This is a genomic window from Streptomyces sp. NPDC107522, from assembly GCF_055657525.1.
The window spans coordinates 228,014-340,694 of sequence record NZ_JBVKAU010000008.1 but is presented as its reverse complement, the minus strand read 5'-3'; the positions used below and the strand labels follow the sequence as shown (position 1 = coordinate 340,694).

Below are 112,681 nucleotides of genomic sequence, written 5' to 3'. Positions count from 1 at the left end.
GCTGCGGTGGGTGAGCACACAGCCCTTGGGGCGCCCGGTGGTGCCGGACGTGTAGACGATGGTCGCCGGGTCGTCGGCCTTCGCCAGCGAGCTGCGCTCCTCGACCGTCGCGTCGCTGATGTCCTGCCCGAGCCGGCCCAGCTCCTCCACGCCCCCGGCCTCGATCTGCCAGACGTGCTTGAGGGCGGGCAGCCGGTCGCGCACCGACTCGACGGCGGCCGTGTGGTTGTCCAGCTCGGTGATGATCGCGGTCGCGCCGGAGTCACTGAGGATCCACTGCACCTGCTCCGCGGAGCTGGTCTCGTACACCGGCACGGTCACCGCGCCCGCCGACCAGATCGCGAAGTCGAGCAGGGTCCACTCGTAGCGGGTGCGGGACATCAGGCCGACCCGGTCGCCCGGCCGGACCCCGGCGGCGATGAGCCCCTTCGCGGCCGCGTGCACCTCGGCGAGGAAGGCGGTGGCCGTCACGTCCTGCCAGACACCGCCCACCTTGCGGGCGATGACGGCGACATCAGGGTGCTGCGCGGCGTTTCTGCGGACGATGTCGGTCAGATTGCCGTCCGCAGGGACCTCGTACAAAGCCGGAAGGCTGAACTCGCGCAAGACTGCTGCTCCTCATAGGGCGCCGGCGCCACGACGTTGTGTGATGCGACGGTGCGGTCCAAGGCTCGGGCTAGTGCTCGGGAATTCACATGTTGAAATCCAGAGCACGACTGGACCGACCGGACGTTACCCGCCGGTATGGCTTCTTCGACAGGGGGTCCCGGCGAGATGTTCGCTGCGTCACACGGATTGGTGTTTCTGCGCGCACAGTAGTCGAGCTGTCTGACGACTGGCCAGTAACCATCGGTCCGGCCGCCACTGTTCACGTATGCCGCACACGCCTACCCTTGATCGCCATGGCACCGACACCGACGGGAAACCGCAGGACACGCGTTCACGTGGTCAGCGATGTGCACGGCAACGCCCGCGACCTGGCCAGGGCCGGCGACGGCGCCGACGCCCTGATCTGCCTGGGCGACCTGGTGCTGTTCCTGGACTACGCCGACCACTCGCGCGGCATCTTCCCCGACCTGTTCGGCGTGGAGAACGCCGACCGCATCGTGGAGCTGCGCACCGCCCGGCGCTTCGAGGAGGCGCGGGAGTTCGGGGCGCGGCTGTGGGCCGGGATCGGCTCGGACCGGCGCGCGGTGATCGAGAAGGCGGTGCGCAAGCAGTACGCCGAGATGTTCGCGGCGTTCCCGACACCGACGTACGCCACCTACGGCAATGTCGACATGCCGCCCCTGTGGCCGGAGTACGCCGGGCCGGGCACGACCGTGCTGGACGGGGAGCGGGTGGAGATCGGGGGGTGGGTCTTCGGCTTCGTCGGCGGTGGCCTGCGCACGCCGATGCGGACCCCCTACGAGATCAGCGACGAGGAGTACGCGGCGAAGATCGAGGCGGTGGGCGAGGTGGACGTGCTGTGCACCCACATTCCGCCGGAGGTCCCGGAGTTGGTGTACGACACCGTCGCGCGGCGCTTCGAGCGGGGGAGCCGGGCGCTGCTCGAGGCGATTCGCCGCACGCGTCCCCGTTACTCCCTTTTCGGTCATGTCCATCAGCCGCTGGTCCGGCGGATGCGGATCGGGGCGACGGAGTGCGTGAACGTGGGGCACTTCGCGGGGTCGGGGAAGCCGTGGGCGCTGGAATGGTGAGTGAATTCGGGTCCGGTGGGCGTTTTCGCGACGATGACGCAGGTGGGGGTGGAGTCGGCCGGTCGGGCGCGCGGTAGCCTTCACGCTGCGCACGCGTGCGCACCACGACTTCTTACCGGCCCGCATCTGGAGGAGCCACGGCGATGGCGGAACACACCAGCTCGAGCATCACGATCGAGGCGGCACCGGCCGACGTCATGGGGGTGATCTCCGACTTCGCCCGCTACCCGGACTGGACCGGTGAGGTGAAGGAGGCGGAGGTCCTCAAGACCGACGGCGAGGGCCGCGCCGAGCAGGTCCGCCTCGTGATGGACGCCGGTGCGATCAAGGACGACCAGGTGCTGGCGTACACCTGGACCGGTGAGAACGAGGTGTCCTGGACGCTGGTGAAGTCCCAGATGCTGCGGTCGCTGGACGGCTCGTACATCCTCAAGCCGGCGGGTGCCGGTTCGACCGAGGTCACGTACCAGCTGACCGTCGACGTCAAGATCCCGATGCTGGGGATGATCAAGCGCAAGGCCGAGAAGGTCATCATCGACCGGGCGTTGGCGGGCCTGAAGAAGCGGGTGGAAGCGGGCAAGTAGGGGGCGCGCCGTAGGGGTGCCTGTGCTTTGCCGGGTGCGGCGCCGTCGTGGCTGATCGCGCAGTTCCCCGCGCCCCTGGGTCGGCTGTAGAAGGCGGCACCCCGTTGGCGCCGGGCCGCGCGACCCACCCCCAGCCAGCCCCCACGCCGGGCACCGCGCAACGGACCTGAACCGCAGCGTCCGTTACCGTTCACCCCCATGCGCACGATCCTGATCACGGGCCCCGGCGGCAGCGGCCGTACCACCATCGCTGCCGCCACCGCGCTCGCCGCCGCCCGTGAGGGCACCCGCACCCTGGTCCTCAGCGCCGACCGCACCGACACCCTCGGCGCGGCCCTCGGCGCGAGCACGGGAGCCGCCCCCACCCAGGTCACCGAGAACCTCACCGCCTGGCGCCCGGACGCCGCCGTCGGCTTCCGGGACGACCTCGCCGCCTTCCAGGAACGCGCCGCCTCCGCCCTCGACCTCCTCGGCGCCTCCCGCCTCGACCCGGAAGAGGTCACCCCCCTCCCCGGAGCCGAGGAACTGGCTCTCCTGCGCGCCCTACGGGACGCCGCGCTGGCCGAGGCCCATGACCTTCTCGTCGTCGACCTCCCGGCCACCCCGCACGCCCTCGCCCTGCTCTCCCTCCCCGAAGAGCTGCGCCGCTACCTGCGCAGGCTGCTCCCGCCGGAGCGCCAGGCTGCCCGCGCCCTGCGGCCCGTCCTGGGACGGCTGGCCGGCGTTCCGATGCCCGCGGAGTGGCTGTACGAGACCGCGGCCCGCTGGGACGTCGAGCTCGCCGCCGTCGAGGCCGTCGTCGCCGACCGCGGCACGGTGGTACGGCTGGTCGCCGAGCCGGGGCCGGGTGGTGCCGACGCCGTACGGAGCGCCGGCCTCGCCCTCGCCCTGCGCGGCCTGCGCCCCGACCTGCTGGTCGCCAACCGCGTCCTGCCGGAGACGGAGGCCGCGGCGGGCAGCTGGCTCGCCGGGCCCGTCGCCCAGCAGCGCAAGGTCCTGGAGGAGTGGGGGGAGGAGGACCACGACGTCCACCGCATCGCGCATCTCGGACGGGACCCCCGAGGCGCCGACGACCTCGCGGCCCTCGCCGTGCCCGCCGTCAACGACTCCTCGTCCACGGTCGAGTGGCCCGTCACCGACCGGCTCGCCGACGACGGCGTCCTTGTCTGGGCCATCCCTCTGCCCGGCGCCGTACGCGACGAGCTCGACCTCATCCGACGCGGCGACGAACTCGTCGTCACCGCGGGCCAGTTCCGGCGTATCGTGCCCCTGCCGTCCGCCCTGCGCCGCTGCGCGGTGGACGGGGCCGCACTGCGGGACGGCGAGCTGCGGATCCGGTTCGCGCCGGATCCGGATCTCTGGCCGCGGGCACGGTGAACCAGGTGCGCCCGTTCGGGTAACGTCGTAGAGACGAACCGTAGTCAGGAGTCCGTCATGAGCGAAGAGCTCCCCCCGTCCGACGCCGGTCAGCCGGAGGCGATCGACGAGGTGCGGGCGACCGACGCCGACGCCTGGGCCACGGCGTGCGCCGAGGACCTCGCGGCGGAGAAGGCCCGGCGCCGCGCCGAGTACGGCCCGCCCCCGGGCTCGGCCGCCGAGGAACTGCGCAAGCTCGTCGACGCCGTCGCGGACAAGCTGTCGACCATCCAGTCCCCGCTGCTCGGCGCGGTCGCCGGGCCCGCCGCCCAGCAGGTGGTCAAGCAGGTCGTGGAGCAGGCCAAGGCCGCCGTAGAACCCGTCATCGAACGCAACCCGGACGTCTTCGACCACTTGGCCGCCGCCGGCAACGAACTCCTCGCCGCCTACCGCTCCGCGGTCCAGGCACAGGAACGCCGCTGGACGGGTCGTACGGACGACAGTCACGAGCTGGACGAGCTCGACGACGACCGGGAGGACCGCGGTGACGACGGCGGTCCCGGCCAGCGCATCGACCTGGACTGACCGCCGACCGGGAACCGACGACGCCATACGACTCCCTCCCCGGGCCCCGTCCGCCGAGCGGACGACGGAACCCCGACGGCAGGGCCTCGGGTACGGTTGGCCGTAGCGGGGCTCGACCGAAACTGAGGGATTCATGGGACTCACCATCGGCGTCGACATCGGCGGCACGAAGATCGCGGCCGGCGTGGTCGATGAGGAAGGCAACATCCTCTCGACCCACAAGGTGCCGACCCCGGGCACGCCCGAGGGCATCGTGGACGCGATCGCTGCCGCGGTGGAGGGCGCGCACGCCGGGCACGAGATCGTCGGCGTGGGCATCGGTGCCGCCGGGTACGTCAACCGTCAGCGTTCCGAGGTCTACTTCGCCCCCAACATCCACTGGCGCAACGAGCCGCTGAAGGAGAAGGTCGAGGCCCGCGTGGGCCTCCCGGTCGTCGTCGAGAACGACGCCAACGCGGCGGCCTGGGGCGAGTACAAGTTCGGCGCGGGCAAGGGCCACCGCAACGTCATCTGCATCACCCTCGGCACCGGCCTCGGCGGCGGCATCATCATCGGCAACAAGCTGCGCCGCGGGCACTACGGCGTGGCCGCCGAGTTCGGCCACATCCGCATGGTGCCGGACGGCCTGCTGTGCGGCTGCGGCTCGCAGGGCTGCTGGGAGCAGTACGCCTCCGGCCGCGCCCTCGTCAGATACGCCAAGCAGCGCGCCAACGCGACTCCCGAGAACGCCGAGGTGCTGCTCTCCCTGGGCGACGGCACCCCCGAGGGCATCGAGGGCAAGCACATCTCCATGGCCGCCCGCCAGGGCGACCTGGTCGCCGTCGACTCCTACCGCGAGCTGGCCCGCTGGGCCGGCGCCGGCCTCGCCGACCTGGCCTCCCTCTTCGACCCGTCCGCCTTCATCGTCGGCGGCGGCCTCTCCGACGAGGGCGAACTGGTCCTCGACCCCATCCGCAAGTCCTACAAGCGCTGGCTGGTGGGCGGCAACTGGCGCCCGGTGGCGGACGTGATCGCCGCCCAGCTGGGCAACAAGGCGGGGCTCGTGGGCGCTGCCGACCTGGCCAGGGAGCCCGACCCGATCATGTAAGGCTCACTTTTGGGCAACGGGACTGTGCCGACCCTTAGGGGCGCGGGGCTGTATATACATGCGGCTCCGCCGCGTGGGCGCGACAAGCCACACACAACCGGTAGTCGCGCACTCACCTCGCGCCCCGAGCTATTGGGCGTAAATTGATCCACATGGAGCTGCTGCCCAACTCCCGCACCGAGCCGGACGGTTCCGCCCTCATTCGCGTCCTCAGCTACAACATCCGCTCGATGCGCGACGACACCACCGCTCTCGCCCGCGTCATCACCGCCTGCAATCCCGACCTGGTCCTGGTCCAAGAAGCCCCCCGCTTCTTCCGCTGGCGCAAGAAACTCGCCCGCCTGGCCCGCGCAGCCAACCTCGTCATCCTCACCGGCGGGGCCACAGCCGCAGGCCCGGCGATCCTGTGCAACCTCAGGGCCACCGTGGAGCGAACGGAGGACGTGCTCCTCCCCCTCACCCCCGGCCTGCACAGGCGCGGCTTCGCCACGGCAGTGGTCCGCTTCGGCGGAGCCCGCGTCGGCGTCCTCAGCTGCCACCTCAGCCTCCAGAAGGACGAGCGCTACGAGCAGGGCGGCATGCTGCTCGACCGGCTGGCCGGCCTGGGCGTGGAACACGCGATCGCTGGCGGCGACGTGAACGAACGCCCAGGCGGCCGCACCTTCGGCCGCCTGGCCACCGGCCTCCAGGACTGCTGGGCCACCGCCCCCTGGGGCAGCGAATACACCTCCACTCCGGCCGACCCCCATCAACGTATCGACGCGATCTTCGCGACGAAGGGCGTCGAGGTACTCGGCTGCGGGGTCCCCCTCGGCCACCCCGGCGTGACCAAGACAGACCTGAGGGCGGCCACGGACCACCTTCCGGTCCTGGCCGCCCTCAGGGTGCCCGCCTCCTAGCCAGGTCCGCTACGGCCGCTGCTTCGCCTTGTCGACGACGGCCCAGCTGTCGAGGTACGAGAGCTGGGTGTACGTCTTCATGGCCGGGCCGTCGCCCGACGTGCGGGTGTCCCGGAAGCCGAGGAATTGGTAGGTCCCCGGGTCGAAGATGAAGTAGCCCCCGAAGCCCGAGACCCCCTCCGGCAGCGTCGGGTCGTCGTAGGTGATGGCCACCCCGGTGCGCCCCTTGGCGTCCTTCTGGTCCGGGACGGCCTTCACGCCGGGCACCATGCCGAGCGCCTCGTACGCCGCCGGGCGCAGCCCCTCCGGCATCACCGGGACCAGCTTGAGCAGACCCGCGAGGCTGAAGTGGATGTGCGACCAGGACTCATCGCTGATGTCGTCCAGCGAGTCGGCCTTTGCGCCCATGCCCCAGGCGCCCTGGATCGAGAGGATCAGCTTCTCGGGATCGGTCGGCAGCTTCCGCAGCGTTCCCCAGTCCTGCGGAGGCCAGCTGCTCTGGTTCTTCTCGAGCGGCGGCGACCACCACCCCTTACCGATCTCCATGATCCAGGACCGCTTGGAGCCGTCCACCGATCGCCAGTTCTCGTCGACGTAGCTCTTCGTGTCACCGGTCTTCTGGTTCGTCTCCTTGATGATCTCCCTGGTGTAGATGAACTGGTCGTCGCGCGGGGTGACCGCCCGCTCGTGCCGGCGCTCGTACGCCGCGGCCCCGTTGAGCACCGTCTGCGCGCTCACGTTCCGCATGGCGGGTGCGCTGGTGGCGGGCGGCTGTGCCGTACGGCCCCGGCCCGTACTGTCGTCGTCCCGTACGGCGACCAGGACACCGGCGGCGACCGCGGCGGCCAGCGCGCCGGTCAGGGCGATGCGCAGGACCGGGCGACGGGGCCGTACGACCGCAGTGGGCCCGTCGTTCATCGCCTCGAACAGGCGTACCCGCACCCTGTGCCGGGTCCCCTCGTCGAGCGGGGGAGCCCCCGCGTCGTAGTCCCTCAGTTCGCGCACTTCGTCGATGTCACGCATGGGCGTCTGCCTCCCGGAAAGCTGTCGGATCGGATCCGCCCAGTGCTTCGCGCAATCTGCTGCGAGCCCGGTGCAGCCGGGATCTGACGGTGCCGACCGGCACTCCGAGGGCCTGGGCCGCCTCCTCGTAGTCGAGGCCGGCCCAGGCCACCAGCAGCACGACATCGCGGTGCCGGGCGGACAGCCCGCCCAGCGCGGCTGCCAGTTCCCGGCGCACCCCCGTGGCACCGGCCCTGGAAACCGCCCGGTCCGCGACCGGTTCGTCGTGCTCCACCGGCTCCGGCAGTCGCGCGAGCGCCTTGAACCGGCGCGCCTCTGCCCGGCGGTGCCGGCCCAGAAGGTTCGTCGCGATGCCGAACAACCAGGGGCGGGCGTCGTCCCGCCCGAGGTCGTAGGTGTGGCGCCGCTGGAAGGCGGTGATGAAGGTCTCCGCCATCAGATCTTCCGCCGCCTCGGGACCGAGCCGCCGGGCCGCGTAACGGTGCACGGTCTCGGCGTGTCGGTCGTAGAGCACGGCGAACTGCTCGGGCTCGTCCCGGGACCGCGCGATCACGCGGGCATCACTGTCCTCGCGATCCTCGTCGCGGGTGGCGACGCCCGGTGGTCCGACGGTCATCGGGGCTCCTTTCGTTCGTCTGAACGCCTCGAAGGCTTGGGCTTGTTCAGGCTGTTCATCTCTCCTTCGCCGCTCGCCGGGATCGAGTTCCCTTTTGGCGTGCCGGCTGCGGCGGTCGACGGTGGAGACAAGCGAGGGCCCGCCCGGAAGCACTCCGGGCGGGCCCTCGTCGAAGGCGCGTCAGACGACCGCGCCGCGTCCCGGATCGTCGTCCTCGTCATCGTCCGTGCGCATGCGCATCACCAGCGTGGCGAAGCCGCCCAGGAACCCGCCGATGCCGAGCGTGGCCAGCCACCAGGTCATCTCCCAGCCGAGCACGACCGCGAGCAGCAGCAGGATCGGCCCGCCGACCACGGCCAGCCAGGCGAACTTCGTGGTCACGTCGGCCTCGGGCAGCGGCGGCGGCTCCGGCGGTACGAAGTGCCCCTCGTCGTCGGTGTCGAAGTCGTCGTCGGCCGGCTCGGGCGCGCTGTAGTCGCGGGGGCCGGCGCCGACGCCGGGTGCGAAGGAGACGGAGCTGCCCAGCGGCTTCACGGGCTTGTCCTCGTCCTTGGGCGCCTGCGCCTCCTGGCCCTTGGTGCCCTCGGGCTCGCCGGCGTCGTTCGTGTCGGACTCCAGCAGCGCCAAATCCTCCACCGACTTGAACGGCTTCGCGCCCGGCGGGTCCGGCGGCTCGTCGCCGTACCCGGCGACGATCGCTGCCCAGGCGGCGTCCTCGTCGAACGGGACGTGCTGCTCTTCCGGCTCGCGATCGTCGCTGTCCTCGCGCCTTTCGCGGTCGGAGTCGTGCTCAGCCACGTGCGGTCGTCCCTTCCTTGCCCACGCCGGTTGCGAGCCGGCCGATGAAGCCGAGGCTCTCCTCGAAGATCCGGTCGGCGTCATGGTCCAACGTCGCCACGTGATAGCTCTGTTCCAGCACGATCTCCGTTACGTCCGTCGACGACACCCTGCTCAGGATCCGGTCCGGGTCCGCCGCGGGCACGACGTGGTCCTGCCTGCTGCGCAGGAGCAGCAGCGGCTGCGTGACCTGCGGCAACTCGCCGTCGACCAGGCGGAAGAAGGTCCGCAGGGAGTGGGTCGCGTGCAGCGGCACCCGGTCGTATCCGATCTCGACGCCGCCCTTGGCGATGTCACCGGTGATGCCCCGCGCCGTACGGACGAGGTGACGGGAGACCGGAAGGGTGTACGCGGACAGGCCGTGCACCTTGTTCGCCGGGTTGACGACGACCACGCCGGCGACGTCCTCCCCGTGCTTCGCGGCCAGCCGCAGCGCGAGGGCGCCGCCCATGGACAGGCCGGCCACGAAGACCCGCTCGCAGCGGTCGCGCAGGCTGCGCAGGGCGCGGTCCACCTCGGCGTACCAGTCCTGCCAGCCGGTGACCTGCAGGTCCTCCCAGCGGGTGCCGTGCCCCGGCAGCAGCGGCAGCGAGACGGTGAGCCCGCGCTCGGCCAGATACTCCGCCCAGGGGCGCAGCGACTGGGGGGAACCGGTGAAGCCGTGGCAGAGGAGGATCCCCACCTCCCCGCCCTCATGGCGGTACGGCTCGGCTCCAGGAAGGACCGGCACCTTACGGTCTCCTGTTCGTGAGAGGGACGACACGGACGAGAGCAACGACATGACCCGCGCGGCGCAGCCGCATGTCGGTGGATACAGCCAGGTGTGCTTCACCGTACGCGACCGCACTGACACCGACCAGGGCCGTCGAACTCTTTGACGGCGGTCCGGGTTAAGGTCTGATCGACAGACACAGGAGGCACTCGGTTGTTGTACGGCGCGATGAAGGTGGCCATCGGGGGACCGCTGAAGGTCGCTTTCAGGCCCTGGGTGGAAGGGCTGGAGAACATTCCCGCCGAGGGCCCCGCGATCCTGGCGAGCAACCACCTGTCCTTCTCCGACTCGTTCTTCCTGCCCGCGGTCCTCGACCGCAAGGTGACCTTCATCGCGAAGGCCGAGTACTTCACCACCCCGGGCGTCAAGGGCCGGCTGACGGCCGCGTTCTTCAAGGGCGTCGGCCAGCTGCCCGTGGACCGCTCCGGGGCACGCGGGGCGGGCGAGGCGGCCATCAAGAGCGGCATCGAGGTCCTCGAGCGCGGTGAGCTGTTCGGCATCTACCCGGAGGGCACGCGCTCGCCCGACGGCCGTCTCTACCGGGGCAAGCCCGGCGGCCTCGCGCGCGTGGCGCTCGCCACGGGGGCGCCGGTCATCCCCGTCGCCATGATCGACACGGAGAAGATCCAGCCGCCCGGCAAGGTCGTGCCGAAGCTGATGCGGCCGGGCATCCGGATCGGCAAGCCGCTGGACTTCAGCCGGTACCAGGGCATGGAGCACGACCGGTTCGTGCTGCGCGCGGTGACCGACGAGGTCATGTACGAGATCATGAAGCTCTCCGGCCAGGAGTACGTCGACATGTACGCGACCGCCGCCAAGCGGCAGATCGCGGAGGCGGCGAAGGCGGAGAAGGAACAGGCGCGGAAGAAGAAGGAACAGTCCGAATAGAGTCGGCCGCACACTGGGCCGAGGGGGTGGGGGGCGTGGCCAAGCGCGAGCGGGTCATGAGGATGTCCGTCGAGCAGCCGCTGTGGCGTGCGCTCACCGGCTACCGCGTGCTGACCATGGTGTACGCGATCGGGCTCTTCGCCAGCGCCCACGACGAGGTCGCCCGCCCCTGGCCGGCCATCGCCTACTTCGCCGTCCTGGCCGTCTGGACGCTGGCCACCCTGCCCAGGGTCGCGGGCGCCGCGAGCTGCACCAAGCGCTTCCTCGCCGTGGACCTCACCATCGCCCTCGTCGGCATCCTGCTCACCCGGGTCGCCGAGTCGCCCGAGCGGATCGACGCCGGCGCGCCGACCCTGCCGTCGATATGGACCGCCGGCGCCGTGCTGGCGTTCGCCATCAAGGGCGGCTGGCGCTGGGCCGCCTTCGCCTCCACGCTGGTCGCCGCCGCCAACCTGATCGAACGCTCCGGCGTGCCGACCCGCGACACCATCCACATGGTGCTGCTCGTCTGGATCGCCTCCATCGCCATCGGCTACGTCGTCGAGGTCGCCCGCGCCTCCGAGCGCACCCTCGCCCGGGCCCTGGAGATCGAGGCGGCGACCCGTGAGCGGGAGCGGCTCGCCCGGGACATCCACGACAGCGTGCTCCAGGTGCTGGCCATGGTGCAGCGGCGCGGCGCCGTCATCGGCGGCGAGGCGGCCGAGCTGGGCCGGATGGCAGGCGAGCAGGAGGTGGCGCTGCGCACGCTGGTCTCGGGCGGCCTCGTGCCCGTGTCGCGGGTGTCGGAGGACGCCGCCGAGGGGGCGGTCGTACGGGCCGTCGAGGAGCCGGACGACTCCACCGGTCCCGTCGATCTCCGTGCGCTGCTCGCCCCGTACGCCGGCGCCAAGGTCAGCCTCGCCGAGCCCGGCGCGCCCGTGACCGTGGCCCCGGTCGCCGCGCGGGAGCTCGCCGCGGCCGTGGGGGCCGCCCTGGACAACGTGCGCCGGCATGCGGGGGAGCACGCGCGCGCGTGGATCCTCGTCGAGGACGAGCCCGACGAGGTGATCGTCACCGTACGGGACGACGGACCCGGCATCCCCGAGGGACGGCTCGCGCAGGCCGAGGGCGAAGGGCGGCTCGGCGTCGCCCTGTCGATCCGGGGGCGGCTGCGGGACCTCGGCGGCACCGCCGAGCTCATCTCGGTGCCGGGGCAGGGCACCGAAGTGGAACTGAAAGTACCGAAGGACAGCAGCGCTGCACGGGGGAAGGCGGAACAGCGATGACGGACTCCGCGAACGGACAGGCCGGACGGGACGGACTGGGCGGACAGCAGGGCTCGATCAAGGTCATGGTGGTCGACGACCACCCCATGTGGCGCGACGCGGTCGCCCGCGACCTGGCCGAGTCCGGCTTCGACGTGGTCGCCACCGCGGGCGACGGCGACCAAGCCGTACGCCGCGCCAAGGCCGCCGCCCCCGACGTCCTCGTGCTCGACCTCAACCTGCCCGCCAGGCCCGGCGTCCAGGTGTGCAAGGAACTCGTCGGCCACAACCCCGCGCTGCGCGTCCTGGTCCTCTCCGCGAGCGGCGAGCACGCCGACGTCCTGGAGGCCGTGAAGTCCGGCGCCACCGGCTATCTGCTGAAGTCGGCCTCGACGGAGGAACTGCTGGACGCGGTGCGCCGCACGGCCGTCGGCGACCCGGTGTTCACGCCGGGCCTGGCCGGACTGGTCCTCGGCGAGTACCGCCGCCTCGCCTCCGAGCCCGCACCCGCCGCCCCCGACGCCGACCAGCCCAAAGCCCCGCAGCTCACCGAGCGCGAGACCGAGGTGCTGCGCCTGGTCGCCAAGGGCCTGAGCTACAAGCAGATCGCCGAACGCCTGGTCATCTCCCACCGCACGGTCCAGAACCACGTCCAGAACACCCTCGGCAAGCTCCAGCTGCACAACCGGGTGGAGCTGGTGCGGTACGCGATCGAGCGCGGCCTCGACGACGAGTGACCTGCACGTGTGACGACGACTGACCTGCACGTGTGACGACGAGTGACGCGCCCGTTTGACGGCGCGTAAACCAAACACCCGACAGTTCACCGGAATTGCCGTTCCGACCCATCCCTGTGTGACCTGGCTCACCATTAGCGTGGCCTCACCAGGCAACCGCGGCGAAGGGACATTTCCATGCGGGTCGGAGTACTGACCGGAGGCGGCGACTGCCCCGGTCTCAACGCCGTCATCCGGGCCATCGTCCGCAAGGGCGTGCAGGAATACGGCTATGACTTCGTCGGCTTCCGGGACGGCTGGCGAGGTCCGCTCGAGAACGACACCGTCCGTCTCGACATCCCCGCCGTGCGCGGCATCCTGCCCCGCGGCGGCACCATCCTCGGCTCCTCGCGCACGAACCCCCTCAAGCAGGAGGACGGCATCCGCCGTATCAAGGAGAACCTCGCCAAGCACGAGGTCGAGGCGCTCATCGCCATCGGCGGCGAGGACACCCTCGGCGTCGCCGCCCGGCTCTCCGACGACTACGGCGTGCCCTGCGTCGGCGTACCGAAGACGATCGACAACGACCTGTCCGCCACCGACTACACCTTCGGCTTCGACACCGCCGTCGGCATCGCGACCGAGGCCATCGACCGGCTGCACACCACGGCCGAGTCCCATATGCGGGTCCTCGTCTGCGAGGTGATGGGCCGTCACGCCGGCTGGATCGCCATCCACTCCGGGCTGGCCGGCGGGGCCAACGTCATCCTCATCCCCGAGCAGCGCTTCGACGTCGACCAGGTCTGCGCCTGGATCACCTCCCGCTTCAAGGCGTCGTACGCCCCGATCGTGGTCGTCGCCGAGGGCGCCATGCCCAAGGACGGCGACATGGTGCTGAAGGACGAGTCACTGGACTCCTTCGGGCACGTCCGGCTGTCCGGGGTCGGCGAGTGGCTGGCCAAGGAGATCGAGAAGCGGACGGGCAAGGAGGCCCGCACGACCGTCCTCGGTCACATCCAGCGCGGCGGCACGCCCAGCGCCTTCGACCGCTGGCTCGCCACCCGCTTCGGCCTGCACGCCATCGAGGCCGTCCGCGACGGCGACTTCGGCAAGATGGTCGCCCTGCGCGGCACGGACATCGTCCGCGTCCCGATCGCGGACGCGACGGCCAAGCTGAAGACGGTCGACCCGACGCTGTACAAGGAGGTCGGGGTCTTCTTCGGCTGACGGCAGGCCGAAAGCGGCGGTCCGGGGGCGGCAGCAGCCCCCGGACGACCGATCGGACGACTAGACGGTCGTGTTCCGCAGCTGACCGACCAACTCCCGTACGACGACTGCCCCGTTCAGCGTCAGGATCGACTCCGGGTGGAACTGCACCCCGGCGAAGCCCGTTCCCCGTACGGCATGCACCTCTCCGTTGCCGGCCCGGCTGATCTCGATGCCGTGGGCGGCCAGCTCCTCGGCCACCTCGTCGTCGCAGCGCGCCACGAAGCTGTTGTAGAAGCCGACGGTCTCCGGCCGCCCGAACAGGTCGATCGTCGTCTGCGCGCCCTGGTACGGCACTTCCTTCCGTACGATCGCCAGCCCCAGCTCCGCCGCGATCAGCTCGTGGCCGAGGCAGACGCCGAGCACGCCGTGCCGGTGGTTCCGGATGACCTCGGCGGTGAGCTCACGCAGGAAGCGCATCTTGGGGTCGGTGAGGTCGGAGGGATCACCGGGGCCGGGGCCGAGCACGACCGGACCCTCGTGCGCGAGCACCGCCTCCCGCAGGCCGTCCTCGTCGTACCGCCGGACGGTCACCTCCAGGCCGCTCGACCGCAGCACGTGCGCGAGCATCGCCGTGAAGGTGTCCTCGCCGTCGACGACCAAGGCATGTCCGGTGAGCTCCTCGGACCGCTCCTGCATCCGCAGCCAGAAGGGGGCGAGGGAGGCCCGGCGCCCGTCCAGTGCGGCACGCACGCGTGGGTCGTCGGCGAGCCGTACGCGCGCGTGCTCCTCACGCGGGCGGGAGGGCCGTACGCCGAGAGCCGCCAGCACTCCCGCCGCCTTCGCATGCGTCTCGGCGACCTCGCTCGCCGGGTCCGAGCCGCGCACGAGCGTGGCCCCGACCGGCACCCGCAGCCGCCCGTTCGCGTCGATGTCGGCGGTGCGGATGAGGATGGGGGAGTCCAGGGTCTGCGCCCCGCCGGAGTCCCGGCCGAGCAGGGCCAGCGCACCCGCGTAGTAGCCGCGCCCGCCGACCTCGTGCCGCTCGATGACCCGGCAGGCGTTCTGCACGGGCGAGCCGGTGACCGTGGCCGCGAACATGGTCTCCTTCAGCACCTCCCGCACATCCAGCGAGGACTTGCCGCGCAGCTCGTACTCGGTGTGCGCGAGGTGGGCCATCTCCTTCAGGCGCGGGCCGACGACCACCCCGCCCATGTCGCCGACGGTGCACATCATCTTGAGCTCCTCGTCGACGACCATCGACAGCTCCTCGATCTCCTTGCCGTCGGCGAGGAAGTCGAGCAGGTGCTCGGGGGTCGGCCCCTCGGCCGGATAGCGGTACGTCCCGCTGATCGGGTTCATGACGACGGTCCCGCCGGACATCCGGACGTGCACCTCGGGGCTGGCGCCCACCAGCGTCCGCTCACCGGTGTGGACGACAAAGGTCCAGTACGCGCCCCGCTCGCCCTCCAACAGCCGCCGGAACAGCGCCAGCGCGTCGGCCCGTCCGAATCCCGGGATCCCACCCTCGTACGTCCGCCGGATCACGAAGTTGGCGCCCTCCCCGCGCCCGATCTCGTCCCGCAGCACCCGCCCGACGATCTCGCCGTACTCCTCGTCGCCGACGTCGAAGCCACCGCCCTCGACGCGGACGTCGTGCGCCGGGAGCTGCGCCAGGGCGTCGGCGAGCGGGATGCCGTACGACTCCTCGGGGATCAGGACGGACAGCGGGGTGCCGTCGTCGCGGACGTCGAAGCCGCGCTCGCGGATCTGGCGGAAGGGGACGAGCGCGAGGCCCTCGTCGGGGAGGTCGGCGAGACGGTCGTAGGTACTGACAGGGCCGAGGAACACCTCCACGGTGTTCTCGTCATGGCCGGGGGTGCGGCGGCGCAGCAGGGCGAAAGGTCGGTCGTCGTCCAGCAGCTGTGTCAGGTCCATGGTTCCTCAGCAGTCGATGATGAGGAGCGGCCCGGAAACGCCGAAGGCCGCCCCTCGGGCGGCCTTCGCGAAGTCTTGCGTACGCGCAGTCAGTGGGCCGCCGGATGAGCGGTCCACCACCAGTTCTGGGTCGAGTGCGCGAACATGCGAGGCACCCTACCCCAATCTCCGGTGTCCGGGTCGTGTACCTCGTGTCTCAATTGCTGGGCATGGGGTAGGACGCCCGACACGACCCCGTAATGTTGAGGTCGTGACCGTGAACGCTAAGACCAGCGCGAGCGCTGGCAACACCTGGCGAAACCTGCCCGCGGCGCAGCAGCCCGAGTACCCCGACCCCGAGGCTCTGCGCGCAGTCGTTGCGGAGCTGGAGTCGTATCCGCCGCTCGTCTTCGCGGGCGAGTGCGATCAGCTGCGCGCCCGGATGGCGGCCGTCGCCAAGGGAGAGGCGTTCCTCCTCCAGGGCGGCGACTGCGCCGAGGCCTTCGACGCCGTGTCCGCCGACCACATCCGCAACAAGCTCAAGACTCTGCTCCAGATGGGCGCCGTGCTGACGTACGCCGCCTCGGTGCCGGTCGTGAAGGTCGGCCGTATCGCCGGCCAGTACTCCAAGCCGCGTTCCAAGCCGACCGAGACCCGCGACGGCGTGACCCTGCCGACCTACCGGGGCGACTCCGTCAACGGCTTCGACTTCACCGAGGCCGCCCGCGTCCCGGACCCCGAGCGGCTGAAGCGGATGTACAACGCGTCCGCCTCCACGCTCAACCTGGTGCGCGCCTTCACCACCGGTGGCTACGCCGACCTGCGCCAGGTGCACGCCTGGAACCAGGACTTCGTGAAGTCGTCCCCGTCCGGCCAGCGCTACGAGCAGCTGGCGCGCGAGATCGACAACGCGCTGAACTTCATGCACGCCTGCGGGACCGACCCGGAGGAGTTCAAGACCGTCGAGTTCTACTCCTCGCACGAGGCGCTGCTGCTCGACTACGAGTCCGCGCTCACCCGCGTCGACTCCCGCACCGGGCAGCTGTACGACGTCTCCGCGCACATGGTGTGGATCGGTGAGCGCACCCGGCAGCTGGACCACGCGCACATCGAGTTCGCCTCCAGGATCCGCAACCCGATCGGCATCAAGCTCGGCCCGACGACGACGGCCGAGGAGGCGCTGCAGTACATCGAGCGTCTCGACCCCGAGCGCGAGCCGGGCCGGCTGACCTTCATCGTCCGCATGGGCGCCGACAAGATCCGGGACAAGCTCCCCGAGCTGGTCGAGAAGGTCACCGCCTCCGGTGCCACCGTCGCCTGGGTGACCGACCCGATGCACGGCAACACCTTCGAGGCGGCCTCCGGTCACAAGACCCGCCGCTTCGACGACGTGCTCGACGAGGTCAAGGGCTTCTTCGAGGTCCACAAGTCGCTGGGCACCCACCCGGGCGGCATCCACGTGGAGCTCACCGGTGACGACGTCACCGAGTGCGTGGGCGGCGGCGACGAGATCTTCGTCGACGACCTGCACCAGCGCTACGAGACGGCCTGCGACCCGCGGCTCAACCGCAGCCAGTCGCTCGACCTGGCCTTCCTGGTCGCGGAGATGTACAGGGACCAGTAGCCGGGGCGCCTGTTACAGGCTGTTTCCGGACAAGCAGTGGGGCGCGGATCACATACGATCCGCGCCCCACAGCACTTTTACGGCACCTGTGCGACGGGTAAGGTTAGGTTAGCCTCACCGATCAAGGGGATGGCACAACGATCCCGCCGGGAGGTGAACCGCGTGTACGTCTGCAGTTGCTTCGGGGTCACCGAGCAGCAGGTGAAGCAGCACGCGGAGAACGGTGCCTGCACCCCCCGCCAGATAGCCTCGGCCTGCAAGGCCGGCACGGACTGTGGGTCGTGCGTACGCCGCATCCAGGCGCTGCTGGGCAGGGGCGCGTGTCCGCGCCGTGAGCTGGCCGATCAGGGCAAGCCGGTGCTCGCGGGACTGGAAGAGGCGGCCTAGCTCGGCTGCTCGATCTGCTGCGCGATGTAGAGCGCCTCGCCGATCTTGTCGATGAGCTCCAGCTGAGTGTCCAGGTAGTCGATGTGGTGCTCCTCGTCCTCGAGGATCGACTCGAAGAGATTCGCGGACGTGATGTCGCCCTTGGTGCGCATCACCTCGATCCCCCGCTTGAGGCGGTCGATCGCCTCGACCTCGATCTGCCGGTCGGCCTGGAACATCTCGGTGACCGTCTGGCCGACCCGCACATGGAACAAGCGCTGGTAGTTGGGCAGGCCGTCCAGCATGAGGATGCGCTCGGTGATCTTGTCCGCGTGCTTCATCTCGTCGATGGATTCTTCACGCGTGTACTTGGCGAGCTTGGTCCAGCCTTTGTTGTCCTGGATCCGGTAGTGCAGCCAGTACTGGTTGATCGCCGTCAGCTCGCCGGTCAACTGCTCGTTCAGGAATTCGAGGACCTCGGGGTCGCCCTGCATCGCAGAGGCTCCTTCCGCGCGGGGGAACTGGCAGGTTGCGCCGCATGATTGCACCGGCGACAAAGATCGTCCAGTAAGTCTTCACTTAGTAAGTAAGTGCATGCTTAGTCCAGTTTGAAATGAATTGCGGAGGCTGTGGTCCGGTGCACTGCCGCGGGTCTGTCAGGATGGAGTCATGGGTCAGCCGGTGGAGCGCGAAACTGGAGCAGCAGCACACTCCGAGCTTCCGCCGGGGCAGCGAGTGCAGCGTGGCTGGCCGGTCACCCACTACGGCCCGGTCCCCAAGTTCCGCCCCGAACGCTGGGAATTCAGGGTGTTCGGCGCGACTGCCGACGGCGAGAAGCACTGCTGGACCCACGAGGAGTTCACGGCCCTGCCGTACACCACCGTCGTCGCCGACCTTCACTGCGTGACGAAGTTCAGCATGCTCGGCGCGGAGTGGGGCGGCATCCCGGCCCGTACGATCCTGGAGATCGCCCCGCCCGCACCGACGGTCACCCATGTGATGGTCTGGGCCGAGTACGGCTTCAGCTCCAACCTCCGCCTCGCCGACTTCGCCTCCGAGCGCACGATCTTCGCCACCCACAAGGACGGCGAACTGCTCACCGCGGAGCACGGCTTCCCCCTCCGTCTGGTCGTCCCCCATCTGTACGCCTGGAAGGGGCCCAAGTGGGTCCGCGGCGTCGAGTACATGACCGCCGACCGCCGCGGCTTCTGGGAGGAGCGCGGCTACCACAACATCGGCGACCCGTGGAAGGAGCAGCGCTACTCGTACCAGGAGGAGCCCGGGGACGGCCCCGAGCTCTGAGTCCTGATCCTCCTGTGGCGCGTCAGTGGTGGTACTGGTGCACCACCGCGTGCCCCTTGCCGCGGCCGATCATCCACTTGTTCACGGGCGTGGTGAGGACGAAGGCGACGGCGAGCGCGATCGCCAGCACCCACCAGAACAGCGGGTCGGTGAGTTCGGCGTCCATGGCGCCCGGCCACAGTACGATCACGCCGTTGTCGACCAGCTCCATCACGGCGATCGACAGGGTGTCCGCCGCCAGCGCCACCTTGAGGGCGCCGCGCAGGTCGAGGCCCGCCTTCAGCACACCGCGCAGAGTGAGCGCGTAGCCGAAGAAGAAGGCGAGGACGATCGCCAGGACCAGCGTCGGTGCGGCGCTCCAGCCGAGCGCGGTGCCGATCACCATGCCCAGCACTTCGCCGATGGCACAGCCGGTGAGGCAGTGCAGGGTGGCCCGGACGGCCATCGCCCAGGTGCTGGTGGCGGCGACCTCGTGGTGGTGATCGTGTGTCGCGTGTGCCTCGTGCTGCATGACTGCCCCCAATGCCAGGTTACGGTTCCCGCATCGAGCAAGAACCATATACCCCCCAGGGGTATTCCCTAACGGCTTATGCGTCCCGAAGTTTTTTCAGCCGCTCCACGTCCGCCGCGTGTCCTTCCTTCCCGCCGGGCGTCTCGATGATCAGCGGTACGCCCTCGGTGGCCGGGTGGGTCATCAGCGCCCGGAACGGGTCCTCGCCGATATGACCTGCGCCGATGTTCTCGTGCCGGTCCTTGTGCGCGCCGACGACGTCCTTGGAGTCATTGGCGTGGATCAGCTTCAGCCGGCCCTCGCCGACGGTGTCCACCAGCAGGTCGAGCGTCTGGTGCATGCCGGACGGGCCGGTCAGGTCATGGCCGGCGGCGAAGATGTGGCAGGTGTCCAGGCACACGCCCAGCTTCGGATGGGCGTCCAGCGCCTCGAAGTACGGCCCGAAGTCCCAGGCCCGCGAGCAGAGCGACGCGCCCTGCCCGGCGGTGGACTCCAGCAGCAGAAACGGGTCGTCGTCGTGGGTCAGCTCGTCGAGTAGCGGCAGCATGTGCTCCCGCACCTGCTTCAGGGCCACCGAGCGCTCCCGCCCGCCGGTCGCACTGCCCGTGTGCACGACCACGCCCAGCGCGCCGATCTCCCGCCCCCTCCGCAGGGAGTGCCGCAGCGACTCCACCGACCGCTCGACGGTCGCCTCGGTGTGCGAGCCGAAGTTGATCAGGTACGGCGCATGGACGTACGCCGGGATCGACTCGGCCGCGCACACCGCGCGGAACTCCTCGTCCTGCCGCGGATTCCCGGCGGGCGTGGCCCAGCCGCGCGGGTTGGCGACGAAAACCTGGACGGTCTCGGCCTTGAGGTCGTGGGCGTAGGTGAGGCCGACGGAGCGGAGACCGCCGGCCACGGGGACGTGGCCGCCGATGGGATTGCGGGAGGGATCGGGGGCGGGTTCGCGGGCGGCCGACTGCTGACTCTTCACCCGTTCAGAGTGTCATGGCCGCCGCGGGCCCCGGTCACCGGATGGTGATCGTCCCCGGTCACCGGATGGTGGTGGCTCCGGTCAACGGATGGTGATCGTGATCGTCGACCCCTTGGGTGCCCTCTCCCCGCCCTTGACGGACTGCTTCTTGACCGTGTCTCCGAACAGCCCCAGAAGACCGCGGTCCTCGTCGACCTCGAAGCCGGCGGCCTCCAGCTCGGCCCTGGCGTCGTCGACGCTGTCGCCGACCACGTCCGGGACCTCGATCATCTCCGGGCCCTTGGACAGCGTGAGCGTCACCGTGTCACCCTCGGCGGCCTGGCCGTTCGCCGGCGACTGCCGTGCGACCTGGCCCGCGTCGTACTCGGAGTTGACCCGCGCGGCGGCGACCTTCACCTTCAGGCCGGCCTCCTCCAGATCGGCCCTCGCGTCAGCCAGGGTCTCGCCGGTGACGTCCGGGACGTCGATCGGGCTGCCCTTGCTGACCTTGAGCGCGACCGCGGAGCCGGAGCGGACCTTCGTACCGTCCCCGGGGTCCGAGGAGATCACGAAGCCCGGGGAGAACTCGTCGTTGAACTCCCGGGTCACCATGCCCGGCTGGAGACCGCTGTCCTTCAGCACGGTCCGCGCCTTGTCCAGCTTGTAGCCCTGAAGATCGGGGACCTTCACGGTCTCCGGTCCCGCCGAGATGACCAGGTTCACGGAGTCGTTGTTCCGGATGCGGGCGCCCGACTCGGGGTCCGTGCTGATGACGGAGCCGCGCTTGACGGTGTCGCTGTAGGCACGCTCCACCTTGCCGACCTCGAGCCCGGCCTCCTGCAGCCGGTCCTGGGCCTGTGCCTCGGTCTTGGAGAGCAGCGGCGGGACCTTGGTGAACTGTCCCGAATTGATGTACCAGATGCCGACACCGAGGCCGAGGGCCAGCAGTACGGCGGCGACGATGACGAGCGGGCCGCGCGGCGCACGCGAGGTCCCCGACCGGCGCCGGGGCGGCAGGGGCGGCGGAGCCTCCAGCCGGCTGGTCCGGTTGAAGACGGCCTCGGGCGCGGGCTCGTCCTCGTTCACGGGCAGCGGCCGCTGGATATTGAGCGCCCGCGGGATCACGCTCGTACGGTCGTCGGCGTTGCTGTGCTCCGCCGAGAGCGCCTGCGGCGGCACCGCGTCCAGCTGGTCCGCGCTCAGCGCGGCGCGTGCCCCCCGGGCCTGCGCGAGCAGCGCCACGGCGTCGTACGGGCGGACATCGGGGTTGCGCGCGGTGGCCGACGCGACCAGCTCGTCGAGTTCGTACGCCAGCCCCGGCACGAGCGCGGACGGCGGCGGGACGTCTTCGTGGAGGTGCTTGTAGAGCACCACGGCGGGTGAGTCCCCGTCGTGCGGCTTCTCACCGGTCAGCATCTCGTGGAGGACGACACCGCACGCGTACACGTCGACGCGGGCGTCGGCGGCGCCGGGCTGCTCGATCTGCTCGGGCGCGAGATAGGAGACGGTGCCGAGCACGGCACCGGTGGTGCTGGTCACGGTGTCCACGGACCGCACGAGCCCGAAGTCGGCGACCTTGACCCGGCCGTCGTCCCCTATCAGCACGTTCTCGGGCTTCATGTCCCGGTGCACGAACCCGGCGCGGTGCGCGGCACCGAGCGCGGCGAGCACCGGCTCCAGGATGTCGAGGGCGGCCCGGGGCTGCAGCGCCCCGCGCTCGCGCAGGACGTCGCGCAGCGTGCAGCCCGCGACGTACTCCATGGCTAGATAGACGTACGACCCGTCGGTGCCCTGGTCGAAGACCTGCACGACGTTGGGGTGCGCGAGCCGGGCGACGGACTTCGCCTCCCGGATGAACCGGTCGACGAACACCCCGTCCACGGCCAGCGCAGGATGCATCACCTTGAGCGCGAGCACGCGGTCGAGGCGGGTGTCCAGGGCCCGGTAGACCGTGGCCATCCCGCCGACCGCGATCCGCGCGTCCACGCGATACCGGCCGTCGAGCACCTGCCCGACCAGAGGGTCCTGAAGGGTCGTATCCACGCAGGTGAGTGTACGAGCCGCCACCGACACACCTGCCGGTTCGGCCAGGATCGGGCCGGTACTGCAGCCGACCTGTGACGCAAGTCGCACTCAAACTTGCCCAGCCTGCGGGCAGTCGTGCCGCTGGGGCGGCACGGGTGGGCAGGCGGCCCCCCGGAAGCGCCGGGCCGCGCGACCCACCCCCGAGCCCCAATGCCGGGCACCTAGAAAGCAGGCCGCTCGGGATCCAACACGGCCAAGCCCTCCGCAGGAGACGACGCCTCCGCGAAATGCCGCCGAGGAATCCGCCCCGCCCGGTACGCCAACCGCCCCGCCTCCACGGCATGCCGCATCGCATCGGCCATCAACACCGGCTCCTGCGCCCGCGTCACCGCCGAGGCAAGCATCACACCCGCACACCCCAGCTCCATCGCGAGCGCCGCATCGGACGCCGTACCGGCCCCCGCGTCCAGAATCACCGGCACGCGCGCGTGCTCCACGATCAGCTGGAAGTTGTGCGGATTGCGGATACCGAGCCCCGACCCGATCGGCGACCCCAGCGGCATGATCGCCGCACACCCGACGTCCTCCAGCTTCCGCGCCAGTACAGGGTCGTCATTGGTGTACGGCAGCACCGTGAACCCGTCGTCCACCAGCGTCTCCGCCGCATCCAGCAGCTCGATCGGATCCGGCAGCAGCGTCCGCTCGTCGGCGATGACCTCCAGCTTGACCAGATCCGTACCGAGCGCCTCGCGCGCGAGGCGGGCCGTCAGCACGGCCTCACCCGCCGTGAAGCACCCGGCCGTGTTGGGCAGCACCCGGATGCCGAGCTTCTCCAGCACGGACAGGACGGACCCGTGCACCGACGGGTTGACCCGCCGCATCGCGACCGTCGTCAGCTCCGTCCCGGACGCCACCAGCGCCCGCTCCAGCACCTCCAGGCTGGGCGCCCCGCCCGTACCCATGATCAGGCGGGACGTGAAGGACGTACCGCCGATGACAAAGGGATCGTCGGCCATGGTTCAGCCTCCTTGGACGGCGGTGAGGACCTCGACGCGATCCCCTTCGGAGAGGGACGTCGACGCCCACTGCGCGCGCGGGACGACGGTTTCGTTGAGGGCGGCGGCCACTCCGGAGGGCGCCGCGGTGAGCATCCGTACGACGATGTCGAGCGCCGTACCGGGAGCGACCTCTCGCCGCTCCCCGTTGACCGAGATGTTCATGCCGGCTGCTCCGTGAGTGCGGCGGCGCTGAACCGCTTCGTCGTGAACGGCCGGGCCTCCTCCGGCAGTTCACCGGTGGTCAGGACGTGCGCCATGGCGTCGCCGGTGACCGGCGTGAGCAGCACGCCGTTGCGGTAGTGGCCGGTGGCCAGCAACAGCCCGTCCAGCTCGGTCGGGCCGAGCAGTGGCGCGTTGTCCGGGGAACCCGGCCGCAGTCCCGCGCGGGTCTCGGTGAGCGGGAGTTCCGTGATGCCCGGCACCAACTCGTGGGCGTCGCGCAGCAGCTCGTACACCCCTCCCGCGGTCACCGTCGTGTCCCAGCCCAGCTCCTCGCTCGTCGCCCCGACGACCAGCTCCCCGCTCTCGCGCGGCACCAGATACACCTGGCTGCCGCGCACCACGGCCCGCACGGTCCGGCTCAGGAACGGCGCGTACCGCTTCGGCACGGTCAGCCGCAGCACCTGCCCCTTCACCGGGCGTACGGGCGGCAGGACGTCGTCCGGAAGCCCGGGCAGCCGCCCGCTGAGGCTGCCGGCCGCGAGGACCACCTGGCCCGCGCCCAGCTCGGTGCCGTCCGTCGTGGTGACACCGGCGGCGCGGTCCCGCAGAACGGTGAAGCGCTCGGCCCACGCCCGGTGGAAGACCACGCCGGCCCGCTCGCACGCGGCCACCAGCGCCCCGGCCAGCCGACGCGGATCGATCTGGTGGTCGCCGTCCACCCGCAGCCCGCCGCGCACCCCCGGCGCGAGCATCGGCTCCAGGCGCCGGCACTCCCGCCCCGACAGCCACTCGGAGTCCAGCCCCGACTGTTGCTGCAGGGCGTGCAGTTCGCGCAGATGGGCGCGGTCGTCGGCGTCCAGCGCGACGGCGAGCGTGCCGCACCGGCGGTAGCCGAGGTCATGGCCGGTGACGTCGGTGAGCTCGGCCACGAAGTCCGGGTAGCGGCGGGCCGAAGCGAGATTCAGGCCCAGCAGGGTCTGCTCGCCGTAGTGCAGTTCCGTGACGGCGGCCAGCATCCCGGCCGCCACCTGGGCGGCGCCGCCGCCCGGCTCGGGGTCCACGACGGTCGTCGTGAACCCGCGTTGCGCGGCCCGCCACGCCGTGACCAGGCCGATGATTCCGCCCCCGATGACAAGGACGTCTGACGTTCGCGTACGCGACATGGGCGTCCAGCCCCTCCCTTCGCCGGCATGACCCGGATCAGGTTCGTACGGTCGGAGGCCGCCAGCCTCCCTCTCAGCCCGGTGCGTCCGGGCTCCCGCGAGTGCTTTACGTTGGCCACCCTAGCCCGCTGCCGTATGTCTCAGTAAGGGAGCCTCAGCCTGTGGTCCGCTCGCTCGACGGTCTCGTCCTCGCCCCTGTCGCCGATCAAGCCCCAGGTCAGGTGGGGACACAGACCCGGTTCGCGTACCACGAGACGGACGGCGAGATCTGGGCCGAGTACGCGGGCGGCGATGTCGTACGCGGGCATCTGGTGGGTACCAGGGAAGGTGACCGGCTGGACTTCCGGTACGTGCAGCTCAAGCGGGACGGGACGACGTCGTCGGGGCACTGCGTGTCGACCGTGATCGAGCTTCCCGACGGGCGGGTGCGCCTTGAGGAGACCTGGGAGTGGGAGTCACAGGACGGCTCGGGAACCAGCGTTGTGGAGCAGGTCACTGAGCATGCCCCCTGACTGACAATTTGTCAGTTGTCTATGGTGATCAGGTGAGCGAGCAGACGCAGCAACGGGGCACGTCACAGGCGCGGCGCGTGGTCGTCGCCGGCGCGGGCATGGCCGGTGTGCAGACAGCGGTCGCCCTGCGCGAACAGGGCTTCACCGGCGCCGTCACACTGATCGGCGCCGAGCCCCACCAACCGTACGATCGCCCGCCCCTGTCCAAGGCCGTACTGCTCGGCAAGGCCGAGGGGTCCGCCTTCGACGTCGACTTCGAGGCGCTCGGCATCGAACTGAAGCTGGGCTGCGAGGTGCTCGGCCTGCGCCCGGCCGACCACGAGCTGGACACCGAGACCGGGCCCGTCCCGTACGACGTCCTCGTGCTCGCCACCGGCGCCGAACCGATCCGGCTGCCGGGCACGGAGGGCGTGCCCGGCGTGCATCTGCTGCGCACCCTGGACGACGCCGAGCGGCTGCGCCCGGTGCTCGCCCGGCAGCACGACATCGTGGTCGTCGGCGCGGGCTGGATCGGCGCGGAGTTCGCCACGGCCGCGCGCGAGGCGGGCTGCGCGGTGACGGTCGTGGAGGCCGCCGACCGACCGCTCGCGGGTGCGCTGCCCGCCGAGGTGGCGGCGCCGATGGCCGCCTGGTACGAGGACAGCGGGGCGGTGCTGCGTACGCACGCGCGCGTGGAGCGCGTCGAGCCCGGCGCGGTGATCCTCGACGACGGCTCACGGCTGCCCGCGGGCGCCGTCGTGGTCGGCATCGGGGCACGTCCCGCCACCGCCTGGCTGGCGGGCTCGGGAATCGAGCTGGGCGTGCACGGCGAGGTCGTCGCCGACGACCACCTGCGCACCTCCGTGCCGGACGTCTACGCGGTCGGCGACTGCGCCTCCTTCCCTTCGGGAAGGTATGGCGAGCGCCTGCTGGTCCACCACTGGGACAACGCCCTCCAGGGGCCGCGTACGGTCGCCACCAACATCCTCGGCGAGGCCACCGGTGAGCCTCCCGTGATTTACGACCCCGTGCCGTACTTCTGGTCCGAGCAGTTCGGCCGCTTCGTCCAGTACGCCGGCCACCATGCCGCCGCCGACACGACCCTGTGGCGCGGCGACCCGTCGGGTCCGGCGTGGACCGTCTGCTGGCTGCAGGACGACCGCCTGGTCGCCCTGCTGGCGGTGGGCCGGCCGAGGGATCTTGCCCAAGGGCGGCGGCTGATCGAGGCGGGCACGGAGATGAACCAGGAGCTGCTGGTGGATCCGGCGCGCCCTCTGAAGGCCGCGACTGCAGTGCCCTAGGGGCGCGGGGAACTGCGCGCCCAGCCACGATGGACCCGCGGATGACAGACGACGCATCCCGGCACTTGCCATCGCGGCTCCACCAGCGGAGCGCCTACGCTTGTTGCCGTGACCGAGATTGACGCAAAGATCGATGCTCTCGTCCCCGCCTGGCTCACCCTCCCCGACATCGCAGAGATGCTCGATGTCGAGGTGACGCGCGTCCGGCAGCTGGTCAAGGAGGGCCAGCTCATCGCCGTACGCCGCGGTGAGAACCGCGCGCTGCACGTTCCCGCCGCCTTCATCGACGGGGACAAGGTCGTCAAGGGCCTGTCCGGGACCCTGACGCTCCTGCGGGACGACGGCTTCACCGACGAAGAGATGCTGGAGTGGCTCTTCACCCCCGACGAGAGCCTGCCCGGCACCCCCGCGCAGGCGCTCAGCGAGAATCGCGGCACGGAGGTGAAGCGCCGCGCCCAGGCGCTCGCCGTCTGATCTGAACAGCCGGATGTGAACAGCCACATCTGAACACCGTTCGGCGTACGGGCCGGGCCCTGCGGGCCACGGTCGCGGGTGACTGCGGCCGCGGGAGCCGGGCCCGGCCCGTACGCCATCGACATATCGACGTACGCCATCGATATGTCGATACGGCGGCGGCGTCCGGTGTCAGTCCCTCGGCCGTCCACCCAGCAGCAGTTGTCATGGGCGGCCCGGCGCACGCGGCACGCACGTGCGCCAACGTCAGCACCGGCTGTCCGGCACCGGCTGCCCGGCACCGGCCCGTGCTCCCGCACCCCGCTCCGGCTACCGTGCCTCCGTCCGGCACCGTCCCGGCGCACCCGACGCCACCCGACCGACCCCAGGGGCCACTCCATGTCCGACACCGCCACCGCAGCCACCGCCCGCACCCAGCTGGCCGACGCCCGGCTCTACCTCTGCACCGACGCCCGCAAGCAGCAGGGCGACCTCGCGGAGTTCCTGGACGCCGCCCTGGCCGGCGGTGTGGACATCGTGCAGCTGCGCGACAAGGGCATGGAGGCGGCTGAGGAGCTGGAGTACCTGAAGGTCTTCGCCGAGGCCTGCGCCCGGCACGGCAAGCTCCTCGCGGTCAACGACCGCGCCGACGTGGCGCACGCCGCCGAAGCCGACGTCCTGCACCTGGGCCAGGGCGACCTCCCGGTCCCCGCCGCACGCGCGATTCTCGGCGACGGCGTCCTCATCGGCCGCTCCACGCACTCCGAGCCGGAGGCCACCGCGGCCGCCGTCCAGGAGGGCGTGGACTACTTCTGCACCGGCCCTTGCTGGCCCACCCCCACCAAGCCGGGTCGCCACGCCCCCGGCCTCGACCTGGTCCGCCACACCGCCGCCCTCGGCACCGACCGCCCCTGGTTCGCCATCGGCGGTATCGACCTGGCCAACCTGGACCAGGTGCTGGAAGCGGGCGCCCGCCGTGTCGTGGTCGTACGGGCGATCACGGAGGCGGACGACCCGGGCGCCGCGGCGGCCCAGTTCGCGAAGCGGCTGCGGCAGGCGGGGTAGGGAGACCTCCGGTCACGGGACCGGCCGCGTCTCAGTTTCCGCCCCGCGCGTCTCAGTCAGTGGTCATCCCGGCTGCGATCGCCGTTCTCGAGGCCCTGCCCGACCTGCTGCAGGGCCGATCCATGGCCCTCATTGTCCAAGGAGTGGACAACAACCCGACAAATCGGTCAAATGTCCGGCGCCCGGTTGGGGGACCGGGGACCCCTGGTTAACCTGCGAGTATGGCCCTCGGCACCGCATCCATCAGATCGGACCACGCTCGTACCGTGCGCGAGATGCTCGCGACCGGCAAGACGACGTACTCCTTCGAGTTCTACGCGCCCAAGACCCCGAAGGGCGAGCGGAACCTGTGGAACGCGCTGCGCCGGGTCGAGGCCGTAGGACCCGACTTCGTCTCCGTGACCTACGGCGCGGGCGGTTCCACCCGTGCCGGCACGGTCAAGGCGACCGAGGCGATCGCCTCGGACACCACGCTCACGCCGATCGCCCACCTCACCGCGGTCGACCACTCGGTGGCCGACCTGCGCAACATCATCGGGCAGTACGCCGACGCGGGGATCCGCAACATGCTGGCGCTGCGCGGTGACCCGCCCGGCGACCCGCTGGGCGAGTGGGTGCCGCACCCCCAGGGCCTCACCTACGCCGCCGAACTCGTCGAACTGATCAAGGCGTCCGGCGACTTCTGCGTGGGTGTCGCGGCCTTCCCCGCGATGCACCCGCGCTCCGCCGACTGGGAGACCGACGTCCGTCACTTCGTCGACAAGTGCCGTGCGGGCGCGGACTACGCGATCACGCAGATGTTCTTCGAACCGGAGGACTACCTGCTGCTGCGCGACCGGGTCGCCGCCTCCGGCTGCAGCACCCCGATCATTCCGGAGATCATGCCGATCGTCAGCGTGCGGAACCTGGAGCGGATCCCGTCCCTCACCAACGCTTCGTTCCCCTCCGCCCTGAAAGAGCGGATCCTCACAGCAAAGGACGATCCGGCGGCTGTACGCTCGATCGGGATCGAGTTCGCCACCGAGTTCTGTGCGCGGCTGCTGGCCGAGGGAGTGCCCGGACTGCACTTCATCACGCTCAACAACTCCACGGCGACCCTGGAAATCTACGAGAACCTGGGCCTGCACCACCCACCGCAGGCCTAGACCGGCCGTCCTGATATACGTCACACTGCGTAGGCGGCCACTGGGAGAGGGGCGTACATGGGCTGGACGGTCCTCTACATCGCGTTCGGCGTCGTCGCGCTGTGGCTGCTGGGCGAGGTGCTGCTGCAGTACAAGGCACGGCTGCGCTGGCGGCTGCTCGCCTTCGTCGGCTTCCTCGGCGTCGTGGTCGGGGTGCTGATCCCGTCCGTCGTCGTCATCGGTCTGGGTGCCGCCGCGTTCGCGGTCGGCCAGACCTACGTCACGCTGTCGTTCCGCCGCGGCTTCTCGGCCGGCTGGGCGGTCTCCGCGCCGGCCCTGGGCCCCCTGGCCGCCGCCAAGCGCCGCCGCGGCGAGCCGGAACGCCAGGAGCCGACCCTGGAGGTCTCCGACCTCGAGGCGGCCGAGAGCGGTTTCGGGGGCGGCGACGGCGCGTACGGTCAGGACGACGGCAAGTACGGCCAGGACAGCGTCGGTTACGGCCACGACGACTACGACCGCGACGACGTCTTCACCCCCTCGCGCCCGGCCCAGCCCACGGCCGCCGAGACGACCGCCGTCTACGAGCCGCAGCCCCTGCCGGAGGACACCGGCTCGTACGGCATATACAGCGACCCCGCCTACGCCGCAGCCGACCAGAACTACACGGCCGCGGGCCAGCCCCAGGACCAGTACGCGACGGCCGACCAGAGCTATGCCTACGGTTACTCCGGCTACGACCAGCAGCAGTACGGCTACGACGCGACCGGCCAGCAGCAGTACGCCGCCTACTCCGACCCGTATGTCGGCACCCAGACCTACGACGGCACCTCCTACGACGCCTACGGCCAGCAGCAGTACGGCCAGCAGGGTTACGGCCAGGACCAGTACGCCACCGGCACCTACGGCCAGACCCCGTCCGGCGGCGTCTGGGTCCCGCAGCAGCGCACCGACGAGACGTACGGCGGCGAACTCCCGCCGGAGCAGCAGTACCCGTACCAGGGCAACGGCCAGGAGCAGGGGCAGGGCAACGGGTACGACGAGCAGTACCGCTTCTGACGGCCCAGGCCACGTCGCCCTCTGACGGCCACGCCTCCGCGCCCTACGCGCAGGTCACTGCGAGCCCCGGAACTCCGGCCCCTCCACGATCAGCCCGGCCACCAACGCGCCCGACATACCGGCGTGCGGAAGACCGCCGCCGGGGTGGGACCAGCCGCCGACCGTGAACAGCCCGGATATGGCTGTGGTGTTGGACGGGTGCAGCATGCGCCCGCCGCCCGCGGCCAGCGCCGGCGCGGGAACCGCGCCGCCCTCCGCCCCGGTCGCCTCCCCGATGTCGGCCGGGGTGCGCACTTCGTGCCAGAGAAGTCGGTCGCGCAGGTCCGGCACGGCACGCTCGGCGACAGTGATCAGGTGTGCGGCGTGCTGATCGAAGGCCTCCGACTCCGGCCGGCTTCCCTCGGGCCGAGCCGGCACCGTCGAGGTGAGGGTGATCGCCTCATGGCCGGCGTCCGGAACCAGCGCCGGGTCGTCGGGCCGCAGGACCGTGACCGTAGGGCGGGTGGCCAGAGCCCCGGCGGCGCCGAACAGGGCATCCAGCTCGGTCTCGCGGCTCTCCGCGTGCACCACCGTCCGGTGCGCGGTGCCCTCCGGTCGGCTGCCGCGCAGCGCCAGCAGCACCGTCAGACGGCTCGCCGCCCCCCGCTGGGGCGCGACCCCGGCCTCGCCTCGCACCGCCGTGCCCCGCACGAGGCGGTCCAGCACCCCGGGAGCGACCCCCGAGACCACGAAATCGGCGTCCACCACATCCCCGTCGGCCAGCTCCACGCCCGCCGCCCGGCCGTCCTTCTCCAGGACCCCCGCGACCTCGGCGCCGAAGTGGAACTCGACCTTCCTGGCGACGCACCGCTCGTACACCGCCCGCGCCAACTCCCTTATGCCGCCCCGCACATACCAGGTCCCGAAGGCATGCTCCATGTACGGCAGCACCGCCGCGCTCGCCGGGGCCTCGCGCGGATCCAGGCCGTACGCCAGGGCGTGGCTCTCCAGCAGGGCGATCAGCCGGGGGTCGCGCAGTTCCCAGGCGCCGACCTCGGCGAGCGTGCCGGCCCGGCGGGTGCGCAGGAGGCGCTTGTGGGGAACCGCCGGGTAGGGCTCGCGCTCGGCCAGCACCTGCCAGTTCGGCCACAGGGGCTCCTCCAGCAGCGGTCTGCGTGTGCGGTCCCAGGCCTCGCGGGCGCGGACCAGGAAGTCGCCCCAGCGGTCGCCGGTCCCGGCGCCCAGCGCCTCGTCCAGGGCGGCCACCACACCCGCGCGCGAGGCGTTCGGCAGGGTCACCTCGGTGCCGTCCGCGAAGACGTGCCGCGCGGACGGGTCGACCTGGACCAGCTCGACGCACGCCTCGAGCGGCTCCTTGCCGGTCTTGAGGAACAGGTCGCGGTACACGGCGGGCAGGGGCAGCAGCCCGGGTCCCGTGTCGAAGCCGAAGCCGTCGCGCTCGAAGCGGCGCACCGCTCCGCCGAACGTCTCCGCACGCTCGTACACCGCCACCCAGTGGCCCGCGACGGCCAGCCGGGCAGCGGCCGCCATGGCGCCCATGCCGGCGCCGATCACCGCAATCCTTGCCATGCGTGGGACTTTATCGGCCGCCACTGACAAAGGCGCGCTGACCTCGGGCAACGGCTCCCTGACCGCAGGCGCAGGCTCAGCCGGGCCGCTGTCCCACCGCCTGCGCGAGCCGCTTCTCCTCCCGGCGCTCGGCCCTGCGGCGCAGGAAGCGACGGATCCGCGAGGCCAGGAAGAGGACCATCAGCAGTCCGGCGAGCAGCAGTACGCCGGCGACGACCGCCGCGGCGACGGGGTAGAAGATCGCGAGGGTGATGAGGGCACCGACGCCGAGATCCTCCGCGATGCTCACCACGATGTTGCTGAACGGCTCGGGCGAGGTGTTCACCGCCATCCGCGTCCCGGCCTTCACCAGGTGGCTCACCAACGCCGTGGAACCGCCGACCGCGCCCGCCGCCAGCTCGGGCACCGACCCGCTCTGCCCGGCGAGCAGCGCCGCGACGACCGCGCCAGCGACCGGCCGGATCACGGTGTGCACCGCGTCCCAGGCCGTGTCCACGTACGGGATCTTGTCGGCGACGGCCTCGCACAGGAACAGGACACCGGCGGCTATCAGGACATCGGGCCGTTGCAGCGCCTCGGGCACCTCGTCGCTCAGCCCCGTCGCGCCGAATATGCCGAGCAGCAGCACCACCGCGTACGCGTTGATGCCGCTGGCCCAGCCGCTCGTGAAGACCAAAGGGAGTACAGACACGGGGGCGATCGTAACCAGTCGGCAACGGAAGGGCTTGGGGATGAGTGCGCAGGTCTGAGTACGCGTACCTAGGCGGTGAGATGAGTACGCGCGCGGATGGGGGCCGACCTGCGTGAACGAGAGAGTGGAGGCACGGAGAAGGGGATCGGCTCCGGCACCGGCGACACGGGGCGCCGGAACGGAGCGGCCCCGGATCCGCTCCTTCCGCCGACTTGGCGTCGGCGGGAGCGAGACGGGGGCCCGGGGGAACGACCGAACGGGGGTCCAACGGGGGACATGGGGGGACACGGGGAAAACGGGGGACACGGGGGAGCAAGAGAAGGCGCCGGTTCGAATGGCCCGCGGGGGACGCGGCCACCTCGGACCGGCGCCTTCGTGTGCGCACAATGGCCGCGTCAGTGGCGCCCGTTGTCAGTGGCGCCCGCTCACCCGGCCCTGCAGCAGCCGGGACAGCGCGGAGTGCACGTCGTCCAGGGAGCGCTCCGGCTGGAAGGACTTCCAGTCCAGCGCGGCCACCAGGACCATGCCGACCAGTGCGGAGGCGGTCAGCGGGACGTCGATCTCCTCGCTGAACTCGCCCTTCTCCACGCCCTCGCGCAGCACTCCCTCGACGACCGCCACCGCCTGCTGCCGGACCACCATCAGCGTGGACTGCCAGGCTCGGTTGGTCCGCCACAGTTCGGCGACGTACAGCTGGGTGAAGGACGGGTAGCGGTCGATGAAGACCAGCCCCGCGCGCACCATCGCGTCCAGGGCGTCCACTTTGCTGCCGCCATCCCGGGCGGTCTGCTCGGCCGCCTCCCGGAGGGAAGCGGCGAGGAGTCCGACTCCGTGTCGCAGCAGCTCCTCGAAGAGGACGGACTTGCTTGCGAAGTTGTAGTAGACCGTGCCCTTCGCCACCCCGGCCCGCTCGGCGATCTCGTCCACCGTGGTGGCGGAGAAGCCCTGTTCGGCGATGAGGGTGACGGCCGCCTCGTAGAGCTTCTGCCGGGTGGCCTCACGGCGCGTGCTGCCGCCCGACGCGGCGCTGCTGCTTTCCATGGCAGCGATTGTCCCGCGCGCGTTCACAGGCTCAGCTCCGGGTGCAGCCGGTCGAGCGTCCACACCTGCCGGCGGCGGGCCGACAGAGCGGTCAGCGCGAGGGCGCCCGCGGTGAAGGCGACGAGCACCACGCACGCGTGCCACACCGGTTCCAGACCGCCGCCCGTGATGAGCCTCCTGAGCGCCTCCACGACGTAGCTCATCGGCAGGAAGGGGTGGAGTGCGTTGAAGAAGCCCGGGCTGGTCTGGACGGGGTAGGTGCCGCCCGCGGACGTCAACTGCAGCATCAGCAGAGCCAGGACGAGGATCCGGCCGGCCGCCCCGAAGCGCGCGTTCAGCCACTGCACGAGCGCCGCGAAGCACGCCGTCACCAGGAACAGGAAGCCCACCGTCCCGGCCGCCCGGGCCATCTGCAGCCCGATCGCCCAGTGCAGCACCGACATCAGGGCCACCGTCTGCAGCACCCCGATCGCGACCACCGGCAGCCATCCGGCCAGCGCGATCCGCCATGCCGAGGCACCCGCGGCGAGCGCGCGGCGGTTCATCGGCGCGATCAGCATGTACGCCACCATGGCGCCCACCCACAGGGACAGCGGGATGAAGTACGGGGCGAAGCCGGTGCCGTAGTTGGCCGCCTTGTGCAGGTCCCGCGAGACGAGCTGGACCGGGTCGGCCATCACCTCGGTGCGCTGGTCGCGGGCCTTCTTGTCGTAGTCGGGGATCTGCTGCGCGCCGTCGTGCAGCCCGTCCGAGAGCTTCCCGGAGCCGCCGACGAGCTTGTACATGCCGCCGTTGAGGTCGTAGGCGCCCGTCTTGAGCCTGCCGACGCCCGTGTCCAGCTCGGCGGCGCCCGACTTGGCCGAGCCGATCCCCGAGTGGAGCTTCTTGGCACCCGCGGCGACCTTGGCGGCCCCGTCGTTCAGCTTGTTGATCTTGGTGACGGCGTCGTCGAGATCCTCCGAGAGGTGGGGCGCGCGGTCGGCGAGCGCCTGGGACTGCTTCTGGAGGGTGGCGAGGTTCTTCTTGAGCGCCTTCAGATCGCCGTCCTGGTCGGTGATCAGCGTGTTGAGGTCGTCGGCGATCGTCGCCACGTCCGCGGCCGACTGCTTGGCCTTCTTCAGGTCGGAACAGGCCGGGTCGGGCAGTACGGCGTCCTCGCAGCGCGCCTTGTAGACGGTGTTCAGCACGTCAGAAGCCGTATGCGCGCGCCTGGCGGCGCCCGGAGCCCGCTCCACGAGGTCGTCGAGGTTGTTGCTGATCGCCGCCGAGGTGTCGGCGACCAGCTGGGCGGTGTCCCCGATGGTCTTCTCGTTGTCCGCCAGGAACGGGCCGATCTTCCCGTCGATGCCGTTGACCCTGTCGGCCAGCGTCTGCGTGCCCTGCGCGACCCGCCTGGAGCCGTCCTCCAGATCGCCCGCGCCCTTGTCGAGCTTCTTCAGGCCCGTCGACAGCTTGCCGCTGCCGTCCTTGGCGTCCTTCAGCCCGTCCGCGAGGTCCTTGGAGCCCTTCTCCGCCTTCCCGATGCCGCCTTCCAGCTGGTCGGCGCCGTTCGCGGCCTTCACCGTCGCGCCGTGGATGTCGGAGAACGACACGAAGATCCGGTCCAGGAACGACCGCGACGCCTTCGTGGAGGCGGCCTCGCGCACCTCGCTGAAGACCGTGCGCGAGATCTGCCCGACGATGTAGTTGTTCGCGTCGTTAGTGCGCACCTGGAGGGCGCCCGTCTCCGGCGAGTCGCCCGCGCTGGAACCGATCCGCGCACTGAAGTCGGACGGCATGGTCAGCGACAGGTAGTAGGTGCCGTCCTCGACGCCCTTGCGGGCCTCGGCGGCACTCACCTCGTGCCAGTCGAAGACCTCGCTCTCCCGCAGCCCTTCCGTGATGTCGTCGCCGGCGGTGAGCTTCTTCCCCTCGACGGTCGCCCCCTTGTCGTCGTTCACGAGCGCGACGGGGATGCGGTCGAGACGGCCGTACGGGTCCCAGAACGACCACAGGTACAGGGCGCCGTACAGCAGGGGCAGCACCAGCAGCGCGACCAGGGCGGCACGCGGCAGCTTCCCCCGCCCGAAGCGCCGGAGTTCAAGCGCGGCGAGCCTCGGCGATCGCATCGGCGGCCTCCTTTCCGTCGGTTTCCCGGGGCTTTTCGGTTTCCTGGGAGTCGGACGCCGTGCCGGTCTCGTTGGGGCCGGCCGGCTTGTCGGTCTCCTGGCCGCCGGCCGGCTGGTCGGTCGCCTGCGTGGACACCTCGACCGTGCCGTCCGGGGCCTCGCTGCACACCGCGACGACCGTGGTCCCGGCCTCGGTGATCGACTTCAACAGCGCCCAGACATCGGCCTGTTCGGCGTCGGAGAGCTTGAGGTCGGTGTCGTCGACGCCGAGCAGACGCGGGCGTGCGATCAGGGCCAGCGCGATGGACAGCCGCAGCGCCTCCACCCGCTCCAGATCGCGTACGGCGGTGCGGGGGCCCTTGGGCAGGGCGTCCAGGTCCATGCCCGCTGCCGTCAGCGCGGCGTCGACGAGCCGCTTCTGCTCCGTCCTGCGCTCGGCGCGAGGTCGCAGGAGCCCGCGCAGCGAATCGCCGAACCGTCGCTGCAGCAGCGCCCGTTCGTGGAGGTGCTCGGCGACGGTCAGGGCCGGGTCCAGGTCGGTCACACCGGGTACATGAGCCAGGGCGCTGACGCGCCGCACCGCCGCCATGCGCTTGGGCAGCACGGCATCGCCCACGGTGGCCGCTCCCTCGGTGGGCTTCATCCGTCCCGTGAGCGCAAGCAACAGGCACGTGCGGCCGGTGCCGGACGGACCTTCGATCGTGATCAGTGAGCCGGGCTCCGCGTCGAAGGAGACCCCGCGGAACGCCCATCCGCGGGGCCCTTCGAGGCCGAGACCCTGGGCCGTGACGCCGACTCCGGTCACGGTTCCCCCCATCCCTGCCCCCTCATTTTGAACTGACTGGTCAGTGCAAAAACTACTCCGAACTCTCGATCGAAGCAAAAGGCCAGGTCAGAACGGATTGTCAGTGCCATACCTCACGATGGGCACATACGGCACCTCGTATCCGGGCGTGCCGTCACACAGACGACAGGAGGTTCGTCATGGCCAGCTACCACGCAGCCGCCGCCCGTCGGCGCCGCGCCACCGGCCCTGCCCCCTCACTGACCGGCCCGGCGAGCGACGTGCACCCCGTGCTCCGCCGGACCACGGCGCCGCCCGCCGCCCTCGACCTGCTCGCCCAGGCCCGTGCCGGACTGGACGAGGCCGCTGTTCTGGATACCCCGAACGAGCGCTATGCCACAGCCCACCTCGCCGCCCTGCGCACCGCCGCCGCCGTGCTCGCCGCGCGAGGGCGCCCGGAGCCGACGCCCAGGCGGCGGGCCCGCATCAGGAGCGCCTGGGAAGTGCTCCCCGAGATCGCGCCCGAACTCGCCGAGTGGAGCGCGCTGTTCGCCTCCGGCGCCCGGCGCCGCGCCCGGGCCGAGGCGGGCATCCAGGGCGCGGCCAGCCGCCGGGACGCCGACGACCTGATACGCGACGTGGCGATGTTCCTCCGCCTCGTCGAGCGGATGCTGGTCCTCCAGCCGGTCCTGCCCCAGCCGCGACCGGACGCGGACGCGGAGGAACCCGAGGGCGTACGACACGGGCACGAGGAGATGCCGGACGCGGGCTGACATGTCCGCCGGTGAAGTCTGCCGGGGTCCGCCCGCCCAGCCGTCGGACCTTGCCTTGCGGGGCTGCCGCGTCATGCGCTCCGCCCTGCTGACACTCTCTGCCGTCCGCCGGGCGAGACGGTGGGCCCCGTGCGGCACCGCGATGGCCGGTCGGGACGTCGTAGGCAATAGGGTGGAGGGCGCCTGAAGCCTTCCCACTCCCGTGATCCGGGCGCCGGGGAGGCAGCCCGTTCGCCCCGCTGCGCCAGTGGCGGTGCCGTGCCGAGGAGTCAACTGCCGTGTCGGACCCGATGCGCCCGCCCGTCTCCCATCACCACCCCCACACGACGTCGCTGCGCTCCGACTCCTCCCGACCCCGCGCCTCCCTCCGTACCGCCGTGGTCTGGGAGGTCCTCCAGGACGCCCTGGACCGCCGGGTCAAGGCCACGGGCCGGCAGACGCTGGACGTCCTCGACACCGGAGGCGGCAGCGGCAACTTCGCGGTGCCCCTCGCCCGCCTCGGCCACCGGCTCACCGTCGTCGACCCCAGCCCGAACGCGCTCTTCGCCCTGGAGCGGCGTGCCGCCGAGGCCGACGTCGCCGACCGGGTGCGGGGCGTCCAGGGCGACGCCCACGGCCTCTTCGACGTGGTCGAGCGCGGCGGGTACGACGTCGTGCTCTGCCACGGCGTCCTGGAGTACGTCGACGACCCCGCCGAGGGCGTCCGCAACGCGGTCGCCGCCCTGCGTCCCGAGGGCGTCCTCAGTCTGCTCGCCGCCGGACTGGGCGGTGCGGTGCTGGCGCGGGCCCTCGCCGGTCACTTCAAGGAGGCCAAGCAGGCCCTGGAAGACCCGGACGGCCGCTGGGGCCAGGGCGACCCGGTGCCCCGGCGTTTCACCGCCGAGCAGCTCACCGGGCTGGTCGAGGGGGCCGGCCTGCGGGTCGGTGCGGTGCACGGGGTGCGGGTCTTCGCCGACCTGGTGCCCGGTGTGCTGGTGGACACCGAGCCCGGCGCACTCGAGGCACTGCTGAAGCTGGAGGAGGCCGCGGCCGAGCTGCCCGCCTTCCACTCGGTGGCCACGCAGCTCCACGTGCTCGGCGAGACGCGGGAGACGACCGAGGCCTGAGCTGCCTTCTGTGACCGGACCGCAGGGGCGCGCCGTTGATCAGGGACTTGGCTGCACATGGAGTACGCCACAGGCCCCCCGATCGAGCGCTCAGCGCCGTATGATCGAGGGAGACCGTTCCGGCATGACGGGTCGGCCGCTGGGGAATGAAGATCTCAGCGAGCCGGGACGTGCATGCCGGAGCCCGGTTGGCCAATTGGCGTAGAGGGGCGGGTTTCACGGGGGCGATTCCCTGCCTATCCTGAAGGGACCCCCCGGGTCGCCCCGGCGACTGCACGATGAGGAGGACTCCGTGCCGCTCTCGGAGCACGAGCAGCGAATGCTCGAGCAGATGGAGCGAGCGCTGTACGCCGAAGATCCCAAGTTCGCGTCGGCGCTTGAGGGAAGCGGGCTGCGTACGTACACCCGGCGGCGGGTCTACCAGGCGGTCGCGGGCTTCCTCGTGGGTATCGCGCTCCTCATGGCTGGAATGGTCGCCAAGCAGGTCTGGCTGAGTGTGGTGGGCTTCCTCGTCATGCTGGGCTGCGCGGTTCTGGCGGTGACCGGTTGGCGCAAGGCCCCGAAGCCGGGCGAACAGCCCGCCGCCGGCCCGCACGCCCGCCGTCAGCCACGCCAGAAGCGCTCCATGATGGACCGCATCGAGGAGCGCTGGCAGCGCCGCCGCGACGAACAGGGCGGCCATTAGCTCGACGAACAGCTCCCGAACCTGCATCAGGGGGTGACCACCGGACGGGTGGTCACCCCCTGATGCATGACCTCGGTCCTCCTGCTCCGAGTAGTTCCCCGACCCGGGTGTCTGCGGACCGGAGCCACCCAGCGCGCTGCGGGGCCTGAACAGCGGACGGCGCTGCAACGCCCTCCAGGGGCGCGGGGAACTGCGCGATCAGCCACGCACCACCCGTAGCCGCCGTCGAACCCAGGGTCTCGAGCTCGTGGGCGCCAGAACAAGCCGGCGCAAGCCGTCCGTGTCCTGGCGCCGAGCCCTCACCCCCGCTGACCGGACGCGGACGGCTTGCGCCATGTCGGCCGGGCGGCGGCAGCGCGTTGCTGGAGGGCGCTCCACCAGTCCGACAAGGCCCACGTCACCCGCACGCTGGACCGTGGGGCCAGCAGGGCACGCACCCTCGTCGGCCGGCTGACCTTGGCCTCGAGGTCGGACAGGACGCGGCGGACGTCCTCCGCGAGGCCGGCCACCGGGTGGGGGCTGGGGGCGTAGAGGACCTGTTCCACCGCGTCGGCGATGCGGTGCACGGAGCCCGCGGCCGGTGGGTCGAGCCGGCCGAGCCGGACGATGCGGGCGGCCGTCTTGCGGGGGGTCTGGGAGTCGTCCGGCGGGATGCCGAAGTCCCAGGCGATGTCGGTCAGTTCCTGCCAGACCGCCATCGTGTGCAGAGAAATGTCCGCTTCCGTGCGGCCGTGCCCTCCCAGCCGTACCGCCCGCGTCCGCAGCCGCCACAGCATCGGCGCCAACGGGATCAGCAGCGCCGCAAGCCCGCCGAGCACCCACGCCAGGACGGCGTACCACTTCGGGCCGTCGTCATCCGTGGGCAGCGCGGCCTGAGGGGACTCGCTCGCGCACAGCTCCCGGTTCTGCCCCACGCAGCTCTGGCTCGCCGAGGGCGAGGCGGAGGGCCCGGTGCTCGCCGACTGCGAGGGCCGCACCACGTCGGGAAGGGTCGAGCCGGTCGTGTCCGACCGGGTGTACGACGGGACGGAGCCACGGGTCGGCGTCGGCTCGAAGCGGGTCCAGCCCACGCCCTCGAAGTACAGCTCGGGCCAGGCGTGCGCGTCCCTCAAGCCCACCGAGACCGAGCTGTCGCCCTGCGGGGTGCCGGGCGCGAAGCCCACCGCGACCCGGGCCGGTATGTCCAGCGAGCGGGCCATCGCCGCCATCGCGAAGGAGAAGTGGACGCAGAAGCCCTGCTTGTCCTTCAGGAACCGGGCGATCGCCTGTCGGCCGCTGCCGACCTTGACGTTGGTGTCGTACTGGAACCCGCCTGTCACGGCGAAGTACTCCTGCAGTTTGACCGCCTGCTCGTAGTGGCTGGTCGCGCCCTTGGTGACCTCACGCGCGGTCTCGGCCACCACCGCGGGCATCGAGTCGGGCAGCTCGGTGAACTCGCGCTTCAGGGCGGCGGGCGGTTCCGAGGCGTTCGCCAGCTGCTCGGCCGTCGGCTGCACATCGAGGCTGCGCACGGTGTACGTCACCCCGCGTGTGGTCTGGCGGCGGTCGCCGACGACCGTCATGCCCAGCGGCTCGTAGCGCCAGTTGCCGTCGATGTTCACGCCGCTCGGCGGGTACGGCATCGGCAGCCAGTTCTGGGCGTACCAGTCCGCGGCCGAGATCGTCGTCTCGATCTCCGCACGCCGCACGTCGGGGCCGAGGCCCATGGGCGTCGGGAACTCGCCCGGCACCGACTCGATGCTGCGCTTCGACGGCTGCCAGGTGGTCCCGTCGAAGTCGTCCAGCGAAACGATCCGCAGGTACAGGTTGGAGAGGTCCTTCGTGTTGGTCTTCAGGGACATGACCTCGCGGTCCTCGTCCACGTTCAGACTGTCACGCAGCGACACCAGCGGGTTCACCGCGGAGATCGTGCCCCCGCTGCCGCTTCCCGAGCCCACACCCGTGCCCGCCGCGTCCAGCAGACCGCCGTTCATGGCGGGCAGGGCGAGCGGCACCGCCAGGGCCACGCCCAGGGCGACCACACCGATGCGCCGCCCTGTGCGGACCGGCGCCACCGCGCCGCTCGGCTCCCCGCCCGGCGTGCGTGGCGCCCCGCCGAAGACCCGGCCCCACTGCGAGAGCCGGTCGCGGCCCTCGGCCAGCAGCAGCATCAGATAGCCCGCCGCGGCGACCAGGAACCACAGCCAGTCGGCGCCGCCGTCGGACAGCCCCGCGGCCACGGAGTACAGGGCGAGCAGCGGCAGCCCGGCCGGGGCGGCGCTGCGGAAGGTCACCGCCAGGGTGTCGACCGCGAGGCCGATGATCAGGACGCCGCCGATGAGCATGAGGCGGATGCCGTCCGACAGCGGCGCCGGGATCGAGTACCGGCTGACGTCGTCCGCACCGGCCTGCAGCAGGTCGGCGAAGTGTCGGAAGGCCTCCGGGCCGGGGATCACTCCGAGGATCGCCTGCTGGTTGGCGAAGGTCAGGGTCAGCAGCATCAGGGCGACGAGGGCCTGCGCCGCGACCGTCAGGGGCCGCGCCAGCGGCACCCGGCGGGTCGCCATGCCCACGCCCGTCTGGATCGCCAGCAGGAAGATCGCCTGCACCAGCCAGGTGGCCGGGGAGACCAGGGGCAGCAGGGCGCACGACGCCATCAGGGTGGCCGCCGCGGCGCTCAGCGCCATGCGTGTCCGCCCGCTCATGCCGGTCCCCCCTCACCCCGCGCGCCACTGATCGCGGCGGCGTCCGTACGCGCTCGGTCCGCCTGGCGCCACAGCTCGTTCAGCGAAGCGCCCCGCGGCACGCTCAGGGCCGTCCAGCCCGCCTCCCGCAGCATCCGCAGCCGCTCCTCGCTCCTGTTCAACGGACCGGCCACATCGGTCGGTTCCCGCCCCCACCCGTCGCCGTCCAGCACGAAGGCCACGGCGCCGCCGCTGCGCTGCCGCATCTTGGCGGCCACCGCCGCCTGCTCCTCGTCGAGGCCGCCGAAGAAGGCGACGAGCAGCCCTTCGTTGCCGCCGCGCAGCACGTCGTACGCCCGGGACAGACCCGTACCGTCGGAGTGGTCGATCACCGCGAGGGTGTCCATCATCAGCCCGGCCGCGTCCGCCGACTCCTGGCTCGCGCCCGCGAACCCGTCGGCGCCCTCGCCGGGCACCGAGTTGCCGGTGTCGGTCAGCAGCCGCACGGAGAAGCCCCGTTCGAGCATGTGGACCAGCACGGACGCGGTGCCCGACACGGCCCACTCGAAGGCCGAGTCGGGGCCCGCGCCATGGAAGGCCAGGCCCCGGGTGTCCAGCAGCACCGTGCAGCGGGAGCGCTGCGGCTGCTCCTCGCGGCGCACCATCAGCTCGCCGTAGCGCGCGGTGGAGCGCCAGTGCACGCGGCGCAGGTCGTCGCCGTAGCGGTACCCGCGCGGGATCACGTCGTCCTCGCCGGCCAGCGCGAGGGAGCGCTGCCGCCCGTCTCCGTATCCCTTCGCCTCCCCGCTGAAGCGGACCGGCGGCAGCGGCTCCACGCGCGGGATGACGGTCAGGGTGTCGTACGTCGAGAAGGACCGGGTCAGCTCGCACATGCCGAACGGGTCGGTCAGGCGCAGCTGCAACGGGCCCAGCGGATAGCGGCCGCGCAGGTCGGAGCGCACCCGGTAGGACACCTCACGGCGACCGCCCGGCTCCACCCGGTCCAGCACGAAACGGGGGCGCGGGCCGAGGACGTACGGCACCCGGTCCTGCAGCATCAGCAGGCCCGTGGGCAGCCGCGAGACGTTGTCCATCCGCAGATGCACGCGGGCCTCGCTGCCCGCGGGCACGCGCGCGGGGGAGAGCCGTCGGCTGCCCGCGACCCGGTAGCGGGTGCGGTACAGCACGGTCGCGCAGATCAGGGGCAGCACGGCGAGCAGCAGCCCGACGCGCAGCAGGTCGCTCTGGCCGAGGACATAGGCGCACACGGCGGCCGCGACGCCGGCGGCCAGGAAGGACCGGCCGCGGGTGGTCAGACCGGTCAGTGCCGTGCGCAGCCCGCCCTTCTCGCCCCGGTCCGCCTCGGCCTGGCCCGTACTGCCGGAGGTCATCACAGCCTCCGGGGCGGCTGCTGGCCGTAGGCCGCTGTGCCGCGGCCCAGGCCGCCGAAGCCGCTCTGCTGCTGCGGCGCGGCGGGCACCGGGGTGCGCTGCAGGATCTCCTGGACGACCTGTTCGGACGTACGGCGGTTGAGCTGGGCCTGTGCGGTGGGCAGCAGACGGTGGGCCAGGACGGCCACCGCGAGGGCCTGTACGTCGTCCGGCAGCGCGTACTCCCGGCCGCTCAGGGCCGCCGATGCCTTCGCCGCGCGCAGCAGGTGCAGCGTCGCGCGCGGGGAGGCGCCGAGTCTGAGGTCGGGGTGGGTGCGCGTGGCCGCGACCAGCTCCACCGCGTACCGGCGGACCGGCTCGGCGACGTGGACGCCGCGGACGGCCTCGATCAGCTTCACGATGTCGTGCGCGTGGGCCACCGGCTGGAGGTCCTCCAGCGGCGAGACGCCGCCGTGCACGTCCAGCATCTGCAGCTCGGCCTCCACACTGGGGTAGCCGACGGAGACACGGGCCATGAAGCGGTCGCGCTGGGCCTCGGGCAGCGGGTAGGTGCCCTCCATCTCGACCGGGTTCTGCGTGGCCACCACCATGAAGGGGCTCGGCAGCTCATAGGTCTGGCCGTCGATCGTGACCTGGCGCTCCTCCATGGACTCCAGCAGCGCGGACTGCGTCTTCGGCGAGGCGCGGTTGATCTCGTCACCGATCACGATCTGGGCGAAGATCGCGCCGGGCTTGAACTCGAAGTCCTTGCGCTGCTGGTCCCAGATGGACACACCCGTGATGTCCGACGGCAGCAGGTCGGGCGTGAACTGGATACGCCGCACCGAGCAGTCGATGGACCGCGCCAGCGTCTTGGCGAGCATTGTCTTGCCCACGCCGGGAACATCCTCGATCAGAAGATGTCCCTCGGCGAGCAGTACGGTCAGCGAAAGCCGTACGACCTCGGGCTTGCCCTCGATCACACCCTCCACCGAACTGCGGACTCGCTCCACAGTGGCGGTCAGATCAGTGAGGCTCGCTCGATCGTCATAGGTCGTCACCCGGCCCTCCTCGGCCCGTTCTTTCCGGGCCGACGCTCTGTCACGCGGACCGGCCCACCCCTGGAACACGGACACCACGCGTGAAAAGTTCCGCGTGTTGCCACACCCGCATTCTTGCTGCCGTTACCGATTCGTGTCACTCGCCTGTGGACAACTGCCTGCGATATGTCGGGTCTTACGGCCTTTTGGGCACGCCAGAGCTCAAATTGACAGCGGAACGACAGCTACGGCGGATGGTTACGCGGCTCCGCGCGAGGTCATGCAGGGGTGGGCGGCACCACGCTCAGGCGGGGTCGATCTCGCGCAGCAGACCCGTCTTCACGTCGAACACGAAGCCCCGCACGTCGTCGGTGTGCAGCAGGAACGGCGAGGTCCGCACGCGCTGCATCGACTGCCGTACGTCCTGGTCGACGTCCCGGAAGGCCTCCACCGCCCACGCGGGCCGCTGGCCGACCTCCATCTCCAGGTCGGTGCGGAAGTCCTCGGTGATCGCCTCCAGACCGCAGCCGGTGTGGTGGATCAGAACGATGCTGCGGGTGCCGAGCTTGCGCTGGCTGATGGTGAGCGAGCGGATCACGTCGTCGGTGACGACACCGCCCGCGTTGCGGATGGTGTGACAGTCGCCGAGCTCCAGACCGAGCGCGGCGTGCAGGTCGAGTCGGGCGTCCATGCAGGCGACGATGGCGACGTGGAGCACGGGGCGGGCGTCCATGCCGGGGTCGGTGAAGGCGGCGGCGTACTGCTCGTTCGCCTCGACAAGACGGTCGATGACCGTGCCACGGGGGGCTATCGCGCCTTCAGGACCAGCGGGAACCGATGCAGAAGTCGTCATACCCATGACGGTACTGGTCACGGCCGGGGGCGTCGCGTTGTGAGAGGGGACAAAGAACGCCATCGCGCCTTGTTGTGAGCTAACCCACAGGGGTGGCGTGAGTGCGCCCATACGGGCGATTTTCCGGGCCCAGCGGCTTCGTCCGAACCCGAATCGGCGACGCGCAGGCCGGTTGATTGACCGCGCGACACGGTGGACTAAAGTGACGCGAAGCGGGAGGGGTGGCTCTCCCTGCTGTGATTTTCCCGGAGACCCCGGCGATTTTCCGGATCTCCCCGCGTGCGCGGCGCGTACGTACGGCTCGGCCTCCTCCCGCTCCCGGTCGGCTGACGCTCTCGGCGCCGGCAGGCCTCCCCTTCACGAGCGGGCGGGGACCCGGCAGTGCGTACGGGCCCGTCGGATCTGAGAGGGCCCCTTGAGCCAGAGTCGACATGTCCCGGTGATGCTCCAGCGGTGCCTGGACCTGTTGGCCCCCGCCCTGCAGCGGCCGGGAGCGGTGGTCGTCGACTGCACGCTCGGCCTCGGCGGCCACAGCGAGGCCCTTCTGACGCAGTTCCCCGAGGCCCGGCTCGTCGCCCTGGACCGCGACAAGGAGGCCCTGCGCCTGTCCGGCGAGCGGCTCGCGCCGTACGGCGAGCGCGCGACCCTCGTGCACGCCGTGTACGACGAGCTCCCGGAGGTCCTGGAAAGGCTCGGCATCGCGCGCGTGCAGGGCGTCCTGTTCGACCTCGGCGTCTCCTCCATGCAGCTCGACGAGGCCGACCGCGGCTTCGCCTACGCCCAGGACGCCCCCCTGGACATGCGCATGGACCAGACGACCGGCATCAGCGCCGCCGAGGTCCTCAACACCTACCCGGCCGGTGAGCTGGTGCGGATCCTGCGCGCGTACGGCGAGGAGAAGCAGGCCAAGCGGATCGTGGCCGCGATCGTGCGGGAACGGCAGAAGGAGCCGTTCAGCAACAGCGCCCGGCTCGTGGAGCTGATCCGCGACGCCCTTCCGCAGGCCGCCAAGCGCACCGGCGGCAATCCGGCCAAGCGCACCTTCCAGGCGCTGCGCATCGAGGTCAACGGCGAGCTCTCCGTCCTGGAGCGGGCGATCCCGGCCGCCGTGGAGGCCCTCGCCGTCGGCGGACGGATCGCCGTCCTGTCGTACCACTCGCTGGAGGACCGGCTGGTCAAGCAGGTGTTCGCGGCAGGCGCCGCCAGCACCGCGCCGCCCGGGCTGCCCGTCGTACCCGAGCGTTACCAGCCACGGCTCAAGCTGCTGACGCGAGGTGCCGAACTTCCCACCGAGGAAGAGGTCGCCGAGAACCGGCGCGCGGCACCTGCGCGCCTGCGTGGGGCCGAGCGCATCAGGGAGTCCATCGAATGAGGGCCGTGAGGCAAGGGCGGGCGTCCGGGTCCAGGATTCGAACCCATGAGTTGGAAAACCGGACCCGGGGGAGGGTGAGTGAGTAGGAAACCCGAACTGAGGGGGCGTGCCGCCAGGCTCGCGCGGCTCATCCCCGCAGGGCGGGCACGAGCGGCCCGCACGCCTTTCGTCCTCCTCGTCGTCCTTCTCCTGGGCGGCGGCCTGATCGGGCTCCTCATGTTGAACTCCGCCCTGAGTGAAGGCGCGTTCAAACTCGACGACCTGAAGAAGGACACCAAGTCCCTCACCGACGAGGAGCAGTCCCTCCAGCGGGACATCGACGCCTACTCCGCCCCCGACGCCCTCCAGCGCCGCGCCCGCGAACTCGGCATGGTCCCCGGCGGCGACCCCGCCTTCCTCGACCCCGACGGCACGGTCAAGGGCGTCCCCAGCCCCGCGCCCGAGGACCAGACCTCCGCGTACACCCCTCTCGTCCTCGCCCCCGAGTCCCTCGTCAGCGAGCCCACGGCGCCCCCGCCGACCGGAGTGACCCCCAGCCCGCTGCCCACCGCGCCGGCCGCCGGGGCCCCTCCCGCCGAGCCTCGGTACGCGTCCCCCGAGGTCACGCCCACCACGCCGCAGTACGCGCCCCCCGCTCCACCATCCACCCCGTTCGCCCAGTCCTCCCCGTACGCGAATCCCGGCAGGTGACGGAAGTGGTCGAAAGTTCACCGAGGCAACCGCCGCGCCGCCGCGTGCCCGGTCCCGCGAAGCCCGCCCGCTCCGGCGGCGCCCAGCGGCGCCCGGGCCCCGGCGCCCGCCCGGCCCGCCGCCCGGCACCCCGCCCCGCGGTCCGCACGATCCGGCTGGGCAGCCCCCGCCCCCGGCTGCGCATGGTCAGCCTCGCCCTGACCCTCGTCCTGCTCGCCTTCGTCGTACGGCTGCTCCAGGTGCAGGGCGTCGACGCGAGCACCTACGCGGCCAAGGCCGAGAAGAACCGCTACGTCGGCTACACCCTGGCCGCCGAGCGCGGCGGCATCACCGACCGCAACGGCGTGGAGCTCGCGACCAGCGTGGACGCGTACGACATCACGGCCGACCCCACGCTGTTCAGCCGCGAGCAGCTGAAGATCGACGACGGCCCCGAGCAGGCGGCCGCCCTCCTCGCGCCGATCCTCGGCCAGCAGCAGGACACGATCGTCCGGAAGCTGCGGCCCGAGAACAAGAACTCGCGCTACACGCTGCTGGCACGCCGCCAGACCCCGCAGGTCTGGAAGCAGATCAAGGACCTCAAGACAGCGCTGGCCACCAAGGCCGAGAAGGACAAGAGCACGGTCAACGTCCTCGCGGGCGTCCTCTCGGTCGCCAGCAGCAAGCGCGTGTACCCGAACGGCGACCTCGCCGCCGGGATACTGGGCTGGGTCAACGCCGACGGCAAGGGCGGCGGCGGCGTCGAGCAACAGCTGAACAAGGAGCTGGCGGGCAAGGACGGCGAAATCCGTTACGCCCAGTCCGGCGGCCGTCAGGTGCCCACCGTCGGATCCACCGAGACGCCCGCCGTACCCGGCAGCGACGTCGAGCTCACCATCGACCGCGACATCCAGTGGGCCGCGCAGAACGCGATCAGCGAGCAGGTGGCGAAGTCCAAGGCGGACCGCGGCTATGTGATCGTCCAGGACACCCGCACCGGCCAGATCCTCGCGATGGCCAACTCGCCCGGCTTCGACCCGAACGACCTCTCCGAGGCCAGCGCCGCGAACATGGGCAACGCGGCCGTCCAGGACGCCTACGAGCCCGGCTCCACCGCGAAGGTCATCTCGATGGCCGCCGTACTGGAGGAGGGCGTGGCCACGCCCCTCACGAGCGTCGTCGTGCCCAACCGGCTGCACCGCGGCGACCGGCTCTTCAAGGACGACATCGACCACCCCACCTGGTACCTGACGCTCAATGGCGTCCTCGCGAAGTCCAGCAACATCGGCACCATCCTGGCCACCGGCCAGCTGGGCAAGACACAGAAGCAGTCCAACCGGATCCTCTACACCTACCTGCGCAAGTTCGGCTTCGGCAGCCCCACCGGGCTCGGCTTCCCGGGCGAGACCCCGGGCATCCTCGCCGCCCCGAACACCTGGTCGACCTCGCAGCAGTACACGATTCCTTTCGGCCAGGGCGTGTCCATCAACGCGATGCAGGCGGCCTCCGTCTACTCGACGGTCGCCAACGGCGGCGTACGCGTCGAGCCCACGCTCGTGCGGGGCACCAAGGGGCCCGACGGGCAGTTCACGCCCGCCCCGAAGCCCAAGAAGACCAGGGTCATCAGCGCCAAGACGGCCAGGACCCTGGCCCAGATGCTGGAGTCGGTCGTGGACGACGAGGAGGGCACCGGCACCAAGGCGCGCATCCCCGGCTACCGGGTCGCGGGCAAGACAGGTACGGCGAACCGCGTGGATCCGGCCACCGGCAGGTACCGCGGCTACACGTCGTCGTTCGCCGGCTTCGCACCCGCCGACAAGCCCCGTGTGACGGTCTACTGCGCGATCCAGAACGCCACCGCCGGCAACTACTTCGGCGGCCAGATCTGCGGACCCATCTACAAGAAAGTCATGGAGTTCGCGCTGAAAACCCTCCAGGTCCCGCCGACCGGCGCCAAGTCCGCGAAGCTCCCCGTCAGCTACAAGCCCTGACCCGACCGACCCACTGATCAGCACCGAGCAGCCAGGAACCACCTCGTGACAACGATCACTCCCGACTCCGGAAACCAGGGCATGCCCCGCCCCTCACTTCGCTCCGAAGCCGGTGCGCCCGGTACGCTCACCGCCGTGCCACACGCTGATCAGTCCCAAACCACCCAGAAGGGGCATCCCGTGACGTATCCGGGGCCGCCCAGGCCGGCGCAGCTCTCCGCCACACCCCTCGCGGAACTTGCCGACCAGTTGGGTGCCCCCGCGCTGGAACCCGCGGAGAGCGCCGCCGAGGTCACGGGCATCACCCATGACTCGCGCGCCGTCCGCCCCGGCGACCTGTACGCCGCCCTCCCGGGCGCCCGCCTGCACGGCGCCGACTTCGTCACGCAGGCCGCCGGCCTCGGCGCGGCCGCCGTGCTGACCGACCCGACCGGTGCCGAGCGCGCCGCCGCGACCGGCCTCCCGGTCCTGGTCGTCGAGGACCCGCGGGGCCGGATGGGCGAACTGGCGGCCACGATCTACGGCCACCCCGGCCGCGACCTGCTGCAGATCGGCATCACCGGCACCTCCGGCAAGACCACCACCGCGTACCTGGTCGAGGGCGGCCTCAAGACGGCCCGCGCGACCGGCCTGATCGGCACGGTCGAGATGCGCATCGGCGACGAGCGCATCAAGTCCGAGCGCACCACCCCGGAAGCCACCGACCTCCAGGCCCTGTTCGCCGTCATGCGCGAACGCGGCGTCGAGGCGGTCGCCATGGAGGTCTCCAGCCACGCGCTGGTCCTCGGCCGGGTCGACGGCTGCGTCTTCGACATCGCCGTGTTCACCAACCTCAGCCCGGAACACATGGAGTTCCACTCCGACATGGAGGACTACTTCCGGGCCAAGGCGCAGCTGTTCACGCCGAAACGCAGCAAACTCGGCGTCGTCAACCTCGACGACGAGTACGGCCGCCGGCTCGCCAAGGAAGCCACGGTGCCGGTCGTCACCTTCTCCGCCGAGGGCCACCCCGACGCCGACTGGCGTGCCGAGGACGTGGAGATCGGCCCCATGGACTCGACGTTCACCGTGATCGGCCCCAAGGGCGAGCGGATCGCCGCCAGGTCGCCGATCGCGGGCCCCTTCAACGTGGCGAACACCCTCGCCGCGATCGTCGCCCTGGCCGCCGCCGGCCTCGACCCGCAGGCCGCCGCCGACGGCATCGCCGCCGTGCCGGGCGTTCCGGGCCGGCTGGAGCGGGTGGACGCGGGGCAGCCGTATCTCGCGGTCGTGGACTACGCCCACAAGACCGACGCCGTCGAATCGGTACTCAAGGCGCTCCGCAAGGTCACCGAGGGCAGGCTGCACGTGGTGCTGGGCTGCGGCGGGGACCGGGACCAGACCAAGCGCGCCCCGATGGGCGCCGCCGCTGCCCGGCTCGCCGACACGGCCGTACTGACGTCCGACAACCCCCGCTCCGAGGACCCGCTCGCGATCCTCGCAACCATGCTCCAGGGCGCGGCGTCCGTGCCAGTACACGAGCGTGGCGAGGTCCAGGTCTTCGAGGACCGGGCCGCCGCGATCGCAGCAGCCGTCGCCCGCGCACAGCCCGGCGACACCGTGCTGGTCGCGGGCAAGGGGCATGAGCAGGGCCAGGACATCGCCGGGGTGGTGCGTCCCTTCGACGACCGCCAGGTGCTTCGCGAAGCTATCCAGAAGACCCAGGGATGAACTTGTGATCGCCCTCTCTCTCGCCGAGATCGCAGAAGTCGTCGGCGGGCAGACGTACGACATACCGGATCCGTCCGTCGAGGTCACCGGATCCGTCGTCCGGGACTCCCGCGAGGTGGAGCCCGGCAGTCTCTTCGTCGCCTTCGTCGGTGAGCGCGTGGACGGCCACGACTTCGCGGAAGCGGTCGTGGCGGCGGGCGCCGTCGCCGTCCTCGCCTCGCGTCCCGTGGGCGTGCCCGCGATCGTCGTGGCCGACGTCCAGAAGGCCCTCGGCGCGCTCGCCCGTCATGTCGTACGACGGCTCGGCGCGACCCTCGTGGCCCTCACCGGCTCGGCGGGCAAGACCAGCACCAAGGACCTGATCGCCCAGGTGCTCCAGCACAAGGCGCCCACCGTGTGGACGCCGGGCTCGCTCAACAACGAGATCGGGCTCCCGCTCACGGCCCTCAGCGCCACCGCGGAGACGCGGTTCCTCGTTCTGGAGATGGGCGCCCGCGGCATCGGCCACATCCGCTACCTCACGGATCTGACGCCCCCGAAGATCGGCCTCGTACTCAACGTCGGCACCGCGCACATCGGCGAGTTCGGCGGCCGCGAGCAGATCGCGCAGGCCAAGGGGGAACTCGTCGAGGGACTGCCGTCGGCGGAGGACGGCGGTGCCGCGATCCTCAACGCCGACGATCCCCTCGTACGGGCCATGGCGTCCCGTACGAAGGCGAAGGTGATCCTTTTCGGAGAGTCCGGCGAAGCGGACGTACGCGCCGAGAACGTGAGACTCACGGACAGCGGACAGCCTGCTTTCACTCTTCACACACCCTCCGGTGCAAGCGATGTGACCATGCGCCTGTACGGTGAGCACCACGTGTCGAACGCGCTCGCCGCGGCCGCCGTCGCCCATGAGCTGGGCATGTCCGCGGAAGAGATCGCCACCGCGCTCTCCGAGGCGGGCTCCCTCTCCCGCTGGCGGATGGAGGTCACCGAGCGCCCGGACGGCGTGACGGTCGTCAACGACGCCTACAACGCGAACCCCGAGTCCATGAGGGCCGCTCTGCGTGCCCTTGCGGCCATGGGCAAGGGGCGCCGTACGTGGGCGGTGCTCGGCAAGATGGCCGAGCTCGGGGACGAGGCGCTCGCCGAGCACGACGCGGTCGGACGGCTCGCCGTCCGGCTCAACGTCAGCAAGCTCGTCGCGGTCGGGGGGCTCGAGGCCTCCTGGCTGCAACTGGGCGCATATAACGAGGGTTCGTGGGGTGAGGAGTCGGTGCACGTGTCCGACGCACAGGCGGCGGTCGACCTGTTGCGCAGCGAGCTGCGCCCGGGGGACGTCGTACTCGTGAAGGCGTCCCGTTCGGTCGGCCTCGAGAGCGTCGCCGAGGCGCTGCTCGCGGGCGGTACCGAGGGTGAGGTTGCCGCCCGATGATGAATCAGATCCTGTTCTCGGGTGTCATCGGTCTGTTCCTGACCCTGGTCGGCACCCCGCTGCTGATCAAGCTGCTGGCCCGCAAGGGCTACGGCCAGTACATCCGTGACGACGGCCCGCGCGAGCACCACAGCAAGCGCGGTACGCCGACCATGGGCGGTATCGCCTTCATCCTGGCCACGATCGCCGCCTACTTCCTGTCCAAGCTGATCACGGGCAAGCCGCCGACGTTCTCCGGCGTCCTGGTGCTCGGTCTGATGGCCGGCATGGGTCTGGTCGGCTTCCTGGACGACTACATCAAGATCGTCAAGCGCCGCTCGCTGGGTCTGCGGGCCAAGGCCAAGATGGCCGGCCAGCTGCTCGGCGGTATCGCCTTCGCGGTGCTCTCGCTGCAGTTCGCGGACAACCGCGGCAACACCCCGGCCTCCACGAAGCTCTCCTTCGTGCAGGACTTCGGCTGGTCCATCGGCCCGGTGATCTTCGTCGTCTGGGCGCTGTTCATGATCCTCGCCATGTCGAACGGCGTGAACCTGACCGACGGTCTGGACGGCCTCGCCACCGGCGCCTCGGTGCTCGTCTTCGGCGCGTACACGTTCATCGGCGTCTGGCAGTTCCAGGAGTCCTGCGCCAACGCCCAGACGCTCGCCAACCCGGGCGCCTGTTACGAGGTGCGCGATCCCCTCGACCTCGCGGTCGTCTCCTCGGCGCTGATGGGCGCCTGCCTCGGCTTCCTGTGGTGGAACACCTCGCCAGCCAAGATCTTCATGGGCGACACCGGTTCGCTGGCCCTCGGCGGCGCGCTCGCGGGTCTCGCCATCTGCTCGCGGACCGAGCTGCTGCTCGCCATCCTCGGCGGCCTCTTCGTGCTGATCACCATGTCGGTGGTCATCCAGGTCGGCTCCTTCCGCCTCACCGGCAAGCGCGTCTTCCGCATGGCGCCACTCCAGCACCACTTCGAACTCAAGGGCTGGTCAGAAGTGCTCGTCGTGGTCCGCTTCTGGATCATTCAGGGCATCTGTGTGATCGTCGGACTGGGCCTCTTCTACGCAGGATGGGCAGCGGACAAGTGACCGACTGGCAGGGCAAGAACGTCACCGTCGCCGGGCTCGGCGTCTCCGGCATCCCGGCGGCCAAGGTGCTGCACGGCCTCGGCGCGAAGGTCACCGTCGTCAACGACGGCGACGACGCACGCGCGCGTGCCCAGGCCGAGGAGCTTCAGGCCCTGGGTATCGCCGTCCGCCTCGGTGACGGGGACACCCTGCCCGAAGGTACCGAGCTGATCGTCACCTCGCCCGGCTGGAAGCCGGACAAGCCACTGTTCGCGGCGGCTCAGGAAGCCGGCGTACCGGTCTGGGGCGACGTCGAACTCGCCTGGCAGCTGCGCGGCCCCGACGCCGCGCCCTGGCTCGCCGTCACCGGCACCAACGGCAAGACCACGACCGTCCAGATGCTCGCGTCGATCCTGAAGGCAGCAGGCCTGCGCACGGCCGCCGTCGGCAACATCGGCATCTCGCTCCTCGACGCCGTGCTCGGCGAGGAGCAGTACGACGTCCTGGCCGTGGAGCTGTCCAGCTACCAGCTCCACTGGGCGCCCTCCCTGCGCGCCCACTCCGCCGCCGTGCTCAACCTCGCCCCCGACCACCTCGACTGGCACGGCTCCATGGAGGCGTACGCGCGCGACAAGGGCCGTATCTACGAGGGCAATCGCGTCGCCTGCGTCTACAACGTCGCCGACAAGGCCACCGAGGACCTGGTCCGCGAGGCCGACGTCGAGGAGGGCTGCCGGGCCATCGGCTTCACCCTCGGCACCCCGGCCCCCTCCCAACTCGGCGTCGTCGAGGGCATCCTCGTCGACCGCGCCTTCGTCGAGAACCGGCAGAAGAACGCCCAGGAGCTCGCCGAGGTCGCCGACGTCAACCCGCCGGCCCCGCACAACATCGCCAACGCCCTCGCGGCGGCGGCCCTCGCCCGGGCCTACGGGGTGCCCCCCAAGGCCGTACGCGACGGTCTGCGGGCCTTCACCCCGGACGCCCACCGCATCGCGCACGTGGCGGACGTGGACGGGGTCGCGTACGTCGACGACTCCAAGGCCACCAACACGCACGCGGCGGAAGCGTCGTTGGCGGCGTACGAGTCCATCGTCTGGATCGCGGGCGGGCTCGCGAAGGGCGCCGTCTTCGAGGAGCTGGTCGCCAAGTCGGCACAGCGCCTTCGCGGAGTCGTGCTCATCGGTGCCGATCGTGGCCTGATCCGGGAAGCCCTCGCGCGACACGCGCCGGAAGTACCCGTCGTCGACCTCGACCGGACCGACACTGGGGCGATGCTCGCGGCAGTCCAGGAGGCCAAGCGGCTCGCACGGCCCGGTGACACGGTGCTCCTTGCCCCGGCCTGCGCCTCGATGGACATGTTCGCCAACTACAACCAGCGCGGTGACGCGTTCGCGGAGGCGGTTCGCGAACTCGGCGCGGGCGCCTGACGCCGGGTCTCGGCCACTGCGGGTGCTTCGGGACCCCCGCCTGATGTGGAGGGACGCGTGACTCGGATGTGGCCGGCCAGTACGTACGCCCACGGCGAGGCGGTGAGCGCCGATGCCCGGTAGCCGTACGGGAGGGCCTCCCGTGCAGCGGGCCGTCCGCCGCCCCGCCCCACCCGGGCCGCCGCACGACAACCCGGTACGGCGGCTGTACACGCGCGTGCACCGGGCGTGGGACCGGCCGCTGACCGCGTACTACCTGATCCTCGGCGGCAGCCTGCTGATCACGGTGCTCGGTCTGGTGATGGTCTATTCGGCCTCCCAGATCACCGCGCTGCAGATGTCCCTGCCGGGGTCGTACTTCTTCCGCAAGCAGCTGCTCGCCGCGGCGATCGGTGCCGGGCTGCTGCTGGCCGCCTCCCGGATGCCGGTGAAGCTGCACCGGGCACTCGCCTACCCGATCCTCGCCGGTGCCGTCTTCCTCATGGCGCTGGTGCAGGTGCCCGGGATAGGAGTCGCGGTCAACGGCAACCAGAACTGGATCGCCCTGGGCGGCTCCTTCCAGATCCAGCCCAGCGAGTTCGGCAAGCTGGCCCTGGTGCTGTGGGGGGCCGACCTGATCGCCCGCAAGCAGGACAAGAAGCTGCTGACGCAGTGGAAGCACATGCTGGTCCCGCTGGTTCCGGTCGCCTTCATGCTGCTCGGACTGATCATGCTCGGCGGCGACATGGGTACGGCGATCATCCTGGCGGCGATCCTGTTCGGCCTGCTGTGGCTGGCGGGGGCGCCGACCCGGCTGTTCGTGGGGGTCCTGTCGTTCGCCGCGCTGATCGGGGTGGCCCTCATCAAGAGCAGCGAGAACCGCATGGCGCGCCTGCAGTGTCTCGGCGCCTCCGACCCCGGTCCGGGTGACACCTGCTGGCAGGCCGTGCACGGCATCTATGCGCTCGCCTCGGGCGGAATCTTCGGTTCCGGGCTCGGGGCGAGTGTGGAGAAATGGGGCCAACTCCCCGAAGCCCACACCGACTTCATCTTCGCCGTCACCGGTGAGGAACTGGGCCTGGCGGGGACGCTGTCGGTGCTCGGTCTCTTCGCGGCTCTAGGCTATGCGGGTATCCGCGTGGCCGGACGCACGGAGGACCCCTTCGTGAGGTACGCCGCGGGAGGCGTGACCACCTGGATCACCGCGCAAGCAGTGATCAACATCGGTGCGGTGCTCGGCCTGCTGCCGATCGCCGGTGTCCCCCTCCCGCTGTTCTCCTACGGAGGGTCCGCCCTGCTGCCGACCATGTTCGCCATCGGGCTGCTGATCGCCTTCGCGCGCGACGAGCCCGCTGCGCGGGCGGCGCTTTCTGCGCGGCAACCCCGCTTTGGTAGAAAGCGTGCGGGAGGCGCCGGCTGCGGCCGGGAGCCTCGGAGATGGAACACGATGCGACGGCGTGCCTCGGCGGCGCGTTCGTCCGGAGAGCGGTGAATTTCGGTGCATGTCGTACTCGCCGGTGGGGGGACCGCCGGCCACATCGAGCCCGCGCTCGCCCTCGCGGACGCCCTGCGCAGGCAGGACCCGACCGTGGGGATCACGGCCCTGGGCACGGAGCGCGGCCTGGAGACCCGGCTCGTGCCCGAGCGGGGCTACGAGCTCGCGCTGATCCCCGCCGTACCCCTGCCGCGCAAGCCGACGCCCGAGCTGATCACCGTCCCGGGCCGGCTGCGCGGCACGATCAAGGCGACCGAGCAGATCCTGGAGCGTACGAAGGCGGACTGCGTCGTCGGCTTCGGCGGTTATGTCGCCCTGCCCGGCTACCTCGCCGCCAAGCGCCTCGGCGTGCCGATCGTCATCCACGAGGCCAACGCCCGCCCGGGCCTCGCGAACAAGATCGGTTCGCGGTACGCCGCCCAGGTCGCCGTCGCCACTCCGGACAGCAAGCTGCGCAACTCCCGCTACATCGGCATCCCCCTGCGCCACACCATCGCCACCCTCGACCGGGCCGCCGCCCGCCCCGAGGCCCGCGCGATGTTCGGGCTCGACCCGAACCTGCCGACGCTGCTGGTCTCCGGCGGCTCCCAGGGCGCCCGCCGCCTCAACGAGGTCGTCCAGCAGGTCGCGCCCTGGCTGCAGCAGGCCGGGATCCAGATCCTGCACGCGGTCGGCCCGAAGAACGAACTGCCGCAGGTGCACCAGATGCCGGGAATGCCCCCCTACATCCCGGTAAGTTACCTGGACCGGATGGACCTCGCGTACGCCGCGGCCGACATGATGCTCTGCCGCGCGGGCGCGATGACCGTCGCCGAACTCTCCGCCGTCGGACTCCCGGCCGCCTATGTCCCGCTGCCCATCGGCAACGGCGAACAGCGGCTCAACGCCCAGCCGGTGGTCAAGGCCGGCGGCGGCCTGCTGGTCGACGACGCGGAACTCACCCCCCAGTGGGTGCAGCAGAACGTCCTGCCCGTGCTCGCCGACCCGCACCGGCTGTACGAGATGTCCCGCGCCGCCGCCGAGTTCGGCCGCCGGGACGCCGACGACCTGCTCGTCGGCATGGTGTACGAGGCGATCGCCTCGCACCGTCGATAGGACCGTATGACGGAAGGCAGGGGACGTGGTCGGACCGACTACCGCCGAGCGCGGTGAACGCCAGCAGGAGTCGTCCGACCCGCCCCCGGTCCGGCGGAGGTTGAGGCTGCGCCTTCGTATGATCATCATCCTTGCCGTCACCCTCGTGCTCCTCGGCGGGGGCTCCGTCTGGGCGTTGTACGGCTCCCAATGGCTGCGCGTCGAGCGCGTATCGGTCTCCGGCACCCGGGTTCTGACGCCCGCGCAGGTCCTGGAGGCCGCCGACGTCCCGGTCGGGGCGCCGCTGATTTCCGTCGAGACCGATGCGATTGAGGCACGGCTGCGCCGGAAATTGCCCCGAATTGACGCGGTTGACGTGGTCCGTGCCTGGCCGCATGGAATCGGCCTGAAAGTGGTGGAGCGGACTCCGGTTCTGATTGTCCAAAAGGGAAGAAACTTCATCGAAGTAGACGATGAAGGTGTCCGATTCGCCACGGTTTCCGAGGCTCCGAAAGGCGTCCCCGCTCTGGAATTGGCGCTGTCCCGGTCGAGCTCCGCCGCCGCGAGCCTGCGCCGCTTCGGCGAGCAGCGTCTGGTGCGCGAGGCGGTGCGGGTCGCCCGCGCCATTCCGGCCGCCGTCGCGCGCACCACCCAGGTCGTCAAGGTCCGTTCCTACGACGACATCTCACTGGAGTTGGGCGACGGCCGGACCGTCCGGTGGGGGAGTGGCGAGAAGGGTGCCGCGAAGGCTCGCGCACTCACCGCTCTCATGAAAGCCTCGCCGGACGCGCGGTACTTCGACGTCAGCGTTCCCACCGCCCCTGCGTCAGCGGGGAGTTGACGCACATCCGCGCAGGCCAGCACCCTGGTTGGGCAGTGACATGGCTGATCACATAGGGTGAAAAGAAAAACGGGAGGTTCGGCGTGTTCGTTGAACGTGCGCCACTTGTCGACTTAGTGTCCTGTTCAGAAGACTTCAAGGAACAGACACACTGGTAACCCTAAACTTCAGGGTTAGGGTTCGGGTCGGCGCTACGGACCGTCCCATTCGGCATCAGTCGCCGGTTCACGAAGCACACCGCTTCCCGTGATCCGACGACCCGTAACTCGAGGCGAGAGGCCTTCGACGTGGCAGCACCGCAGAACTACCTCGCAGTCATCAAAGTCATCGGTGTCGGCGGCGGTGGTGTCAATGCCATCAACCGGATGATCGAGGTCGGTCTCAAGGGCGTCGAGTTCATCGCTATCAACACCGACGCGCAAGCTCTGTTGATGAGCGACGCCGACGTCAAGCTCGACGTCGGCCGTGAACTCACCCGCGGACTCGGCGCCGGAGCCAACCCGGCCGTCGGCCGCAAGGCCGCCGAGGACCACCGCGAGGAGATCGAGGAGGTCCTCAAGGGGGCCGACATGGTCTTCGTGACGGCCGGTGAAGGCGGCGGCACCGGCACCGGCGGGGCGCCCGTCGTGGCCAACATCGCACGCTCCCTCGGCGCCCTCACCATCGGTGTGGTCACGCGCCCGTTCACCTTCGAGGGGCGCCGCCGCGCCAACCAGGCCGAGGACGGCATCGCCGAACTCCGCGAAGAGGTCGACACCCTCATCGTCATCCCGAACGACCGGCTGCTGTCCATCTCGGACCGCCAGGTCTCGGTGCTCGACGCCTTCAAGTCGGCCGACCAGGTCCTCCTCTCCGGTGTCCAGGGCATCACCGACCTCATCACCACGCCGGGCCTGATCAACCTCGACTTCGCCGACGTCAAGTCGGTCATGTCCGAAGCCGGTTCGGCCCTCATGGGCATCGGCTCCGCCCGCGGCGACGACCGCGCGGTGGCCGCCGCCGAGATGGCCATCTCCTCGCCGCTCCTGGAGGCGTCCATCGACGGCGCCCGGGGCGTGCTGCTCTCCATCTCCGGCGGCTCCGACCTCGGCCTGTTCGAGATCAACGAGGCCGCCCAGCTGGTCAGCGAGGCCGCCCACCCCGAGGCCAACATCATCTTCGGCGCGGTCATCGACGACGCCCTCGGCGACGAGGTCCGGGTCACCGTGATCGCGGCCGGCTTCGACGGGGGCCAGCCGCCGGCCCGCCGGGACAACGTCCTCGGCTCCACCTCGTCGTCGGCCCGCCGCGAGGAGCCCACTCCGGTACGGCAGCCCGAGAGCCGTCCGTCCTTCGGCTCGCTCGGCAGCGTCAAGCCGAAGGAGGAGCCGGAGCCGGAGCCCGAGCCGGTGGCCGACCTTCCGGTCGCCCCGCCGGTCCCGCCGTCGCGGACCTACGCCGACAGCGCGGCGGAGGAACTGGACGTCCCGGACTTCCTTAAGTGATCCTTCTGACGTGATAGGACAGCGTGACACAGTGAGCGGCGCGCACTTCGCCTTCACCGACCGGTGGGGCGGGGTGAGCGCCGCTCCGTATGAGGAGCTCAATCTCGGCGGGGCGGTCGGCGACGACACCGACGCCGTCCTGACCAATCGCGAGCTCGCCGCCAAGTCGCTCGGGCTCGACCCGGGTGACGTCGTCTGGATGAACCAGGTGCACGGGGCGGACGTCGCGATGGTCGACGGGCCATGGCGTGATCGTCCGGTCCCGGAGGTCGACGCGATCGTGACGGCGCGGCGGGGTCTCGCCCTCGCCGTCCTCACGGCCGACTGCGTGCCGGTCCTGCTGGCCGACCCGGTCGCCGGGATCGTCGCCGCCGCGCACGCGGGACGGCCCGGCATGGTCGCCGGGGTCGTCCCGGCCGCGCTACGCGCGATGACCGAGCTGGGCGCCGACCCCGCCCGGATCGTCGCCCGCACCGGCCCCGCCGTCTGCGGCCGGTGCTACGAGGTGCCGGACGCAATGCGCGCCGAGGTGGCCGCGGTGGAGCCGGCGGCGTACGCCGAGACGAGTTGGGGCACGCCGGCGGTGGATGTGACCGCGGGGGTGCACGCGCAGCTCGCGCGGCTCGGCGTGCGCGACCGGGAGCAGTCGCCGGTGTGCACGCGGGAGTCGGATGACCACTTCTCGTACCGCCGCGACCGCACGACCGGTCGGCTCGCGAGCTATGTCTGGCTGGACTGAATGGACATGACGGACCGTAAGGGCGAACTCGCCGCGAATCTGGCGAAGGTGGAGGACCGTATCGCCGCGGCCTGCGCGGCCGCCGGGCGCCCCCGCGAGGAGGTGACCCTGATCGTGGTCACCAAGACCTATCCCGCGAGCGATGTGCGAATCCTGTCGGAACTCGGTGTGCGCCATGTCGCCGAGAACCGCGATCAGGACGCGGCGCCGAAGGCTGCGGAATGCTCGGATCTGCCCCTTGCTTGGCATTTTGTCGGCCAGCTGCAGACCAACAAGGTTCGATCTGTGGTCGGTTATGCGGATCTCGTGCAGTCCGTCGATCGTTCCAAGCTGGTGACGGCGCTGTCGAAGGAGGCCGTACGGCAGGAGCGCGAGGTGGGCTGCCTCATCCAGGTGGCGCTGGATGCGGGGGAGCGCGAGAGGGGTGAGAGGGGTGGCGTGGCGCCGGGCGGGGTCGAGGAGTTGGCCGACCTCGTAGCGACGGTTCCGGGGCTGCGGCTCGACGGGCTCATGACCGTCGCTCCGCTCACCGGGGAGTACGCGGGGCGCCAACAGGCGGCGTTCGAGCGGTTGATGGATTTGTCGACCGACCTGCGCCGAGCCCATCCGGCTGCGAACATGGTGTCGGCAGGGATGAGTGCGGATCTCGAAGAGGCCGTGGCGGCCGGTGCGACACATGTGCGCGTCGGCACTGCGGTACTCGGAGTCCGCCCCAGGCTCGGGTAACGTCGCCAAGAAGTCGGACCACAGCAGAAAATATGGTCAATGTCGCCGAAAGGCGGGCGTAACGACCACGTGGATCGCGGGCATTTGGCATTCGTCAGTCGATCCACCACAGAGCGGAGGACTCAGAGCATGGCCGGCGCGATGCGCAAGATGGCGGTCTACCTCGGCCTCGTGGAGGACGATGGGTACGACGGCCGGGGGTTCGACCCCGATGACGACTTCGAGCCCGAACTGGACCCGGAGCCCGAGCGGGACCACCGACGGCACGAGCCGTCGCACCAGTCGCACAGCGCACATCAGTCCCAAAGGGACGAAGAGGTGCGAATCGTGCAGCCGCCCGCGCCGCGTGAACCCGTGGCCCGATCGACTTCGCTACCCGCGGAATCCAGCCGCCCGGCGCGCATCGCGCCCGTGGCGTCCATCACACAAGAACGCGCAAGCCTGGAGAAGAACGCACCGGTGATCATGCCCAAGGTTGTGTCGGAACGAGAGCCTTACCGGATCACCACGCTTCACCCGCGGACCTACAACGAGGCCCGTACCATCGGGGAACACTTCCGTGAGGGCACCCCGGTGATCATGAATCTGACTGAGATGGATGACACAGACGCGAAGCGACTTGTCGACTTTGCGGCCGGTTTGGTGTTTGGTCTTCACGGCAGCATCGAGCGGGTGACCCAGAAGGTGTTCCTGTTGTCTCCTGCTAACGTCGATGTCACGGCGGAGGACAAGGCCCGCATCGCAGAGGGCGGGTTCTTCAACCAGAGCTGAGACGCACCACCGGATAGACCGCACGAACAGGGGAGAGGGAAGCACCAGTCATGAGCGTGGTCCTGCAGGTTCTCTACATCGCGCTGATGGTGTTCCTCATCGTGCTCATCTTCCGGTTGGTCATGGACTACGTCTTCCAGTTCGCCCGCTCATGGCAACCCGGCAAGGCGATGGTGGTCGTTCTGGAGGCCACCTACACTGTCACTGATCCACCGTTGAAGCTTCTGCGGCGGGTCATCCCGCCGCTGCGTCTCGGGGGCGTGGCGCTCGACCTGTCCTTCTTCGTACTGATGATCATCGTCTACATCCTGATCACGCTCGTGCGGAGCGCGATGTGAGCGATGTGACAGATACGGTCTTGCCGACTGCCGACGACTACGTTGAGGTGAAGAGATGCCGTTGACCCCCGAGGACGTGCGGAACAAGCAGTTCACGACCGTCCGCCTCCGAGAAGGCTATGACGAGGACGAGGTCGATGCCTTCCTCGACGAGGTCGAAGCCGAACTGACGCGCCTGCTCCGCGAGAACGAGGACCTGCGCGCCAAGCTGGCCGCGGCCACGCGCGCTGCTGCCCAGAACCAGCAGAACATGCGCAAGCCTCCGGAGCAGCAGCAGGACCAGCAGCAGGGCGGCATGCCGCAGCAGGGCATGCGCGGTCCCGGGGCTCCCGTCCCCGCCGGGATATCGGGCCCGCCGCAGCAGCAGATGGGTGGCCCCATGGGTGGCCCGCCCCAGCTGCCGAGCGGTGCCCCGCAGCTGCCCGCCGGTCCCGGCGGTCAGGGTGGCCCTCAGGGTCCCGGTCCGATGGGCCAGGGTCCGGGGCCGATGGGCCAGCCCCCCATGCAGCAGATGGGCGGCCCGATGGGCGGTCCTATGGGTGGCCCGATGGGCGGTCCCGGTCAGGGCGGCCCCGGTGGCGACAGCGCCGCGCGCGTTCTGTCGCTTGCCCAGCAGACCGCCGACCAGGCGATCGCCGAGGCCCGTTCCGAGGCCAACAAGATCGTCGGCGAGGCGCGTTCGCGTGCCGAGGGTCTTGAGCGTGACGCTCGTGCCAAGGCTGACGCCCTGGAGCGGGACGCGCAGGAGAAGCACCGTGTCGCGATGGGCTCCCTGGAGTCCGCCCGCGCCACGCTGGAGCGCAAGGTCGAGGACCTGCGTGGTTTCGAGCGCGAGTACCGCACGCGGCTGAAGTCCTACCTCGAGTCCCAGCTGCGCCAGCTGGAGACCCAGGCGGACGACTCGCTCGCCCCGCCGCGCACCCCGGCCACGGCATCCCTCCCGCCGTCCCCGGCGCCTTCCATGGCACCGGCCGGCGCGAGTGCCCCGTCGTACGGCGGCAACCAGACGATGGGCGGCGCCCCGTCTCCGGCTGCTCCGTCCTACGGCGGTCAGCAGCAGATGTCGCCGGCGATGACCCAGCCGATGGCACCGGTGCGGCCGCAGGGTCCGTCCCCGATGGGCCAGGCTCCCTCGCCGATGCGTGGGTTCCTGATCGACGAGGACGACAACTGACGGGCCCGCACGGCCAGTAGTACGCCGTAGGCGTCGGCAGCGTTCAGGGCGAGGCCCCGGATTTCGGTCCGGGGCCTCGCCCTTTTGCTACGCGTGTTCACGGGCTTTGCGGTGTTTGTTCGGGGGCTGGGTGCAGTGTCCGACGTACGCAACGCCGAAGGCCCGGACCGGCCAAGATTTTGCTTGGCGGGCCCGGGCCTTCGGCTACGTAGGCTGCGGCGCCGACTGGACAGCCGACGGTGCTGCAGCCGACTCAAGGGGCGTGGGGAACTGCGCGACCAGCCACGGACGACCCGCAGTCGCAGGGAGGCATTTCCCGGCAGACGCGACGGCGGAACACCGCGGAGCGCTACGCCTTGCGCAGGCGGAACGTCAGGGTCAGGCCCTCGTCCGTGAACGGGGAGCCGTACGCGTCGTCCGCCTCGCCCTGGGCGAAGTCCGTCGCCAGGACCTCGTCGGCGATCAGCTCGGCGTGCTCGGACAGGGCCGCCACCGTCGCCGGGTCCTTCGCCGTCCACCGCAGAGCGATCCTGTCGGCCACGTCCAGGCCGCTGTTCTTGCGGGCCTCCTGGATCAGGCGGATCGCGTCACGGGCGAGGCCCGCTCGGCGGAGCTCCTCCGTGATCTCCAGGTCCAGGGCGACTGTGGCGCCGGAGTCGGAGGCGACCGACCAGCCCTCGCGCGGGGTCTCCGTGATGATCACCTCGTCCGGAGCGAGCGTGACCGTCTCGCCGTCGACCTCCACCGACGCGGTGCCCTCGCGCAGGGCGAGCGACAGGGCGGCGGCGTCGGCGTTGGCGATGGCCTTCGCCACGTCCTGGACGCGCTTGCCGAACCGCTTGCCGAGGGCGCGGAAGTTGGCCTTGGCGGTGGTGTCCACCAGGCTGCCGCCCACCTCGGACAGCGACGCCAGCGACGAGACGTTCAGCTCCTCGGTGATCTGGGTGTGCAGCTCCGGGTCGAGGGTCTCGAAGCCCGCGGCCGCGACCAGGGCACGGGACAGCGGCTGACGCGTCTTGACGCCGGACTCCGCGCGCGTGGCACGGCCCAGCTCGACCAGCCGGCGGACCAGCACCATCTGCTTGGACAGCTCCGGGTCGATGGCGGCGAGGTCCGCCTCCGGCCACGACGCCAGGTGCACCGACTCCGGGGCGCCCGGCGTGACCGGGACGATCAGGTCCTGCCAGACCCGCTCGGTGATGAACGGGGTCAGCGGGGCCATCAGCTTGGTGACCGTCTCGACGACCTCGTGCAGGGTGCGCAGCGCCGCCTTGTCGCCCTGCCAGAAGCGGCGACGCGAGCGGCGGACGTACCAGTTCGACAGGTCGTCGACGAACGCCGAGAGCAGCTTGCCGGCGCGCTGGGTGTCGTACGCCTCCAGGGACTGGGTCACCTGGTCGACCAGCGCGTGCAGTTCGGACAGCAGCCAGCGGTCCAGGAGCGGGCGGTCGGCCGGGGCCGGATCGGCCTCGGACGGCGCCCAGTTGGACGTGCGGGCGTACAGGGCCTGGAAGGCGACCGTGTTCCAGTACGTGAGGAGCGTCTTGCGGACGACCTCCTGGATCGTGCCGTGGCCCACGCGGCGGGCCGCCCACGGGGAGCCGCCGGCCGCCATGAACCAGCGCACCGCGTCCGCGCCGTGCTGGTCCATCAACGGGATCGGCTGCAGGATGTTGCCCAGGTGCTTGGACATCTTGCGGCCGTCCTCGGCGAGGATGTGGCCGAGGCACACGACGTTCTCGTACGACGACTTGTCGAAGACGAGCGTGCCGACCGCCATCAGCGTGTAGAACCAGCCGCGGGTCTGGTCGATCGCCTCGGAGATGAACTGCGCCGGATAGCGGCTCTCGAACAGCTCCTTGTTCTTGTACGGGTAACCCCACTGCGCGAACGGCATCGAACCCGAGTCGTACCAGGCGTCGATGACCTCCGGCACGCGCGTGGCCGTCTTTCCGCAGCCGTCGTGGCGGCAGGCGAACGTGACGTCGTCGATGTACGGGCGGTGCGGGTCGAGGCCCGACTGGTCGGTGCCGGTCAGCTCGGTGAGCTCCGCGCGCGAGCCGACGCAGGTGAGGTGGTCGTCCTCGCAGCGCCAGATCGGCAGCGGGGTGCCCCAGTAGCGGTTGCGGGACAGCGCCCAGTCGATGTTGTTCTGCAGCCAGTCGCCGAAGCGGCCGTGCTTCACGGTCCCCGGGTACCAGTTCGTCTTCTCGTTCTCTTCGAGGAGACGGTCCTTGATCGCCGTCGTGCGGATGTACCAGGACGGCTGCGCGTAGTAGAGGAGCGCGGTGTGGCAGCGCCAGCAGTGCGGGTAGCTGTGCTCGTACGGGATGTGCTTGAAGAGCAGACCGCGCTGCTGGAGGTCCTCGGTGAGGTTTTCGTCCGCCTTCTTGAAGAAGACGCCGCCGACCAGCGGGACGTCCTCCTCGAAGGTGCCGTCCGGGCGGACCGGGTTCACGACGGGCAGGCCGTACGCGCGGCAGACCTTGAGGTCGTCCTCACCGAAGGCGGGGGACTGGTGGACCAGACCCGTACCGTCCTCGGTGGTGACGTACTCGGCGTTGACGACGAAGTGCGCCGCTTCCGGGAACTCGACGAGCTCGAACGGACGTTGATACGTCCAGCGCTCCATCTCGGCGCCCGTGAAGGACTGGCCGGTGGTCTCCCAGCCCTCGCCGAGGGCCTTGGCGACGAGCGGCTCGGCGACGACGAGCTTCTCCTCGCCGTTGGTCGCGACGACGTAGGTGACCTCGGGGTGGGCGGCCACGGCCGTGTTGGAGACGAGGGTCCAGGGCGTCGTCGTCCACACCAGGAGCGCGGCTTCGCCGGCGAGCGGACCGGAGGTGAGCGGGAAACGGACGTACACGGACGGGTCGACGACCGTCTCGTAGCCCTGCGCCAGCTCGTGATCGGACAGGCCGGTGCCGCAGCGCGGGCACCAGGGGGCGACGCGGTGGTCCTGGACCAGCAGGCCCTTGTTGAAGATCTCCTTGAGCGACCACCAGACGGACTCGATGTACTCGGGCTCCATCGTGACGTAGGCGTCGTCGAGGTCGACCCAGTAGCCCATGCGGGTCGTCAGGTCGGAGAAGGCGTCGGTGTGGCGCAGCACGGACTCACGGCACTTGGCGTTGAACTCCGCGATGCCGTATTCCTCGATGTCCTTCTTGCCGCTGAAGCCGAGCTCCTTCTCGACCGCCAGCTCCACCGGGAGGCCGTGGCAGTCCCAGCCGGCCTTGCGGGCCACGTGGTAGCCGCGCATGGTGCGGAAGCGGGGGAAGACGTCCTTGAAGACGCGGGCCTCGATGTGGTGGGCGCCGGGCATGCCGTTGGCGGTGGGCGGGCCCTCGTAGAACACCCACTCGGGGCGGCCCTCGGACTGCTCCAGGCTCTTGGCGAAGATCTTCTGCTCGCGCCAGAAGTCGAGCACGGCGTGCTCGAGCGCGGGCAGGTCGACCTGGGCGGGTACCTGGCGGTACGTCGGCGTTGTCATCAGCGAGCTTCCTCCGGCGGACTTGCTGCCTTCCGTCCGGAGGGACGAGAGCCGTGTCTTTCCGTACGCCGGTTTCGGCGCGCTCCCGCGGTACCACCCTCCTTGGCCCGCCGACACAGGGTGTGCGTCGGTGAGCCCCCTCATTGGGGTCGCGATGCCGGTTCTACTGGCCGCCGCCTACGGCTGCGGTGTTCTTCCGACGGCTCCGGGGTGATCTTCACGTCGCGCTCGCCCCCGGGCTTCCACCGTCCCCGGGTCGCTCTGGGCTGCGTACGTCGCTACTCGTCCCCATCCACGCTGTTCGCTCCGCCCAGTGTACGGCGCCGCGCCGACAGCGGCCGACCGGATTTCCGGGACGGCGGCGGGGACGGCGGTCGAGCGGATTTCCGACCGGGTTTCAGGCCAGGTGCCCGGGCCATGGGGGCGGGGATCGTGATCGGGCCGCGATGACCCGAATGGTGCGGTACGCGTGTTCGGATTCTGGGACGTCCGGCTCGGCGGCATACCCCGCGGGGAGCTGGGCACAACGCATGCAGGTCGGCCGCGCGACATGCGCGAGGCGGGCGAATCGGGCGGTGTGCCCCGTTGCCGCGGGACTCAAGTCGATTTATCGTCCCAGCACGATTCGCGAGCAAGATCACAATATGTGAAGGGGCCGCGGCATGGTGGCGAAGAAGACCGCCGTACAGCAGTCGGCGTCGGGCCGGTCCACCCATGCGAGTGCCTCCGGCGGTACCAGCGCCTCCGGCGGTGCGGCCAAGGATGTGGGCGGGAAGAAGAGTGCGCAGGGGGGCTCCGCGGGAGCGCGGGACGGTCAGCCGGTGAAGACGGTGCGGGGGGCCGCCGAGTCGGCGGCGAAGAAGGCCGAGAAGAAGACGGAGGCGAAGGCAGGGGGGAAGGCGGGAGCCAGGAAGACGTCGGAAGCGGCCACGAAGACGGCCGCGAAGAAGGCGGTCGTTGCCAAGACCTCGGGGCCCAAGACCTCGGGGCCCAAGACCTCGGCTCTCAAGGCGGCCGGTGGGAAGGCGGCCGTATCGAAGACCGCCGCCAAGGAAGGCGGCAACGACAGGGGCGCCACCGAGAGGAGCGCCACCGAGAGGGGCGCCACCGGGAAGGGCGCCACTGAGAAAGCCACGTCCAAGAAGGCGGCCGCTGCCAAGAAGGCTCCTTCGAAGAAGGCGGTCGAGGGGGCGGCTGCCAGGAAGGCGGCGACCAAGAAGACCGCCAAGACCGCCAAGACCGCCAAGACCACCAAGGCAGCGAAGGCGGCGAAGACCGTGTCCAAGGGCAGGGCGGCCGAGGAAGGAGCGGTCAAGAAGGCCGTGGCCGAGGAAGCGGTGCCCGAGAAGGCGGCCGGGGAGAAGGGCGTCGGTGTGATGGGGGGCGTCGAGGAGGGCGGCGCTGTGGAGAAGAGCACCTCCAAGAGAAGCGCGGCCAAGAAGAGCGTGGCCGCGGAGCGGGCGGCCGAGAAGGCGGTCGCCAAGAGCACGTCCAAGAAGGCGGGCGCGGCGCAGGCCGCGGAGCAGACGGGAGCCACGACAGTGGTTGCGAAGAAGACTCCTGGCACGGCCACGGCGGCGAAGACCGCCGTTCCCAAGGCACGCATCGCCGCGGCGGTGGAGCCCGGCGAGCTCGCCGTACGCCCCGGTGAGGACCCCTGGACGCAGGAGGAGGTCGATGAGGCACGGGCCGAGCTGCTGTCCGAGGTGATGCGGTTGCGCGACGAGATCACCTCGTCCGAGCAGTCGCTCGTCGGCCTGATGCGGGACTCCGGGGACGGCGCCGGCGACGACCAGGCGGACACCGGTGCCAAGAACATCACGCGCGAGCACGAGCTGGCACTCGCCGCCAACGCGCGCGAGATGCTCACCCAGGCCGAGCGGGCCCTGGAGCGGCTCGACGCGGGTACCTACGGCCTGTGCGAGAACTGCGGCAACCCGATCGGCAAGGCACGGATGCAGGCCTTCCCGCGCGCGACCCTGTGCGTCGAGTGCAAGCAGAAGCAAGAACGCCGGTACTGACCGGTACGAGAAGGCCGGTACCGACCGGTAGGCGGGTGCCGCTGGACGTGTCGTACTCTCGTCCTCAGTCAGGTACCTAGGTCGAGGGACTCACGTGGCAGAGGCGGAGCGCATCATCGGTACGCCGAATACCCCAGAGGCGGCGGGAGCCGAGCCGGAGCAGTCCGACGAGAAGGCGAAGGACGCCGGGTCCGAGCGGCCCCGGGGCAGGCGCCGGATCGCCGTGCTGTTCGGGGTCGCGGCCTTCGCGTACGTCCTCGACCTGGTCAGCAAGATGATCGTGGTCGCCAAGCTGGAGCACCACCCGCCGATCGAGATCATCGGGGACTGGCTGAAGTTCGAGGCGATCCGCAACGCGGGCGCGGCCTTCGGGTTCGGCGAGGCCTTCACCGTGATCTTCACGGTGATCGCCGCGGCCGTGATCGTGGTGATCGCCCGGCTCGCCCGCAAGCTCTACAGCCTGCCCTGGGCGATCGCGCTCGGCCTGCTGCTGGGCGGTGCGCTCGGCAACCTCACCGACCGGATCTTCCGCTCGCCGGGCGTCTTCGAGGGCGCGGTCGTGGACTTCATCGCGCCGAAGCACTTCGCCGTGTTCAACCTGGCGGACTCGGCGATCGTCTGCGGCGGCATCCTGATCGTGCTGCTGTCGTTCCGGGGCCTCGACCCCGACGGGACCGTCCACAAGGACTGAGGCCCCCGCAGGGTCCACAAGGGGTTGTCCACAGGCTTCGTACGGGACTGTCTCACCCGTCCGGCATACTCGACGGGTGAGCACGATTCCCGAGATCCGTACCCTGCCCGTGCCCGACGGTCTGGAGGGCGAGCGCGTCGACGCCGCCATCTCCCGCATGTTCGGCTTCTCCCGTACCAAGGCGGCCGAGCTTGCCGCGGCGGGGAAGGTCACGGTCGACGGGTCGGTGGTCGGGAAGTCCGAGCGGGTGCACGGGGGTGCCTGGCTCGAGGTGGAGATGCCGCAGGCGCCCGCGCCGGTGCAGGTCGTCGCCGAGCCGGTCGAGGGCATGGAGATCGTGCACGACGACGATGACGTGGTGGTGATCGTCAAGCCGGTCGGCGTCGCCGCGCACCCGTCGCCGGGCTGGAGCGGACCGACGGTCATCGGCGGGCTGGCCGCGGCCGGGTACCGGATCTCCACGTCCGGTGCCGCCGAGCGCCAGGGCATCGTGCACCGGCTCGACGTGGGCACCTCCGGGCTGATGGTCGTCGCCAAGTCCGAGTACGCGTACACGTCGCTCAAGCGCCAGTTCAAGGAGCGCACGGTCGACAAGCGGTACCACACGCTCGTCCAGGGCCACCCCGACCCGACCAGCGGCACCATCGACGCGCCCATCGGCCGCCACCCCAACCACGACTACAAGTGGGCGGTCACGGCCGAAGGCAAGCCGTCCGTCACGCACTACGACCTCATCGAGGCGTTCCGCGCGGCCTCGCTGCTCGACGTGAAGCTGGAGACCGGCCGCACCCACCAGATCCGCGTCCACATGGCGGCCCACCGCCACCCCTGCGTCGGCGACCTGACCTACGGCGCCGACCCGACGCTCGCCAAGCGCCTGCGGCTGACCCGCCAGTGGCTGCACGCCGTACGGCTCGGCTTCGAGCATCCCGGGGACGGGCAGTGGGTCGAGTTCGAGAGCGACTACCCGGCCGACCTGCAGAAGGCCCTGGACCAGGTCCGCGAGGAGACGTGGGCATGAGCGCTCCGTCGCACGGCCCGGCCGACTCGTCGTACGTCGTGCGCGTCGCCGAGGACCCCGCCGACCGCGAGGCGTGCTTCGCGGTACGCAAGGAGGTCTTCGTCGTCGAGCAGGGCGTCCCGCAGGAGATCGAGTACGACGCCTACGACGCCGGTGCCGTGCATGTGCTGGCGGTCCGGGAGGACGGGCTGCCGCTCGGGACCGGGCGGCTGCTGCACGGGGAGGCGGCGGCGTCCAAGGTCGGCGGTGACCCGTCCGTGGGGTCGCTGGGGCGGCTCGCCGTGACCCGGGCGGCGCGCGGCCTCGGCGTCGGGGCGGCCCTGGTGCGGGCCATCGAGGAGGCGGCACGCGCGTGTGGCCTCACGGCCGTGGATCTGCACGCGCAGACTCATGCGCTGGGGTTCTACGAGCGGCTGGGGTACGTGGCGTACGGGCCGGAGTTCCCGGACGCGGGGATACCGCACCGGGCGATGCGGCGCGCTCTGTAGGCGAGGGCCTGGAAGCGCTGGTGAGAAGCGTGCCGTGGCAGGCTTGAGGTCTGCCCTGTGGACGCCGCCATCACCGGAGCGCTGACCGTGGATCAGTTGGCCCTGTTTTTCGTGCTGTTGCTCGGGGCCCTGGTGAGTGTCCCGGTGGGGGACCGGCTGCGGTTGCCGGCGCCCGTGCTGATGACGTTGCTCGGGGTCGTGCTCGCGTTGCTCGACTTCGTGCCGAACGTCGATGTTCCGCCGGATCTGATCCTGCCGCTGCTGTTGCCGCCGCTGCTCTACGCCGCCGTACGACGGACCTCTTGGCGGCAGTTCGCGGCGAATGTGCGGCCCATCTTCCTGCTGGCCGTGGCGCTGGTGTTCGTCACGACGGTGTGCGTGGCCGCGGTCGCCCACGCGATCGTGCCGGGGCTGCCGCTCGCCGCCGCCGTGGCGCTGGGCGCGCTCGTCGCGCCGCCCGATCCGGTCGCGGCGACCGCCGTCGCCGGGCAACTCGGGCTGCCGCGGCGGCTGGTGTCCATCCTGGAGGGCGAGGGGCTCTTCAACGACGTGACGGCCATCGTGCTGTACCACGTGGCGATCGCGGCCGCCGTGAGCGGCACGTTCTCGGCGTGGCAGGCCGGACTCGACCTGGTGCTGTCCGCCGTGGTGGCCCTGGCCGTCGGGCTCGCCCTGGGCTGGGGTGCCAACAAGCTGATGGACCTGCTGGGGGACGCCACCTTGCAGATCGGGCTGACCCTGCTCGTGCCGTACGCCTCGTACGTGCTGGCCGAGGAACTCCACGGCTCGGGTGTGCTCGCCGTGCTGACGACCGCCCTGTTCCTCGCCGAGTACGCCACCGACGCCGACGACGTGATGACGCGGCTGGCCGGGCACGCCTTCTGGGACATCGTCGACACGCTGGTCACCGGCGTCGCGTTCGGGCTGATCGGGCTCGAACTGCACAACGCCGTGCGGACGGCGTCCGGGCGGTGGGGCGAGATGCTCGGCTGGGCGGCCGCGGTGGTCGGGGTCGTCGTACTGGTGCGGCTGCTGTGGCTGCTGCCGGCCACCTGGCTCACCCAGCGGATGCACGCGAAACGCGACTACGACGAGGAGATCCCGGTCAGCTGGCGCGAGACCGTCGTGATGTGGTGGTCCGGCATGCGCGGCGTCGCCTCGGTGGCCCTGGCGCTGGCCGTTCCGCTGGAGACGGACTCGGGCGCCGCCTTCCCCGACCGGGACGAGATCGTGTTCATCGCGTTCGGGGTGATCATGGCGACGCTGGTGGCACAGGGCCTGACCCTGCCGTGGCTGGTGAAACGGCTCGGCGTGCGCGCCGACAGCGAGCGGGAGAAGGAGCTCGAGAAACAGCTGGCGGTGCGGGCGGCCAAGGCGGCGAAGAAGAGGCTGAAGGAGATCGAGGCCGTCGAGGAACTGCCGGAGGAGCTGTCCGAGCAGATGCTGCGCCGGGCGTTCGAGATCGGGGTGCGGATCAGCCCGGAGATGGGCGAGGAGGAGCGCAGGGAGGCGCATCAGCAGCGCGTGCGGCGGCTGAAGCGGGTCCGGCGGATCCAGGCGGAGCTGCTGAGCGCGGCGCGCCACGAGGTGCTGTCGGCGCGCAGTGAGCCGGGGGCCGATCCTGAGGTGGTGGACCGGGTGCTGCGGCATTTGGACGTGCGCAGTATGCGGTGATCGCGGCGCCGACGACTGTCTCTTCGTACGATCTGATCATGGCTCGCAACGTGGTGATCAGTGGTGGCGGTACGGGAATCGGGCTCGCGACGGCTCAGCTGTTCGCGGCGGACGGGGATCAGGTGCTGCTGCTCGGGCGGCGCGCCGAGGTGCTGGAGGAGGCGACGGTGCCCGGGGCGCTCACCTACGCGGCAGACCTGAGCAAGGTCAGCGGCGTGCGCGGGGTGGAGCGCTTCGTGGCGGCGGAGCTCGGCACCGTGGACGTACTGATCCACAGCGCCGGAGGCTCCGGGTACCTGGAGCCCAAGGTGGACAGCGAAGAGCCCCTCGACGTCGTCCTGCACAACTGGACCCTCAACTTCGGCCTCAACACCCTGACCGCGGCCCTGCTCACCGAGGCCCTGAAGGACCGGCTCGCCGACCCGGGCGGGCGGGTGCTTTTCCTCAGCTCGATCGCCGCCTTCCGGGGCTCGGGCAGCGGGGCGTACGCGGCGTCCAAGGCGGCGCTGCATCCGTACGTCCATGATCTGGCCCGCCAGCTGGGGCCGCGCGGCATCACCGTGAACGCGGTCGCGCCCGGCTATGTCGAGGACACCGAGTTCTTCGGCGACGGGATGGACGAGCAGCGGCGTGCGCGGCTCATCGCGGAGACCTCGACCGGCCGGGCCGGCACGCCCGGGGACGTCGCCTCGACCCTGCACTGGCTGGCGTCCCACGCCGCCGGGCACATCACCTCGCAGATCATCCAGGTCAACGGCGGAGCCGAGCGCGGTCACTGAGACGGTCAGGAGCGGTCAAGGGCGGTCGGTGGCGGTCAGAGGCGGTCCGGGCGTTGTGGCGGCAGGTGGTCGTGCTGATGGGTGCGACGGGCCGGGATGCGGCCAGGTACGGGAAAGCCGGGCGGCAGGGCCGCGTCCGCCGCGTTGACGCGTGGCAGCGCGTACGGGTGCTGCTCGACCAGCCAGCGGATCAGCTGCTCACGCACCGCGACCCGGACCGTCCACAGGTCGTCCGCGTCCTTGGCCGTGACGAGGGCCCGCACCTCCATGGTGCTCGGCGTGGAGTCGGTGACGACCAGGCCGTAGTCGCGGCCGTCCCAGGCCGGGCACGCGCGCAGGATGTCGCGGAGCTGCTCCCGCATCTTCTCCATGGGGGCTGAGTGGTCGACGTGGAGGAAGACGGTGCCGGTCATCTGGGCGCCGCCGCGCGACCAGTTCTCGAAGGCCTTCGCGGTGAAGTACGACACCGGCATGGTGATCCGGCGCTCGTCCCACGTCCGCACCGTGAGGAACGTCAGCGTGATCTCCTCGACCGTGCCCCACTCGCCGTCCACCACGACCGTGTCCCCGATCCGCACCATGTCGCCGAAGGCGATCTGCAGCCCGGCGAACATGTTGCTCAGCGTGGACTGGGCGGCGACACCGGCGACGATGCCGAGGATTCCGGCCGAGGCCAGCAGCGAGGCGCCGGCCGCGCGGAACGCCGGGAACGTCAGCAGCATCGCCGCCACGGCCACCACGCCGACGACCGCCGACACCACGCGCATGATCAACGTCACCTGTGTGCGCACCCGCCGCACCCGGGCCGGATCGCGGTGCATGCGCGCGTAGCGGCTGTACGACGTCTCGACGACCGCGGCCGCGATACGGATCGCCAGCCAGGCCGCCGCACCGATCAGCACCAGCGTCAGCACCCGGCCGATGCCCACCTCGTGCTCCTCCAGCAGTTTCGCCTCGTCGTACGACCCTCTGAGCAGGGCCGCGCACAGGACGAGCTGGTAGGGGATGCGGGCGCGGCGCAGCAGACCCCACAGCGGGGTCTCACTGTGCCGTTCGTCGGCTTTGCGCATCAGTCGGTCGGTGGCCCACCCGATGATCAGGGTGAGCAGCACCGAGCCACCGATCACTATCAGCGGTCGGAGTATCGTCTCCATCCCCCGAACGTAACCAGCCGAGGGGGGTCATGAACATGTGCGTCGGTGAGGCGGTGGTCACGGCGTTGTCGTACCCGGCTGGCACCATGGCCTCATGAACATCATGCTGTTTCACTCGACCTATGGCCTCAGGCCCGCGGTGCGCCAGGCCGCGGACCGGCTGCGCGCCGCCGGACACGAGGTGTGGACGCCGGACCTCTTCGAGGGGCGTACGTTCGAGACGGTCGAGGAGGGCATGGAGTTCAACGAGCAGGTCGGCAAGGACGAGCTGCTGAAGCGGGCCGTGCTCGCCGCCGCGCCCTACTCGGAGCGAGGCCTTGTGTACGCCGGGTTCTCGCTCGGTGCCTCCATCGCCCAGACCCTCGCGCTCGGCGACGAGAAGGCGCGCGGGCTGCTGCTCCTGCACGGCACGTCGGACATCGCGCCGAGCGCCTCGGTGGACGATCTGCCGGTCCAGTTGCATGTCGCCGAGCCGGACCCGTTCGAGACGGACGACTGGCTGAGCGCCTGGTATCTCCAGATGGGCAGAGCGGGCGCCGACGTCGAGGTGTACAGATACGCCGGGGCCGGCCACCTCTACACCGACCCCGACCTGCCGGACTACGACGAGGAGGCCGCCGAGGCCACCTGGCGGGTGGCGCTCGGCTTCCTGGAGACCCTCTAGTCCCGGCCTGCCGCCCGGTCTCAGCCTGCGGCCCGGTACGCCGCCCAGTTCTGCTGCATGCGGGTCACCTGGCCCGCGGTGAACTGGTACATGCAGGCGTCGTACGTGTAGTCCATGAAGTTGTGGATCGGGTCCACGCCCGCTTTGCGGGTGCAGGTGTCGCGGCCTTCGGGGCACTGGTAGGCGGCGCTCTTCTCGGCCGGGGTGTCGTCGACGTAGTCGCCGTTGCCGTTACAGCCGCCCTGGAAGGTGTGGTACAGCCCCATCCAGTGGCCGACCTCGTGGGTCGCGGTGTCGCCCTCGTCGTAGTTGGTGGCGGAGCCGCCCGGCAGCGAGGCGTCGAGGAGCATCACGCCGTCCATGGACGGGCTGGACTTGTAGGAGCTGGGGAAGGTCGCCCAGCCGAGGAGGTCGTCGCCGAGGTTGGCGGTGTAGATGTTGAGCGCGTTGGCGCCGCCCTTGCGCAGGGCGGACTTCATCGCCTTCTCCTCGGCGGAGCCGTAACCGACGTTGTACCAGGCCGCGTTGTCGGTGTAGTCGGTGCCGGCCAGGGTGAACTGGTAGCCGGAGTCGACGTTTCCGCTGCCCTGGCCGGCGTAGGCCGCGTTCAGGACGCTCAACTGGGCGTTGATGTCGGCGGAGCTGAGCTGGCCGGTCGCGCCGTCGTGGATGACGTGGAAGTAGACCGGGATGGTGGTGGAGGCGGCCGCGGCGAGGCTGCGGCTGCCCGAGGCGGGCAGCTTGCCGAGCTTCGCGCGCAGGTCGGCGTCCATGGCCTGGGCCTTGGCAGCGCTGATCTCGTTCGGTTCGGCGACGGCTTCGCCGCTGTGTCCGGGGTGGGCCTCGCGGGCCGCGGAGTGGCCGGCCTCCTCGACGCAGTCGGCGGCCGGAGCCTGGGCCGCCGCGACTGTGGTGGGCGCCGAGAGGGGAGCGAACATCAGGGTTCCGGCCACCGCCGTCGTGGCGAGAACGCGTCTGCGCGTATGGGGTGATATCCGGGCAAGCGCACGCATGCTGACTCCTAGCTGATGCGTTGGGGAGAGGGGCGCAGGGGTCTTCCTGGCCGCCGCCCGGAGATTACGTGGACATGTTCATGTCCGAAGAGAATCGTTCAGGCCCAATCAATCACCCGGCAAACAGGGGCGATTGGGGTAAGTGAATGATCAACCGTCCGGAGTCCGAGATCGCGGGGTAACGGGTTCCGCCGCCCGGGCGGGTGGTGTGTCCGGATTCGGACCGCGACTCGCACCACCCGCCGTAGCGATGTGATCTCCGGTTAACGGCCCTCAAACGGGCCAGGGTTGGCTGAAAATCGACCCTTGGGTGCCGCTCTTACACGGGGTCGTAGGTCCGCTCGACCTTCTGCGTGCCGCTGCGCGTGCGGTACGAACGCGTCCACTTCGCGGTCGCGTCCTGCTTCGTCTTGTCGGACAGGACGTAGTAGTCCATCTGCGCGCGCTCGGCCGTGATGTCGAGGACGCCGTAGCCGTGGCGGTCGGTGTCGACCCAGTGGACATGCCGGTTGGCGGCCTTGATGATCGGCGCGGCGATCGCGGAGACCGTGCCTTCGGGGACCTTGACGATGTCGTCGAGGTTGTCCGACGTGACCGAGGTGACGACGAACTCTGTGGCGGCGGAGGCCGACAGCGGATACGTACCGGCGTCCACCGGCACGTCGTTGGCCCACGCCATGTGGATGTCGCCGGTCAGGAACACGGTGTTGCGGATCGCGTTCGAGCGCAGGTGGGCGAGCAGTTCGCGGCGGTCGTCCGTGTAGCCGTCCCACTGGTCGGGGTTGAGGGCGAGGCCCTCCTGCGGCAGGCCCAGCAGCTTGGCGAGCGGCTTGAGCAGGTCCGCGGTGAGGGAGCCGATCGCGAACGGCGAGATCATCACCGAGTTGCCGACCAGCCGCCAGGTGGTGTCGGAGGACTTCAGCCCCGCCTTCAGCCAGTCCAGTTGGGCCCGGCCGGTGAGCGTGCGGTCCGGGTCGTCGACCTCGCCGTTGCCGACGGAGACCTGCTGTGAGCGGAAGGACCGCAGGTCGAGCAGGGAGAGGTCGGCGAGCTTGCCGAAGCGCAGCCGGCGGTAGGTCGTGCCCGCGATCGCCGGGCGCACCGGCATCCACTCGAAGTAGGCCTGCTTGGCGGCGGCCTGGCGCGCGGCCCAGGTGCCCTCGGCGCCCTCGGTGTGGTTCTCGGCGCCGCCCGACCAGGTGTCGTTGGCGATCTCGTGGTCGTCCCAGATCGCGATGACGGGCGCCTTCGCGTGCAGGGCCTGCAGATCCGGGTCCGTCTTGTACTTGCCGTGCCGGAGGCGGTAGTCGGCGAGCGTGAGGGTCTCGTGGACGGGCGCGGTCTGGCGTACGACGGTGCCGCGCGTGCCGTACTGGCCGGTGCCGTACTCGTAGATGTAGTCGCCGAGGTGGAGCCAGGCGTCCAGGTCGCCGCGGGCCGCGAGATGGCGGTACGAGGCGAAGTAGCCGGCCTCCCAGCTGGCGCAGGAGACCACGCCGAAGCGGAGGTTGGACACCGACGCGCTCACCGCCGGCGCGGTGCGGGTGCGCGCCACCGGGGAGTCCGTGCCGCCCGCCGAGAAGCGGAACCAGTAGTCGGTGGCCGGCTCCAGGCCGCGTATGTCTGCCTTGACGGTGTGGTCGGAGGCGGCGGTCGCGGTGGTCGAGCCCTTGGCGACGATCGTCGTCAGCGCCTTGTCCCGGGCGACCACCCAGCTGACCTCGGTGTCCGGGCCGAGCCCGGAACCGGGGGTCGCCTCGGGCGTGGGCGTCACCCGGGTCCACAGCAGGACGCCGTCGGGCAACGGGTCACCTGACGCGACGCCGTGCAGGAAGGCGGGGGCCGCTTCGGCGGCGCCCGCGGGCAGGCCGGCGGCGAGCGGTCCGGCCAGGACAGCCGTCGCCGCCGCGGCCTTGACGACCGTACGGCGGCGAGGGGTGAGGGAGTTGAGCTGTTCGGATGCTCTGTATCGACTGGTCACAGCCGATCAGGTTACTGATCGGTATGAACAAAGGCGGGCGAACCCGTGAAAGTTCGCCCGCCTTTCATGCGAAGCTCGGCTGCTCAGCCGGCGTCAGCCCTTGAGGGCCGCGTCCACCGCCTTGGTGAACTCCTCGGCCGTCCACGGCTGGTTGGGGCCGGAGGTCTTCAGCTGCTTGCCGTCGATGACGAAACTGGGAGTCCCCGTCACGCCGTCCTTGTTGGTGTCGAAGGCCTTCGACATGGCCAGCGCCCAGGCGTCGTACGTGCCCTTCTTCACCGCGTTCTCGAACTTGGCGTTGTTCTTCAGGGCGGGGACGGTGTCCGCGATCTCGATCAGGTAGTCGTCGTCCTTGAACTTGTCGTCCGACTCCTCGGGGTGGTACTTCGCCGAGTAGAGCGCGGTCTTGTACTCGAGGAACGCCTCCGGGCTGACGTTCAGCGCGGCGCCCAGGGCGCTCATCGCGTTCTTGGAGCCCTCGGCGTTGGCGCCGATCTTGCCGTCCTTCAGCTGGTCGCCGTCGAGGAACGTGCCACCGATGAACTGGACCTTGTACTTGCCGGCCTCGATGTCCTTGTCGACGACCGAACCGGCGGCCTGCTCGAACGAGGCGCAGACGGGGCAGCGCGGGTCCTCGTAGATCTTGAGGGTCTTCTTGGCGCTGTCCTTGCCGATGACGACGGTCGTGCCGTTCGTGCCCGTGGTGTTGGCGGGGGCGACGACCTTCTCGTCCTTCACCGCCTCCCAGTGGCTGGGCTTGTTGGCCTGGACGACGGCGTAGCCGATGCCGCCCGCCGCCGCCAGGACGCCGACGACCGAGCAGGCGACGATGATCTGCCGCCTGACCTTCGCCCGCTTGGCCTCGCGCTCGCGTTCGGCGCGCAGCCGCTCCCGGGCCGCCGACTTCGCCGCCTGGCTGTTCCGCTTGCTCATGCTGGTGATCTCCATGGGGACGCGCACACGTCGTGTGCGGGATACGTAGGGGTGGGCTGTGGTGCTCGGATGCCGTTCACACGCAGGTGAAGGCGGGCGAGCACGGCGGTCCACGCCGTCCCAGGGAGTGCACGAGCAGGCGGCTGCGGATGCCGGCCGTACGGCCGGTGGGGCGGGGCAGGCGACGGACCGGCGCGGTCCGGCGCACCGTCACCGCGGCGACCGCCAGCAGCAGCGGGCGGAACGTGGTCGCCGTCACCGCCCGCAACAGCTGGGCCAGGGCCCGCTCGCCGCGCCGCAGCCAGGCGGCGGCGAGCAGGCCGACGCCGATGTGCGCGCCCAGCAGGAGCCACGGCGTCACCGGGTCGGCCTGGGCGAGCACGGTGGCCAGGCGGTGCGGGTCGGCACCGGTCACCCCGGCCAGGGGAGTGCCCACGGCGGTGTTGTCACCGCAGAGGACATCGAAGCCGACGGAGCGCAACGAGCCCGCGACCGGGCCGCCCGCCGGGCCGTAACAGACGTGCTGGCCGGTGGTGAGGATCGTGTCGGCTGCCAGTTCCAGCGGGATCAGCAGCGCGGCGATCCGCCCGAAGGTCCGCTCGCGGCCGGCCAGGGCGTACGCGAGGGCGAACACGGCGGCCGTGAGCAGGGCCACCGTGTTCAGCGGCAGTGGCGCGCGGGACAGCAGCACGTGCGACGCGGTGCTGAGCGTCACGACGAGTGACGTGAACAGCGCCGCGCGTACGGCTCGTAGCTGGGTCCCGGATATGTCCATAGCGGAGGAGAGTGTGTCACGTAGTCCTGTAAGAGACCCTTAAAGGGTGCCTGTGAGTGGCCGGAGAGCGCCGGTGAGCGACCTTTCCGTCACAGACCCGGAATGCGGCCGTTGCGGAACAGGTCCACGAAGATCTGGTGGTCGGCACGCGCGCGTGCCCCGTAGCCGTGCGCGAAGTCGACCAGGAGCTCCGCGAAGCCCTCCTCGTCGGCCGCGATCGCCGCGTCGATGGCCCGCTCGGTGGAGAACGGCACCAGGGACTCCCCGGAGGTGTCGTCCGCCGCCGCGTGCATCGTGGCCGTGGCCCGGCCGAGGTCGGCGACGACCGCCGCGATCTCCTCCGGGTCGTCGATGTCGCCCCAGTCCAGGTCCACGGCGTACGGCGAGACCTCGGCGACCAGCTGCCCCGCGCCGTCCAGCTCGGTCCAGCCCAGCCACGGGTCGGCGTTCGCCTGCAGGGCGCGCTGGGAGATCACCGTGCGGTGGCCCTCGTGCTGGAAGTAGTCGCGCAGCGCCTGGTCCGTGATGTGCCGGGAGACGGCCGGAGTCTGGGCCTGCTTGATGTAGATCACGACGTCGTTCTCCAGGGCGTCCGTGTGGCCCTCAAGGAGGATGTTGTACGACGGCAGTCCGGCCGACCCGATGCCGATGCCGCGGCGGCCGACCACGTCCTTCACCCGGTACGAGTCCGGGCGGGCCAGCGACGCGTCCGGAAGTGTCTCCAGGTAGCCGTCGAAGGCCGCGAGCACCTTGTAGCGCGTGGCAGCGTCCAGCTCGATGGAGCCGCCGCCCGGGGCGAAGCGGCGCTCGAAGTCGCGGATCTCGGTCATCGAGTCCAGCAGCCCGAAGCGGGTCAGCGCGCGGGCGTCCCGCAGCGCGTCCAGGAGCGGGCCCTGGGCGGTGTCCAGGGTGAAGGGCGGCACCTCGTCGCTCTTGGCGCCGGTCGCCAGGGCGTGCACGCGCTCGCGGTACGCGCCCGCGTAGATCCGCACCAGCTCGCTGATCTGCTCGTCGCCGAGCGCCTTGGCGTACCCGATGAGGGCGACCGAGGCCGCGAAGCGCTTGAGGTCCCAGGTGAAGGGGCCGACGTACGCCTCGTCGAAGTCGTTGACGTTGAAGATCAGCCGGCCGTTGGCGTCCATGTACGTGCCGAAGTTCTCCGCGTGCAGGTCGCCGTGGATCCACACGCGCGAGGTGCGCTCGTCGAGGTACGGGCCGCCCCGCTTCTCGGCGTCGAGGTCGTGGTAGAAGAGGCACGCCGTGCCGCGGTAGAACGCGAAGGCCGAGGCCGCCATCTTCCGGAACTTCACGCGGAACGCGGCCGGGTCGGCGGCCAGGAGCTCGCCGAAGGCGGTGTCGAAGACGGCGAGGATCTCGTCGCCGCGCTGCTCGTCGTTGAGCTGGGGGACCGACATCGCTGGGTGCCTCCTGGTGCAGGTGGTGCATGACGTGTGGGGCGGATGCTCCCCTTACGGCAACGTGCGAGGGTCCGTGGGAGTGCCCGCGTTCTTCGGATGAAGGTACGCGGGGAAGCGGCCCGAGTGTCAGTGCCGAGGCATAGACTTCGACGCTGTCCCCCAGACTGTCCGCAGCCCGTCGGGATCCTTTCTGGATCTTGTCGACGTATGTTTGCCTTGGAGGCCCGAACCGTGTCAAAGCCGCCGTTCACGCACCTGCACGTCCACACCCAGTACTCGCTGCTGGACGGTGCCGCGCGGCTGAAGGACATGTTCAACGCGTGCAACGAGATGGGCATGACGCACATCGCCATGTCCGACCACGGCAACCTCCACGGGGCGTACGACTTCTTCCACTCCGCGCAGAAGGCCGGAATCACCCCGATCATCGGGATCGAGGCGTATGTCGCCCCCGAGTCCCGGCGCAACAAGCGCAAGATCCAGTGGGGCCAGCCGCACCAGAAGCGGGACGACGTCTCCGGTTCCGGTGGTTACACCCACAAGACGATGTGGGCCGTGAACAAGACGGGCCTGCACAACCTCTTCCGCCTCTCCTCGGACGCGTACGCCGAGGGCTGGCTGCAGAAGTGGCCCCGTATGGACAAGGAGACCATCTCCCAGTGGTCCGAGGGGATCGTCGCCTCCACCGGCTGCCCCTCCGGCGAGGTCCAGACCCGGCTGCGGCTGGGACAGTTCGACGAGGCCCTGAAGGCGGCCGCCGACTACCAGGACATCTTCGGCAAGGACCGCTACTTCATGGAGCTGATGGACCACGGCATCGACATCGAGCACCGGGTCCGCGACGGCCTCCTGGAGATCGGCAAGAAACTCGGCATTCCCCCGCTGGTCACGAACGACTCGCACTACACGTACGCGCACGAGGCGACCGCCCACGACGCCCTGCTGTGCATCCAGACCGGCAAGAACCTCTCCGACCCGGACCGCTTCAAGTTCGACGGCACCGGCTACTACCTGAAGTCCACGGACGAGATGTACGCCATCGACTCCTCGGACGCCTGGCAGGAGGGCTGCGCCAACACGCTCCTCGTCGCCGAGATGGTCGACACCACCGGCATGTTCGAGAAGCGCGACCTCATGCCCAAGTTCGACATCCCCGAGGGCTACACCGAGGTCACCTGGTTCAAGGAGGAGGTCCGCCGCGGCATGGAGCGCCGCTTCCCGGGCGGCATCCCCGAGGACCGTCAGAAGCAGGCCGAGTACGAGATGGACACCATCATCTCGATGGGCTTCCCCGGCTACTTCCTCGTCGTCGCCGACTTCATCATGTGGGCCAAGAAGCAGGGCATCGCGGTCGGCCCAGGCCGAGGCTCCGCGGCCGGCTCGATCGTCGCCTACGCCCTCGGCATCACCGACCTCGACCCGATCCCGCACGGCCTGATCTTCGAGCGGTTCCTCAACCCCGAGCGCATCTCGATGCCCGATGTCGACATCGACTTCGACGAGCGCCGGCGCGTCGAGGTGATCCGGTACGTGACCGAGAAGTACGGCGCCGACAAGGTCGCCATGATCGGCACCTACGGCACCATCAAGGCCAAGAACGCGATCAAGGACTCCGCGCGCGTGCTGGGTTACCCGTACGCGATGGGTGACCGCATCACCAAGGCCATGCCCGCCGACGTCCTCGGCAAGGGCATCCCGCTGTCCGGCATCACCGACCCCAACCACCCCCGGTACTCGGAGGCGGGCGAGGTCAGGTCGATGTACGAGAACGAACCGGACGTGAAGAAGGTCATCGACACCGCCAAGGGCGTCGAGGGCCTGGTCCGGCAGATGGGTGTGCACGCCGCCGGCGTGATCATGTCCAGTGAGACCATCACCGAGCACGTGCCCGTCTGGGTCAGGCACACCGACGGCGTGACCATCACGCAGTGGGACTACCCGAGCTGCGAGTCGCTCGGCCTGCTGAAGATGGACTTCCTCGGCCTGCGCAACCTGACGATCATGGACGACGCCGTCAAGATGGTGAAGTCCAACAAGGGGATCGACATCGATCTCCTCAGCCTCCCGCTGGACGACCCCACGACCTTCGAACTGCTCCAGCGCGGCGACACCCTCGGCGTCTTCCAGTTCGACGGCGGCCCCATGCGCTCGCTGCTGCGTCTGATGAAGCCGGACAACTTCGAAGACATCTCCGCCGTGTCGGCCCTGTACCGCCCGGGCCCGATGGGCATGAACTCCCACACCAACTACGCCCTTCGCAAGAACGGCCAGCAGGAGATCACGCCGATCCACAAGGAGCTCGAAGAGCCCCTCAAGGAAGTCCTGGACGTCACCTACGGCCTGATCGTCTATCAGGAGCAGGTGCAGAAGGCCGCCCAGATCATCGCGGGCTACTCGCTCGGCGAGGCCGACATCCTCCGCCGGGTCATGGGCAAGAAGAAGCCGGAGGAACTGGAGAAGAACTTCGTCATCTTCCAGGCCGGCGCCCGCAAGAACGGCTACAGCGACGAAGCCATCCAGGCCCTGTGGGACGTGCTGGTGCCCTTCGCCGGCTACGCCTTCAACAAGGCACACTCGGCCGCGTACGGACTGGTCTCGTACTGGACGGCCTACCTGAAGGCCAACCACCCCGCCGAGTACATGGCCGCGCTCCTGACCTCCGTCAAGGACGACAAGGACAAGTCGGCCGTCTACCTCAACGAGTGCCGCCGCATGGGCATCAAGGTGCTCCCGCCGAACGTCAACGAGTCGGTGCACAACTTCGCCGCCCAGGGCGACGACGTGATCCTCTTCGGCCTCGAAGCTGTCCGCAACGTCGGTACGAACGTGGTCGAGTCGATCATCAAGGCCCGCAAGGCCAAGGGCAAGTACGCCTCCTTCCCCGACTACCTCGACAAGATCGACGCGGCCGCCTGCAACAAGCGCACCACCGAGTCGCTGATCAAGGCGGGCGCCTTCGACAGCCTGGGGCACACCCGCAAGGGCCTCACCGCGCACTTCGAGCCGATGATCGACAACGTGGTCGCGGTCAAGCGCAAGGAGGCCGAGGGCCAGTTCGACCTCTTCGGCGGCATGGGCGAGGAGGAGAGCAACGAGCCCGGCTTCGGACTCGACGTGCAGTTCACGGACGAGGAGTGGGACAAGACCTATCTCCTCGCCCAGGAGCGGGAGATGCTCGGTCTGTACGTCTCCGACCACCCGCTCTTCGGCCTGGAGCACGTGCTGTCCGACAAGGCCGACGCGGGCATCGCCCAGCTCACCGGAGGTGAGCACGCGGACGGCGCGGTCGTCACCATCGGCGGCATCATCTCCGGCCTGCAGCGCAAGATGACCAAGCAGGGCAACGCCTGGGCGATCGCCACCGTCGAGGACCTCGCCGGTTCCATCGAGTGCATGTTCTTCCCGGCGACGTACCAGCTCGTGTCGACCCAACTCGTCGAGGACGCCGTCGTGTTCGTCAAGGGCCGCCTCGACAAGCGCGAGGACGTGCCGCGCCTGGTCGCGATGGAGCTCCAGGTCCCCGACCTGTCCAACGCCGGCACCAACGCGCCCGTGATCCTCACCATCCCGGCCACCAGGGTCACCCCGCCGATGGTCAGCCGCCTCGGCGAGATCCTCAGCCACCACAAGGGCGAGAGCGAGGTCCGTATCAAGCTCCAGGGCCCGACCAAGACCACGGTGCTGCGCCTCGACCGGCACCGGGTGAAGCCTGACCCGGCGCTGTTCGGCGACCTGAAGGTGCTGCTAGGGCCGTCCTGCCTGGCGGGCTGAGCGGCAGGGCGGCCGTCGAGATGATCGCGAGAGGGGCGCGTCCCGCACGGGACGCGCCCCTCTTCATGTGCCTGGGTCTCAACAACCCGTTATGCAGATGTCAGTTGTGACCGAAGCGCTTCTGCCGGCCCTTGCGGGCCATGTCGCCCGGGGTCACGGGCGTGATGCGCTGCTCGGCCTGCGTCTCCATCGAGGACGGCTGGGCCTGCTGCTGACCACGCTCGGGCTGCGGCTGCTTTCGGTCCTGCTTCTTGTTCTTGGCCATGGTGATCTGCCTCCTGTGGGGGATCTAGGGGCCAGGGCCGCGACCAGATTCACATAGGCTGATAAAGAACGCATTTCGGATAATTACCCTGTGTAACAGCGGTTGTCGGGGCGTGAGGCACGGCGCCTCGTGGCGGCGATGCCCCGAAACGCCACGCCGAAGATCGAGTTCGCCCCGTTAACCCCCGCGCGGTCGGGCAGACTCGAAGGAAGCCCGAAGCAAACCTCCCAGGAAGAGGGTGAGTCGCGTGGACCGCTGCATCGTCCTGGTGGACGCCGGGTATCTGCTGGGGGCCGCCGCGAGCCTCCTCGCCGGCGAGCCCTCCCGGTCCCGGATCACCGTCGACCACACCGCCCTCATTCAAGGGCTGCGCGAACGCGCCGAGTCCGACACGCAGCAGCCCCTGCTGCGCATCTACTGGTTCGACGGCGCCCCCGACCGCGTCCCCCAGCCCGAGCACCGCAGGCTGCGCGTGATGCCCCGGGTCACCGTCCGGCTGGGCGCCCTGACCCGCAGCGACGGCCGCTGGGCCCAGAAGGGCGTGGACGCCGCGATGCACGCCGAGCTCACCGAACTGGCTCGCAACCGCGCCTGCTCCGACGTGGTGCTGGTGACCGGGGACGGCGATCTGCTGCCGGGCATGATGGCCGCCAAGGAGCACGGCGTCGCCGTACACCTGTGGGCCGTGCAGGCCGCCGACGGCGACTACAACCAGTCCGAGGACCTGGTCGCCGAGGCCGACGAGCGGCGCGTCCTCGACCGTACGTGGATCACCAAGGCCGTACGCGCCAAGGAGCTCACCGGAGTCTGCGCGCCCCCGCCCGCGCCCCGCCCCGAGATCGCCGCGATCCTCTCCGCGCCGCTGCCCGACTCGGCGCTCGCCGCCCCGGCCGAGCGGTCCGCCGACGAGGGCCGGCACGCCCCGGCGGTCGCCGCCTCGGAGAACGGCACGCAGGAGCGGGTGCCGGCGCCCAAGGGCGTGCCCACGCCGAAGGACCTGGCCGCCCTGCGCGCGCCCGGCGTGCAGCAGGCCCAGCCCCCGGCGAGCGCGACACTGCGCTGGTCCTCCGACAAGGGCTGGGTCGACCGGCCCGGCGTCGCCGCCGAGTCGCCCGAGGCCGCCTCGATGCCGACGCTCGCGCAGCTGACGACGGCGGAGCAGCGGTGGGCCGACCGGGAGGAGGACATCACGACGGTCGGCGGCGATCCGTACGAGGTGGGGCAGGTGTTCGCGCGGCGGTGGATGGGGCGGCTGGGGGACCAGAGCCATCTGCAGCGGCTGTCCGGGATGTACCCGCGGATTCCGCACCGGATCGACGGGGAGCTGCTCAGGTACGCGGCTCGGTTCGGACTGCTCGCGCACAAGGACGACCAGATCGACGAGCATGATCGGTACGCGATCCGGGCCGGGTTCTGGCGGGAGATCGACGTGCGGACGGCGGCGGAGCACGCGCCTGCGGGTGAGTGAACAGGGTGGGATGCGGTGACTCCGGTACCACCGGACTTCGCCGTCGTGGTCGAGCGCCGTTGCGGCGGATTTACCCGACAGGGAGATTTGTGACCGCGAGCTGGCGATTTGTGCCGAGTGGCCGACCCGAGGGCGGAGCCGGGGTGCGGACCCCGTAGTCTCGTCCCTTGTGAGTACGCGCGCGGCACAGGCACTTCGGCACAGTGGTGATGTCGTGTGCGCCGTGCGCGGGCTGACCAAGACCTATCCGGCGGTGCGCGCGCGGCGCGGGGCGCCGGGGACGCCCGAGGTGCGGGCCACCGACGACGTACGGCTGGACATCCGGCGCGGTGAGATCTTCGGACTGCTCGGACCGAACGGCGCCGGCAAGACGACTCTCGTACGGCAGCTCACCGGGCTGATGCGCCCCGACCGCGGCAGCGTGGAGATCCTCGGGCACGACATCGTGCGGCACCCGGAGCGGGCCGCGCGCATCCTTGCCTACCTCGGGCAGGAGTCGACCGCTCTCGACGAGCTGACCGTGTCGCTCGCAGCCGAGACGACCGGGCGGCTGCGCGGCCTGGACGTGCGGCAGGCGCGGGCCGAGCGGGACGCCGTACTCGACGAGCTGGGGCTCACGCCGATCGCGGGGCGGCCGCTGAAGAAGCTGTCCGGCGGGCAGCGGCGGCTGGCCTGCTTCGCCGCCACGCTGGTGGGGGAGCGGCCACTGCTCGTGCTCGACGAGCCGACCACCGCGATGGACCCGGTGGCGCGGCGGGCCGTGTGGTCGGCCGTGGACCGGCGGCGGGCCGAGCTGGGGACGACCGTGCTGCTCGTCACCCACAACGTCATCGAGGCCGAGACCGTGCTCGACCGGGTCGCGGTGCTCGACCGGGGCCGCGTGATCGCCTGTGACACGCCGTCCGGGCTCAAGGAACGGGTCGCGGGCGAGGTCCGCGTCGAGCTGCTGTGGCGGGACCGGGCGCCCCTGGACGTACCCGAGGTCGCCGCGCTGCAGGACCGGGCCGTGGAGTCCGGGCGCCGCTGGACGCTGCGGCTCGCCCCCGAGGAGGCGCGCGCGGTCGTCGCCACCGTCACCGGCGGGGCCGCCTTCGCCGCGCTGGACGACTTCACGCTCGCCACGCCCAGCCTGGAGGACGTGTATCTGGCGCTGGGCGGGGCCGCACAGCAGGGGCTGGTGAAGGCTTGAGCACGCAGACTGTCGTTTCCGTATCCGTACGGAACAGGGCCACCGGTCGGAACAGGGCCACCTCCCCGGTGATCCCCCGTGTGAAAGGGAGCAGCGCCACGTGAGTGTCGTACCCGCCGAGGTTCTGCCGGGCAGCGCGCTGGCCGTCGACGAGACGGCCGCTCCGGCCGCGGCCGAGCTCGGGCCGCGTGCCCGGCTGTGGCCGTCGCTGTGCGCCGTGTACCGGGCACAGCTGTCCCGTGCGCGGGTCGCGCGGATCCCGCTGCTGTTCGTGGCGACCTTCCAGTCGATCGGGATCATGATCCTGATGCGCGGGGTCGTGGACGGCGGGGCCGAGGCGCAGGCCGTGGTGGCCGGGTCGGCGGTGCTCGTCGTGGCCTTCGTCGCGCTGAATCTGCTGGCCCAGTACTTCGGGCAGCTGCGGGCCAGCGGTGGTCTCGACCACTACGCCACGCTGCCGGTGCCGCCGGCCGCGGTGGTGCTGGGGGCGGCCGGGGCGTACGCCTCCTTCACCGTGCCGGGGACCGTGGTGACGGCCGTCTTCGGGTGCGTGCTGTTCGGGTTGCCGGTGGCGCATCTGTGGGTGCTGGCGGCGGTGATCCCGTTGGCGGGAGCGGCGCTGGCGGGGCTGGGGGCGGCCCTCGGGTTGCTCGCTCCTCGTCCCGAACTGGCCACGCTGCTCGGGCAGTTGGGGATGTCTGCCGCGCTGCTGCTGGGGGTGCTGCCGGCCGACCGGATGCCGGAGGTCGTGCGGTTCGCGCGGGATCTGCTGCCGTCGACGTACGGCGTGGAGGCCTTCGCGCGGACGTTCGGGCCGCATCCCGACTGGGCCTTCGTCCTCGGTGACCTCGCCGTGTGCGGGATGGTCGGGGTCGTCTCGCTGGCCGTCGCCACCTGGGCGTACCGTCGGGCGGCCGTCCGGTGACGCGCCGCACAGGTCGGCCTGGCACGATGGCAGGGTGACCGCTCCGCTGACTCCACCACCGCCGCCGCATGACCAGTCCCCGAACAATGCGTGGCAGCCGCCCGCTGCCGGGCACGCCGCTTCCGCGCCGCGTGACGCCGGGTACGGCGCTCCGTCCGGTTCCTCCGGCTCCCAGAGTCCCCAGGGTCCTGCGGGTGCTCACGGCGGGTACGGCATGTACGGCGTTCATGCCTCGTACGGACAGGACGGTCCCGGAATGAAGACCGAAGTGCGGGAGGCCGCCGTGGTCGCGGTGGTCGTGGCGCTGTCCGGTGCGCTGCTCGGGGTGCTGTGGTGGTGGCTGGCGCCCAGTGTGCCGCTGGTCGGGGACGTCGTCGACAAGAACTGGGTCGTCTACTTCAAGGACACCGAGGGCGAGCAGGCGGTCGGGGTGGACGGAACGTTCACTCTGCTTGCGCTCGCGTTCGGGCTGGTGAGTGCGGTTGCCGTGTTTCTCATACGGCGGCGTGGGGGCGTGCCGTTGGTGGTGGCGCTGGCTGTCGGGGGGTTCCTCGGGTCGTTGCTGGCCTGGCGGGTGGGGGTGTGGCTCGGGCCGACCGAGGATGTGATCGCCCATGCGAAGGATGTGGGGAAGGGGGTTGCCTTCTCCGCGCCGTTGAAGCTGGGGGCGAAGGGGGTGTGGCTGGTGTGGCCGCTGGCTGCGCTGGTGGTGCATCTGGGGCTGATGGCGTTGTTCGGGCCTCGGGACGGGGAGCCGTATCAGCAGCATGCGGAGGGGCATGCGCAGGGAGGGTCGTACGGGGCGCCGTCGGCGTGACGCCGGGTTTTTCGCCCCCGCCGCCCCTACCCGTCCCATCCTGAAGGGGCTCCGCCCCTTCGACCCCGCCAGGGGGCTCCGCCCCCTGGACCCCCGTCGGCCCCGAAAGGGCCTCGTCCTCAAACGCCGGACGGGCTGGAGTGCCTGGTCCGGTGTTGCGAGGTGGAGCCCCCCTGGAGGGGTTGGTGGTTATGCCGGGCGGTGGCCGTGGTTCGAGCGGCCCTTCTTGGTGCGCCACTTGCGTTTGCGTGTTTTCTTCGACATGTCCTCCGTAAATAGCCGAGGACATCGTGGGCGTCGAGGGGTCACGCACGCCCGATGGGGGCCAGGGTCGCGTTCGTGAGCTTGGTCAGGGCTTCGGGGGAGAGTTCGACCTCCAGGCCGCGGCGGCCCGCCGAGACGCAGATCGTGGTGTGGGCGGAGGCCGATGCGTCCACGACCGTCGGGAGCTTCTTGCGCTGGCCCAACGGGGAGATGCCGCCCCGGACGTAGCCGGTGGTGCGTTCCGCCAGGGCCGGGTCGGCCATGGTCGCGCGTTTGCCGCCGACCGCCGACGCGAGCGCCTTGAGGTCCAGTTGGCCCGCCACCGGGACCACGGCCACGGTCAGGTTTCCGTCCACGTCCGCGACCAGCGTCTTGAAGACCCGGTCCGGGGAGACGCCCATCGCCTCTGCCGCTTCCTCGCCGTAGGAGGGGTGGGAGGGGTCGTGGTCGTAGGAGTGGATCGTGTACGAGACGCCGGCTGCGGTGAGTGCCACCGTCGCGGGCGTGCCGCCCGTCTGCTGCTGTTTCTTCGACTTCTTCGCCATGTGGCCGGTTCCCCAGAAGTGCGTCAGTTGAGACTCGTCGGGCCGCGCGTCAGGTCCGACGCCGGCAGCGACGGCAGGGTACGGATGATCGAGGTCTCGGTGCGAAGGAGTTTCAGTTCGTCGCGCAGGCGGGACGCCGTGTCGGGGGACTGAAGCAGGCGCTGCTTGGTCGAGGTGTCCAGCATCATCGCGGCCGCCACCAGGTAGGAGACGACCGAGGGCTGGTCCGGGAGGTCGGCCGCCGTCGACAGGGAGCGTTCGCGGGCGCCCGCCAGGCGCTTCTGGTACTGGCGGAAGGCCCGCAGGACCCCTTCCGCCAGCGCCCCCGCCTCGTCGCCCGGCTCCTCCGTGAGCTCCTCCAGTTCCGCGGTCAGGAACGGGCCCGACGCGTCCACCGAGAGCAGGCGTACGCGAGTCGTTCCCGTCGCCAGTACCTCGAAGGTGCCGTCGGCCCGCTCCCGGATCGTCGCCGCGTCCGCCACACAGCCCACCCCGTGGAACGCCTTGAGCGGGTCCGGGCCGAAGCCTGCCGCCGGGCCGCGCTCGGGGATGGACGTGGGGTCCGGCATGCCGGGGGCGCTCTGGGCCACCTCTTGGCCGTCGCGGATCGCCACGACGGCGAAGCGGCGCGGTTCCTCCTCGGGGGTTTTCAGGAGTTCGCGCATCATGGCGCGGTAGCGCTCCTCGAAGACGTTCAGCGGCAGCACGAGACCCGGGAACAGCACCGAGTTCAGGGGGAAGAGCGGAAGACGGACGGTCACGGCGCCAAAGCCTAGTGGTCGCCGGAGTGAACACGTCCGGCGTGCCCACTCCGTGGATGACCGGCCCCGGAGTGACCGGCCCCTGAATGCCCGGCCTGCGGATGACCGGCGCGTGCCTCCCGCGGAGCGGCGGCCGCCGCCCGCGCCCGGACCTCCTCGCGCACCTCCAGGAACCGGCCCAGCGGATCCTCCGAGAACCGGCCCCACGGGAAGGAGGTGGCGTACGGGCCGATCAGGCGCAGCTGCTCCAGGGCGTCCTCCCAGCGGCCCAGCCGTACCAGGACGTACGCCAGCTTGTTGCGCATCCCGGCCGGCCAGAGGTCGGCCGCGGGGAACCGCGCGGAGAGCGCGATGGCCCGGTCGGCCGCCGCGTCCAGTCGCTCCGGCGGTACGCCCGGACCGCAGCCGTCGGTCAGGTAGGCGAAGGCGGCCCGGGTCGGCAGCGCCTGCACGAGGGAGTCGGCCGGGGCGTCCTGGGCCGCCCGGTCGGCGAAGTCGAAGCACTCACGGTGCGAGCCGTGCCAGGACGTGGCCAGGTACCGCAGGGCGGCCACATGGCAGCCGTAGTGGAGCGGGGCGCGGCGCAGAGCCGCCTCCCACAGTTCCCCGAAGTAGGTGTGCCCGGCGCGGGAGCCGCGCGCGTGGTCCAGCGCGATCCGCCACGGCACCGGGTCGCGGTCGTCGGCGCGCGCGGCGGCCGTGATCAGCGGGCTCAGCCCGCGCAGCTGCTCGGCCCGGGCCGGTGACTGCCAGGCGCGGTCCACCGCGAGCTGGGCCTGGACCAGCAGCACGTCCGGATCGTGCGGGGCGGCCGCGCTCCAGGCCTGCAGCCACTCCGGCCGCGAGCGCGCGAAGGCGGCAAGGCGCAGCACATATCCGTCGCGGGACTCCCACCGAGCTCCGAGCCGGGTGGCGGCGAGCAGCTGGGCGGCCGGTTCGTACGCGCCCTGCCCGGCCGCGACCAGCGCGGGTCCGAGGTGGTCGTCGGGCGCGTCGAGGAGCACCTCGGCATCGGCGGGGAGCCCGACGGCGGGGTGTTCTACGTTCCTTGTCGTCCGGGACGCACGGCCGAACGGGAGCAGCAGAGCCATGGTGTCGACCATTGAAAGACCGCTGGTCCTACCCGCGCCAGAGGGAACGGATAACCCGTGGAAAGTTGTACGCGGATGGGTCAAGAAGCAGTAAAGGTCAACGGTTCAACAACTGTCCGACATTCGTATGTTCTCCTCAGGAACCCCACTGACCTCACAAAACTCAGCGATACCCGGTGAAGCTCAGCCGGGTCAGCTCCGTCGCAGCAGCCGCGTGGCCCCCGCCGCCACCGTCGTCGCCAGGACCCAGCCGAGCAGGATCATCGCCGCGGCCAGCCACTGGTAGCCGCCGCTCAGCTGCCAGAAGCCGACCTGGCCCAGGTCGATGACCGGCAGCAGCAGATCGAGGGCGAACAGGGCCGGGTTCCAGGTCGGATGCTCGCCGCCCTTGAGCGGGGGATGGTCGGCGTACGCGAAGGCCACCGAACTCGCCGCCCACAGCACCGCCATCCATACGGCGGCCCGGCCCGGCCGGTACCCGTAGGCGACCGTCCAGTCCTGCGCGTACCCCCACAGCTTGGCCGCGGGCGGCAGGGTCTCGCGGCGGCGGCGCTGCTTGGCGAGCAGCACCTCGCGCGCGTCCTCGTCCTCGCCGCCCGCCCGCAGGACGGAGGCCAGCAGCTCGTACGGCTCCGGGTTGTACTCGGCGGTCGCCGCGGCCACCCACTCCAGCCGCCGCTCCAGCGGGAACGGGCCGCGCGGCACGAGGTTCTCGTAGGTGAAGCCGCCCATGTGCAGCAGGCCCGGACCCGGCCAGGCGTCCGCCCGGTCCATCAGGTTGACGACCCGCGCCCCCGAGAGCACCACCCCGCCGCGCTCAGGGCGCTCGCCCAGGAAGCGCAGCTCGGGCGTCTGGATGCGGCGCAGCGACAGCTCCTGCTCATCGGTGAAGGTGAACCGGGCCCGCTCCAGGTCGACCGCGTCCCCGAACCGTCCGTCGTCCAGCCGCACCCCGCCCTGGCACGCGAACCGCTGGATGCGCGTCCCGCGCGCGGGAGTGCGGCCGCTCAGCAGCGGACTGCCGACGCCCGCCGGGGTCAGGTACAGGGTGCGCCCGACGGTCAGCTGGGGGGCGTTCAGCGCGAGCCGCGTGTACGGGTTGACCAGCCGCGCGCCCCGCAGGCTGAGCGACACGCCGATGTTCGCGCCGCGCAGGCTCAGCTCGCCGTGCGACTCCAGCATCTCGGCCTGGAGGTCCTGGCCGACGTTGATGCCGTCCGCGGCGATCGAGCGGCCGCTGCGGTCCCGGTAGACGATCGCCTGGTTGAGCAGCAGGTCCGTGCCGATCTGCGCGTCGGTGAGCCGTACCCCGTTGTGGAAGCGGCAGCGCGGCAGGTGCAGGTCACCCTCCGTGTGCACCCGGGCCGCCTCCAGACGCGGCACCGAGCAGCCCACCAGCCGCACGGTGGTGAAGTGGGCCTCCGGCAGCCGGATCTCCTGGTCGAAGCGGCAGCCGCGCATCTCGACGTACGGCACCACCGTGCCGCCCGCGAGGTCCATCGTGTCGCTGATCCGGACACCGACCAGCTTCAGCGACGACACCCGGCCCGCGAGAGCGGGCGGCCCGTCCAGCAGCAGCCAGCAGACGATCCGCGCGCGTACGGTCCGCTCCTCTCCCCAGGGATGCCCGCCGTGCGGATCGTCGACGGCCGTGTCGCCGCTGCTCAGGTCGTACACGGTGCCGTTGCGGAAGGCCTGCCACATGCCTATCTCGGCGGCGGTCAGACCGTCCGGCAGTTCCCCGTCCGGGGTGCCGGGCCCCTCGGTCACAGCTTTTCCTTCCTCCCCGTTCTCCTCGCGGGTCGTTTGTCCTCGTACAACCGTTCATGCCCGCTGAGTAACGCCCCGAACGCTAGACGTGAAGGGGATCTTCCGGGTTCCTGAGGACGCGCGTATCAGCCATTGGAATGCGCGGACGGCTCGCGACCCGGGTCTGAGAGAATTGAGCCCGTGATCTCCCGAATCGATCTGCGCGGCGACGCCCTTCCCGAGGGCCCCGCCCTGCGCGACCTGCTGCCCCGAGCCGACTTCGACGTTTCGGCCGCCCTGGAGAAGGTGCGTCCGATCTGCGAGGCCGTGCATCATCGGGGCGACGCGGCGCTGATCGACTTCGCCGAGAAGTTCGACGGTGTCAGGCTCGACCAGGTGCGGGTCCCGGCCGCGGCACTTGCGCGCGCGTTGGAGGAGCTCGACCCGGCCGTGCGCGCGGCCCTGGAGGAGTCCATCCGCCGCGCCCGTCTCGTCCACCGCGAGCAGCGCCGTACGACGCACACCACCCAGGTCGTGCCCGGCGGCTCGGTCACCGAGAAGTGGGTGCCGGTCGACCGGGTCGGGCTCTACGCGCCCGGAGGCCGGTCGGTGTACCCGTCCTCCGTGGTCATGAACGTCGTGCCCGCCCAGGAGGCCGGCGTCGAGTCGATCGCGCTCGCCTCCCCGGCCCAGGCCGAGTTCAACGGCCTGCCGCACCCGACGATCCTCGCCGCGTGCGCGCTGCTCGGCGTGGACGAGGTGTACGCGGCCGGCGGTGCGACGGCCGTCGCGATGTTCGCGTACGGCACCGAGTCCTGCCCGCCCGCCAACATGGTCACCGGCCCCGGCAACATCTGGGTCGCCGCCGCCAAGCGCTACTTCACCGGCAAGATCGGCATCGACGCCGAGGCGGGCCCGACCGAGATCGCGATCCTGGCCGACTCCACCGCCGACCCGGTGCATGTCGCCTCCGACCTGATCAGCCAGGCCGAGCACGACCCGCTCGCCGCCGCCGTCCTCGTCACCGACTCCGTCGAGCTGGCGGACGCCGTGGAGAAGGAGCTGGAGCCGCAGGTCGCGGCCACCAAGCACATCGACGACCGGATCGTCCCGGCCCTCAAGGGCAAGCAGTCCGCGATCGTCCTGGTCGACGGCGTCGACGAGGGCCTGCGGGTCGTCGACGCGTACGGCGCCGAGCACCTGGAGATCCAGACGGCCGACGCGGCCGCCGTGGCCGACCGGGTGCGCAACGCCGGCGCGATCTTCATCGGGCCCTGGGCGCCGGTCTCGCTCGGCGACTACGCCGCGGGCTCCAACCACGTGCTGCCGACCGGCGGCTGCGCCTGCCACTCCTCCGGGCTGTCCGTGCAGTCCTTCCTCCGCGGCATCCACATCGTCGACTACACGAAGGACGCGCTGGCCGAGGTCGCGCATCACGTGGTCACGCTGGCGGAGGCGGAGGACCTGCCGGCACACGGCGCGGCGATCAAGGCAAGGTTCGGTTGGAAGGTACCCGGAAGCAAGTGACTGGCATCGACGATCTCCCCGTACGGGACGAGCTGCGCGGCAAGTCCCCCTACGGCGCGCCCCAACTCGACGTCCCCGTACGGCTGAACACCAACGAGAACCCCTACCCGCTGCCCGAGCCGCTGGTCGAGCGGATCACCGAGCGCGTCCGCCAGGCGGCCCGGAACCTCAACCGCTACCCGGACCGGGACGCGGTCGAGCTGCGCACCCAGCTCGCCAAGTACCTGACGGACACGTCCGGTTACGAGGTGGGCCTGGGCAATGTGTGGGCGGCCAACGGCTCGAACGAGGTCATCCAGCAGCTGCTGCAGACCTTCGGCGGACCGGGCCGTACGGCCATCGGCTTCGAGCCGTCGTACTCGATGCACGGCCTCATCGCGCGCGGCACGGGCACCGGATGGATCTCCGGACCCCGCAACGACGACTTCACGATCGATCTCGCCGCCGCCGAGAAGGCGATCGCCGAGAACCGGCCGGACGTCGTCTTCATCACCACGCCCAACAACCCCACCGGCAACGCGGTCCCGCCAGCGACGGTCCTCGCGCTCTACGAGGCCGCGCAGGCGGCGAAGCCCTCGATGGTCGTGGTCGACGAGGCGTACATCGAGTTCAGCCACGGCGACTCGCTGCTGCCGCTGCTCGAAGGCCGGCCGAATCTCGTCGTCTCCCGGACGATGTCGAAGGCCTTCGGCGCCGCCGGCCTGCGGCTCGGCTATCTCGCCGCGCACCCGGCGGTGGTGGACGCCGTCCAGCTCGTACGGCTGCCGTACCACCTGTCGGCCGTCACCCAGGCGACCGCCCTGGCCGCCCTCGAACACACCGACACGCTGCTCAAGTACGTCGAGCAGCTGAAGTCGGAGCGGGACCGGCTGGTCACCGAACTCCTGGCGATCGGCTACGAGGTGACCGCCTCCGACGCCAACTTCGTGCAGTTCGGGCGGTTCGACGACGCGCACGCCGTCTGGCAGAAGATCCTCGACCGGGGCGTCCTGGTCCGGGACAACGGTGTGCCGGGCTGGCTGCGGGTCACCGCCGGAACCCCTGAAGAGAACGACGCGTTCCTCGACGCGGTACGTGAACTGAAGAAGGAGCAGAGCGCATGAACCGCGTAGGACGAGTGGAGCGGGTGACCAAGGAGACCTCGGTCCTCGTCGAGATAAACCTGGACGGCACGGGCCAGGTCGATGTGGCGACCGGCGTCGGCTTCTACGACCACATGCTCGACCAGCTCGGCCGGCACGGTCTGTTCGACCTGACCGTGAAGACCGAGGGCGACCTGCACATCGACTCCCACCACACCATCGAGGACACCGCCCTCGCGCTGGGCGCCGCCTTCAAGCAGGCCCTCGGCGACAAGGTGGGGATTTATCGATTCGGCAACTGCACGGTCCCCCTGGACGAGTCGCTGGCCCAGGTGACCGTCGACCTCAGCGGCCGCCCGTACCTCGTGCACACCGAGCCCGAGAACATGGCGCCGATGATCGGCGAGTACGACACCACGATGACCCGGCACATCCTGGAGTCCTTCGTCGCCCAGGCGCAGATCGCGCTGCACGTGCACGTGCCGTACGGGCGCAACGCGCACCACATCGTCGAGTGCCAGTTCAAGGCGCTGGCCCGGGCCCTGCGGTACGCGTCCGAGCGGGACCCGCGCGCGGCCGGCATCCTTCCCTCCACGAAGGGTGCGCTGTAAAGCCATGAACGGTCTGTCGACCCTGCTGATCGTCGTCGGCCTCTTCCTGGTCGGCGGCATCTACTCCTTCGTCAAGCAGCAGATGCCCAAGGGCCTCATCGTGCTGCTCTCGATAGGCGCCGCGATGTGCCTCGTCGCGGGCGTCCTGAGGCTGGAGGTGTGGAATTGACCGACTCCAAGAAGGTCGTGGTCTTCGACTACGGCTTCGGCAACGTCCGCTCCGCCGAGCGCGCCCTCGCGCGCGCGGGAGCCGACGTCGAGATCACCCGTGACTTCGACAAGGCCATGAACGCCGACGGCCTGCTCGTGCCGGGCGTCGGCGCCTTCGCCGCCTGCATGCGGGGGCTGAAGGAAGCGCGCGGCGACTGGATCGTCGAACGGCGGCTGGCCGGGGGACGACCCGTGATGGGCATCTGCGTCGGCATGCAGATCCTCTTCGCGCGCGGCATCGAGCACGGCATCGAGACCGAGGGCCTCGGCGAGTGGCCGGGCTCGGTCGAGCCGCTGCAGGCCGACATCGTGCCCCACATGGGCTGGAACACCGTCGACGTGGCGGCCGGCTCCGAGCTCTTCGCCGGCCTGGACGCGGACGCCCGCTTCTACTTCGTGCACTCCTACGCCGTCCACGACTGGACCCTGGCGACGGAGAACCCGGTGATGACCGCTCCCAAGGTCACCTGGTCGACGCACGGCAAGCCCTTCGTGGCCGCCGTGGAGAACGGCGCCCTGTGGGCCACCCAGTTCCACCCCGAGAAGTCCGGCGACGCCGGAGCGCAGCTGCTCACCAACTGGATCGGAACCCTGTAGAGACATGGCCAAGCTCGAACTCCTCCCCGCCGTCGACGTCCGCGACGGCCAGGCCGTCCGCCTCGTGCACGGCGAGTCCGGCACCGAGACCTCCTACGGCTCCCCGCTGGAGGCCGCCCTCGCCTGGCAGCGGGCGGGCGCCGAGTGGCTGCACCTGGTCGACCTGGACGCCGCGTTCGGCACCGGCGACAACCGGGAGCTGATCGCCGAGGTCACCAAGGCGATGGACATCAAGGTCGAGCTGTCCGGCGGCATCCGCGACGACGCCTCCCTGGCCGCCGCGCTCGCCACCGGCTGCACGCGCGTGAACCTCGGTACAGCCGCCCTGGAGACCCCCGAGTGGGTCGCCAAGGTCATCGCCGAGCACGGCGACAAGATCGCCGTCGGCCTCGACGTACGCGGCACGACCCTGCGCGGCCGCGGCTGGACCCGCGACGGCGGTGACCTCTACGAGACGCTGGAGCGCCTCAACAACGAGGGCTGCGCCCGCTACGTCGTCACCGACATCGCCAAGGACGGCACCCTCCAGGGCCCGAACCTGGAGCTGCTGAAGAACGTCTGCGCGGCGACGGACCGCCCGGTCGTCGCCTCCGGCGGCGTCTCGTCCCTGGACGACCTGCGGGCCATCGCCGAGCTGGTGCCCCTCGGTGTCGAGGGCTCCATCGTCGGGAAGGCCCTGTACGCGAAGGCGTTCACCCTGGAAGAGGCCTTGGAGGCTGTGTCGTCATGACGTCCGATGCCGTACGGCGCGTGCAGAGCGGAAGTCCCTGGGAAGAGTCCTTCGGTTTCGCACGTGCCGTCGCGGCGGGCGACCGCGTCCTGGTGTCGGGCACCACGTCCTTCAAGGGACATGTGCTGTACGGCGAGGGCGATCCGTACGAGCAGGCCAAGGTGGCCTTCACCAGCGCGATCGAGGCGATCGGCGAGTTCGGGCTCGGCGTCGAGTCCGTGGTCCGTACGAGGATGTACCTGACCCACGCGCGCGACGTGGACGAGGTGGGCCGGGCCCACAAGGACCTCTTCGACGCGGTGCGGCCGGTGTCGACCCTGCTGGTCGTCGAGGGCTTCGTCGACCCGCGCATCCTGGTCGAAGTGGAAATAGAAGCCTTCAGAGGCTAGAGGCATTTTCGAGGCAACTCAGAGGAGCCGTGGATTCATGACCCTGGCGGTCCGAGTCATCCCCTGCCTGGACGTGGACAACGGCCGGGTCGTCAAGGGCGTCAACTTCCAGAACCTGCGCGACGCGGGCGACCCCGTCGAGATGGCCAAGGTGTACGACGCCGAGGGCGCCGACGAGCTGACGTTCCTGGACATCACCGCCTCGTCGGGCAACCGCGAGACGACGTACGACGTGGTGCGCCGCACCGCCGAGCAGGTCTTCATCCCGCTGACGGTCGGCGGCGGCGTCCGCACGGCCGAGGACGTGGACCGGCTGCTGCGCGCGGGCGCGGACAAGGTGGGCGTCAACACCGCCGCCATCGCCCGCCCCGACCTGATCCGCGAGATCGCGGAGCGGTTCGGGCGGCAGGTGCTGGTGCTGTCGGTCGACGCGCGGCGCACTCCGGAGGGCACCTTCGAGGTCACCACCCACGGCGGCCGCAAGGGCACCGGCATCGACGCCGTCGAGTGGGCGCACCGGGCCGCCGAGCTGGGCGCGGGCGAGATCCTGCTCAACTCGATGGACGCGGACGGCACGAAGGACGGCTACGACCTGGAGATGATCCGGGCGGTACGCAAGCACGTGACGATCCCGGTGATCGCCTCCGGCGGCGCCGGCAAGCTGGACGACTTCCCGCCGGCGGTGGGGGCGGGGGCGGACGCGGTGCTCGCCGCCTCCGTGTTCCACTTCGGTGATCTGCGGATCGGCGAGGTGAAGGAGACGCTGCGGGCGGCGGGACACGCGGTCCGTTAGCGCGAGCTCTTGACGAGGGTGCCCCGGCCGATCCCGGCCGGGGCTCTTACTGGGCAGATACGAAAGGAATGTTGCGCAAAATAAGTTGTGCAATTTTCCTTTCGTATCTACCGTGAGGCGTATGGCAGACAGGGAGAGAGACCGCCGCATCACGGACGTGGGCACGCTCAAGGCGCTCGCTCACCCGCTGCGGGCGCAGTTGTACCGGCGACTGACCATCGCGCGCTCGGCGACCGCGTCCCAGCTGGCCGACCAGGTCGACGAGGCCGTCTCGCTGGTCAGCTACCACCTGCGCAAGCTCGCCGAGCATGGCCTGATCGAGGAGGCCGGGACGCAGAGCGCGGACGGCCGGGAGCGCTGGTGGCAGCCCGCCTCCGACGGGATCTCCATCCACGACGCGGACTTCCGGGACGCGCCGGAGAAGGCCGCCGCGCACACCGCGGCCAGCCGGCTCTTCTTCGAGCAGCGCGTCGACATGTACCGCCGCTACCTGGACGAGCGCCCCCACTGGGGCGACGCGTGGACCACGGCCTCCGACTCCGCCGAGTGGCTGCTCAGGCTCACCGCGGACGAACTCTCCGAGCTGTCCAAGGAGATGTACGCCCTCGTCCGCAGGTACGAGGAGCAGGGCCGGGCCGCCGACGCGTCCGGCGACACCGAGGGCCGCGAGAACGTCGCGGTGCACACGTACGGCTTCCCGTTCCGCTTCTGAGAGGCACAGCTCCCGTGACCGTCACGCTCACAGGCCCTGCCGCCGTTGCCGCCGAGCGGCCGGCCCACCGCGACCCCAACGTCCTGCGCTGGCTCACCGCGTACACCGCCTCCATGGTCGGCGACAACGTCTACTACCTCGCCCTGTCCTGGGCGGCCGTACAGGCCGGGACGCCCGCGCAGGCGGGCCTGGTGATGACGGCGAGCGCTGTGCCGCGGGCCCTGCTGATGCTGGGCGGCGGAGTGATCGCCGACCGGTTCGGCCCGCGCAGGGTGGTCATCGGCAGTGACGCCGTGCGCTGCGGCGCCGTCCTCGCCGTGGCCGCGCTGCTCTTCCTCACCGACCCGGGGCTGTGGCCGCTGGCCGCGCTCGCCGTGCTCTTCGGCACGGTCGACGCCGTGTTCATGCCCGCCGTGGGCGCCCTCCCCGCGCGCGTGACGAGCCGGGGCCAGCTCGCGCGCGTGCAGGGCATGCGCGGGCTCGGGATCCGGTTCGCGAGTGTCGTCGGCGGCCCGCTCGGCGGCCTCGGCGTGGCCATGGGCGGTGCCGCGGCGGCCTTCGGGCTGGCGGGGCTGCTGATAGCGGTGTCCGTGCCGCTGCTGGTCTCCGTACGGGTACGTGAGCTGCCTCCCGACGACAAGGCGAGCCTCGCCGCCGACACGGCCTGGCGCGATCTCGTGGTCGGCCTGCGCTACATCCGCCGGCACCGTGTCCTCGCCCCGCTGATGATCGCCATCGCCCTCGGAGACCTCGGCTTCGTCGGCCCGTTGAACGTGGGACTGGCACTGCTGGCCGACCAGCGCGGCTGGGGCGCCGCCGGGATGGGCTGGGTGCTCGCCGGCTTCGGCGTCGGCGCGGGGGCCGCCTCGCTGCTGCTGACCGTGCGGGGGCGCCTGCCGTACGCCGGTCATGTCGCCGCGTACGCGATCCTGGCGGGCGCGGTCGCGATCGGTGCCCTGGCCTACGCCCCCGTCGTCGCCGTGGCGGTCGGCGTGGCCGTGCTGATCGGGTTGCTCGCCGGACTCAGCGGCGCCCTGTGCGCGGCCCTGCTGCAGACACAGTCCGACCCCGCCTACCTCGGTCGCGTCACCGCCGTCGCGAGTCTGGCCAGCCTCGGCCTCGCCCCGCTCAGCATGCCGCTGGCCGCCGTGGCGATCGAGGCGTGGGGCACCGGTCCGGTCTTCGTCGTCAGCGCGGCGGTCTGCGGTCTCGGCGGCGTCGTCGCCCTTGCCGCCCGTCCCCTCCGCCGCGCCGAACTGCCCCGCTGACCGCCCCTCAGATCCCCAGCTGCTTCGTCTCGTGCAGCTTGGCGATCGCGTCCTTGTCGCCGTCCAGCTCCACCTTGGCGGCGCTCTGCCGGCCGTAGGCGAACAGCAGCAGCTCCGACGGCTCGCCGGTCACCGTGACGACCGGCGTGCCGCGGTGGGCGACCGCCGTCTGGCCGTTCGGGCGGCGCAGCACCAGGCCCGTGGGGGCGCTGCGGCCCACCAGACGGGCGGAGCGCTCGAAACGGGACCACAAGGCGTCCTGGAACACCGGGTCCAGTTCGCGGGGCGTCCAGTCCGGCTGGGCGCGGCGGACGTCCTCGGTGTGGACGTAGAACTCGATCGTGTTCGACGCCTCGTCGATCTGCTTGAGCTGGAACGGCGAGAAGCGCGGCGGGCCGGTGCGGATGAGCTGGATCAGCTCCTCGTACGGCTTCGCCGCGAACTCCTCCATCGCCTTGTCCAGGCGCGGCGCGAGCTGCTTGATCAGCAGGCCGGCGGCGGCGTCGGGGCGGCGCTCGCGCACCACGACGTGCGCGGCGAGATCACGGGTCGTCCAGCCCTCGCAGAGGGTGGGGGCGTCGGGGCCCTCGGCCTCCAAGAGGTCGGCCAGGAGAAGTCGTTCACGCTTGGCGAAGGTCGACATGCAGTCAGCCTACGACTGCGTATCGGGTCCGCCCACCCGTCACCCGGCCACCACCCCACATCGGGGCGCTTCGCGCCGCCCCTATCCACTCAATGGACAGTCACCCAGCGTTGTCAGCGGGGCGCGGCACAATGGCAGGCATGACCACCAGCACGCCCCGTCAGCCCAGCCGGCTGGACCCCGAGATCGCCGCGCGCCTCAAGCGCAGCGCGGACGGGCTCCTCCCCGCCATCGCCCAGCAGTACGACACCGGAGAGGTGCTGATGCTCGGCTGGATGGACGACGAGGCCCTGCATCGCACGCTCACCACAGGCCGCTGCACCTACTGGTCGCGCAGCCGGCAGGAGTACTGGGTCAAGGGCGACACGTCCGGCCACTTCCAGTGGGTCAGGTCCGTGGCCCTGGACTGCGACGCCGACACCGTGCTCGTCAAGGTCGACCAGGTCGGCGCGGCCTGCCACACGGGCGCGCGCACCTGCTTCGACGTCGATGTGCTGCTCAAGGACGGCGACAACGGCACCGCCGGCGCCGATTCCGGCGTACCCGCCTCGGATCAGTAAGGTCAGCCGCCATGGACCTCGAGACGTTCCGCAAGCTGGCCACCGACCGCCGCGTCATTCCGGTCACCCGCAAGCTCCTCGCCGACGGCGACACCCCGGTCGCGCTCTACCGCAAGCTCGCCGCCGAGCGCCCCGGCACCTTCCTGCTGGAGTCCGCGGAGAACGGCCGCTCGTGGTCCCGCTACTCCTTCGTCGGCGTCCGCAGCGCCGCCACGCTGACCGAGCGCGACGGCCAGGCCCACTGGCTCGGCGCCCCGCCCGTCGGCGTCCCCGTCGAGGGCGACCCGCTCGCCGCCCTGCGCGCCACCATCGAGGCCCTGCACACCCCGCGCGACCTCGCCCACGACCTGAACCTGCCGCCCTTCACCGGTGGCATGGTCGGCTACCTCGGCTACGACATCGTGCGCCGCCTGGAGAAGATCGGCCCCGGTGAGCGGGACGACCTGAAGCTGCCCGAGCTGACCATGCTGCTCACCAGCGACCTCGCCGTCATGGACCACTGGGAGGGCTCCGTCCTGCTGATCGCCAACGCGATCAACCACAACGACCTCGACACCGGCGTCGACGAGGCCCACGCGGACGCCGTCGCCCGCCTCGACGCCATGGAGGCCGACCTCTCGCGCGCGGTCGCCCAGCCCCCGGCCGTGCTCCCGCCCTCCGAACTGCCCGAGTACACCGCCCTGTGGGGCGGCGAGGACTTCCAGGAGGCCGTCGAGGACATCAAGGAGCGCATCCGGGCCGGGGAGGCCTTCCAGGTCGTGCCCTCCCAGCGCTTCGAAACCCCGTGCACGGCAAGCGCGTTGGACGTCTACCGGGTCCTCAGGGCGACCAATCCCTCCCCGTACATGTACCTGTTCCGCTTCGACGGCTTCGACGTCGTCGGCTCCTCGCCGGAAGCGCTGGTGAAGGTCGAGGACGGACAGGCGATGGTCCACCCCATCGCCGGGACCAGGTGGCGGGGCGCCACCCCGCAGGAGGACCAGGCCCTCGCCGACGAACTGCTCGCCGACCCCAAGGAGCGCGCCGAGCACCTCATGCTGGTCGACCTGGGCCGCAACGACCTGGGTCGGGTCTGCGAGCCGGGTTCGGTCGAGGTCGTCGACTTCATGTCCATCGAGCGCTACTCCCATGTGATGCACATCGTCTCGACGGTGACGGGACGGGTCGCGCCGGGCCGCACGGCCTTCGACGTCCTGACGGCCTGCTTCCCGGCCGGCACCCTCTCCGGCGCCCCCAAGCCCCGCGCCATGCAGATCATCGACGAACTCGAACCGTCCAGGCGCGGGTTGTACGGCGGCTGCGTCGGCTATCTCGACTTCGCGGGCGACTCCGACACCGCCATCGCCATCCGTACGGCCCTGCTGCGCGACGGCACGGCGTACGTCCAGGCCGGCGCCGGCATCGTCGCCGACTCGGACCCGGTCGCCGAGGACACCGAGTGCCGGAACAAGGCGGCCGCGGTACTCCGGGCGGTGCACACGGCGAACCGGCTCGGGTGAGCCTGTGCGCACCCGGGTGACCGCTGCCCGCGAACCGTGGGTGAACCCGGGTGGCGGTTCTCACCGAACCCCGGGTGACTGATCGTTCCGGGTTCGGGTGATAGTGGACTACGTGACTGCTGTACCTCACCCCCGTTCCGAAGCCCCTGGTTCCGCCCGGGCCGGCCGTATGAGCCTCGCCGTCGCCCTGCTGTGCGGGGCGCTCGGCGCGGCCGTGGCGCTGCTCGCCACCCGGCAGCGCTGGTCGGAGGGCACCGTGACGGTGGCCGGCGGCCCGTTCCCCCTGATCGCCAAGGGCAGCGACGTCACAGGCGTCCCCGCGGCCCTGGCCATAGTGGGGCTCGCCGCGCTGGTCGCCGTCTTCGCCGTCCGCCGGGCCGGCCGCTTCATGGTCGCCGCCCTCCTCGCGCTCTCCGGAGCCGGCACCGTCGCGGCCGCCCTGCTCGGCGCCTCCGACAGCTCCGCGCTCGACGAGAAGGCCGCGCAGGCCTCCGGCGACACCTCGGCCACCGTCCAGGCCCTCACCCACACCGCGTGGCCGTACGTCGCGGCCGTGGGCGGCGCCCTGATCCTGCTCGCCGGACTGCTGGCCCTGCGCTACGGCCGCCTGTGGCCCGGCATGTCCGGCCGCTACGAGCGCGGCGGCGCACCCCGGCCGCGGCGCCGCAAGGACCCGGCCACCGACCCCGACCGCCCCGAGGAACTCTGGAAGGCCCTCGACCGCGGCGAGGACCCGACCGGAACATAGCCCCGGCCTGCGCGTCGTGACCCCCGATCACCGCACCCGCACGCGTGCGGGACAATGACAGCGAGCGACCGGCTCACCCACGTACAACACGTACACAGCAACGAGGAGCAAGCAATGGCGGGCAGCAGCCACGGTCACACCCCGGCCGCCTGGACCGGTGTCACGATCGCCTTCATCGGTTTCTGCGTGGCGGGCGCCTTCATGGTGATGGACCAGCCCGCGGGCTTCTGGGGCGGCATGGGCCTCGTGGTCGTCGGCGGCATCGTCGGCTGGGTCATGAGCGCGATGGGCATGGGGCAGCCGAAGGACGCGCACAAGGCGCTGCTCACGACGCAGGAGCGCGAGACGGCGAGCGCCAAGAGCTGAGACGCGCAGCACCTCGCTGAGGGGCGACCCGGCGCCGATGAGCGCAAGGGGACGCCCCTCACGCGCGTACAGGGGCACAATGCGAGACGTGAACGCCGACGGCCAGGGGTCGACCGACAGCCGCGGGGCGACGCAGCCGGGCGCCGGCGCCGTCCTGGGGCGACTGGCCGTCCCGGCGGGGGTGCTGGCGGCCGTCGTCGGTGCTTTCGCCTACGTAGGGGCCGTGGACCCCAACGAGCCCGGCCACTACCCCGCCTGTCCGCTCCTGCAGTACACCGGCATCTACTGCCCCGGCTGCGGCGGACTGCGCAGCGCGCACGCCGTCGTCCACGGGGACTTCGCGGCGGCACTCCAGGACAACGCGCTCGCCGTCGCCGGCTATGCGCTCTTCGCCGTGGTGTGGACCGTCTGGGTGATCCGGGCGGTACGAGGGCGGCCGCTCAGGCTCGATCTCTCGTCGGCGCAGCTGTGGTCGGCGGGGGCGTTGCTGCTGGTCTTCACCGTTGTCCGGAACCTGCCCTTCGGTGGCTGGCTGCATCCTTGATCAACTGAGGAACGTCCAGGTAGTGGGACCGGCGTCAACCGGATGCGAGGCCTACGCCCTCCTCCGGATACCATCGCAGTGACCACCTGTTTTCACTGGTCGCTGGAACTGTCAACCGTCTGGAAGGGGGCCGCTCGCGTGAGTGTGCTCGACGAGATCATCGACGGAGTCCGTGCCGACCTCGCGGAGCGGCAGGCGCGCGTCAGCCTCGACGAGCTCAAGGAGCGCGCGGCGAAGGCTCCCGCGGCCAAGGACGGGGTAGCCGCGCTGAAGGGCGACGGCGTCAAGGTCATCTGCGAGGTCAAGCGCTCCAGTCCCTCCAAGGGCGCGCTGGCCGCGATCGCCGACCCGGCCGGGCTCGCCGCGGACTACGAGGCGGGCGGCGCGGCCGTCATCTCCGTGCTGACGGAACAGCGGCGCTTCGGCGGCTCGCTGGCCGACCTGGAGGCGGTCCGCGCGCGCGTGGACATCCCGGTCCTGCGCAAGGACTTCATCGTCACGTCGTACCAGCTGTGGGAGGCCCGGGCGTACGGCGCCGACCTCGCCCTGCTGATCGTCGCGGCCCTCGACCAGTCGGCCCTTGAGTCCCTGATCGAGCGCGCGGTGTCCATCGGCCTGACCCCGCTGGTCGAGGTGCACGACGAGGACGAGGTCGAGCGCGCCGTGGACGCGGGTGCGAAGATCATCGGTGTCAACGCGCGGAACCTGAAGACCCTGGAGGTCGACCGCGGGACGTTCGAGCGCGTAGCGCCCGAGATCCCCGCCGGCCTGGTCAAGGTGGCCGAGTCGGGCGTCCGGGGCCCGCACGACCTCATCGCGTACGCCAACGCCGGCGCCGACGCGGTCCTGGTGGGCGAGTCCCTGGTCACCGGCAAGGACCCGAAGACGGCGGTCGCCGACCTGGTGGCGGCGGGCGAGCACCCCGCACTGCGCCACGGCCGCAGCTGATCACCCGCTAGGCTTACCTCCGATGACTCTCCCGACCACCCTGACGACCCGGGACCCGTACGCCCGCCTTGCGCGCGGCTGCCGGCCCCGGGGCTGCCGCGCGCCCGCGCGCAGGGTGCACGGGCGGAGGGTCAGGTACGTCATCGGAGACGAACCTGGGCAGGTCAACGGCCGTCGATGGCAGCGCGCCCCATAGGGGCGCGGGGAACTGCGCGACAAGCCACAGCCGGCCGGAAGCCGACTGACGAAGCCCCGCCCCCACGGCGATTAGTGCACTCAACACAACTCACCGTGAGGTATCCGCATGCCCAGCGACTTCTTCATCCCCGACCCGGAGGGTCAAGTCCCCAGCGCCGAAGGCTACTTCGGCGCGTTCGGCGGCAAGTTCATCCCGGAGGCCCTCGTGGCCGCCGTCGACGAGGTGGCCGTCGAGTACGACAAGGCCAAGCACGACCCCGAGTTCGCCCGAGAACTCGACGACCTGCTGGTCAACTACACCGGCCGCCCCAGCTCCCTCACCGAGGTCCCCCGTTTCGCCGCGGAAGCGGGTGGTGCCCGGATCTTCCTGAAGCGGGAAGACCTCAACCACACCGGCTCCCACAAGATCAACAACGTGCTCGGTCAGGCCCTGCTCACCAAGCGCATGGGCAAGACCCGCGTCATCGCCGAGACCGGCGCCGGTCAGCACGGCGTCGCGACGGCGACGGCCTGCGCGCTGTTCGGCCTCGAGTGCACGATCTACATGGGCGAGATCGACACCCGGCGCCAGGCCCTCAACGTGGCCCGGATGCGCATGCTCGGCGCCGAGGTCATCGCCGTGAAGTCGGGCAGCCGCACCCTCAAGGACGCGATCAACGAGGCGTTCCGCGACTGGGTGGCGAACGTCGACCACACCCACTACCTCTTCGGTACGGTCGCCGGCCCGCACCCGTTCCCCGCCATGGTCCGCGACTTCCACCGCGTGATCGGCGTCGAGGCCCGCCGCCAGCTCCTGGAGCGCGCCGGACGTCTCCCCGACGCCGCCATCGCCTGCGTCGGCGGCGGCTCCAACGCCATCGGCCTCTTCCACGCCTTCATCCCCGACACGGACGTACGCCTCATCGGCTGCGAGCCCGCCGGGCACGGCGTGGAGACCGGCGAGCACGCGGCGACCCTGACCGCCGGCGAGCCCGGCATCCTGCACGGCTCCCGTTCCTACGTCCTCCAGGACGACGAGGGCCAGATCACCGAGCCGTACTCGATCTCGGCCGGTCTGGACTACCCGGGCATCGGCCCCGAGCACTCCTACCTCAAGGACACCGGCCGCGGCGAGTACCGCGCGATCACCGACGACGCGGCCATGCAGGCCCTGCGTCTGCTGTCGCGGACCGAGGGCATCATCCCGGCGATCGAGAGCGCGCACGCCCTCGCGGGCGCGCTGGAGGTCGGTCGTGAGCTGGGCAAGGACGGCCTGATCGTGGTCAACCTGTCCGGCCGCGGTGACAAGGACATGGACACGGCCGCCCGTTACTTCGGCCTGTACGACACCAACGCCGAGGTCGCCGCCGACGCAGGCGACGGTGCCGCCGAGATCCAGGGGGACGCCAAGTGAGCGGGAACCTTCAGCTGCTGTCCGACACCCTCGCCGCCGCCAAGGCCGAGGGACGCTCCGCGCTCATCGCCTACCTCCCGGCCGGGTTCCCGACCGTGGACGGCGGCATCGAGGCGATCAAGGCCGCCCTCGACGGAGGCGCCGACGTCATGGAGGTGGGTCTGCCGCACAGCGACCCCGTCCTCGACGGCCCCGTCATCCAGACCGCCGACGACATCGCCCTGCGCGGCGGCGTCAAGATCGCGGACGTGATGCGCACGGTCCGTGAGGCGTACGAGGCCACCGGCAAGCCGATCCTCGTCATGACGTACTGGAACCCCATCGACCGCTACGGCGTCGAGCGGTTCACCGCCGAGCTCGCCGAGGCGGGCGGCGCCGGGTGCATCCTGCCCGACCTGCCGGTCCAGGAATCGGCCCTGTGGAGGGAGCACGCCGAGAAGCACGGGCTCGCGACGGTCTTCGTCGTGGCGCCGAGCAGCAAGGACGAGCGGCTCGCGCAGATCACCGCGGCCGGCAGCGGCTTCGTCTACGCCGCCTCGCTGATGGGCGTCACGGGGACCCGCGAGTCCGTGGGCGCCCAGGCCCAGGACCTGGTCGGGCGCACCCGGGCCACCGGCACCGAGCTGCCCGTCTGCGTGGGCCTCGGCGTCTCCAACGCCGAGCAGGCCACCGAAGTCGCCGGCTTCGCCGACGGCGTGATCGTCGGCTCGGCCTTCGTCAAGCGGATGCTCGACGCGCCGGACGACGCGGCCGGTGTCGAGGCCGTGCGCACGCTCGCCGGTGAGCTGGCGAAGGGCGTGCGCGGGCAGGCGTAACACATCCGTACATATCGGATGTTTTCTACCGCTCACTCGAACGGGTGGACCTCAGGCCGGGGAGGCGCGCTGCGCCTCCCCGGTTCGTTCTGCGGGTGTGAGCGAAAAGAATCGTGAGGGAAAGCGGACCGCCCGGGAGCGGCTGGCGGTCGAGCGTGAGAAGCAGAAGGCCGCCGACAAGCGGCGCCGTGCGCTGATCGTGGGCACGAGCGTGGTCTGCGTCCTGGGCCTCGCGGCGGTGATCGGAATCGTCGCGGCGAACGCCGGCAAGGACAGCGGCAGCGACTCCGCGGGGCCGGTCGTGGGGCCCTCGGGGGCGCAGGGCAAGGACGGCCTCGCGATCCCGGTGGGCCAGGAGAGCGCCAAGTCGACGCTCACGGTCTGGGAGGACTTCCGCTGCCCGGCCTGCAAGTCCTTCGAGGACGCGTACCGATCGACCATCCACGAGCTGACGGACTCCGGCAAGCTCAAGGTCGAGTACCACCTGGCGACGATCATCGACGGCAACATGGGCGGCACCGGCTCCCGCAACGCCGCCAACGCCGCGGCCTGCGCCCAGGACGCCAGGAAGTTCACGCCGTACCACGACGTGCTGTACCAGAACCAGCCGCCGGAGGTCGACGACGCCTTCGCCAAGAACAGCAAGCTGCTGGAGCTCGCCGCCAAGGTGAAGGGCCTGGACACGCCCGCCTTCCGCACCTGCGTCGAGGACGGCACGCACAACAGCTGGGTCGACAAGTCCAACGAGGCGTTCCAGAAGGGCGGCTTCAGCGGTACGCCGACGGTGCTGCTGAACGGCAAGAACATCTACCAGGACCAGACGATGACCCCGGCGAAGCTGAAGCAGATGGTGGAGGAGGCCGCCAAGGGATGAGCGTCGGCGGGCAGGTCCGGGCTTCGGACGCTGCCCGTTATTGACCCGTAGCCGGGCCGCCTGCCCTCGGTGCCGCCCGGCAGGGTAGCGTCGACCTTGCCATGGAACTTGCCTACATTCCCAGCCCGTCGCGCGGGGTGATCCACCTCGGCCCCATTCCGCTGCGCGGCTACGCCTTCTGCATCATCATCGGTGTCTTCGTAGCCGTCTGGCTCGGCAACAAACGCTGGATCGCCCGGGGCGGGCGGGCCGGCACGGTGGCCGACATCGCGGTGTGGGCCGTCCCGTTCGGCCTCATCGGCGGCCGGCTCTACCACGTGATCACGGACTACGAGCTGTACTTCAGCGAGGGCCGTGACTGGGTGGACGCCTTCAAGATCTGGGAGGGCGGCCTCGGCATCTGGGGCGCGATCGCGCTCGGCGCGCTGGGCGCCTGGATCGGCTGCCGCCGCCGTGGCATCCCGCTGCCGGCGTACGCCGACGCCGTGGCGCCCGGCATCGCCTTCGCGCAGGCGATCGGGCGCTGGGGCAACTGGTTCAACCAGGAGCTGTACGGGCGGGAGACGGATCTTCCGTGGGCCCTGCACATCACGTCCTCGGTGGACGGCCGGGAGCCGGGGTACTACCACCCGACCTTCCTGTACGAGTCGCTGTGGTGCATCGGGGTCGCGCTGCTGGTGATCTGGGCCGACCGCCGCTTCAAGCTGGGGCACGGGCGGGCGTTCGCGCTGTACGTCGCCGCGTACTGCGCGGGCCGGGCCTGGATCGAGTACATGCGGGTCGACGACGCCCACCACATCCTGGGCGTGCGGCTGAACGTCTGGACCGCGCTGATCGTGTTCCTGCTGGCGGTGATCTACCTCATCGTGTCGGCGAGGACGCGGCCGGGCCGGGAAGCCGTGGTGGAGCCGGGTGCCTCCGGCGGTGGAGCCGACGGTGACGGTGAGGCTGCCGGCGAGGACAAGGATTCCGACGGTGAGGCCGAGGACGACGTGAAGGACGACGTCGACGTCAAGGACGAGGCCGGGTCCACGAAGAAGACGTGAGGCTTGGTTCTACGGTGATGAGGGGCGCCCGGCATTGGCCGGGCGCCCCTCGTTCTGTGCGGGCGGTGGGTTCCGGAGAGTTCGGCACCGCCGGGATGCGCCGTCGTGGCTGTTCGCCGTTGCGGCGGAGAAAAGATGCGGTCAGCGTCGGCGGGCAACGGACAGGGTCCTGTGGGCTGCTGCCACCACCGCCGCGTCGATGAAGGTTCCGTCCGCCAGGGCCTGGGCGCCGTGTTCTGTTGCTGCTGCCTTGATGATCCTTTCTGCTTGGTCCAGTTCCTTCTCCGTGGGCAGGTAGGCCCGTTCGATCACCGGGAGCTGGCGGGGGTGGATGGCCGCTCGGCCCAGGAAGCCGAGGGTGCGGCCGTGGGCGCAGGACGCGGCCAGGCCCTCCAGGTCGCGGATGTCCGGGTGGACGGACTGGGGTGGAGGGGGCAGTCCGGCTGCTCTGGCCGCCACGACGACACGGGAGCGGGACCAGTCGAGGCCCGCGTCCTCCCGTACGCCCAGGTCGGCCCGTAGATCCGCCTCGCCCAGCGAGATGCCGCGCAGGGAGGGATGGGCGGAGGCGATCGCGTGGGCGTGTTCGATGCCGAGGGCTGTTTCGAGGAGCGCGTACAACGGGGGTGTCCTGCCGAGGGTCTCCACGATGCAGGTGATCTGCTCGGCCGATGTCACCTTCGGGAGGCGGAGGCCGGAGACGCCCGGCAGGTGTGCCACCGCCCACAGGTCGGCCGGTGCCAGCGGACCGTCCAGGGCGTTCACCCGGACGTGCACGGGTACCGGTTGCGGCTGGGAGAGAAGCTCGGCGGTGGCTTCACGGGCGTACTCCTTGCGTTCGGGGGCGACCGCGTCCTCCAGGTCGATCACCACGACGTCCGCTCCGGAGACGAGCGCCTTCGCCACCACTCGGGGCCGGTCGCCCGGCGCGTACAGCCAGGTGAGGGGACAGGCCGTCACAGGGCGCCCTCCTCGCGCAGGGCCGCCAGTTCGCCGGGGGTCAGGCCCAGGCCGGTGAGGATCTCGTCGGTGTCCGCGCCGTGCGGGCGGCCTGCCCAGCGGATCGTGCCGGGGGTGGCGGAGAGGCGGAAGAGGACGTTCTGCATGCGCAGGGGGCCCAGCTCGGGGTCGTCGACGGTGGTGATCGTGT

Annotated in this window: 109 protein-coding genes and 1 riboswitch (2 of these 110 cut by a window edge); of the genes, 71 read left to right on the top strand and 38 right to left on the bottom strand. The window is 70.8% G+C overall.

Features of this window, described 5'->3' with window-relative positions; all coding sequences use genetic code 11:
* Nucleotides 1-606, bottom strand: partial view of an AMP-dependent synthetase/ligase gene (locus tag ACZ7L6_RS26755; RefSeq protein WP_471928058.1) — the beginning only. Its footprint begins 1,191 nt before the window's first position; the window shows 606 of its 1,797 coding nt (coding positions 1-606); it begins with the start codon at nt 604-606; its stop codon lies beyond the left edge, outside the window.
* A 296-nt stretch (nt 607-902) separates the two neighbouring features.
* Between ACZ7L6_RS26755 and ACZ7L6_RS26750 the strand changes: the two genes are divergently transcribed.
* From ACZ7L6_RS26750 to ACZ7L6_RS26725, 6 genes are all read left to right on the top strand, one after another.
* Entirely contained in the window at nt 903-1,700 is a 798-nt protein-coding gene (locus tag ACZ7L6_RS26750; RefSeq protein ID WP_471928056.1) for a metallophosphoesterase family protein, read from the top strand.
* 143 nt (nt 1,701-1,843) lie between these two features.
* Nucleotides 1,844-2,284, top strand: coding sequence for an SRPBCC family protein (locus ACZ7L6_RS26745; protein WP_433039166.1), 441 nt, complete (start codon nt 1,844-1,846; stop codon nt 2,282-2,284).
* 198 nt (nt 2,285-2,482) lie between these two features.
* Entirely contained in the window at nt 2,483-3,661 is a 1,179-nt protein-coding gene (locus ACZ7L6_RS26740; RefSeq protein ID WP_471928054.1) for an ArsA family ATPase, read from the top strand.
* A 57-nt stretch (nt 3,662-3,718) separates the two neighbouring features.
* On the top strand, nt 3,719-4,225 hold the full coding sequence (locus ACZ7L6_RS26735) for a DUF5304 domain-containing protein (RefSeq protein ID WP_471928052.1): 507 nt from the start codon (nt 3,719-3,721) through the stop codon (nt 4,223-4,225).
* Between the two features lie 133 nt (nt 4,226-4,358).
* Nucleotides 4,359-5,312: an ROK family glucokinase gene (locus tag ACZ7L6_RS26730; RefSeq protein WP_471928050.1), complete on the top strand. Its 954-nt coding sequence runs from the start codon at nt 4,359-4,361 to the stop codon at nt 5,310-5,312.
* Between the two features lie 152 nt (nt 5,313-5,464).
* Nucleotides 5,465-6,211 (top strand): endonuclease/exonuclease/phosphatase family protein, encoded by a 747-nt coding sequence (locus ACZ7L6_RS26725; protein ID WP_471928048.1) that lies wholly within the window; start codon nt 5,465-5,467, stop codon nt 6,209-6,211.
* A 9-nt stretch (nt 6,212-6,220) separates the two neighbouring features.
* On the opposite strand, the gene ACZ7L6_RS26720 is transcribed toward ACZ7L6_RS26725, so the two are convergent.
* The 4 genes from ACZ7L6_RS26720 to ACZ7L6_RS26705 all read right to left on the bottom strand — a co-directional run bounded on the left by ACZ7L6_RS26720 (nt 6,221) and on the right by ACZ7L6_RS26705 (nt 9,417).
* On the bottom strand, nt 6,221-7,234 hold the full coding sequence (locus ACZ7L6_RS26720; RefSeq protein WP_471928046.1) for a CU044_5270 family protein: 1,014 nt from the start codon (nt 7,232-7,234) through the stop codon (nt 6,221-6,223).
* Nucleotides 7,227-7,850, bottom strand: coding sequence for an RNA polymerase sigma factor (locus ACZ7L6_RS26715; RefSeq protein WP_471928044.1), 624 nt, complete (start codon nt 7,848-7,850; stop codon nt 7,227-7,229). The genes ACZ7L6_RS26720 and ACZ7L6_RS26715 overlap by 8 nt, the downstream gene beginning before the upstream one ends.
* Before the next feature lie 180 nt (nt 7,851-8,030).
* Nucleotides 8,031-8,648, bottom strand: a complete 618-nt coding sequence (locus ACZ7L6_RS26710; RefSeq protein ID WP_471928042.1) for a hypothetical protein — start codon at nt 8,646-8,648, stop codon at nt 8,031-8,033.
* Complete coding sequence (locus ACZ7L6_RS26705; protein WP_471928040.1) at nt 8,641-9,417, bottom strand: alpha/beta hydrolase; 777 nt, start codon at nt 9,415-9,417, stop codon at nt 8,641-8,643. The genes ACZ7L6_RS26710 and ACZ7L6_RS26705 overlap by 8 nt, the downstream gene beginning before the upstream one ends.
* A gap of 210 nt (nt 9,418-9,627) precedes the next feature.
* Here ACZ7L6_RS26705 and ACZ7L6_RS26700 point away from each other — a divergent pair, with 210 nt between their 5' ends.
* The 4 genes from ACZ7L6_RS26700 to ACZ7L6_RS26685 all read left to right on the top strand — a co-directional run bounded on the left by ACZ7L6_RS26700 (nt 9,628) and on the right by ACZ7L6_RS26685 (nt 13,534).
* A complete protein-coding gene (locus ACZ7L6_RS26700; protein WP_471928130.1) occupies nt 9,628-10,347 on the top strand; it encodes a lysophospholipid acyltransferase family protein in 720 nt (239 codons plus the stop codon).
* Between the two features lie 35 nt (nt 10,348-10,382).
* On the top strand, nt 10,383-11,612 hold the full coding sequence (macS, locus tag ACZ7L6_RS26695) for a MacS family sensor histidine kinase (RefSeq protein ID WP_471928038.1): 1,230 nt from the start codon (nt 10,383-10,385) through the stop codon (nt 11,610-11,612).
* A 65-nt stretch (nt 11,613-11,677) separates the two neighbouring features.
* Nucleotides 11,678-12,328 (top strand): response regulator, encoded by a 651-nt coding sequence (locus ACZ7L6_RS26690; RefSeq protein ID WP_471928128.1) that lies wholly within the window; start codon nt 11,678-11,680, stop codon nt 12,326-12,328.
* 177 nt (nt 12,329-12,505) lie between these two features.
* Nucleotides 12,506-13,534: a 6-phosphofructokinase gene (locus ACZ7L6_RS26685; RefSeq protein ID WP_471928036.1), complete on the top strand. Its 1,029-nt coding sequence runs from the start codon at nt 12,506-12,508 to the stop codon at nt 13,532-13,534.
* 60 nt (nt 13,535-13,594) lie between these two features.
* Here the strand turns inward: ACZ7L6_RS26685 and ACZ7L6_RS26680 are convergent, their stop codons facing one another.
* Both ACZ7L6_RS26680 and ACZ7L6_RS26675 read right to left on the bottom strand, forming a co-directional pair.
* Nucleotides 13,595-15,451 carry an anthranilate synthase family protein gene (locus ACZ7L6_RS26680; protein WP_471928034.1) on the bottom strand — a complete coding sequence of 619 codons (1,857 nt, stop codon included), beginning with the start codon at nt 15,449-15,451 and terminating at the stop codon, nt 13,595-13,597.
* Nucleotides 15,452-15,540: 89 nt separating this feature from the next.
* Entirely contained in the window at nt 15,541-15,597 is a 57-nt protein-coding gene (locus ACZ7L6_RS26675) for a trp operon leader peptide (protein WP_071528813.1), read from the bottom strand.
* Between the two features lie 104 nt (nt 15,598-15,701).
* Here ACZ7L6_RS26675 and ACZ7L6_RS26670 point away from each other — a divergent pair, with 104 nt between their 5' ends.
* Both ACZ7L6_RS26670 and ACZ7L6_RS26665 read left to right on the top strand, forming a co-directional pair.
* Nucleotides 15,702-17,054: a class II 3-deoxy-7-phosphoheptulonate synthase gene (locus ACZ7L6_RS26670; RefSeq protein WP_471928032.1), complete on the top strand. Its 1,353-nt coding sequence runs from the start codon at nt 15,702-15,704 to the stop codon at nt 17,052-17,054.
* Nucleotides 17,055-17,183: 129 nt separating this feature from the next.
* Nucleotides 17,184-17,441 carry a (2Fe-2S)-binding protein gene (locus ACZ7L6_RS26665; RefSeq protein ID WP_471928030.1) on the top strand — a complete coding sequence of 86 codons (258 nt, stop codon included), beginning with the start codon at nt 17,184-17,186 and terminating at the stop codon, nt 17,439-17,441.
* Here the strand turns inward: ACZ7L6_RS26665 and bfr are convergent.
* Nucleotides 17,438-17,914, bottom strand: coding sequence for a bacterioferritin (gene bfr, locus ACZ7L6_RS26660; protein ID WP_004001903.1), 477 nt, complete (start codon nt 17,912-17,914; stop codon nt 17,438-17,440). The two genes, ACZ7L6_RS26665 and bfr, sit on opposite strands and share 4 nt — an antisense overlap.
* Before the next feature lie 175 nt (nt 17,915-18,089).
* Here bfr and ACZ7L6_RS26655 point away from each other — a divergent pair, with 175 nt between their 5' ends.
* Nucleotides 18,090-18,722: a sulfite oxidase-like oxidoreductase gene (locus ACZ7L6_RS26655; RefSeq protein ID WP_471928028.1), complete on the top strand. Its 633-nt coding sequence runs from the start codon at nt 18,090-18,092 to the stop codon at nt 18,720-18,722.
* A 22-nt stretch (nt 18,723-18,744) separates the two neighbouring features.
* Here the strand turns inward: ACZ7L6_RS26655 and ACZ7L6_RS26650 are convergent, their stop codons facing one another.
* The 6 genes from ACZ7L6_RS26650 to thiO all read right to left on the bottom strand — a co-directional run bounded on the left by ACZ7L6_RS26650 (nt 18,745) and on the right by thiO (nt 24,596).
* Nucleotides 18,745-19,233, bottom strand: coding sequence for a DUF4396 domain-containing protein (locus ACZ7L6_RS26650; protein ID WP_471928026.1), 489 nt, complete (start codon nt 19,231-19,233; stop codon nt 18,745-18,747).
* Nucleotides 19,234-19,309: 76 nt separating this feature from the next.
* Nucleotides 19,310-20,209 (bottom strand): deoxyribonuclease IV, encoded by a 900-nt coding sequence (locus ACZ7L6_RS26645; protein ID WP_471928024.1) that lies wholly within the window; start codon nt 20,207-20,209, stop codon nt 19,310-19,312.
* Between the two features lie 81 nt (nt 20,210-20,290).
* A complete protein-coding gene (gene pknB / locus ACZ7L6_RS26640) occupies nt 20,291-22,231 on the bottom strand; it encodes a Stk1 family PASTA domain-containing Ser/Thr kinase (RefSeq protein WP_471928022.1) in 1,941 nt (646 codons plus the stop codon).
* Between the two features lie 203 nt (nt 22,232-22,434).
* Nucleotides 22,435-23,229, bottom strand: a complete 795-nt coding sequence (locus ACZ7L6_RS26635; protein WP_471928020.1) for a thiazole synthase — start codon at nt 23,227-23,229, stop codon at nt 22,435-22,437.
* A gap of 3 nt (nt 23,230-23,232) precedes the next feature.
* Entirely contained in the window at nt 23,233-23,433 is a 201-nt protein-coding gene (gene thiS, locus ACZ7L6_RS26630; RefSeq protein WP_471928018.1) for a sulfur carrier protein ThiS, read from the bottom strand.
* Entirely contained in the window at nt 23,430-24,596 is a 1,167-nt protein-coding gene (thiO, locus tag ACZ7L6_RS26625) for a glycine oxidase ThiO (RefSeq protein ID WP_471928016.1), read from the bottom strand. Before thiO ends, thiS begins: the two co-directional genes overlap by 4 nt.
* A riboswitch (TPP riboswitch) is annotated at nt 24,594-24,705 on the bottom strand. (Overlaps the previous gene by 3 nt.)
* Nucleotides 24,706-24,757: 52 nt before the next feature.
* On the opposite strand from thiO, the gene ACZ7L6_RS26620 reads away from it, so the two are divergent.
* From ACZ7L6_RS26620 to ACZ7L6_RS26595, 6 genes are all read left to right on the top strand, one after another.
* Nucleotides 24,758-25,108 carry an avidin-fold protein gene (locus ACZ7L6_RS26620; protein WP_471928014.1) on the top strand — a complete coding sequence of 117 codons (351 nt, stop codon included), beginning with the start codon at nt 24,758-24,760 and terminating at the stop codon, nt 25,106-25,108.
* Nucleotides 25,109-25,140: 32 nt separating this feature from the next.
* Nucleotides 25,141-26,388: an NAD(P)/FAD-dependent oxidoreductase gene (locus tag ACZ7L6_RS26615; RefSeq protein ID WP_471928012.1), complete on the top strand. Its 1,248-nt coding sequence runs from the start codon at nt 25,141-25,143 to the stop codon at nt 26,386-26,388.
* 108 nt (nt 26,389-26,496) lie between these two features.
* Nucleotides 26,497-26,862, top strand: a complete 366-nt coding sequence (locus tag ACZ7L6_RS26610) for an Rv2175c family DNA-binding protein (protein WP_031483328.1) — start codon at nt 26,497-26,499, stop codon at nt 26,860-26,862.
* Nucleotides 26,863-27,240: 378 nt separating this feature from the next.
* Nucleotides 27,241-27,906: a thiamine phosphate synthase gene (gene thiE / locus ACZ7L6_RS26605; RefSeq protein ID WP_471928010.1), complete on the top strand. Its 666-nt coding sequence runs from the start codon at nt 27,241-27,243 to the stop codon at nt 27,904-27,906.
* Between the two features lie 221 nt (nt 27,907-28,127).
* Nucleotides 28,128-29,051 (top strand): methylenetetrahydrofolate reductase [NAD(P)H], encoded by a 924-nt coding sequence (gene metF / locus ACZ7L6_RS26600; protein WP_471928008.1) that lies wholly within the window; start codon nt 28,128-28,130, stop codon nt 29,049-29,051.
* A 57-nt stretch (nt 29,052-29,108) separates the two neighbouring features.
* Nucleotides 29,109-30,086: an SCO2102 family sporulation regulator gene (locus ACZ7L6_RS26595; RefSeq protein WP_471928006.1), complete on the top strand. Its 978-nt coding sequence runs from the start codon at nt 29,109-29,111 to the stop codon at nt 30,084-30,086.
* A gap of 54 nt (nt 30,087-30,140) precedes the next feature.
* Here the strand turns inward: ACZ7L6_RS26595 and ACZ7L6_RS26590 are convergent, their stop codons facing one another.
* The 5 genes from ACZ7L6_RS26590 to ACZ7L6_RS26570 form a co-directional block, all read right to left on the bottom strand.
* On the bottom strand, nt 30,141-31,655 hold the full coding sequence (locus ACZ7L6_RS26590; protein WP_471928004.1) for a phytoene desaturase family protein: 1,515 nt from the start codon (nt 31,653-31,655) through the stop codon (nt 30,141-30,143).
* 76 nt (nt 31,656-31,731) lie between these two features.
* A complete protein-coding gene (locus ACZ7L6_RS26585; protein ID WP_471928002.1) occupies nt 31,732-32,346 on the bottom strand; it encodes a DUF4126 domain-containing protein in 615 nt (204 codons plus the stop codon).
* 411 nt (nt 32,347-32,757) lie between these two features.
* Nucleotides 32,758-33,387, bottom strand: a complete 630-nt coding sequence (locus tag ACZ7L6_RS26580) for a TetR/AcrR family transcriptional regulator (protein ID WP_471928000.1) — start codon at nt 33,385-33,387, stop codon at nt 32,758-32,760.
* A gap of 23 nt (nt 33,388-33,410) precedes the next feature.
* Nucleotides 33,411-35,495 carry a YhgE/Pip family protein gene (locus ACZ7L6_RS26575; RefSeq protein WP_471927998.1) on the bottom strand — a complete coding sequence of 695 codons (2,085 nt, stop codon included), beginning with the start codon at nt 35,493-35,495 and terminating at the stop codon, nt 33,411-33,413.
* Nucleotides 35,467-36,312, bottom strand: a complete 846-nt coding sequence (locus tag ACZ7L6_RS26570; protein WP_471927996.1) for an ATP-binding cassette domain-containing protein — start codon at nt 36,310-36,312, stop codon at nt 35,467-35,469. The genes ACZ7L6_RS26575 and ACZ7L6_RS26570 overlap by 29 nt, the downstream gene beginning before the upstream one ends.
* A gap of 167 nt (nt 36,313-36,479) precedes the next feature.
* Here ACZ7L6_RS26570 and ACZ7L6_RS26565 point away from each other — a divergent pair, with 167 nt between their 5' ends.
* The 3 genes from ACZ7L6_RS26565 to ACZ7L6_RS26555 all read left to right on the top strand — a co-directional run bounded on the left by ACZ7L6_RS26565 (nt 36,480) and on the right by ACZ7L6_RS26555 (nt 38,843).
* Nucleotides 36,480-37,052, top strand: a complete 573-nt coding sequence (locus ACZ7L6_RS26565) for an SAV_6107 family HEPN domain-containing protein (protein WP_471927994.1) — start codon at nt 36,480-36,482, stop codon at nt 37,050-37,052.
* Nucleotides 37,053-37,330: 278 nt separating this feature from the next.
* Entirely contained in the window at nt 37,331-38,158 is an 828-nt protein-coding gene (locus tag ACZ7L6_RS26560; protein WP_471927992.1) for a methyltransferase, read from the top strand.
* 292 nt (nt 38,159-38,450) lie between these two features.
* Nucleotides 38,451-38,843, top strand: coding sequence for a DUF3040 domain-containing protein (locus tag ACZ7L6_RS26555; RefSeq protein ID WP_398821610.1), 393 nt, complete (start codon nt 38,451-38,453; stop codon nt 38,841-38,843).
* A 299-nt stretch (nt 38,844-39,142) separates the two neighbouring features.
* Here ACZ7L6_RS26555 and ACZ7L6_RS26550 read toward each other — a convergent pair whose 3' ends face one another.
* The 4 genes from ACZ7L6_RS26550 to ACZ7L6_RS26535 form a co-directional block, all read right to left on the bottom strand.
* Nucleotides 39,143-41,527 (bottom strand): transglutaminase TgpA family protein, encoded by a 2,385-nt coding sequence (locus ACZ7L6_RS26550; protein ID WP_471927990.1) that lies wholly within the window; start codon nt 41,525-41,527, stop codon nt 39,143-39,145.
* Nucleotides 41,524-42,897: a DUF58 domain-containing protein gene (locus tag ACZ7L6_RS26545; RefSeq protein WP_471927988.1), complete on the bottom strand. Its 1,374-nt coding sequence runs from the start codon at nt 42,895-42,897 to the stop codon at nt 41,524-41,526. The genes ACZ7L6_RS26550 and ACZ7L6_RS26545 overlap by 4 nt, the downstream gene beginning before the upstream one ends.
* Entirely contained in the window at nt 42,897-43,937 is a 1,041-nt protein-coding gene (locus ACZ7L6_RS26540; RefSeq protein WP_471927986.1) for an AAA family ATPase, read from the bottom strand. The genes ACZ7L6_RS26545 and ACZ7L6_RS26540 overlap by 1 nt, the downstream gene beginning before the upstream one ends.
* 283 nt (nt 43,938-44,220) lie before the next feature.
* Complete coding sequence (locus tag ACZ7L6_RS26535) at nt 44,221-44,769, bottom strand: beta-class carbonic anhydrase (protein ID WP_471927984.1); 549 nt, start codon at nt 44,767-44,769, stop codon at nt 44,221-44,223.
* Between the two features lie 415 nt (nt 44,770-45,184).
* Between ACZ7L6_RS26535 and rsmH the strand changes: the two genes are divergently transcribed.
* From rsmH to ACZ7L6_RS26455, 16 genes are all read left to right on the top strand, one after another.
* A complete protein-coding gene (rsmH, locus tag ACZ7L6_RS26530; RefSeq protein WP_471927982.1) occupies nt 45,185-46,141 on the top strand; it encodes a 16S rRNA (cytosine(1402)-N(4))-methyltransferase RsmH in 957 nt (318 codons plus the stop codon).
* 78 nt (nt 46,142-46,219) lie between these two features.
* The gene (gene ftsL, locus ACZ7L6_RS26525; protein WP_471927980.1) at nt 46,220-46,831 is read left to right on the top strand and encodes a cell division protein FtsL; all 612 of its coding nucleotides are present in this window, start codon (nt 46,220-46,222) and stop codon (nt 46,829-46,831) included.
* 5 nt (nt 46,832-46,836) lie between these two features.
* Nucleotides 46,837-48,801, top strand: coding sequence for a peptidoglycan D,D-transpeptidase FtsI family protein (locus ACZ7L6_RS26520; RefSeq protein WP_471927978.1), 1,965 nt, complete (start codon nt 46,837-46,839; stop codon nt 48,799-48,801).
* A 180-nt stretch (nt 48,802-48,981) separates the two neighbouring features.
* Nucleotides 48,982-50,511: a UDP-N-acetylmuramoyl-L-alanyl-D-glutamate--2,6-diaminopimelate ligase gene (locus tag ACZ7L6_RS26515; RefSeq protein WP_471928125.1), complete on the top strand. Its 1,530-nt coding sequence runs from the start codon at nt 48,982-48,984 to the stop codon at nt 50,509-50,511.
* A 4-nt stretch (nt 50,512-50,515) separates the two neighbouring features.
* Nucleotides 50,516-51,931, top strand: coding sequence for a UDP-N-acetylmuramoyl-tripeptide--D-alanyl-D-alanine ligase (locus ACZ7L6_RS26510; protein WP_471927976.1), 1,416 nt, complete (start codon nt 50,516-50,518; stop codon nt 51,929-51,931).
* Nucleotides 51,928-53,001: a phospho-N-acetylmuramoyl-pentapeptide-transferase gene (gene mraY / locus ACZ7L6_RS26505; protein WP_471927974.1), complete on the top strand. Its 1,074-nt coding sequence runs from the start codon at nt 51,928-51,930 to the stop codon at nt 52,999-53,001. Before ACZ7L6_RS26510 ends, mraY begins: the two co-directional genes overlap by 4 nt.
* Nucleotides 52,983-54,407, top strand: a complete 1,425-nt coding sequence (gene murD / locus ACZ7L6_RS26500; protein WP_471927972.1) for a UDP-N-acetylmuramoyl-L-alanine--D-glutamate ligase — start codon at nt 52,983-52,985, stop codon at nt 54,405-54,407. Before mraY ends, murD begins: the two co-directional genes overlap by 19 nt.
* Before the next feature lie 112 nt (nt 54,408-54,519).
* On the top strand, nt 54,520-55,878 hold the full coding sequence (gene ftsW / locus ACZ7L6_RS26495; RefSeq protein ID WP_471927970.1) for a putative lipid II flippase FtsW: 1,359 nt from the start codon (nt 54,520-54,522) through the stop codon (nt 55,876-55,878).
* A 6-nt stretch (nt 55,879-55,884) separates the two neighbouring features.
* A complete protein-coding gene (gene murG, locus ACZ7L6_RS26490) occupies nt 55,885-56,976 on the top strand; it encodes an undecaprenyldiphospho-muramoylpentapeptide beta-N-acetylglucosaminyltransferase (RefSeq protein WP_471927968.1) in 1,092 nt (363 codons plus the stop codon).
* A 25-nt stretch (nt 56,977-57,001) separates the two neighbouring features.
* A complete protein-coding gene (locus ACZ7L6_RS26485; RefSeq protein WP_471927966.1) occupies nt 57,002-57,796 on the top strand; it encodes a cell division protein FtsQ/DivIB in 795 nt (264 codons plus the stop codon).
* Between the two features lie 287 nt (nt 57,797-58,083).
* Nucleotides 58,084-59,280: a cell division protein FtsZ gene (gene ftsZ / locus ACZ7L6_RS26480; RefSeq protein ID WP_471927964.1), complete on the top strand. Its 1,197-nt coding sequence runs from the start codon at nt 58,084-58,086 to the stop codon at nt 59,278-59,280.
* Between the two features lie 10 nt (nt 59,281-59,290).
* The gene (gene pgeF / locus ACZ7L6_RS26475; protein WP_471927962.1) at nt 59,291-60,019 is read left to right on the top strand and encodes a peptidoglycan editing factor PgeF; all 729 of its coding nucleotides are present in this window, start codon (nt 59,291-59,293) and stop codon (nt 60,017-60,019) included.
* 6 nt (nt 60,020-60,025) lie between these two features.
* A complete protein-coding gene (locus tag ACZ7L6_RS26470) occupies nt 60,026-60,745 on the top strand; it encodes a YggS family pyridoxal phosphate-dependent enzyme (protein WP_471927960.1) in 720 nt (239 codons plus the stop codon).
* 129 nt (nt 60,746-60,874) lie between these two features.
* A complete protein-coding gene (locus ACZ7L6_RS26465) occupies nt 60,875-61,516 on the top strand; it encodes a cell division protein SepF (protein WP_031483359.1) in 642 nt (213 codons plus the stop codon).
* 50 nt (nt 61,517-61,566) lie between these two features.
* Nucleotides 61,567-61,854, top strand: a complete 288-nt coding sequence (locus tag ACZ7L6_RS26460) for a YggT family protein (protein WP_004001943.1) — start codon at nt 61,567-61,569, stop codon at nt 61,852-61,854.
* Nucleotides 61,855-61,909: 55 nt separating this feature from the next.
* A complete protein-coding gene (locus tag ACZ7L6_RS26455; RefSeq protein ID WP_471927958.1) occupies nt 61,910-63,028 on the top strand; it encodes a DivIVA domain-containing protein in 1,119 nt (372 codons plus the stop codon).
* A gap of 349 nt (nt 63,029-63,377) precedes the next feature.
* Here ACZ7L6_RS26455 and ileS read toward each other — a convergent pair whose 3' ends face one another.
* A complete protein-coding gene (ileS, locus tag ACZ7L6_RS26450) occupies nt 63,378-66,521 on the bottom strand; it encodes an isoleucine--tRNA ligase (RefSeq protein ID WP_471927956.1) in 3,144 nt (1,047 codons plus the stop codon).
* Nucleotides 66,522-67,183: 662 nt separating this feature from the next.
* Between ileS and ACZ7L6_RS26445 the strand changes: the two genes are divergently transcribed.
* From ACZ7L6_RS26445 to ACZ7L6_RS26420, 6 genes are all read left to right on the top strand, one after another.
* A complete protein-coding gene (locus tag ACZ7L6_RS26445) occupies nt 67,184-68,542 on the top strand; it encodes a TraR/DksA family transcriptional regulator (protein ID WP_471927954.1) in 1,359 nt (452 codons plus the stop codon).
* A 94-nt stretch (nt 68,543-68,636) separates the two neighbouring features.
* Complete coding sequence (gene lspA / locus ACZ7L6_RS26440; RefSeq protein WP_471927952.1) at nt 68,637-69,233, top strand: signal peptidase II; 597 nt, start codon at nt 68,637-68,639, stop codon at nt 69,231-69,233.
* Nucleotides 69,234-69,309: 76 nt separating this feature from the next.
* On the top strand, nt 69,310-70,254 hold the full coding sequence (locus tag ACZ7L6_RS26435; protein ID WP_004001950.1) for an RluA family pseudouridine synthase: 945 nt from the start codon (nt 69,310-69,312) through the stop codon (nt 70,252-70,254).
* Complete coding sequence (locus ACZ7L6_RS26430) at nt 70,251-70,742, top strand: GNAT family N-acetyltransferase (RefSeq protein ID WP_471927950.1); 492 nt, start codon at nt 70,251-70,253, stop codon at nt 70,740-70,742. The genes ACZ7L6_RS26435 and ACZ7L6_RS26430 overlap by 4 nt, the downstream gene beginning before the upstream one ends.
* 87 nt (nt 70,743-70,829) lie before the next feature.
* Nucleotides 70,830-72,416: a Na+/H+ antiporter gene (locus tag ACZ7L6_RS26425; RefSeq protein WP_471928123.1), complete on the top strand. Its 1,587-nt coding sequence runs from the start codon at nt 70,830-70,832 to the stop codon at nt 72,414-72,416.
* Between the two features lie 38 nt (nt 72,417-72,454).
* Nucleotides 72,455-73,195: an SDR family NAD(P)-dependent oxidoreductase gene (locus ACZ7L6_RS26420; protein WP_471927948.1), complete on the top strand. Its 741-nt coding sequence runs from the start codon at nt 72,455-72,457 to the stop codon at nt 73,193-73,195.
* Between the two features lie 35 nt (nt 73,196-73,230).
* Here ACZ7L6_RS26420 and ACZ7L6_RS26415 read toward each other — a convergent pair whose 3' ends face one another.
* The gene (locus tag ACZ7L6_RS26415; RefSeq protein WP_471927946.1) at nt 73,231-74,349 is read right to left on the bottom strand and encodes a mechanosensitive ion channel family protein; all 1,119 of its coding nucleotides are present in this window, start codon (nt 74,347-74,349) and stop codon (nt 73,231-73,233) included.
* Between the two features lie 94 nt (nt 74,350-74,443).
* Between ACZ7L6_RS26415 and ACZ7L6_RS26410 the strand changes: the two genes are divergently transcribed.
* A complete protein-coding gene (locus ACZ7L6_RS26410) occupies nt 74,444-75,013 on the top strand; it encodes a dienelactone hydrolase family protein (protein WP_471927944.1) in 570 nt (189 codons plus the stop codon).
* A 20-nt stretch (nt 75,014-75,033) separates the two neighbouring features.
* Here ACZ7L6_RS26410 and ACZ7L6_RS26405 read toward each other — a convergent pair whose 3' ends face one another.
* The 5 genes from ACZ7L6_RS26405 to ACZ7L6_RS26385 form a co-directional block, all read right to left on the bottom strand.
* On the bottom strand, nt 75,034-76,026 hold the full coding sequence (locus ACZ7L6_RS26405; RefSeq protein ID WP_471927942.1) for a zinc metalloprotease: 993 nt from the start codon (nt 76,024-76,026) through the stop codon (nt 75,034-75,036).
* A 319-nt stretch (nt 76,027-76,345) separates the two neighbouring features.
* A complete protein-coding gene (locus ACZ7L6_RS26400) occupies nt 76,346-78,007 on the bottom strand; it encodes an alkaline phosphatase D family protein (protein ID WP_471927940.1) in 1,662 nt (553 codons plus the stop codon).
* Between the two features lie 93 nt (nt 78,008-78,100).
* On the bottom strand, nt 78,101-78,940 hold the full coding sequence (locus ACZ7L6_RS26395) for a thioredoxin domain-containing protein (RefSeq protein ID WP_471927938.1): 840 nt from the start codon (nt 78,938-78,940) through the stop codon (nt 78,101-78,103).
* 76 nt (nt 78,941-79,016) lie between these two features.
* A complete protein-coding gene (locus ACZ7L6_RS26390; protein WP_471927936.1) occupies nt 79,017-79,715 on the bottom strand; it encodes a hypothetical protein in 699 nt (232 codons plus the stop codon).
* Nucleotides 79,716-79,804: 89 nt separating this feature from the next.
* Complete coding sequence (locus ACZ7L6_RS26385; RefSeq protein ID WP_471927934.1) at nt 79,805-81,130, bottom strand: DUF2252 domain-containing protein; 1,326 nt, start codon at nt 81,128-81,130, stop codon at nt 79,805-79,807.
* Nucleotides 81,131-81,364: 234 nt separating this feature from the next.
* Between ACZ7L6_RS26385 and dnaE the strand changes: the two genes are divergently transcribed.
* A complete protein-coding gene (gene dnaE / locus ACZ7L6_RS26380; RefSeq protein WP_471927932.1) occupies nt 81,365-84,904 on the top strand; it encodes a DNA polymerase III subunit alpha in 3,540 nt (1,179 codons plus the stop codon).
* Nucleotides 84,905-85,004: 100 nt separating this feature from the next.
* On the opposite strand, the gene ACZ7L6_RS26375 is transcribed toward dnaE, so the two are convergent.
* Nucleotides 85,005-85,169 carry a hypothetical protein gene (locus ACZ7L6_RS26375; RefSeq protein WP_471927930.1) on the bottom strand — a complete coding sequence of 55 codons (165 nt, stop codon included), beginning with the start codon at nt 85,167-85,169 and terminating at the stop codon, nt 85,005-85,007.
* Between the two features lie 247 nt (nt 85,170-85,416).
* On the opposite strand from ACZ7L6_RS26375, the gene ACZ7L6_RS26370 reads away from it, so the two are divergent.
* From ACZ7L6_RS26370 to ACZ7L6_RS26355, 4 genes are all read left to right on the top strand, one after another.
* Nucleotides 85,417-86,637 carry an NYN domain-containing protein gene (locus ACZ7L6_RS26370; protein WP_471927928.1) on the top strand — a complete coding sequence of 407 codons (1,221 nt, stop codon included), beginning with the start codon at nt 85,417-85,419 and terminating at the stop codon, nt 86,635-86,637.
* Between the two features lie 214 nt (nt 86,638-86,851).
* Entirely contained in the window at nt 86,852-87,826 is a 975-nt protein-coding gene (locus ACZ7L6_RS26365; protein WP_471927926.1) for an ABC transporter ATP-binding protein, read from the top strand.
* A gap of 100 nt (nt 87,827-87,926) precedes the next feature.
* Nucleotides 87,927-88,751, top strand: coding sequence for an ABC transporter permease (locus tag ACZ7L6_RS26360; protein ID WP_471927924.1), 825 nt, complete (start codon nt 87,927-87,929; stop codon nt 88,749-88,751).
* Between the two features lie 34 nt (nt 88,752-88,785).
* A complete protein-coding gene (locus ACZ7L6_RS26355; RefSeq protein ID WP_471927922.1) occupies nt 88,786-89,568 on the top strand; it encodes an AAA family ATPase in 783 nt (260 codons plus the stop codon).
* A gap of 305 nt (nt 89,569-89,873) precedes the next feature.
* Here ACZ7L6_RS26355 and ybaK read toward each other — a convergent pair whose 3' ends face one another.
* The 4 genes from ybaK to ACZ7L6_RS26335 all read right to left on the bottom strand — a co-directional run bounded on the left by ybaK (nt 89,874) and on the right by ACZ7L6_RS26335 (nt 93,999).
* Entirely contained in the window at nt 89,874-90,377 is a 504-nt protein-coding gene (gene ybaK / locus ACZ7L6_RS26350; protein ID WP_471927920.1) for a Cys-tRNA(Pro) deacylase, read from the bottom strand.
* Between the two features lie 23 nt (nt 90,378-90,400).
* Nucleotides 90,401-91,138, bottom strand: a complete 738-nt coding sequence (locus ACZ7L6_RS26345) for an LON peptidase substrate-binding domain-containing protein (RefSeq protein WP_471927918.1) — start codon at nt 91,136-91,138, stop codon at nt 90,401-90,403.
* An 11-nt stretch (nt 91,139-91,149) separates the two neighbouring features.
* Nucleotides 91,150-92,241, bottom strand: coding sequence for a hypothetical protein (locus ACZ7L6_RS26340; RefSeq protein ID WP_471927916.1), 1,092 nt, complete (start codon nt 92,239-92,241; stop codon nt 91,150-91,152).
* Between the two features lie 180 nt (nt 92,242-92,421).
* Nucleotides 92,422-93,999 carry an oxidoreductase gene (locus tag ACZ7L6_RS26335; RefSeq protein WP_471927914.1) on the bottom strand — a complete coding sequence of 526 codons (1,578 nt, stop codon included), beginning with the start codon at nt 93,997-93,999 and terminating at the stop codon, nt 92,422-92,424.
* A gap of 180 nt (nt 94,000-94,179) precedes the next feature.
* On the opposite strand from ACZ7L6_RS26335, the gene hisD reads away from it, so the two are divergent.
* The 10 genes from hisD (at nt 94,180) to ACZ7L6_RS26285 (ending at nt 101,897) form a co-directional block, all read left to right on the top strand.
* Nucleotides 94,180-95,505 carry a histidinol dehydrogenase gene (gene hisD, locus ACZ7L6_RS26330; protein WP_471927912.1) on the top strand — a complete coding sequence of 442 codons (1,326 nt, stop codon included), beginning with the start codon at nt 94,180-94,182 and terminating at the stop codon, nt 95,503-95,505.
* Nucleotides 95,502-96,608, top strand: coding sequence for a histidinol-phosphate transaminase (locus tag ACZ7L6_RS26325; RefSeq protein ID WP_471927910.1), 1,107 nt, complete (start codon nt 95,502-95,504; stop codon nt 96,606-96,608). The genes hisD and ACZ7L6_RS26325 overlap by 4 nt, the downstream gene beginning before the upstream one ends.
* A complete protein-coding gene (hisB, locus tag ACZ7L6_RS26320) occupies nt 96,605-97,198 on the top strand; it encodes an imidazoleglycerol-phosphate dehydratase HisB (protein WP_363158125.1) in 594 nt (197 codons plus the stop codon). Before ACZ7L6_RS26325 ends, hisB begins: the two co-directional genes overlap by 4 nt.
* A 4-nt stretch (nt 97,199-97,202) precedes the next feature.
* Nucleotides 97,203-97,367 (top strand): hypothetical protein, encoded by a 165-nt coding sequence (locus ACZ7L6_RS26315; RefSeq protein WP_031483405.1) that lies wholly within the window; start codon nt 97,203-97,205, stop codon nt 97,365-97,367.
* A complete protein-coding gene (hisH, locus tag ACZ7L6_RS26310) occupies nt 97,364-98,005 on the top strand; it encodes an imidazole glycerol phosphate synthase subunit HisH (protein ID WP_471927907.1) in 642 nt (213 codons plus the stop codon). Before ACZ7L6_RS26315 ends, hisH begins: the two co-directional genes overlap by 4 nt.
* Nucleotides 98,006-98,009: 4 nt before the next feature.
* Nucleotides 98,010-98,735, top strand: coding sequence for a bifunctional 1-(5-phosphoribosyl)-5-((5-phosphoribosylamino)methylideneamino)imidazole-4-carboxamide isomerase/phosphoribosylanthranilate isomerase PriA (priA, locus tag ACZ7L6_RS26305; protein WP_471927905.1), 726 nt, complete (start codon nt 98,010-98,012; stop codon nt 98,733-98,735).
* Nucleotides 98,732-99,124, top strand: a complete 393-nt coding sequence (locus tag ACZ7L6_RS26300) for a RidA family protein (protein WP_471927903.1) — start codon at nt 98,732-98,734, stop codon at nt 99,122-99,124. Before priA ends, ACZ7L6_RS26300 begins: the two co-directional genes overlap by 4 nt.
* Before the next feature lie 37 nt (nt 99,125-99,161).
* Nucleotides 99,162-99,917 carry an imidazole glycerol phosphate synthase subunit HisF gene (hisF, locus tag ACZ7L6_RS26295; protein ID WP_433039007.1) on the top strand — a complete coding sequence of 252 codons (756 nt, stop codon included), beginning with the start codon at nt 99,162-99,164 and terminating at the stop codon, nt 99,915-99,917.
* Between the two features lie 121 nt (nt 99,918-100,038).
* Nucleotides 100,039-100,629: an ArsR/SmtB family transcription factor gene (locus tag ACZ7L6_RS26290; protein ID WP_471927901.1), complete on the top strand. Its 591-nt coding sequence runs from the start codon at nt 100,039-100,041 to the stop codon at nt 100,627-100,629.
* Between the two features lie 14 nt (nt 100,630-100,643).
* Nucleotides 100,644-101,897 (top strand): MFS transporter, encoded by a 1,254-nt coding sequence (locus ACZ7L6_RS26285; protein WP_471927899.1) that lies wholly within the window; start codon nt 100,644-100,646, stop codon nt 101,895-101,897.
* Nucleotides 101,898-101,904: 7 nt separating this feature from the next.
* Here the strand turns inward: ACZ7L6_RS26285 and ACZ7L6_RS26280 are convergent, their stop codons facing one another.
* Nucleotides 101,905-102,540, bottom strand: coding sequence for a TIGR03085 family metal-binding protein (locus tag ACZ7L6_RS26280; RefSeq protein WP_433039003.1), 636 nt, complete (start codon nt 102,538-102,540; stop codon nt 101,905-101,907).
* Nucleotides 102,541-102,671: 131 nt separating this feature from the next.
* Here ACZ7L6_RS26280 and hisI point away from each other — a divergent pair, with 131 nt between their 5' ends.
* From hisI to lgt, 11 genes are all read left to right on the top strand, one after another.
* Nucleotides 102,672-103,100 carry a phosphoribosyl-AMP cyclohydrolase gene (gene hisI, locus ACZ7L6_RS26275; protein ID WP_471927896.1) on the top strand — a complete coding sequence of 143 codons (429 nt, stop codon included), beginning with the start codon at nt 102,672-102,674 and terminating at the stop codon, nt 103,098-103,100.
* 11 nt (nt 103,101-103,111) lie between these two features.
* Nucleotides 103,112-104,599: an anthranilate synthase component I gene (locus ACZ7L6_RS26270; protein ID WP_471927894.1), complete on the top strand. Its 1,488-nt coding sequence runs from the start codon at nt 103,112-103,114 to the stop codon at nt 104,597-104,599.
* A gap of 103 nt (nt 104,600-104,702) precedes the next feature.
* Nucleotides 104,703-105,347: a TIGR02234 family membrane protein gene (locus ACZ7L6_RS26265; protein ID WP_471927892.1), complete on the top strand. Its 645-nt coding sequence runs from the start codon at nt 104,703-104,705 to the stop codon at nt 105,345-105,347.
* A 114-nt stretch (nt 105,348-105,461) separates the two neighbouring features.
* On the top strand, nt 105,462-105,713 hold the full coding sequence (locus tag ACZ7L6_RS26260; protein WP_471927890.1) for an HGxxPAAW family protein: 252 nt from the start codon (nt 105,462-105,464) through the stop codon (nt 105,711-105,713).
* Nucleotides 105,714-105,792: 79 nt separating this feature from the next.
* Nucleotides 105,793-106,257 carry a DUF2752 domain-containing protein gene (locus ACZ7L6_RS26255; RefSeq protein WP_471927888.1) on the top strand — a complete coding sequence of 155 codons (465 nt, stop codon included), beginning with the start codon at nt 105,793-105,795 and terminating at the stop codon, nt 106,255-106,257.
* Nucleotides 106,258-106,395: 138 nt separating this feature from the next.
* Nucleotides 106,396-107,205 carry an indole-3-glycerol phosphate synthase TrpC gene (gene trpC, locus ACZ7L6_RS26250; RefSeq protein WP_471927886.1) on the top strand — a complete coding sequence of 270 codons (810 nt, stop codon included), beginning with the start codon at nt 106,396-106,398 and terminating at the stop codon, nt 107,203-107,205.
* 22 nt (nt 107,206-107,227) lie between these two features.
* Complete coding sequence (gene trpM, locus ACZ7L6_RS26245) at nt 107,228-107,401, top strand: tryptophan biosynthesis modulator TrpM (RefSeq protein ID WP_367669387.1); 174 nt, start codon at nt 107,228-107,230, stop codon at nt 107,399-107,401.
* 108 nt (nt 107,402-107,509) lie between these two features.
* A complete protein-coding gene (gene trpB, locus ACZ7L6_RS26240; RefSeq protein ID WP_471927884.1) occupies nt 107,510-108,796 on the top strand; it encodes a tryptophan synthase subunit beta in 1,287 nt (428 codons plus the stop codon).
* Nucleotides 108,793-109,611: a tryptophan synthase subunit alpha gene (gene trpA / locus ACZ7L6_RS26235; RefSeq protein WP_471927882.1), complete on the top strand. Its 819-nt coding sequence runs from the start codon at nt 108,793-108,795 to the stop codon at nt 109,609-109,611. The genes trpB and trpA overlap by 4 nt, the downstream gene beginning before the upstream one ends.
* 97 nt (nt 109,612-109,708) lie before the next feature.
* Nucleotides 109,709-110,485 (top strand): DsbA family protein, encoded by a 777-nt coding sequence (locus tag ACZ7L6_RS26230; RefSeq protein WP_471927880.1) that lies wholly within the window; start codon nt 109,709-109,711, stop codon nt 110,483-110,485.
* Between the two features lie 101 nt (nt 110,486-110,586).
* A complete protein-coding gene (gene lgt / locus ACZ7L6_RS26225; RefSeq protein WP_471927878.1) occupies nt 110,587-111,531 on the top strand; it encodes a prolipoprotein diacylglyceryl transferase in 945 nt (314 codons plus the stop codon).
* A 141-nt stretch (nt 111,532-111,672) separates the two neighbouring features.
* Here lgt and ACZ7L6_RS26220 read toward each other — a convergent pair whose 3' ends face one another.
* Complete coding sequence (locus ACZ7L6_RS26220; protein WP_471927876.1) at nt 111,673-112,491, bottom strand: HpcH/HpaI aldolase/citrate lyase family protein; 819 nt, start codon at nt 112,489-112,491, stop codon at nt 111,673-111,675.
* A protein-coding gene (locus tag ACZ7L6_RS26215) for a CaiB/BaiF CoA transferase family protein (RefSeq protein ID WP_471927874.1) crosses the window boundary here: on the bottom strand, nt 112,488-112,681 show its 3' portion. Its footprint extends 1,045 nt past the window's final position; the window shows 194 of its 1,239 coding nt (coding positions 1,046-1,239); its start codon lies off the right edge, out of view; the stop codon is at nt 112,488-112,490. Before ACZ7L6_RS26215 ends, ACZ7L6_RS26220 begins: the two co-directional genes overlap by 4 nt.

What these genes read in the sequence shown, in the direction of transcription:
- ACZ7L6_RS26750 (WP_471928056.1), top strand. Translation starts at nt 903, where the DNA reads ATGGCACCGACACCGACGGGAAACCGCAGGACACGCGTTCACGTGGTC.
- ACZ7L6_RS26745 (WP_433039166.1), top strand. Translation starts at nt 1,844, where the DNA reads ATGGCGGAACACACCAGCTCGAGCATCACGATCGAGGCGGCACCGGCC.
- ACZ7L6_RS26740 (WP_471928054.1), top strand. Translation starts at nt 2,483, where the DNA reads ATGCGCACGATCCTGATCACGGGCCCCGGCGGCAGCGGCCGTACCACC.
- ACZ7L6_RS26735 (WP_471928052.1), top strand. Translation starts at nt 3,719, where the DNA reads ATGAGCGAAGAGCTCCCCCCGTCCGACGCCGGTCAGCCGGAGGCGATC.
- ACZ7L6_RS26730 (WP_471928050.1), top strand. Translation starts at nt 4,359, where the DNA reads ATGGGACTCACCATCGGCGTCGACATCGGCGGCACGAAGATCGCGGCC.
- ACZ7L6_RS26725 (WP_471928048.1), top strand. Translation starts at nt 5,465, where the DNA reads ATGGAGCTGCTGCCCAACTCCCGCACCGAGCCGGACGGTTCCGCCCTC.
- ACZ7L6_RS26720 (WP_471928046.1), bottom strand. Translation starts at nt 7,234, where the DNA reads ATGCGTGACATCGACGAAGTGCGCGAACTGAGGGACTACGACGCGGGG.
- ACZ7L6_RS26715 (WP_471928044.1), bottom strand. Translation starts at nt 7,850, where the DNA reads ATGACCGTCGGACCACCGGGCGTCGCCACCCGCGACGAGGATCGCGAG.
- ACZ7L6_RS26700 (WP_471928130.1), top strand. Translation starts at nt 9,628, where the DNA reads ATGAAGGTGGCCATCGGGGGACCGCTGAAGGTCGCTTTCAGGCCCTGG.
- ACZ7L6_RS26690 (WP_471928128.1), top strand. Translation starts at nt 11,678, where the DNA reads ATGGTGGTCGACGACCACCCCATGTGGCGCGACGCGGTCGCCCGCGAC.
- ACZ7L6_RS26685 (WP_471928036.1), top strand. Translation starts at nt 12,506, where the DNA reads ATGCGGGTCGGAGTACTGACCGGAGGCGGCGACTGCCCCGGTCTCAAC.
- ACZ7L6_RS26680 (WP_471928034.1), bottom strand. Translation starts at nt 15,451, where the DNA reads ATGGACCTGACACAGCTGCTGGACGACGACCGACCTTTCGCCCTGCTG.
- ACZ7L6_RS26665 (WP_471928030.1), top strand. Translation starts at nt 17,184, where the DNA reads ATGGCACAACGATCCCGCCGGGAGGTGAACCGCGTGTACGTCTGCAGT.
- bfr (WP_004001903.1), bottom strand. Translation starts at nt 17,914, where the DNA reads ATGCAGGGCGACCCCGAGGTCCTCGAATTCCTGAACGAGCAGTTGACC.
- ACZ7L6_RS26655 (WP_471928028.1), top strand. Translation starts at nt 18,090, where the DNA reads ATGGGTCAGCCGGTGGAGCGCGAAACTGGAGCAGCAGCACACTCCGAG.
- ACZ7L6_RS26650 (WP_471928026.1), bottom strand. Translation starts at nt 19,233, where the DNA reads ATGCAGCACGAGGCACACGCGACACACGATCACCACCACGAGGTCGCC.
- ACZ7L6_RS26635 (WP_471928020.1), bottom strand. Translation starts at nt 23,229, where the DNA reads ATGGCCGACGATCCCTTTGTCATCGGCGGTACGTCCTTCACGTCCCGC.
- thiS (WP_471928018.1), bottom strand. Translation starts at nt 23,433, where the DNA reads ATGAACATCTCGGTCAACGGGGAGCGGCGAGAGGTCGCTCCCGGTACG.
- thiO (WP_471928016.1), bottom strand. Translation starts at nt 24,596, where the DNA reads ATGTCGCGTACGCGAACGTCAGACGTCCTTGTCATCGGGGGCGGAATC.
- thiE (WP_471928010.1), top strand. Translation starts at nt 27,241, where the DNA reads ATGTCCGACACCGCCACCGCAGCCACCGCCCGCACCCAGCTGGCCGAC.
- metF (WP_471928008.1), top strand. Translation starts at nt 28,128, where the DNA reads ATGGCCCTCGGCACCGCATCCATCAGATCGGACCACGCTCGTACCGTG.
- ACZ7L6_RS26595 (WP_471928006.1), top strand. Translation starts at nt 29,109, where the DNA reads ATGGGCTGGACGGTCCTCTACATCGCGTTCGGCGTCGTCGCGCTGTGG.
- ACZ7L6_RS26590 (WP_471928004.1), bottom strand. Translation starts at nt 31,655, where the DNA reads ATGGCAAGGATTGCGGTGATCGGCGCCGGCATGGGCGCCATGGCGGCC.
- ACZ7L6_RS26580 (WP_471928000.1), bottom strand. Translation starts at nt 33,387, where the DNA reads ATGGAAAGCAGCAGCGCCGCGTCGGGCGGCAGCACGCGCCGTGAGGCC.
- ACZ7L6_RS26575 (WP_471927998.1), bottom strand. Translation starts at nt 35,495, where the DNA reads ATGCGATCGCCGAGGCTCGCCGCGCTTGAACTCCGGCGCTTCGGGCGG.
- ACZ7L6_RS26570 (WP_471927996.1), bottom strand. Translation starts at nt 36,312, where the DNA reads ATGGGGGGAACCGTGACCGGAGTCGGCGTCACGGCCCAGGGTCTCGGC.
- ACZ7L6_RS26565 (WP_471927994.1), top strand. Translation starts at nt 36,480, where the DNA reads ATGGCCAGCTACCACGCAGCCGCCGCCCGTCGGCGCCGCGCCACCGGC.
- ACZ7L6_RS26550 (WP_471927990.1), bottom strand. Translation starts at nt 41,527, where the DNA reads ATGAGCGGGCGGACACGCATGGCGCTGAGCGCCGCGGCGGCCACCCTG.
- ACZ7L6_RS26545 (WP_471927988.1), bottom strand. Translation starts at nt 42,897, where the DNA reads ATGACCTCCGGCAGTACGGGCCAGGCCGAGGCGGACCGGGGCGAGAAG.
- ACZ7L6_RS26535 (WP_471927984.1), bottom strand. Translation starts at nt 44,769, where the DNA reads ATGACGACTTCTGCATCGGTTCCCGCTGGTCCTGAAGGCGCGATAGCC.
- mraY (WP_471927974.1), top strand. Translation starts at nt 51,928, where the DNA reads ATGATGAATCAGATCCTGTTCTCGGGTGTCATCGGTCTGTTCCTGACC.
- murD (WP_471927972.1), top strand. Translation starts at nt 52,983, where the DNA reads ATGGGCAGCGGACAAGTGACCGACTGGCAGGGCAAGAACGTCACCGTC.
- ftsW (WP_471927970.1), top strand. Translation starts at nt 54,520, where the DNA reads ATGCCCGGTAGCCGTACGGGAGGGCCTCCCGTGCAGCGGGCCGTCCGC.
- ACZ7L6_RS26470 (WP_471927960.1), top strand. Translation starts at nt 60,026, where the DNA reads ATGACGGACCGTAAGGGCGAACTCGCCGCGAATCTGGCGAAGGTGGAG.
- ACZ7L6_RS26465 (WP_031483359.1), top strand. Translation starts at nt 60,875, where the DNA reads ATGGCCGGCGCGATGCGCAAGATGGCGGTCTACCTCGGCCTCGTGGAG.
- ACZ7L6_RS26460 (WP_004001943.1), top strand. Translation starts at nt 61,567, where the DNA reads ATGAGCGTGGTCCTGCAGGTTCTCTACATCGCGCTGATGGTGTTCCTC.
- ACZ7L6_RS26455 (WP_471927958.1), top strand. Translation starts at nt 61,910, where the DNA reads ATGCCGTTGACCCCCGAGGACGTGCGGAACAAGCAGTTCACGACCGTC.
- ileS (WP_471927956.1), bottom strand. Translation starts at nt 66,521, where the DNA reads ATGACAACGCCGACGTACCGCCAGGTACCCGCCCAGGTCGACCTGCCC.
- ACZ7L6_RS26445 (WP_471927954.1), top strand. Translation starts at nt 67,184, where the DNA reads ATGGTGGCGAAGAAGACCGCCGTACAGCAGTCGGCGTCGGGCCGGTCC.
- ACZ7L6_RS26430 (WP_471927950.1), top strand. Translation starts at nt 70,251, where the DNA reads ATGAGCGCTCCGTCGCACGGCCCGGCCGACTCGTCGTACGTCGTGCGC.
- ACZ7L6_RS26420 (WP_471927948.1), top strand. Translation starts at nt 72,455, where the DNA reads ATGGCTCGCAACGTGGTGATCAGTGGTGGCGGTACGGGAATCGGGCTC.
- ACZ7L6_RS26415 (WP_471927946.1), bottom strand. Translation starts at nt 74,349, where the DNA reads ATGGAGACGATACTCCGACCGCTGATAGTGATCGGTGGCTCGGTGCTG.
- ACZ7L6_RS26410 (WP_471927944.1), top strand. Translation starts at nt 74,444, where the DNA reads ATGAACATCATGCTGTTTCACTCGACCTATGGCCTCAGGCCCGCGGTG.
- ACZ7L6_RS26405 (WP_471927942.1), bottom strand. Translation starts at nt 76,026, where the DNA reads ATGCGTGCGCTTGCCCGGATATCACCCCATACGCGCAGACGCGTTCTC.
- ACZ7L6_RS26395 (WP_471927938.1), bottom strand. Translation starts at nt 78,940, where the DNA reads ATGAGCAAGCGGAACAGCCAGGCGGCGAAGTCGGCGGCCCGGGAGCGG.
- ACZ7L6_RS26390 (WP_471927936.1), bottom strand. Translation starts at nt 79,715, where the DNA reads ATGGACATATCCGGGACCCAGCTACGAGCCGTACGCGCGGCGCTGTTC.
- ACZ7L6_RS26385 (WP_471927934.1), bottom strand. Translation starts at nt 81,130, where the DNA reads ATGTCGGTCCCCCAGCTCAACGACGAGCAGCGCGGCGACGAGATCCTC.
- ACZ7L6_RS26375 (WP_471927930.1), bottom strand. Translation starts at nt 85,169, where the DNA reads ATGGCCAAGAACAAGAAGCAGGACCGAAAGCAGCCGCAGCCCGAGCGT.
- ybaK (WP_471927920.1), bottom strand. Translation starts at nt 90,377, where the DNA reads ATGGCGAAGAAGTCGAAGAAACAGCAGCAGACGGGCGGCACGCCCGCG.
- ACZ7L6_RS26340 (WP_471927916.1), bottom strand. Translation starts at nt 92,241, where the DNA reads ATGGTCGACACCATGGCTCTGCTGCTCCCGTTCGGCCGTGCGTCCCGG.
- hisB (WP_363158125.1), top strand. Translation starts at nt 96,605, where the DNA reads ATGAACCGCGTAGGACGAGTGGAGCGGGTGACCAAGGAGACCTCGGTC.
- ACZ7L6_RS26315 (WP_031483405.1), top strand. Translation starts at nt 97,203, where the DNA reads ATGAACGGTCTGTCGACCCTGCTGATCGTCGTCGGCCTCTTCCTGGTC.
- priA (WP_471927905.1), top strand. Translation starts at nt 98,010, where the DNA reads ATGGCCAAGCTCGAACTCCTCCCCGCCGTCGACGTCCGCGACGGCCAG.
- ACZ7L6_RS26300 (WP_471927903.1), top strand. Translation starts at nt 98,732, where the DNA reads ATGACGTCCGATGCCGTACGGCGCGTGCAGAGCGGAAGTCCCTGGGAA.
- hisF (WP_433039007.1), top strand. Translation starts at nt 99,162, where the DNA reads ATGACCCTGGCGGTCCGAGTCATCCCCTGCCTGGACGTGGACAACGGC.
- ACZ7L6_RS26290 (WP_471927901.1), top strand. Translation starts at nt 100,039, where the DNA reads ATGGCAGACAGGGAGAGAGACCGCCGCATCACGGACGTGGGCACGCTC.
- ACZ7L6_RS26280 (WP_433039003.1), bottom strand. Translation starts at nt 102,540, where the DNA reads ATGTCGACCTTCGCCAAGCGTGAACGACTTCTCCTGGCCGACCTCTTG.
- hisI (WP_471927896.1), top strand. Translation starts at nt 102,672, where the DNA reads ATGGCAGGCATGACCACCAGCACGCCCCGTCAGCCCAGCCGGCTGGAC.
- ACZ7L6_RS26270 (WP_471927894.1), top strand. Translation starts at nt 103,112, where the DNA reads ATGGACCTCGAGACGTTCCGCAAGCTGGCCACCGACCGCCGCGTCATT.
- ACZ7L6_RS26260 (WP_471927890.1), top strand. Translation starts at nt 105,462, where the DNA reads ATGGCGGGCAGCAGCCACGGTCACACCCCGGCCGCCTGGACCGGTGTC.
- ACZ7L6_RS26255 (WP_471927888.1), top strand. Translation starts at nt 105,793, where the DNA reads ATGCGAGACGTGAACGCCGACGGCCAGGGGTCGACCGACAGCCGCGGG.
- trpM (WP_367669387.1), top strand. Translation starts at nt 107,228, where the DNA reads ATGACTCTCCCGACCACCCTGACGACCCGGGACCCGTACGCCCGCCTT.
- trpB (WP_471927884.1), top strand. Translation starts at nt 107,510, where the DNA reads ATGCCCAGCGACTTCTTCATCCCCGACCCGGAGGGTCAAGTCCCCAGC.
- lgt (WP_471927878.1), top strand. Translation starts at nt 110,587, where the DNA reads ATGGAACTTGCCTACATTCCCAGCCCGTCGCGCGGGGTGATCCACCTC.